General features: G+C 51.3%; 109 protein-coding genes, 1 other RNA gene and 1 pseudogene (2 of these 111 cut by a window edge). 45 read left to right on the top strand and 66 right to left on the bottom strand.

The window, feature by feature from the left end; translation table 11 throughout:
- On the bottom strand, nucleotides 1–495 hold the 5' end (the start) of the coding sequence (gene hrpB / locus AC6IB1_RS04215; protein ID WP_497567947.1) for an ATP-dependent helicase HrpB. Its footprint begins 1,962 nt before the window's first position; 495 of the gene's 2,457 nt are visible here — the first part of the coding sequence; the start codon lies at nucleotides 493–495; the stop codon falls past the left edge of the window.
- Nucleotides 496–634: 139 nt separating this feature from the next.
- Here hrpB and sfsA point away from each other — a divergent pair, with 139 nt between their 5' ends.
- The 7 genes from sfsA to panC all read left to right on the top strand — a co-directional run bounded on the left by sfsA (nucleotide 635) and on the right by panC (nucleotide 6,551).
- Nucleotides 635–1,345, top strand: a complete 711-nt coding sequence (sfsA, locus tag AC6IB1_RS04210) for a DNA/RNA nuclease SfsA (protein WP_497567946.1) — start codon at nucleotides 635–637, stop codon at nucleotides 1,343–1,345.
- A gap of 131 nt (nucleotides 1,346–1,476) precedes the next feature.
- Nucleotides 1,477–1,926, top strand: coding sequence for an RNA polymerase-binding protein DksA (gene dksA / locus AC6IB1_RS04205; protein WP_005502053.1), 450 nt, complete (start codon nucleotides 1,477–1,479; stop codon nucleotides 1,924–1,926).
- 74 nt (nucleotides 1,927–2,000) lie between these two features.
- Entirely contained in the window at nucleotides 2,001–2,873 is an 873-nt protein-coding gene (gene gluQRS / locus AC6IB1_RS04200; RefSeq protein ID WP_497567945.1) for a tRNA glutamyl-Q(34) synthetase GluQRS, read from the top strand.
- A gap of 104 nt (nucleotides 2,874–2,977) precedes the next feature.
- Complete coding sequence (gene pcnB / locus AC6IB1_RS04195) at nucleotides 2,978–4,333, top strand: polynucleotide adenylyltransferase PcnB (RefSeq protein WP_497567944.1); 1,356 nt, start codon at nucleotides 2,978–2,980, stop codon at nucleotides 4,331–4,333.
- Complete coding sequence (gene folK, locus AC6IB1_RS04190) at nucleotides 4,330–4,812, top strand: 2-amino-4-hydroxy-6-hydroxymethyldihydropteridine diphosphokinase (RefSeq protein ID WP_497567943.1); 483 nt, start codon at nucleotides 4,330–4,332, stop codon at nucleotides 4,810–4,812. Before pcnB ends, folK begins: the two co-directional genes overlap by 4 nt.
- Before the next feature lie 51 nt (nucleotides 4,813–4,863).
- Nucleotides 4,864–5,658: a 3-methyl-2-oxobutanoate hydroxymethyltransferase gene (panB, locus tag AC6IB1_RS04185; protein ID WP_497567942.1), complete on the top strand. Its 795-nt coding sequence runs from the start codon at nucleotides 4,864–4,866 to the stop codon at nucleotides 5,656–5,658.
- A gap of 14 nt (nucleotides 5,659–5,672) precedes the next feature.
- A complete protein-coding gene (gene panC, locus AC6IB1_RS04180) occupies nucleotides 5,673–6,551 on the top strand; it encodes a pantoate--beta-alanine ligase (RefSeq protein WP_497567941.1) in 879 nt (292 codons plus the stop codon).
- Between the two features lie 46 nt (nucleotides 6,552–6,597).
- On the opposite strand, the gene AC6IB1_RS04175 is transcribed toward panC, so the two are convergent.
- From AC6IB1_RS04175 to AC6IB1_RS04165, 3 genes are read right to left on the bottom strand one after another with little or no spacing between them, the layout of a single operon-like run.
- On the bottom strand, nucleotides 6,598–7,368 hold the full coding sequence (locus AC6IB1_RS04175) for an ABC transporter permease (protein ID WP_497567940.1): 771 nt from the start codon (nucleotides 7,366–7,368) through the stop codon (nucleotides 6,598–6,600).
- On the bottom strand, nucleotides 7,365–8,288 hold the full coding sequence (locus tag AC6IB1_RS04170; RefSeq protein ID WP_497567939.1) for an ABC transporter ATP-binding protein: 924 nt from the start codon (nucleotides 8,286–8,288) through the stop codon (nucleotides 7,365–7,367). Before AC6IB1_RS04170 ends, AC6IB1_RS04175 begins: the two co-directional genes overlap by 4 nt.
- A gap of 15 nt (nucleotides 8,289–8,303) precedes the next feature.
- Nucleotides 8,304–9,956, bottom strand: coding sequence for a SulP family inorganic anion transporter (locus tag AC6IB1_RS04165; RefSeq protein ID WP_497567938.1), 1,653 nt, complete (start codon nucleotides 9,954–9,956; stop codon nucleotides 8,304–8,306).
- A 343-nt stretch (nucleotides 9,957–10,299) separates the two neighbouring features.
- Here AC6IB1_RS04165 and can point away from each other — a divergent pair, with 343 nt between their 5' ends.
- Complete coding sequence (can, locus tag AC6IB1_RS04160; protein WP_497567937.1) at nucleotides 10,300–10,947, top strand: carbonate dehydratase; 648 nt, start codon at nucleotides 10,300–10,302, stop codon at nucleotides 10,945–10,947.
- A gap of 77 nt (nucleotides 10,948–11,024) precedes the next feature.
- On the opposite strand, the gene hpt is transcribed toward can, so the two are convergent.
- Nucleotides 11,025–11,558 carry a hypoxanthine phosphoribosyltransferase gene (gene hpt, locus AC6IB1_RS04155; RefSeq protein WP_497567936.1) on the bottom strand — a complete coding sequence of 178 codons (534 nt, stop codon included), beginning with the start codon at nucleotides 11,556–11,558 and terminating at the stop codon, nucleotides 11,025–11,027.
- A 243-nt stretch (nucleotides 11,559–11,801) separates the two neighbouring features.
- Between hpt and AC6IB1_RS04150 the strand changes: the two genes are divergently transcribed.
- Nucleotides 11,802–12,407 (top strand): TetR/AcrR family transcriptional regulator, encoded by a 606-nt coding sequence (locus AC6IB1_RS04150; RefSeq protein ID WP_497567935.1) that lies wholly within the window; start codon nucleotides 11,802–11,804, stop codon nucleotides 12,405–12,407.
- A gap of 59 nt (nucleotides 12,408–12,466) precedes the next feature.
- Here the strand turns inward: AC6IB1_RS04150 and AC6IB1_RS04145 are convergent, their stop codons facing one another.
- The 6 genes from AC6IB1_RS04145 to AC6IB1_RS04120 all read right to left on the bottom strand — a co-directional run bounded on the left by AC6IB1_RS04145 (nucleotide 12,467) and on the right by AC6IB1_RS04120 (nucleotide 18,622).
- Entirely contained in the window at nucleotides 12,467–13,495 is a 1,029-nt protein-coding gene (locus AC6IB1_RS04145; protein WP_497567934.1) for an ABC transporter ATP-binding protein, read from the bottom strand.
- Nucleotides 13,492–15,123 (bottom strand): ABC transporter permease, encoded by a 1,632-nt coding sequence (locus AC6IB1_RS04140; protein WP_497567933.1) that lies wholly within the window; start codon nucleotides 15,121–15,123, stop codon nucleotides 13,492–13,494. The genes AC6IB1_RS04145 and AC6IB1_RS04140 overlap by 4 nt, the downstream gene beginning before the upstream one ends.
- A 76-nt stretch (nucleotides 15,124–15,199) precedes the next feature.
- A complete protein-coding gene (locus AC6IB1_RS04135; RefSeq protein ID WP_154124510.1) occupies nucleotides 15,200–16,216 on the bottom strand; it encodes a Fe(3+) ABC transporter substrate-binding protein in 1,017 nt (338 codons plus the stop codon).
- Between the two features lie 163 nt (nucleotides 16,217–16,379).
- Complete coding sequence (locus AC6IB1_RS04130) at nucleotides 16,380–17,609, bottom strand: ammonium transporter AmtB (RefSeq protein WP_497567932.1); 1,230 nt, start codon at nucleotides 17,607–17,609, stop codon at nucleotides 16,380–16,382.
- A 21-nt stretch (nucleotides 17,610–17,630) separates the two neighbouring features.
- The gene (gene glnK, locus AC6IB1_RS04125) at nucleotides 17,631–17,969 is read right to left on the bottom strand and encodes a P-II family nitrogen regulator (protein WP_005502084.1); all 339 of its coding nucleotides are present in this window, start codon (nucleotides 17,967–17,969) and stop codon (nucleotides 17,631–17,633) included.
- A gap of 275 nt (nucleotides 17,970–18,244) precedes the next feature.
- Nucleotides 18,245–18,622: a YacL family protein gene (locus AC6IB1_RS04120; protein ID WP_497567931.1), complete on the bottom strand. Its 378-nt coding sequence runs from the start codon at nucleotides 18,620–18,622 to the stop codon at nucleotides 18,245–18,247.
- Between the two features lie 162 nt (nucleotides 18,623–18,784).
- On the opposite strand from AC6IB1_RS04120, the gene AC6IB1_RS04115 reads away from it, so the two are divergent.
- The 3 genes from AC6IB1_RS04115 to AC6IB1_RS04105 all read left to right on the top strand — a co-directional run bounded on the left by AC6IB1_RS04115 (nucleotide 18,785) and on the right by AC6IB1_RS04105 (nucleotide 22,561).
- Nucleotides 18,785–19,915 (top strand): CdaR family transcriptional regulator, encoded by a 1,131-nt coding sequence (locus tag AC6IB1_RS04115; protein ID WP_497567930.1) that lies wholly within the window; start codon nucleotides 18,785–18,787, stop codon nucleotides 19,913–19,915.
- 114 nt (nucleotides 19,916–20,029) lie between these two features.
- On the top strand, nucleotides 20,030–21,388 hold the full coding sequence (locus tag AC6IB1_RS04110; RefSeq protein WP_497567929.1) for a GntP family permease: 1,359 nt from the start codon (nucleotides 20,030–20,032) through the stop codon (nucleotides 21,386–21,388).
- Between the two features lie 21 nt (nucleotides 21,389–21,409).
- Complete coding sequence (locus AC6IB1_RS04105; RefSeq protein ID WP_497567928.1) at nucleotides 21,410–22,561, top strand: glycerate kinase; 1,152 nt, start codon at nucleotides 21,410–21,412, stop codon at nucleotides 22,559–22,561.
- A gap of 143 nt (nucleotides 22,562–22,704) precedes the next feature.
- Here AC6IB1_RS04105 and AC6IB1_RS04100 read toward each other — a convergent pair.
- The 3 genes and pseudogenes from AC6IB1_RS04100 to AC6IB1_RS04090 form a co-directional block, all read right to left on the bottom strand.
- Nucleotides 22,705–24,126, bottom strand: a pseudogene (locus AC6IB1_RS04100) (IS1182 family transposase).
- Nucleotides 24,127–24,262: 136 nt separating this feature from the next.
- Complete coding sequence (gene acnB / locus AC6IB1_RS04095) at nucleotides 24,263–26,860, bottom strand: bifunctional aconitate hydratase 2/2-methylisocitrate dehydratase (RefSeq protein WP_497569080.1); 2,598 nt, start codon at nucleotides 26,858–26,860, stop codon at nucleotides 24,263–24,265.
- A gap of 227 nt (nucleotides 26,861–27,087) precedes the next feature.
- On the bottom strand, nucleotides 27,088–29,361 hold the full coding sequence (locus tag AC6IB1_RS04090) for a patatin-like phospholipase family protein (RefSeq protein ID WP_497567927.1): 2,274 nt from the start codon (nucleotides 29,359–29,361) through the stop codon (nucleotides 27,088–27,090).
- A gap of 22 nt (nucleotides 29,362–29,383) precedes the next feature.
- Between AC6IB1_RS04090 and AC6IB1_RS04085 the strand changes: the two genes are divergently transcribed.
- The 3 genes from AC6IB1_RS04085 to AC6IB1_RS04075 are packed head-to-tail and all read left to right on the top strand — an operon-like array spanning nucleotide 29,384 to nucleotide 30,816.
- A complete protein-coding gene (locus tag AC6IB1_RS04085; RefSeq protein WP_497567926.1) occupies nucleotides 29,384–29,857 on the top strand; it encodes a hypothetical protein in 474 nt (157 codons plus the stop codon).
- A complete protein-coding gene (locus tag AC6IB1_RS04080; protein ID WP_497567925.1) occupies nucleotides 29,787–30,695 on the top strand; it encodes a HAMP domain-containing protein in 909 nt (302 codons plus the stop codon). Before AC6IB1_RS04085 ends, AC6IB1_RS04080 begins: the two co-directional genes overlap by 71 nt.
- Nucleotides 30,667–30,816 (top strand): hypothetical protein, encoded by a 150-nt coding sequence (locus AC6IB1_RS04075; protein WP_497567924.1) that lies wholly within the window; start codon nucleotides 30,667–30,669, stop codon nucleotides 30,814–30,816. The genes AC6IB1_RS04080 and AC6IB1_RS04075 overlap by 29 nt, the downstream gene beginning before the upstream one ends.
- Before the next feature lie 63 nt (nucleotides 30,817–30,879).
- Here AC6IB1_RS04075 and lpdA read toward each other — a convergent pair whose 3' ends face one another.
- The 5 genes from lpdA to ampD form a co-directional block, all read right to left on the bottom strand.
- Nucleotides 30,880–32,307, bottom strand: a complete 1,428-nt coding sequence (lpdA, locus tag AC6IB1_RS04070) for a dihydrolipoyl dehydrogenase (RefSeq protein WP_005502091.1) — start codon at nucleotides 32,305–32,307, stop codon at nucleotides 30,880–30,882.
- A gap of 210 nt (nucleotides 32,308–32,517) precedes the next feature.
- Nucleotides 32,518–34,410 carry a pyruvate dehydrogenase complex dihydrolipoyllysine-residue acetyltransferase gene (gene aceF / locus AC6IB1_RS04065; protein WP_497567923.1) on the bottom strand — a complete coding sequence of 631 codons (1,893 nt, stop codon included), beginning with the start codon at nucleotides 34,408–34,410 and terminating at the stop codon, nucleotides 32,518–32,520.
- Nucleotides 34,411–34,424: 14 nt separating this feature from the next.
- Entirely contained in the window at nucleotides 34,425–37,091 is a 2,667-nt protein-coding gene (gene aceE / locus AC6IB1_RS04060) for a pyruvate dehydrogenase (acetyl-transferring), homodimeric type (protein ID WP_497567922.1), read from the bottom strand.
- Nucleotides 37,092–37,187: 96 nt separating this feature from the next.
- A complete protein-coding gene (gene pdhR / locus AC6IB1_RS04055; RefSeq protein ID WP_005502094.1) occupies nucleotides 37,188–37,961 on the bottom strand; it encodes a pyruvate dehydrogenase complex transcriptional repressor PdhR in 774 nt (257 codons plus the stop codon).
- A 307-nt stretch (nucleotides 37,962–38,268) separates the two neighbouring features.
- Complete coding sequence (gene ampD, locus AC6IB1_RS04050) at nucleotides 38,269–38,811, bottom strand: 1,6-anhydro-N-acetylmuramyl-L-alanine amidase AmpD (RefSeq protein WP_497567921.1); 543 nt, start codon at nucleotides 38,809–38,811, stop codon at nucleotides 38,269–38,271.
- Nucleotides 38,812–39,002: 191 nt separating this feature from the next.
- Here ampD and nadC point away from each other — a divergent pair, with 191 nt between their 5' ends.
- The 8 genes from nadC (at nucleotide 39,003) to yacG (ending at nucleotide 46,082) form a co-directional block, all read left to right on the top strand.
- Nucleotides 39,003–39,908 carry a carboxylating nicotinate-nucleotide diphosphorylase gene (gene nadC / locus AC6IB1_RS04045; protein ID WP_497567920.1) on the top strand — a complete coding sequence of 302 codons (906 nt, stop codon included), beginning with the start codon at nucleotides 39,003–39,005 and terminating at the stop codon, nucleotides 39,906–39,908.
- A 227-nt stretch (nucleotides 39,909–40,135) separates the two neighbouring features.
- On the top strand, nucleotides 40,136–40,579 hold the full coding sequence (locus AC6IB1_RS04040) for a prepilin-type N-terminal cleavage/methylation domain-containing protein (protein WP_497567919.1): 444 nt from the start codon (nucleotides 40,136–40,138) through the stop codon (nucleotides 40,577–40,579).
- A gap of 15 nt (nucleotides 40,580–40,594) precedes the next feature.
- A complete protein-coding gene (pilB, locus tag AC6IB1_RS04035; RefSeq protein WP_497567918.1) occupies nucleotides 40,595–42,283 on the top strand; it encodes a type IV-A pilus assembly ATPase PilB in 1,689 nt (562 codons plus the stop codon).
- Nucleotides 42,284–42,294: 11 nt separating this feature from the next.
- A complete protein-coding gene (locus AC6IB1_RS04030) occupies nucleotides 42,295–43,518 on the top strand; it encodes a type II secretion system F family protein (RefSeq protein WP_497567917.1) in 1,224 nt (407 codons plus the stop codon).
- A gap of 105 nt (nucleotides 43,519–43,623) precedes the next feature.
- Complete coding sequence (locus AC6IB1_RS04025; RefSeq protein ID WP_497567916.1) at nucleotides 43,624–44,493, top strand: prepilin peptidase; 870 nt, start codon at nucleotides 43,624–43,626, stop codon at nucleotides 44,491–44,493.
- Nucleotides 44,494–44,496: 3 nt separating this feature from the next.
- The gene (coaE, locus tag AC6IB1_RS04020; RefSeq protein ID WP_497567915.1) at nucleotides 44,497–45,120 is read left to right on the top strand and encodes a dephospho-CoA kinase; all 624 of its coding nucleotides are present in this window, start codon (nucleotides 44,497–44,499) and stop codon (nucleotides 45,118–45,120) included.
- Nucleotides 45,110–45,850, top strand: a complete 741-nt coding sequence (gene zapD / locus AC6IB1_RS04015) for a cell division protein ZapD (protein ID WP_497567914.1) — start codon at nucleotides 45,110–45,112, stop codon at nucleotides 45,848–45,850. Before coaE ends, zapD begins: the two co-directional genes overlap by 11 nt.
- Before the next feature lie 34 nt (nucleotides 45,851–45,884).
- Nucleotides 45,885–46,082: a DNA gyrase inhibitor YacG gene (yacG, locus tag AC6IB1_RS04010; protein WP_115660105.1), complete on the top strand. Its 198-nt coding sequence runs from the start codon at nucleotides 45,885–45,887 to the stop codon at nucleotides 46,080–46,082.
- A 77-nt stretch (nucleotides 46,083–46,159) separates the two neighbouring features.
- On the opposite strand, the gene mutT is transcribed toward yacG, so the two are convergent.
- Together mutT and secA are read right to left on the bottom strand one after the other, a co-directional pair.
- Complete coding sequence (mutT, locus tag AC6IB1_RS04005; protein WP_497567913.1) at nucleotides 46,160–46,564, bottom strand: 8-oxo-dGTP diphosphatase MutT; 405 nt, start codon at nucleotides 46,562–46,564, stop codon at nucleotides 46,160–46,162.
- Nucleotides 46,565–46,653: 89 nt separating this feature from the next.
- On the bottom strand, nucleotides 46,654–49,380 hold the full coding sequence (gene secA, locus AC6IB1_RS04000; protein ID WP_497569079.1) for a preprotein translocase subunit SecA: 2,727 nt from the start codon (nucleotides 49,378–49,380) through the stop codon (nucleotides 46,654–46,656).
- Nucleotides 49,381–49,813: 433 nt separating this feature from the next.
- Here secA and AC6IB1_RS03995 point away from each other — a divergent pair, with 433 nt between their 5' ends.
- Nucleotides 49,814–50,278, top strand: a complete 465-nt coding sequence (locus AC6IB1_RS03995) for a DUF721 domain-containing protein (protein WP_005502117.1) — start codon at nucleotides 49,814–49,816, stop codon at nucleotides 50,276–50,278.
- Between the two features lie 74 nt (nucleotides 50,279–50,352).
- On the opposite strand, the gene lpxC is transcribed toward AC6IB1_RS03995, so the two are convergent.
- From lpxC to rsmI, 17 genes are all read right to left on the bottom strand, one after another.
- Entirely contained in the window at nucleotides 50,353–51,270 is a 918-nt protein-coding gene (gene lpxC, locus AC6IB1_RS03990) for a UDP-3-O-acyl-N-acetylglucosamine deacetylase (RefSeq protein WP_039849731.1), read from the bottom strand.
- A gap of 119 nt (nucleotides 51,271–51,389) precedes the next feature.
- Nucleotides 51,390–52,571: a cell division protein FtsZ gene (gene ftsZ, locus AC6IB1_RS03985; RefSeq protein ID WP_497567912.1), complete on the bottom strand. Its 1,182-nt coding sequence runs from the start codon at nucleotides 52,569–52,571 to the stop codon at nucleotides 51,390–51,392.
- Nucleotides 52,572–52,604: 33 nt separating this feature from the next.
- A complete protein-coding gene (gene ftsA, locus AC6IB1_RS03980) occupies nucleotides 52,605–53,861 on the bottom strand; it encodes a cell division protein FtsA (protein WP_005502127.1) in 1,257 nt (418 codons plus the stop codon).
- An 11-nt stretch (nucleotides 53,862–53,872) separates the two neighbouring features.
- Entirely contained in the window at nucleotides 53,873–54,649 is a 777-nt protein-coding gene (locus AC6IB1_RS03975; protein WP_497567911.1) for a cell division protein FtsQ/DivIB, read from the bottom strand.
- Between the two features lie 207 nt (nucleotides 54,650–54,856).
- Nucleotides 54,857–56,320 carry a UDP-N-acetylmuramate--L-alanine ligase gene (gene murC, locus AC6IB1_RS03970; protein ID WP_497569078.1) on the bottom strand — a complete coding sequence of 488 codons (1,464 nt, stop codon included), beginning with the start codon at nucleotides 56,318–56,320 and terminating at the stop codon, nucleotides 54,857–54,859.
- 12 nt (nucleotides 56,321–56,332) lie between these two features.
- Complete coding sequence (gene murG, locus AC6IB1_RS03965) at nucleotides 56,333–57,403, bottom strand: undecaprenyldiphospho-muramoylpentapeptide beta-N-acetylglucosaminyltransferase (RefSeq protein WP_497567910.1); 1,071 nt, start codon at nucleotides 57,401–57,403, stop codon at nucleotides 56,333–56,335.
- The gene (gene ftsW, locus AC6IB1_RS03960; protein WP_497567909.1) at nucleotides 57,375–58,586 is read right to left on the bottom strand and encodes a cell division protein FtsW; all 1,212 of its coding nucleotides are present in this window, start codon (nucleotides 58,584–58,586) and stop codon (nucleotides 57,375–57,377) included. Before ftsW ends, murG begins: the two co-directional genes overlap by 29 nt.
- Entirely contained in the window at nucleotides 58,583–59,920 is a 1,338-nt protein-coding gene (gene murD / locus AC6IB1_RS03955) for a UDP-N-acetylmuramoyl-L-alanine--D-glutamate ligase (protein WP_497567908.1), read from the bottom strand. The genes ftsW and murD overlap by 4 nt, the downstream gene beginning before the upstream one ends.
- Complete coding sequence (gene mraY / locus AC6IB1_RS03950) at nucleotides 59,921–61,003, bottom strand: phospho-N-acetylmuramoyl-pentapeptide-transferase (RefSeq protein ID WP_005502135.1); 1,083 nt, start codon at nucleotides 61,001–61,003, stop codon at nucleotides 59,921–59,923. It lies immediately after the preceding gene.
- A complete protein-coding gene (gene murF, locus AC6IB1_RS03945; protein WP_497567907.1) occupies nucleotides 60,997–62,361 on the bottom strand; it encodes a UDP-N-acetylmuramoyl-tripeptide--D-alanyl-D-alanine ligase in 1,365 nt (454 codons plus the stop codon). Before murF ends, mraY begins: the two co-directional genes overlap by 7 nt.
- The gene (gene murE / locus AC6IB1_RS03940; protein WP_497567906.1) at nucleotides 62,358–63,845 is read right to left on the bottom strand and encodes a UDP-N-acetylmuramoyl-L-alanyl-D-glutamate--2,6-diaminopimelate ligase; all 1,488 of its coding nucleotides are present in this window, start codon (nucleotides 63,843–63,845) and stop codon (nucleotides 62,358–62,360) included. The genes murF and murE overlap by 4 nt, the downstream gene beginning before the upstream one ends.
- Nucleotides 63,845–65,593 carry a penicillin-binding transpeptidase domain-containing protein gene (locus AC6IB1_RS03935; RefSeq protein ID WP_497567905.1) on the bottom strand — a complete coding sequence of 583 codons (1,749 nt, stop codon included), beginning with the start codon at nucleotides 65,591–65,593 and terminating at the stop codon, nucleotides 63,845–63,847. Before AC6IB1_RS03935 ends, murE begins: the two co-directional genes overlap by 1 nt.
- 1 nt (nucleotide 65,594) lies before the next feature.
- Nucleotides 65,595–65,909, bottom strand: coding sequence for a cell division protein FtsL (gene ftsL / locus AC6IB1_RS03930; RefSeq protein WP_497567904.1), 315 nt, complete (start codon nucleotides 65,907–65,909; stop codon nucleotides 65,595–65,597).
- On the bottom strand, nucleotides 65,909–66,862 hold the full coding sequence (rsmH, locus tag AC6IB1_RS03925; RefSeq protein ID WP_497567903.1) for a 16S rRNA (cytosine(1402)-N(4))-methyltransferase RsmH: 954 nt from the start codon (nucleotides 66,860–66,862) through the stop codon (nucleotides 65,909–65,911). Before rsmH ends, ftsL begins: the two co-directional genes overlap by 1 nt.
- Nucleotides 66,863–66,874: 12 nt before the next feature.
- Nucleotides 66,875–67,333, bottom strand: a complete 459-nt coding sequence (gene mraZ, locus AC6IB1_RS03920) for a division/cell wall cluster transcriptional repressor MraZ (protein ID WP_005502145.1) — start codon at nucleotides 67,331–67,333, stop codon at nucleotides 66,875–66,877.
- A 274-nt stretch (nucleotides 67,334–67,607) separates the two neighbouring features.
- Nucleotides 67,608–67,987: RNase P RNA component class A (gene rnpB / locus AC6IB1_RS03915), an RNA gene on the bottom strand.
- 55 nt (nucleotides 67,988–68,042) lie between these two features.
- On the bottom strand, nucleotides 68,043–68,903 hold the full coding sequence (rsmI, locus tag AC6IB1_RS03910) for a 16S rRNA (cytidine(1402)-2'-O)-methyltransferase (protein WP_497567902.1): 861 nt from the start codon (nucleotides 68,901–68,903) through the stop codon (nucleotides 68,043–68,045).
- Between the two features lie 55 nt (nucleotides 68,904–68,958).
- On the opposite strand from rsmI, the gene AC6IB1_RS03905 reads away from it, so the two are divergent.
- Genes AC6IB1_RS03905 through AC6IB1_RS03890 form a run of 4 tightly spaced genes read left to right on the top strand, consistent with a single transcriptional unit; the run spans nucleotide 68,959 to nucleotide 72,282 of the window.
- Nucleotides 68,959–70,797 (top strand): penicillin-binding protein activator, encoded by a 1,839-nt coding sequence (locus tag AC6IB1_RS03905; RefSeq protein ID WP_497567901.1) that lies wholly within the window; start codon nucleotides 68,959–68,961, stop codon nucleotides 70,795–70,797.
- Nucleotides 70,781–71,149, top strand: coding sequence for a YraN family protein (locus tag AC6IB1_RS03900; protein WP_497567900.1), 369 nt, complete (start codon nucleotides 70,781–70,783; stop codon nucleotides 71,147–71,149). The genes AC6IB1_RS03905 and AC6IB1_RS03900 overlap by 17 nt, the downstream gene beginning before the upstream one ends.
- A 3-nt stretch (nucleotides 71,150–71,152) precedes the next feature.
- Nucleotides 71,153–71,743, top strand: coding sequence for a phosphoheptose isomerase (locus tag AC6IB1_RS03895; RefSeq protein WP_497567899.1), 591 nt, complete (start codon nucleotides 71,153–71,155; stop codon nucleotides 71,741–71,743).
- A gap of 2 nt (nucleotides 71,744–71,745) precedes the next feature.
- Nucleotides 71,746–72,282, top strand: a complete 537-nt coding sequence (locus AC6IB1_RS03890) for a BON domain-containing protein (RefSeq protein ID WP_497567898.1) — start codon at nucleotides 71,746–71,748, stop codon at nucleotides 72,280–72,282.
- 44 nt (nucleotides 72,283–72,326) lie between these two features.
- Here the strand turns inward: AC6IB1_RS03890 and sspB are convergent, their stop codons facing one another.
- From sspB to zapE, 8 genes are all read right to left on the bottom strand, one after another.
- Nucleotides 72,327–72,803 carry a ClpXP protease specificity-enhancing factor gene (gene sspB, locus AC6IB1_RS03885; protein ID WP_497567897.1) on the bottom strand — a complete coding sequence of 159 codons (477 nt, stop codon included), beginning with the start codon at nucleotides 72,801–72,803 and terminating at the stop codon, nucleotides 72,327–72,329.
- Nucleotides 72,803–73,438, bottom strand: a complete 636-nt coding sequence (sspA, locus tag AC6IB1_RS03880) for a stringent starvation protein SspA (protein ID WP_005502158.1) — start codon at nucleotides 73,436–73,438, stop codon at nucleotides 72,803–72,805. The genes sspB and sspA overlap by 1 nt, the downstream gene beginning before the upstream one ends.
- An 86-nt stretch (nucleotides 73,439–73,524) precedes the next feature.
- Nucleotides 73,525–74,262 carry a cytochrome c1 gene (locus AC6IB1_RS03875; protein ID WP_497567896.1) on the bottom strand — a complete coding sequence of 246 codons (738 nt, stop codon included), beginning with the start codon at nucleotides 74,260–74,262 and terminating at the stop codon, nucleotides 73,525–73,527.
- The gene (locus AC6IB1_RS03870; RefSeq protein WP_497567895.1) at nucleotides 74,259–75,524 is read right to left on the bottom strand and encodes a cytochrome b; all 1,266 of its coding nucleotides are present in this window, start codon (nucleotides 75,522–75,524) and stop codon (nucleotides 74,259–74,261) included. Before AC6IB1_RS03870 ends, AC6IB1_RS03875 begins: the two co-directional genes overlap by 4 nt.
- Nucleotides 75,524–76,114 carry a ubiquinol-cytochrome c reductase iron-sulfur subunit gene (gene petA / locus AC6IB1_RS03865; RefSeq protein WP_497567894.1) on the bottom strand — a complete coding sequence of 197 codons (591 nt, stop codon included), beginning with the start codon at nucleotides 76,112–76,114 and terminating at the stop codon, nucleotides 75,524–75,526. Before petA ends, AC6IB1_RS03870 begins: the two co-directional genes overlap by 1 nt.
- A gap of 387 nt (nucleotides 76,115–76,501) precedes the next feature.
- Nucleotides 76,502–76,891: a 30S ribosomal protein S9 gene (gene rpsI, locus AC6IB1_RS03860; protein ID WP_005502162.1), complete on the bottom strand. Its 390-nt coding sequence runs from the start codon at nucleotides 76,889–76,891 to the stop codon at nucleotides 76,502–76,504.
- A 12-nt stretch (nucleotides 76,892–76,903) separates the two neighbouring features.
- Complete coding sequence (rplM, locus tag AC6IB1_RS03855; protein ID WP_005502163.1) at nucleotides 76,904–77,332, bottom strand: 50S ribosomal protein L13; 429 nt, start codon at nucleotides 77,330–77,332, stop codon at nucleotides 76,904–76,906.
- A 233-nt stretch (nucleotides 77,333–77,565) separates the two neighbouring features.
- Entirely contained in the window at nucleotides 77,566–78,669 is a 1,104-nt protein-coding gene (zapE, locus tag AC6IB1_RS03850; RefSeq protein ID WP_497567893.1) for a cell division protein ZapE, read from the bottom strand.
- A 171-nt stretch (nucleotides 78,670–78,840) separates the two neighbouring features.
- On the opposite strand from zapE, the gene zapG reads away from it, so the two are divergent.
- From zapG to degS, 3 genes are all read left to right on the top strand, one after another.
- Entirely contained in the window at nucleotides 78,841–79,254 is a 414-nt protein-coding gene (zapG, locus tag AC6IB1_RS03845; RefSeq protein ID WP_005502168.1) for a Z-ring associated protein ZapG, read from the top strand.
- Nucleotides 79,255–79,341: 87 nt separating this feature from the next.
- Nucleotides 79,342–80,709 (top strand): Do family serine endopeptidase, encoded by a 1,368-nt coding sequence (locus tag AC6IB1_RS03840; protein WP_497567892.1) that lies wholly within the window; start codon nucleotides 79,342–79,344, stop codon nucleotides 80,707–80,709.
- 137 nt (nucleotides 80,710–80,846) lie between these two features.
- Nucleotides 80,847–81,908 carry an outer membrane-stress sensor serine endopeptidase DegS gene (gene degS / locus AC6IB1_RS03835; RefSeq protein ID WP_497567891.1) on the top strand — a complete coding sequence of 354 codons (1,062 nt, stop codon included), beginning with the start codon at nucleotides 80,847–80,849 and terminating at the stop codon, nucleotides 81,906–81,908.
- A 70-nt stretch (nucleotides 81,909–81,978) separates the two neighbouring features.
- Here degS and murA read toward each other — a convergent pair whose 3' ends face one another.
- From murA to mlaF, 7 genes are read right to left on the bottom strand one after another with little or no spacing between them, the layout of a single operon-like run.
- Entirely contained in the window at nucleotides 81,979–83,235 is a 1,257-nt protein-coding gene (gene murA, locus AC6IB1_RS03830; RefSeq protein WP_497567890.1) for a UDP-N-acetylglucosamine 1-carboxyvinyltransferase, read from the bottom strand.
- A 16-nt stretch (nucleotides 83,236–83,251) separates the two neighbouring features.
- Nucleotides 83,252–83,509 carry a BolA family iron metabolism protein IbaG gene (gene ibaG / locus AC6IB1_RS03825; protein ID WP_114996190.1) on the bottom strand — a complete coding sequence of 86 codons (258 nt, stop codon included), beginning with the start codon at nucleotides 83,507–83,509 and terminating at the stop codon, nucleotides 83,252–83,254.
- A 2-nt stretch (nucleotides 83,510–83,511) separates the two neighbouring features.
- A complete protein-coding gene (locus tag AC6IB1_RS03820) occupies nucleotides 83,512–83,835 on the bottom strand; it encodes an STAS domain-containing protein (RefSeq protein ID WP_040528193.1) in 324 nt (107 codons plus the stop codon).
- Entirely contained in the window at nucleotides 83,832–84,479 is a 648-nt protein-coding gene (gene mlaC / locus AC6IB1_RS03815; RefSeq protein WP_497567889.1) for a phospholipid-binding protein MlaC, read from the bottom strand. The genes AC6IB1_RS03820 and mlaC overlap by 4 nt, the downstream gene beginning before the upstream one ends.
- Before the next feature lie 6 nt (nucleotides 84,480–84,485).
- Nucleotides 84,486–84,962, bottom strand: a complete 477-nt coding sequence (mlaD, locus tag AC6IB1_RS03810; RefSeq protein WP_497567888.1) for an outer membrane lipid asymmetry maintenance protein MlaD — start codon at nucleotides 84,960–84,962, stop codon at nucleotides 84,486–84,488.
- Between the two features lie 4 nt (nucleotides 84,963–84,966).
- A complete protein-coding gene (gene mlaE, locus AC6IB1_RS03805) occupies nucleotides 84,967–85,749 on the bottom strand; it encodes a lipid asymmetry maintenance ABC transporter permease subunit MlaE (protein ID WP_497567887.1) in 783 nt (260 codons plus the stop codon).
- A complete protein-coding gene (gene mlaF / locus AC6IB1_RS03800) occupies nucleotides 85,746–86,543 on the bottom strand; it encodes a phospholipid ABC transporter ATP-binding protein MlaF (RefSeq protein ID WP_497567886.1) in 798 nt (265 codons plus the stop codon). Before mlaF ends, mlaE begins: the two co-directional genes overlap by 4 nt.
- A 394-nt stretch (nucleotides 86,544–86,937) precedes the next feature.
- Between mlaF and AC6IB1_RS03795 the strand changes: the two genes are divergently transcribed.
- The 13 genes from AC6IB1_RS03795 to AC6IB1_RS03735 all read left to right on the top strand — a co-directional run bounded on the left by AC6IB1_RS03795 (nucleotide 86,938) and on the right by AC6IB1_RS03735 (nucleotide 97,494).
- Nucleotides 86,938–87,900 carry a calcium/sodium antiporter gene (locus AC6IB1_RS03795; RefSeq protein WP_497567885.1) on the top strand — a complete coding sequence of 321 codons (963 nt, stop codon included), beginning with the start codon at nucleotides 86,938–86,940 and terminating at the stop codon, nucleotides 87,898–87,900.
- Nucleotides 87,901–87,908: 8 nt separating this feature from the next.
- Entirely contained in the window at nucleotides 87,909–88,880 is a 972-nt protein-coding gene (locus AC6IB1_RS03790) for a KpsF/GutQ family sugar-phosphate isomerase (protein WP_497569077.1), read from the top strand.
- Nucleotides 88,880–89,437, top strand: a complete 558-nt coding sequence (kdsC, locus tag AC6IB1_RS03785; protein WP_497567884.1) for a 3-deoxy-manno-octulosonate-8-phosphatase KdsC — start codon at nucleotides 88,880–88,882, stop codon at nucleotides 89,435–89,437. Before AC6IB1_RS03790 ends, kdsC begins: the two co-directional genes overlap by 1 nt.
- Nucleotides 89,434–90,000 (top strand): LPS export ABC transporter periplasmic protein LptC, encoded by a 567-nt coding sequence (gene lptC / locus AC6IB1_RS03780; RefSeq protein ID WP_497567883.1) that lies wholly within the window; start codon nucleotides 89,434–89,436, stop codon nucleotides 89,998–90,000. The genes kdsC and lptC overlap by 4 nt, the downstream gene beginning before the upstream one ends.
- Nucleotides 89,981–90,493, top strand: a complete 513-nt coding sequence (gene lptA, locus AC6IB1_RS03775; RefSeq protein ID WP_497567882.1) for a lipopolysaccharide transport periplasmic protein LptA — start codon at nucleotides 89,981–89,983, stop codon at nucleotides 90,491–90,493. Before lptC ends, lptA begins: the two co-directional genes overlap by 20 nt.
- 6 nt (nucleotides 90,494–90,499) lie before the next feature.
- Nucleotides 90,500–91,225: an LPS export ABC transporter ATP-binding protein gene (gene lptB, locus AC6IB1_RS03770; protein ID WP_005502199.1), complete on the top strand. Its 726-nt coding sequence runs from the start codon at nucleotides 90,500–90,502 to the stop codon at nucleotides 91,223–91,225.
- An 85-nt stretch (nucleotides 91,226–91,310) separates the two neighbouring features.
- The gene (locus AC6IB1_RS03765) at nucleotides 91,311–92,795 is read left to right on the top strand and encodes an RNA polymerase factor sigma-54 (protein WP_497567881.1); all 1,485 of its coding nucleotides are present in this window, start codon (nucleotides 91,311–91,313) and stop codon (nucleotides 92,793–92,795) included.
- A gap of 26 nt (nucleotides 92,796–92,821) precedes the next feature.
- Nucleotides 92,822–93,109, top strand: coding sequence for a ribosome hibernation promoting factor (gene hpf / locus AC6IB1_RS03760; RefSeq protein ID WP_005502203.1), 288 nt, complete (start codon nucleotides 92,822–92,824; stop codon nucleotides 93,107–93,109).
- Nucleotides 93,110–93,111: 2 nt separating this feature from the next.
- A complete protein-coding gene (ptsN, locus tag AC6IB1_RS03755) occupies nucleotides 93,112–93,555 on the top strand; it encodes a PTS IIA-like nitrogen regulatory protein PtsN (protein WP_005502205.1) in 444 nt (147 codons plus the stop codon).
- Nucleotides 93,556–93,575: 20 nt separating this feature from the next.
- Entirely contained in the window at nucleotides 93,576–94,427 is an 852-nt protein-coding gene (rapZ, locus tag AC6IB1_RS03750) for an RNase adapter RapZ (RefSeq protein ID WP_497567880.1), read from the top strand.
- Nucleotides 94,424–94,699, top strand: coding sequence for an HPr family phosphocarrier protein (locus AC6IB1_RS03745; protein ID WP_497567879.1), 276 nt, complete (start codon nucleotides 94,424–94,426; stop codon nucleotides 94,697–94,699). Before rapZ ends, AC6IB1_RS03745 begins: the two co-directional genes overlap by 4 nt.
- Before the next feature lie 126 nt (nucleotides 94,700–94,825).
- Complete coding sequence (mgtE, locus tag AC6IB1_RS03740; RefSeq protein WP_497567878.1) at nucleotides 94,826–96,193, top strand: magnesium transporter; 1,368 nt, start codon at nucleotides 94,826–94,828, stop codon at nucleotides 96,191–96,193.
- Between the two features lie 248 nt (nucleotides 96,194–96,441).
- Complete coding sequence (locus AC6IB1_RS03735) at nucleotides 96,442–97,494, top strand: acyltransferase family protein (protein ID WP_497567877.1); 1,053 nt, start codon at nucleotides 96,442–96,444, stop codon at nucleotides 97,492–97,494.
- A gap of 94 nt (nucleotides 97,495–97,588) precedes the next feature.
- Here AC6IB1_RS03735 and pmbA read toward each other — a convergent pair whose 3' ends face one another.
- Nucleotides 97,589–98,929 carry a metalloprotease PmbA gene (pmbA, locus tag AC6IB1_RS03730; protein ID WP_497567876.1) on the bottom strand — a complete coding sequence of 447 codons (1,341 nt, stop codon included), beginning with the start codon at nucleotides 98,927–98,929 and terminating at the stop codon, nucleotides 97,589–97,591.
- A gap of 133 nt (nucleotides 98,930–99,062) precedes the next feature.
- Between pmbA and yjgA the strand changes: the two genes are divergently transcribed.
- On the top strand, nucleotides 99,063–99,593 hold the full coding sequence (gene yjgA / locus AC6IB1_RS03725) for a ribosome biogenesis factor YjgA (protein ID WP_497567875.1): 531 nt from the start codon (nucleotides 99,063–99,065) through the stop codon (nucleotides 99,591–99,593).
- A 44-nt stretch (nucleotides 99,594–99,637) separates the two neighbouring features.
- Here yjgA and tldD read toward each other — a convergent pair whose 3' ends face one another.
- The 12 genes from tldD to AC6IB1_RS03665 all read right to left on the bottom strand — a co-directional run.
- A complete protein-coding gene (gene tldD / locus AC6IB1_RS03720; RefSeq protein ID WP_497567874.1) occupies nucleotides 99,638–101,083 on the bottom strand; it encodes a metalloprotease TldD in 1,446 nt (481 codons plus the stop codon).
- Between the two features lie 80 nt (nucleotides 101,084–101,163).
- A complete protein-coding gene (locus tag AC6IB1_RS03715; RefSeq protein ID WP_497567873.1) occupies nucleotides 101,164–101,982 on the bottom strand; it encodes a carbon-nitrogen hydrolase family protein in 819 nt (272 codons plus the stop codon).
- A 3-nt stretch (nucleotides 101,983–101,985) separates the two neighbouring features.
- Nucleotides 101,986–105,870: a YhdP family protein gene (locus AC6IB1_RS03710; RefSeq protein WP_497567872.1), complete on the bottom strand. Its 3,885-nt coding sequence runs from the start codon at nucleotides 105,868–105,870 to the stop codon at nucleotides 101,986–101,988.
- A 17-nt stretch (nucleotides 105,871–105,887) separates the two neighbouring features.
- The gene (gene rng, locus AC6IB1_RS03705; protein WP_497567871.1) at nucleotides 105,888–107,357 is read right to left on the bottom strand and encodes a ribonuclease G; all 1,470 of its coding nucleotides are present in this window, start codon (nucleotides 107,355–107,357) and stop codon (nucleotides 105,888–105,890) included.
- Nucleotides 107,354–107,941 carry a Maf family protein gene (locus AC6IB1_RS03700; protein WP_497567870.1) on the bottom strand — a complete coding sequence of 196 codons (588 nt, stop codon included), beginning with the start codon at nucleotides 107,939–107,941 and terminating at the stop codon, nucleotides 107,354–107,356. The genes rng and AC6IB1_RS03700 overlap by 4 nt, the downstream gene beginning before the upstream one ends.
- Before the next feature lie 12 nt (nucleotides 107,942–107,953).
- Complete coding sequence (gene mreD, locus AC6IB1_RS03695) at nucleotides 107,954–108,442, bottom strand: rod shape-determining protein MreD (RefSeq protein WP_497567869.1); 489 nt, start codon at nucleotides 108,440–108,442, stop codon at nucleotides 107,954–107,956.
- Nucleotides 108,435–109,358, bottom strand: coding sequence for a rod shape-determining protein MreC (gene mreC / locus AC6IB1_RS03690; RefSeq protein WP_005502232.1), 924 nt, complete (start codon nucleotides 109,356–109,358; stop codon nucleotides 108,435–108,437). Before mreC ends, mreD begins: the two co-directional genes overlap by 8 nt.
- Before the next feature lie 32 nt (nucleotides 109,359–109,390).
- Complete coding sequence (gene mreB / locus AC6IB1_RS03685; RefSeq protein ID WP_002537278.1) at nucleotides 109,391–110,434, bottom strand: rod shape-determining protein MreB; 1,044 nt, start codon at nucleotides 110,432–110,434, stop codon at nucleotides 109,391–109,393.
- A 116-nt stretch (nucleotides 110,435–110,550) separates the two neighbouring features.
- Nucleotides 110,551–113,607, bottom strand: a complete 3,057-nt coding sequence (locus AC6IB1_RS03680; RefSeq protein WP_497567868.1) for a DUF6701 domain-containing protein — start codon at nucleotides 113,605–113,607, stop codon at nucleotides 110,551–110,553.
- Nucleotides 113,604–113,999 (bottom strand): MSHA biogenesis protein MshP, encoded by a 396-nt coding sequence (locus AC6IB1_RS03675; RefSeq protein ID WP_497567867.1) that lies wholly within the window; start codon nucleotides 113,997–113,999, stop codon nucleotides 113,604–113,606. The genes AC6IB1_RS03680 and AC6IB1_RS03675 overlap by 4 nt, the downstream gene beginning before the upstream one ends.
- A gap of 31 nt (nucleotides 114,000–114,030) precedes the next feature.
- Entirely contained in the window at nucleotides 114,031–114,771 is a 741-nt protein-coding gene (locus AC6IB1_RS03670; RefSeq protein ID WP_497567866.1) for a PilW family protein, read from the bottom strand.
- A protein-coding gene (locus AC6IB1_RS03665) for a type IV pilus modification PilV family protein (RefSeq protein ID WP_497567865.1) crosses the window boundary here: on the bottom strand, nucleotides 114,771–115,343 show its 3' portion. It continues 33 nt past the right edge of the window; the window shows 573 of its 606 coding nt (coding positions 34–606); its start codon lies off the right edge, out of view; its stop codon occupies nucleotides 114,771–114,773. The genes AC6IB1_RS03670 and AC6IB1_RS03665 overlap by 1 nt, the downstream gene beginning before the upstream one ends.

The following is a 115,343-nucleotide window of genomic DNA, read 5'->3' as shown; positions in this document are numbered from 1 at the left end:
GGTCAACGCAGCATCATCAAGGGTGGCAGACATCACCAGAATAGTAAGGTCATCACGCAGCGCGCCCTGAACATCGAGTGACAGAGCAAGCGCTAAATCAGCATGAAGGTTGCGCTCATGAAATTCATCGAAAATCAGGAGACTCACGCCTTCAAGGCCCGGATCGGTCTGGATCATCCGGGTCAGCACACCTTCGGTAACAATCTCCAGACGGGTTTTGTCACTCACCCGGGTTTCCCCCCGCACGCGCAGGCCAACGGTTTCACCCACGCTTTCACCAAACTGTGACGCCAGAAAGCGGGCGATATTGCGCGCTGCCAGCCGACGCGGCTCCAACAGGATGATTTTACCGTCGACGACATTTCTCTCCAGCAACGTCTGGGGAAGCCGGGTCGATTTACCTGCACCGGGAGGGGCTTTCAGGATCACTTGTGGGGATTGGGACAATGCCGAAATTACGTCATCCAGGACGCTGTCGATAGGTAGCTGTGACAATGGAAACGCCTTTATGTCAGAATTACCCGCACAGTATACCCAAACAAGCTGAAGATGCTCGAATTCAGCCGTTATCATGCGTTCAACGACTTGCCTAAAACGCTGGACATTTGGCCGTTAACCACTTTCAAGGGATCCCATGAAGTTTGACCCGCCTTTACATCCTGCCACCTTGCTCCGCCGCTATAAGCGTTTTCTTGCCGACGTGACATTGGCAGAGGGTTCTAAAGTCACTATGCACTGTGCAAACACAGGTGCCATGACAGGCTGTGCCACACCGGGAGATACCGTGTGGTATTCCACCTCTGACAACCCCAAACGTAAATATGCCAACAGCTGGGAGCTGACAGAAACCCGTCATGGGCACTTTATTTGCGTAAATACTGCGCAGGCTAACCGTCTGGTGGTAGAAGCAATCAATGAAGGGGTAGTCAACGAACTGCAAGGTTACGATACCCTGAAAACAGAAGTGCCTTACGGGGAAGAAAAAAGCCGTATCGACATTTTGCTGCAATCACCGGACAGGGAAGACTGTTATATCGAGGTGAAAAGCGTCACTTTACTGGAAGAAAACGGACAAGGTTTTTTTCCTGATGCTGTCACTACACGGGGTCAGAAACACTTACGGGAACTGGCAAGCCTTGCCCAACAGAGGAAGCGTGCCGTGCTCTTTTTCGCCGTGCTTCATACCGGCATTAAGAAAGTCTCTGCGGCAAAACATATAGATGCAGTCTATAATCAGTTACTTATAGAGGCTCAGGCACAAGGCGTAGAAGTGATCTGCTATCAGGCGGCACTTTCACCCGTCCAGATGAGCATAACGAAACGGGTCCCGTTCTCCCAGAATTGAGAAAAAATGTAGACATATTCACACTGGGATAACATGAGGCAAAAACAAAGATTGCCTCGTTATAGGGTTTCTGATATAGATACCGCCCTCTTTTGACCGAGCAGGTCAGGGTGTATTTAGGAGAACGCTTAATGCCAGAAAGCAAAGTAAAAAAATCGCTGGGCATCCTGGCTACCGCCGGGTTAGAACCTTACCAAGAGAAGGCTGGCGAGGAATACATGAATGATCAACAAGTTGATCATTTCCGTAAAATCCTCCAAGCGTGGCGCAATCAGCTCAGGGAAGAAGTTGATCGTACTGTACATCACATGCAAGATGAAGCGGCAAATTTCCCCGATCCTGTTGACCGTGCGGCACAGGAAGAAGAATTTAGCCTGGAATTGCGTAACCGCGACCGCGAACGCAAACTGATCAAAAAGATCGACAAGACCCTTCAGCGTCTGGAAGACGATGATTTCGGTTTCTGTGATTCTTGCGGTGTTGAGATTGGCATTCGCCGCCTAGAAGCACGTCCAACCGCTGATCTATGTATTGATTGCAAAACCCTTGCAGAAATCAAAGAAAAGCAAATGGCTGGCTAAGCCTACCGTTTTACCCAGTTTCATGGCAAAAAGGGAGCTAAAGCTCCCTTTTTCCTTTTTCAGAGAAACAGAAAATGCAATATATCGGGCGGTTCGCCCCTTCACCCTCTGGCCCACTCCATTTTGGCTCTCTGATTGCTGCCCTTGGCAGTTACCTGCAAGCCAGGGCCAATAACGGGAAGTGGCTGGTTCGTATTGAAGATATTGACCCGCCACGGGAAGTGACCGGTGCGGCTGACGCTATTCTTAAAACACTGGAAGCCTATGGCCTGCACTGGGATGACAGCTTACTCTACCAACATGACCGTTATGACGCCTATCAGGCCCAAATTGATGCCTGGCTCGCTACTGGCGAAGCCTATTATTGCCAATGTACGCGACGTCAAATCAAGGATGCAGGTGGCCTCTATCCCGGCACCTGTCGCCACCGGACGTTAGGTAACGAAGGATCTGCTGTGCGGGTCTGCATCGATAACCCTGTTACTGAGTTCGTTGATATCAAGCACGGTGTCATGTCGTTGGACCCTGCCATGGCGGCAGAAGATTTCATCATCAAACGCCGTGACGGCCTGTTTGCCTATAATCTGGCCGTGGTGTTGGATGATATCTATCAAGGCATCACTGAAGTTGTACGCGGTGCAGATCTGATTGAGCCGACAGGAAGACAGGTTTCTCTGTATCAAAAACTGGGTGCCTCCCAGGTGAGTTATTTGCACTTGCCACTTGCACTCAACAGCGACGGGAATAAGCTTTCTAAGCAAAACCATGCTCCCGCCATCGACAATGCCCGCCCCGGCCCAGCGATGGAGGCAGCGTTGACATTTTTAGGCCATCCGCCGCCAAAAGAGTTGCACGGCGCGCCCGTGACCGATTTGCTCCAATGGGGCATTGAAAACTGGCAGATCTCCAAGCTGCCAAGCAAGACGGAAGTGATTACAGCTTTCTAAAATGCAAAGCTGTGATATATGATATGCCGTCGTTTTTATGGGCCGACCTGTCAGATACGAGGTGAGTTATCTTTAATCGAGTTACCAGCTTTTGCCGTAAGGTATTGAATCGCGATAATAAAACACGCGCGATTGACGACCTGAAGCTAGAGATTATTCCACGCCAAGAGCACGGTATATCAAGAAAAGATATCAGCGAAAATGCGCTGAAGGTGCTCTATCGCCTGAATAAGGCTGGCTTTGAGGCATACCTCGTCGGCGGAGGTGTGCGTGATTTACTGTTAAACAAGCAGCCAAAAGACTTTGACATTGCCACCAATGCCACCCCGGAAGAAGTGCGAAAACTGTTCAGAAACTGCCGCCTGGTTGGGCGCCGTTTCCGGTTGGCGCATATTCTGTTTGGTCGTGACGTGATTGAGGTCGCCACATTCCGTGGTCACCATGCGGGCGATAAAAGCGACAAGGCTGCTGCCCGCTCCAATGACGGAATGCTGCTGCGTGATAATGTCTACGGTACTATTGATGAAGATGCTGAGCGTCGCGACTTCACCATCAATGCCCTTTATTACAACATTGATGATTTCTCGGTACGTGATTATGCCGGCGGTGTGGAAGATCTGAAAAACCGCACCATCCGCCTGATTGGCGATCCGGAAACCCGCTACCGCGAAGATCCGGTACGCATGTTGCGCGCTGTACGTTTTGCCGCCAAGCTTGATATGCGCATTAACGAGGCGACGGCTGCCCCTATCCCGGCGCTGGCTCACCTGCTTCGTGATATTCCGGCGGCACGCCTGTTTGAAGAAAGCCTGAAGCTGTTGCAATCTGGTCAGGGTTTAGCAACGTATCGACTGCTTCGCGATTTTAATCTGTTTTCGCCACTGTTCCCGCTTCTGGAAGAACACTTCACCGAAGATCGCAGTAGCAAGTGCGAAAAAATGCTGGAGCTGGTGCTGAAATCTACCGACGCCCGTGTCGCCAAAGATCAGCGGATCAATCCTGCCTTTATGTTTGCCGCCATGCTGTGGTATCCGCTCGAGACCCGCGCGGAAGAAATTGCGTTCGAAAGTGGCCTGAGCTATTACGATGCCTTTATGGTGGCCGCGAACGACATTCTGGATGAGCAGGTGAAAAGCATTGCCATCCCGCGCCGCTTCACCGCAATGATCCGCGATATCTGGCAACTGCAGCTCCGTCTCAGTCGCCGCTCGGGCAACCGCGCCTACAAACTGCTAGAGCAAAACAAATTCCGCGCCGCATTTGATTTTCTGGAAATGCGCGGAGAGATTGAAGGCGGCCAGTTAAAAGAGCTGGCAACCTGGTGGGATGAATTCCAAAAAGCCGATCGCGATGGCCGCTATGAAATGGTTCAGCTGCTCAACAAAGCGAGTGCAGCGAAAAAAATCCGCCGTCGCCGAAAGAGCAAACCACGTAGCCGTAAACCAAAATCAGAATCATGATCCGTGCATACATTGCGATAGGCAGTAACCTTGGCAATCCGGCAGAAAAAGCCCAGCAGGCGATTGAAGCCCTTAAACAGTTGCCGGACAGCCGGTTTGTCTGTGTCTCATCGCTTTACACCAGTAAACCGATGGGCCCTTCAGACCAACCGGATTATGTCAATGCAGTTGCAGCCATTGACACCGGGCTACCACCGTTAGATCTTCTGGATCATACTCAACGCATTGAACTGGAGTTTGGTCGCGAACGTAAAGATGAACGTTGGGGCCCCCGGACTCTTGACCTGGATATCCTCCTTTACGGGGATCTCCAACTGGAAAGCGAACGGCTTACCGTTCCACACTACGGGATGAAAGTACGTGAATTCGTGCTTTACCCTCTCGCCGAAATCGCCCCTGACTTGCAGTTGCCTGATGGCAGTGCTGTCGCAGAACTGGTCGCCGTCACGGACAAAAACGGCCTGACCATCCTCGCATAAGCACATCCGCCTCGGCACTTTAGCGAAAACAAGCAGGGTTTGGGAGACAAGATGAAAAAAGTGACGATTAACACCTTGATGGCATGGAAGCAAGAAGGACGTAAATTTGCCTCGGCAACGGCGTATGACGCCAGTTTTGCCCAATTATTTGAAGAGCAGGACATGCCGGTATTGCTGGTTGGCGACTCTCTTGGCATGGTTTTACAAGGTAAAGGTGACACCCTCTCCGTTACGGTGGATGAGATTGCCTACCACACCCGCAGTGTGCGTGCTGGCAGTCCCAATTGCCTGCTGATGGCTGACATGCCTTTTATGTCTTATGCTACGCCTGAACAAGCCTGTAAAAATGCAGCGGTACTGATGCAGGCGGGCGCAAATATGGTCAAACTGGAAGGTGGCGCCTGGTTGGCGGAAACCGTTACCATGCTCACCCAGCGTGCCGTGCCAGTGTGTGCACACCTCGGCCTGACCCCGCAGTCCATCAATATTTTCGGCGGCTTTAAAATCCAGGGTCGCGACGAAGACAAAGCAGAACAAATGGTTCAGGACGCCTTGGTGCTGGAAAAAGCCGGCGCGCAAATCATCTTGCTGGAATGCGTGCCAAAAGCATTGGCAGCGCGCATCACAGATGCTGTCGGCGTCCCTGTCATCGGTATTGGTGCCGGTAATGTGACAGACGGTCAAATACTGGTGATGCACGACATGTTTGGCATCTCTGCCAACTACATCCCACGTTTTTCCAAAAACTACCTGAAAGAAACAGGCGACATGCGTCAGGCGGTGTCGCGCTATATTGAAGAAGTGGCAAGCGGTGAGTTCCCTGGCCCTGAACAGACGTTTAACTAAGGAATGCCGATAAAATGCAAGTAATCGCTGAGATTGCCCCATTACGTGAACAAGTTCTGCAATGGCGACGTGAAGGGCAACGCATCGCGTTTGTCCCTACGATGGGCCATCTGCACGACGGTCACCTGACCTTGGTACGACGGGCACGTGAAAATGCCGATGTCGTTGTTGTCAGCATCTTCGTCAACCCCATGCAGTTTGATAAAACTGACGATCTGGCGGCATACCCGCGCACACTGGATGAAGACATTGCCAAGCTGAACTGCGAAGGCGTTGAGCTGGTATTCACCCCAACCGCCGAGGTGATGTACCCCAATGGCATGGATAACCATACCTTTGTCGATGTGCCGGGCGTGTCAGGTGTGCTGGAAGGTGCATCCCGTCCGGGTCATTTCAGGGGGGTGGCAACGGTTGTCAGCAAACTGTTCAATATGGTGCAACCGGATGTTGCCTGTTTTGGTGAGAAAGATTTCCAACAGCTCGCGGTGATCAGGAAAATGGTGGAGGATCTCTGTCTGCCCATCGAGATCATTTCTGTTGCTACCGTACGCGAAATGGATGGACTGGCGATGAGCAGCCGCAACAGCCGCCTGACCGTAGATGAACGCCAGCGTGCGCCAGTCCTTGCAAAAACCCTGCGCTGGATCAGCAGCCAGATGCGCGGTGGCCGAAATGATTACAGTGAGCTGGTGTTGGACGGAAACGACCAACTGCGTGCTGCCGGTCTGGAGCCGGATGAAATTTTCATCCGTGATGCCCATACCCTGCAGGCCATCACCGAACATACCAGCAAAGCGGTGATCCTGGCTTCAGCCTTCCTTGGGCAAGTCCGCCTTATCGACAACCTGACGGTCGATTTAGCGCCTCAGGTCAGTGATGACAGCGAAGAATAAGCCTTAAAAAAACCGCCAGCGGCGGTTTTTTTTCGTCTGCACAGTGTTAGCTTCTCAGGCCAATCCCACGACTGATAAGGTACCAGGCCAAGCTGTAAAGCACGACAACAAACAGTCCAAGCACCGCAAAAGACGTTGTGATGTTCACATCCGATACGCCAAGGAAGCCATAGCGGAAGGCATTGACCATATAGACAATCGGGTTCAGCTTGGACACCCCCTGCCAGAACTCAGGCAACAGCGAGAGCGAATAGAATACACCACCCAGATAGGTCAGCGGCGTCAGCACGAAGGTCGGGATAATGCTGATATCGTCAAAGCTATTGGCAAACACCGCATTGATAAGCCCCCCCAGGGAAAACACCACAGATGTCAGGATCACGGTGGCAACAATCACCCCAAAATGGGCAATGTTTAAATCGACAAAGAACAGCGACACCATAGAGACCATAAGCCCGACGGCCAGTCCACGCGCCACGCCCCCGCCAACATAACCGCCAATAATAATGTAGTTGGGCACCGGCGCAACCATCAGCTCTTCAATGTTGCGGTGCATTTTTGCACTGAAAAACGACGAGGCAACATTGGAGTAAGAGTTGGTGATCACCGACATCATGATAAGGCCCGGCACAATATAGGCCATATAACTGAAACCGCCCATTTCACCAATACGGCTGCCTATCAGGTTCCCGAAAATAATGAAATACAGCGTCATGGTGATCGCTGGCGGCACCAGCGTTTGCACCCAGATACGGGTGAAACGCGTCACTTCTTTGATGATAAGGCTTTTAAACGCTACCCAATACAGTTTATTCACGCTTTGGCCTCCGCATTTTCACGGATCAGAGTCACGAATAGCTCTTCCAGACGGTTGGCTTTATTGCGCATAGAAAGCACCTTTGTGCCCTGCGCTGACAATTGTTCAAACACTGTGTTCAATCCAGTATCTTTATGGACATCTACTTCCAGGGTATGGTCATCAAGCTGCACCCATTTCACCCCTTCCAAGTGCTCTACCCTGCTGCCCGGCGCCAGATCGAGAATAAAGGTTTCCACATCGAGCTTTTTCAGCAGCGCCTTCATCGAGGTATCCTCAATCAGCTCCCCCCGGTTAATAATGCCAATGTTTCGGCACAGCATTTCCGCCTCTTCCAGATAGTGGGTAGTCAGGATGATGGTGATGCCCTGTTTGTTGATATCTTGCAGGAATGTCCACATCGAGCGGCGGAGTTCAATATCTACCCCTGCGGTAGGTTCATCCAGGATCAACAGTTTCGGTTCATGCATCAGCGCACGGGCAATCATCAGCCGACGCTTCATGCCACCGGACAGGTTGCGGGCAGACTCATTACGTTTATCCCACAGATCCAGCTGGCTGAGATATTTCTTGGCGCGACGTTTGGCCTCGTCACGCTCCACACCGTAGTAACCGGCCTGATTAACCACAATTTGCTCAACCTTTTCGAATTGGTTGAAATTAAACTCCTGTGGCACCAGACCAATTTGCTTTTTCGCTTCCACCAGATCGGTATCGATGTCATAGCCAAAGATTTTGACCTTGCCGGCGGTTTTGTTAACCAGAGAACTGAGAATGCCAATGGTGGTTGATTTTCCAGCACCGTTTGGACCGAGCAGAGCGTAAAAATCGCCTTCCTGAACGGAAAGAGATATCCCCTTCAGCGCTTTGACATCTGTGCCATAGGTTTTGACCAGATTGTCGATTTCTATTGCTTTCATTGCGTTATTTTTCTTTTAAGGCATGACTTCCGTTAACCGCTTGGCGGCATGAAGTGCATCATAACGGGAGTCGAACATATGCGTATCAGCAACCCAGTTGCCAACATGGAGACGCTTAAGCTGTTCGGTGGTCTGCTCATGTGGGCTGAGCAGGAACACCGTACAGTTCGCTTCGCGGGCATCAGCAATGGCATTTTCCAGCGCCAGCCCCACGGTCATGTCAATCAAAGGCACATCACTCAAATCCAGGATCATCACGCGATAATCACCAATCCGGGTATGTTGTCGGGAGATGGCTTTGGACACGCTGAAGATCATTGGGCCAGAGAGATAGAAAAACAATACCTTGCCATCAGATTCATCCAATAATGCCCGCTCTTCATCTGACAAGGGGACATCATCGTCATCTGCATCACTGATGGCTTTCACCTGCTTGGCCTGCTCACGGCTAAGCCGCTCTATCACAATAATGTTTGAAATAAAGACACCGAGCCCCACCGCCACAATCAGGTCAACAAATACTGTCAACGCCATCACACCATACATGATCGCGGTTTGATGCAGGCTTACTTTATGGGCGCGTTGCAGGAAACTCCAGTCAAGAATGTTAATCCCCACATACAGGGCAATACCCGCCAGCACCGCCATCGGAATGGGTTCAGTGAGGAAACCTGCAACCAACACTACAGCCGCAAGGATAAGCGCCCGGACAATCCCGGCCAAAGGAGAACGCGCGCCAACCTGCACATTGACCACGGTTCCCATGGTGGCGCCGGCACCAGGCAGCGCCCCAAACAGGCCGGAAATCATATTGGCAATGCCCTGGCCGCGCAGTTCTTTATCCGAGTTGTGCTCTTCCCTTGTCAGGGAGTCTGCAATCACTGCGGTCAGCAAGGTATCAATACAGCCCAATGTACCCAGCACTAAGGCATCAATCACCATAGTGGTCAGAAGCTCTGGGGTGAAGGTCGGCAGGACGATAGAAGGAAGCCCAGTCGGAATTTCACCGATGCGGCGGATACTGCCGGGATCAAAAAACAACACGGAAAGCAGTGTGACTGCAACTAAGGCGACCAATTGTGCAGGAACATACTTACGGTATTTTTTCGGAAAGTAGAACAGGATCCCCAGGGTCAGCAGCCCCAGAAACAGCTCCCTGACACTGAGGTTAGACACGGTTTCCGGCAATGCCTGAATCGTTCCAAGTACTCCTCCCGGCGGAGCAGCGTGTCCAAGCAACGGGCTGATTTGCAGCAAAATCAGGATCACACCGATGCCTGACATAAAGCCTGAAATCACGCTGTATGGCATCAGGGTAACGTACTTACCCAGCTTCAGCGTGCCCAAAAGAATCTGGAATGCCCCCGCCATCATCACCACAGTGAATGCCATGGCAATGCCGGTTTCCGGGTAACGGGCCATCATCGAGGTCAGGACCGCAGTCATGATCACTGTCATTGGGCCAGTCGGTTCAGAAATCAGGGTGGATGAGCCGCCAAACAGCGCAGCAAACAGTCCAACAAGAATTGCGCCCCACAAACCGGCTTCCGCACCCGCGCCGGATGAGACACCAAATGCCAGTGCCAGGGGAAGAGAAATGATGGCAGTCGTGACACCACCGAAAATGTCACCTTTCAAGCTCCAGTGTTTGAACCGGTCGAAATTCACAACGTGCTCCCTTTTAATGTTTCCTTTTTTCAGCGAATTGCCGGATTGCCCAGGCAGGCTTGGAGCTGTTTTTTTGCTGCCGGACTTCACGGCATGAAAAACACCGTTTGCCACGGCCTATCACTACGCATTGTGAAAAGGTCAGATATTTTTCACCCAACTGATTGAAGAATAGGTAGTTCAGCGCCCCCAGTATACCGTTCAACGGTGCAACAAGGGATCCGTTATATCAACTATGTTGCTGGTAAGAGGAGTTAATACGTTAAGTGGAAATAGTTAAATTGTATCTAATTATTATCTGTTGTGGTGTATAGTCTCGCTCAGCATGTTTCAGGGGGGCACCATGGCGCAAATCAAGCAACTTTTCTCTAACAATGTAAAATGGTCGAAAACCATCAAGGAAGACAACCCTGCCTATTTTGCTGAGCTGGCCCAATCCCAACATCCTGAATACCTCTGGATAGGGTGTGCCGACAGCCGGGTGCCGGCGGAACGGCTAACCGGCTTGGACTCCGGCGAGCTTTTCGTGCACCGAAACGTCGCCAATCAGGTGATCCACACCGACCTCAACTGCCTGTCAGTGGTGCAATACGCCGTTGACGTGCTCAAGGTAAAGCACATTATCATTTGTGGCCATTATCGCTGTGGTGGCGTGCATGCGGCGATTGAAAACCAGGAACTGGGGCTTATCAACAATTGGCTGTTGCACATCCGCGATCTCTACCGCAAGCATAAAAAATACCTGAGTTCACTGAGCCTGGAAGAACAGGGAAACCGACTGTGTGAGATCAACGTGGCAGAGCAGGTCTATAACCTGGGAAATTCTACGATACTGCGCTCAGCATGGGAGCGCGGGCAGGATATTAAGGTCCATGGCTGGTTTTACGACATCAGTGATGGTGTGCTGAAAGATTTAGGCATGACGGCAAACAATTTGCAGACACTGGAAGCGGGTTATGAAGCAGCCATGGCCGAACTGGTCCCCGGTTAACCCGCCATCACCATACAGATGCCTAAATAGCAAAAAAGCGATCCGACGATCGCTTTTTTCACTCTTCGCAGGAGGAATCAGTCTTCCAACGGAACCACTTTACCAATATACGGCAGGTGACGGTACTTCTGCGCATAGTCGATGCCAACACCAACGACAAACTCATCCGGGATCTTAAAGCCATACCAATCCACATGAACATCAACTTCGCGACGCTCAGGCTTGTCGAGCAGTGTACAGATACGGATCGAGTTTGGTTCACGAATAGACAGGATGTCACAGACTTTGCTTAGGGTATTGCCGGTGTCGATAATGTCTTCCACCAACAGCACATCTTTTCCTTTGATGTCGTCGTCCAGATCTTTCAGGATGCGTACATCGCGGCTGCTTTCCATTGCATTGCCGTAGCTGGATGCGGTCATAAAATCGACAGAATGTGGCCGTTCGATAGCACGCGCCAAGTCAGCCATAAAGACGAAAGAACCACGTAACAAGCCAACCAAGACCAGGTCTTGAGAATCTTTATAATGTTCAGTGATTTCAGCACCCAACGCTTTTACACGTTGCTGGACTTCCTGCTCTGAAATCATCACTTCTACGGTATGTTTCATTCTAACCCTCGACGGTTATCCGCCAGACTGCCTGTGTAATGAGGTCGCACATTCTATCACTGCCCCCGTTTTGATCCTACTCGATACACGTCAAAATTTCGTCGACCAATTATGCGTGGTCATTGTTAAGCAACTGGTTGCTGTTGTACACTCATCGAGCAGTTGTAAAGAAAGACCGGACACTAATAGAAAGATTGCCATATTGAGGCAATCCTGTTTCAAAACAAGTTGGCAGGAACCAGGATGACTACATCAAATGGACGTACCAGAACCCGTTTGTCGCCTGAGCAGAGAAAAGAACAACTGCTCGGCTATGCGCTGGAAGTGTTTTCCAAGCGCGGTATCGGGCGCGCAGGACATGCAGATATTGCCGATATAGCACAGGTCTCAGTCGCGACTGTGTTTAATTATTTTCCCACCCGTGAAGACCTCGTTGATGCAGTGCTAAAAGCCGCAGAAATCGAATTCCAGCAAATTATTACGCGCCATCTCTATCTGGGTAAAAACAATGTTCGCAATTCACTCTCTTTTGTTACCTCAGCATTGATTGACGCAGCATTGGCTGACGAAGAATGGTTAAAGGTATGGTACGAATGGAGCACGTCAATTCGTGAAGATATCTGGCCGAACTTCGTGGAAGGCAAGAATGTGGTGCTGGACCTGTACACAGCACTGTTTGCCCATAGCATTGAGGAAGGCGTGCTCCCGGAGCGCCGATCTGCCACTGAACTGGCACGCCTTTTTGATGGTGTCTGCTACATTCTTTATCTGCAGACCCACCAGCAGCCGGATAAGGACGCACTGATCCGCCAGGCCGATGGTTATATTGATATGCTATGCAGCCATTGAGATAACCGTTATCTCCAGCCATAAAAACCGGCCGCTGCCGGTTTTTTCATACGCTGTGATTAGCTGGCTTCAAACAGCACTGGCGGATGCGGCCTGATATCGAGACGAACCTTATCACCCGTATCGAGTAACTGGTTAGAGTACACCATCAGGCATTGGCCATTGACATCGACCAGATAACGACAGCTATCGCCCATAAACTGCACGTCACTCACTACCCCATTACCCGCTTCATCGGGGGTAATGGAAAGGTTCTGCGGCCTGATTAGCCACTCAAGCGCATCACCATTTGCAGCTTGCTCAACCGGCCACTCACCCAACGGCGTGTACATTTTTTGGTCACCGTTGACAGACACCGGCACATAAGAGCCATGCCCCAGGAAATCGGCCACAAAGCGACTGCTCGGCCGGTAGTAGAGCTCTGTTGCACCGCCGTATTGTTCAATCACGCCTTTGTTCATCACCGCGAGCTTATCTGCAAATGCAAACGCTTCTTCACGGCTGTGGGTCACGAATATTGCTGTGACGTCCTGCTCTTTGAAGATCTTGCGAATTTCTTTGATCAGGCTGTGGCGCACCTGGGTATCAATGTTAGAGAAAGGTTCATCTAACAATAGCAAGTCTGGTTTACTGGCGAGCGCACGGGCAATCGCGACACGTTGCTGCTGTCCGCCAGAAAGCTGATGTGGATAACGTTTCCCCAGACCATCCAGTTTCACCAGTGCCAGCATTTCATTGACACGCGCCTTTATTGCCACCTTGTCCCAGCCTTTGAGACCAAAAGCCACATTTTCCGCCACGGTCAGGTGTGGGAATAAGGCGTAGTCCTGGAAAATCATCCCGATATTGCGCTGCTCAGGCGGCACACTTACCCCTTCCCCCACAATCTGACGGCAGTTAATGCTCATCTCACCGGCATCCAGTGGCAGCAGGCCCGCAATGGCTTTCAGTAAGGTGGTTTTGCCACAGCCACTCGCGCCCAGCAGGCAGACAATTTCACCTTTCTCAACGCGGAACGTGAGATCATTCAACACTGCCTGGCCGTTATATCGACAAATCAGGTTGTTGACGGTCAGTGCACAACTCATGAGTGGCTTTGCTCCAGAGAACGGTTAATCATGATCAGAGGTATCAGTCCCACCAGCACCAGCAGCACCGCAGGCAGTGCCGCGTATTCGAGGTGCTCGTCAGAGGCGTAGTTAAACACATAGGTCGCCAGGGTTTCGAAGTTGAAAGGACGCAGCAGTAATGCCGCATTGAGTTCTTTCATCGACTCTATAAACACCAGCAACATCGCAATCAGGCAACCACGGCGGATGAGTGGCAACTGCACACGCTGGATCATGCTTCGCACGTTGCATCCCATGGTTCGGGCGGCCATATCCAATGACGGCGATACTTTGGCAAGACTCGACTCTACACTGCCTATCGCAACTGCACTGAAACGTACCACAAAAGCCGTCAACATGGCGAACATAGTGCCAGAAAGAATCAAGCCAGGCCTGCCCCAACCCATCATATTGGTCAGATCATTAATCATATGGTCGGCACTGGTCAGGAAAATCAGTACACCAATGGCCAACACAGTTCCTGGTACCGCATAACCCATTGACGCCATACGGATAGGGACATTACTGGCTGCATTGCCTGCAAGACGCTTATAAAAATTCACCAGCAGTGCAATGATCAGGGCGAGCACAGCCGCAATCAGCGACACATAAAGACTGTTGGCACTGTACTGGGCAAATTCTTCGATAGAACTGCTGGAATGGTAATCCCAGGCATAAATCAATAACTGGCCAAGTGGTGCGGCAAACGCAGTCATAAACAGCCCCCAGCACCACACCGTTGCGATCACTTTATACTTGCCACGTAATGATGCCTTGGTGATGGTGTCTGGCGTAACATTCTGGCTGAAAAGCTTTTGTTTGCGGCGGCTGTAACGTTCACTGCTGATCAGAAGGAAAATCACCACCAGCATGATGGCTGAAATTTTTGCCGCAGCATTAAGGTTGGAATACCCCAGCCAGGTGTCATACACCGCGGTTGTGAGGGTGCTGACCGCAAAATAACTGACAGTGCCATAATCCCCCAGCGATTCCATCGCCACCAGGGATGCGCCGACGGCAATCGCCGGACGGGCAAGTGGCAGAGAAACCCGAAGAAAACTCTGTGTCGGCGTACAACCCAAGAGGCGCGCAGATTGTGTCAGCGTCAGACTTTGTTCCATAAACGCAGCGCGGGCAAGCAGGTAAACGTAAGGATAAAGCACCAATGCCAGTACAAAACAGGCGCCGGGCAAGGTACGTAAATCAGGGAACCAGTACTGGGCAGCAGATGTCCAGCCAGTAAGATCACGAAGAAGTAACTGAATAGGGCCGGCATAATCGAACCAATCGGTATAAATATAACCGACAATATACCCCGGCATCGCCAGAGGCAGGACCAACGCCCACTGCAACCAGCGGTCACCGGGAATCGCGTAATTCGCCAACAACCAGGCTGAGGGGATCCCCATCAGTAAGGCCAGTGATACCGTGCCTGTCACCAAAAGCGTGGTGTTGAGAGCATAGGTCCCCATCACCGTCGACACCAAATGACCAAAAACGTCATCGGACTCACCCAGCGCGGTATAAAAAATCGCCAAAACAGGCAAAACCAGCAGCAGGGAAAAAGCCCAACTACTGGTTTTCAAAAATCGGTTCTGTTCTAACATTGCCTACAACATTATGGCGTCAGAATACAGCGAAAGAGGGAAGCACCTTCCCCCTTAGCTATACAGGTTTTGTGACTTACAGATCAAACTTCACTTCGTCCAGAAGCTTCATTGCTTTCTCATGGTTCTCGGCAATGCGTTCCAAAGACAAGTCATCTGCACGGTACTCTCCCCAGGAAGCAACCAGTTCAGAGCTCGCTACGCCTGGCTTCACTGGATCTTCATAGTTCAGTTCCGCGTACATCTTCTGTGCCACATCTGACGTCAAAAACTCCATCAGTTTTTGTGCGTTTTCTTTGTTCGGTGCGTATTTCGCCATTGCCATGCCACTCACGTTTACGTGGGTACCATTCGCATTCTGGCCCGGATAGTTCAGGTAAACACTTTCAGCCCAGGGAATTTGTTTCTCATCTGCTAACATTTTGCCCAGATAGTAGCTGTTACCTAGAGAAACGTCGCACAGTCCTTCAGAAATAGCTTTCACTTGTGCGCGGTCGTTGCCTTGAGGCTTACGTGCCAGGTTTGCTTTCACACCTTCCAACCAGGCTTTCGCTTCTGCTTCACCATGATTGGCGATAACAGCAGAAATCAATGACACATTGTAGGGGTGTTTACCTGAACGAGTACAGATTTTTCCTTTAAATTCAGGCTTAGCCAGATCCATATAATCAAAGTCGTTACCCAGCTTACCAACACGATCGCGTGACGAGTACACACCACGGGCGCGCAATGTCAGGGCAAACCAGCGATCATTACTGTCACGGAACTGGGCAGGAACGTTGCTTTCAATCACTTCACTGTCCAGGGCCTGAACCAAATCTTTGTTATCCAGTTCTTTCAGACGTGCGATATCAACCGTCAGCAAAACATCTGCTGGGCTGTATTCACCTTCCTGTTGCAGTTTCTCTGCCAACCCCTCTTTGGCAAACTTTACGTTTACCTTGATGCCCGTTTCTTTCGTAAATGCATCCAGCATCGGCTCAATCAGAAATGGCTGACGATAGGAGTAGACATTAACTTCTTCTGCAGCTTGCGCTACGCCAGTACCCATAACCCCAAGCATCAACGCAGATGCAGACAGCAACTTTTTCATATCCATGACTTCCTAAAGCGCAAATTTAAATGATAACGTTTATCAATTAGATTAGTATACACATCATCCCTGTGTGCGCAATAGATTGTGCAAACAGCCTATCTAAAAAAGGGCCCTGCATCATAAAATGCAGGGCCCCGATACCAACAATGGCTATTACCGCTTATCTCACACTGACAAATTCTGGGTAAGCATCAACACCACAGTCGTGCGAATCCATGCCTTCAAGTTCTTCCTCTTCAGTGACACGGATACCCATTGTCGCTTTCAACAGCGCCCACACAGCAAGGCTCGCACCGAATACCCAGACGAAGATAACCGCCGCCCCGAAAATTTGTGCACCGAATGTCGCATCGGCATTGCTGAAAGGAACAGCCAACAGACCAAACAGGCCGCAGGTGCCGTGCACCGAAATTGCACCCACAGGATCGTCAATTTTCAGTTTATCCAGACCAACAATACTGATCACTACCAGTGCCCCCGACAGACCACCGATAGTCAGTGCGGCAACCGGAGCCGGAGAAAGAGGGTCAGCGGTAATGGCAACAAGCCCTGCCAGCGCACCGTTCAAAACCATGGTCAAATCGGCTTTACCCCACGTTGCCTTACACACAGTCAGTGCCACAATGGCCCCCGCCGCTGCCGCAGCGTTGGTGTTCAGGAAAATCTGTCCCACTGCTGTCGCGTTTTCAAAGTCAGACACCATCAGTTGTGAACCGCCGTTAAAACCAAACCAGCCGAACCACAGAATGAAGGTACCCAATGTTGCCAGTGGCAGGTTTGAACCGGGAATCGGATAGATTTGGCCATTCTTGCCATATTTTCCTTTCCGGGCACCAAGCAGGAGAACCCCAGCCAGTGCCGCTGCTGCGCCTGCCATGTGAACAATGCCTGAACCTGCAAAATCACTGAAACCGGCTTGTGACAGGAATCCGCCGCCCCATGTCCAGTACCCTTCCATGGGGTAGATAAATGCCGTCAGAACCACCGAAAATGCCAGGAAAGCCCACAGCTTCATCCGCTCAGCCACTGCACCGGAAACCACGGACATTGCCGTCGCAACAAAGACAACCTGGAAGAAAAAGTCTGATTCAAGAGAGTGATCCGCGCCTTCGCTCTGGGTACCAATCAAGGCACCGAACGATGGCAGCCAGCCGCCTTCCGTGTTGTCGACATACATGATGTTGTAGCCCACCAACAAGTACGTCGTACAGGCAATGGCATATAGACAGATGTTCTTGGTGAGAATTTCTGTGGTGTTTTTGGAGCGTACCAACCCGGCTTCCAGCATGGCAAAGCCTGCTGCCATCCACATTACCAGCGCACCTGACATTAAAAAGAAAAAGGTATCGAGCGCATAACGCAGCTCTGTCACAGTTGTTGTCAGTTCCATCTTTACTTCCTCCCCTAACCCTTAAATCGCTTCTGCGTCCATCTCGCCGGTACGGATACGTACCGCTTGCTGGAGGTCATAAACAAAAATCTTTCCGTCACCAATTTTTCCGGTCTGCGCCGCCTTACTGATAGCGTCGATAATGTCATCCACATTTTCGCTATGTGCAGCAATTTCCAATTTTACTTTCGGCAAAAAGTCCACCTGGTATTCCGCGCCACGATAGAGCTCTGTATGCCCTTTCTGACGGCCAAAACCTTTGACTTCCGTTACTGTCATCCCATCCACGCCAACTTCGGCCAATGCTTCACGCACATCATCGAGCTTGAAGGGTTTGATAATTGCGTTGATCAATTTCATTGCCGTCTCCTTGATCCTGATTTAACTTCTCTTTGGACAAGAAATAAACAAATGGTGTGCCAATTTTTATTTATGTTTATATTCAGTTAGTTATATGGAACTTTAAAAATAACCCACTTTTATTGCACCATTTTGGTGCTCTAGTTTCACCGTGATCAGGCAGAAAAGATCCCCTCCCAAACCATGCACTAAAAAGGGACATAGGAAATAAAGACAGGAAAAAGTGGAAGGTGAGCCAACGGAGATCCTTTCCGTTAGATTTTAAAATAAGGAGATTAACGTCCGTAGCGACGGATAAAGTCTTGCCAGGCTTCAAGCACTGACAAAAGGTCTTCCGGACCACACAATGACACGCTCTCTTCCTCATAAGCGTGCAAATCCACATCCGGCATCTCTTCCTCGCCACCTTCAATGACACTGTTGGCCTGCACAAGCGCTTCTTCCTGTGTCAGTTGCAGGTGAAACACCTTACCGGGACGCAACCACTCGCCACCTTGCTGCATCACCCGGTTCAGGTTTTCCAGCACCTCATCAATGGCATCATGATCGGTTCCCAACTCATCCACCAGCCAGCGCCCTAGGGCTTCATGCCCCATAGAGAGCTCAGCATGGAAGCTGTCGTCTAAAGTATTACGTCGAAATTCGTAGTCCACAGGTACCCTCCGATTATTGAGAGGTCATTGTTGATATTCTCTTTAAAGATGCAATGCGTTTTTTCACCCATGCAGGTCACAGAATTGGCTTTCTGTTGGGCGTGTTGCCATTTGCGAAAAGTAACCTAGTGATCATCGTCGACACTCATTCGCATCCTACCCATGAAGATTACGCCAGACTTAGCCAATGCCATTGTCCAACGCGCGATAAAGATTATAAATAACGCGCTCAACGTGATGGATGAACAAGGTTATATCATTGCCTCAACAGATCACTCCCGGCTTCACCAGCGTCATGAAGGCGCCATTCTCGCCTTGTCGGAAAAACGGACTATTGAGATTACTGAAGAGATGCAACACAACATGTGGGGGGTAAAACCGGGGGTTAACCTGCCAATCTTTTTTAAGGAGCAGGCCATCGGTGTGGTTGGGATATCCGGAAAGCTGGAGGCTGTCAGGCAGTATGGTGAGCTGGTTCGCATGGCAGCGGAAATGACTGTAGAACATGCACATGAACTCGATCTGTTGCGATGGAGTGAAACCAGAAAAGAAGAGTTTGTTCTCCAATGGCTATACCATGAAACCCACGAAGATCACTTACGCTCGCTGGCTGGCAAGCTGAACGTGAATTTGGATACACCCTACGGTGTCGCCCTTTGCCAGCATCCTATTGATGTTGACCAGCGCACCCTCACCACGCAACTGACGTCCATCCATCCTCACATCCTCAAAGCCAGTTGCAGTGGCGTGATCTTGGTGGTTTTAGTGCCGCTTCAAGGTAAAAAGCCGGAGACACTCAACCAGTACTGGGCAAAAAATATCCAGCGACTGTTAAAACAGCTCCCTGTTGCCAACCGGTGTCGGTGGGTGTTCAGTGATCCAGTCTCTGACATTGACGACATACGCAATGCTTTTTTCGGACTGTGCTCTGTCCTCAATGGCTTGCAGGATAACGTCCATCAGGCCAGGCTCTCGGATTACCCGCTTGCCGCGTTGCTGAACCCGGTGTCAGAACCGTGGAAACTTGGGCAGATCAATAACATCCTCAGGTCAATCGAAGGGAAAAGCCCGGATCTGCTCACGACCTTGCGTGTCTGGTTCATCCACAACAGCGATATCGATAAAACGGCATCATCTTTGTTTGTGCACCCCAACACGGTACGTTACCGCCTGAAACAAATTGAGGAATGTACCGGCCTCTCGCTGACAAATTTTCAGCAAAAAGGGCTGCTTTACGCGGCATTAACGATCAAACCAACTTCACAGTGGATTGTTGATATAAATAAAAAATAGCCCTTAAAAGGGAAATATTTTGTAGAAAAAAACATAGTTTTATCAATATCAGTCTGGAAAATACACACGATAACAACATAACAATACTTCACGACCCTACAAGGAGATTTATTCATGGAACTCGTTATCGTGTTATTGATAGCCATCGCCTTCGTGGTGCTATCAACGTCCAAATTTAAGATTCACCCCTTTCTGGCACTGCTTGGCGCAGCCTTTTTAACCGCATTGCTCTCCGGTCTTCCTCTGGAAAACATCGCAAAAACCATCAGCGGTGGTTTTGGTGGCATTCTGGGGTATATCGGTCTGGTGATCATGCTCGGAACCATTATCGGCACCATTCTGGAGCGCTCCGGTGCTGCCATTACCATGGCTGATACCATCATCAAGCTGCTGGGCGAACGCTTCCCCCGCCTGACGATGTCACTGATTGGTTATCTGGTTTCTATTCCGGTATTTTGCGACTCTGGGTATGTAATCCTCAACTCTCTGAAACGGGCGATGACCAAGCGTATGGGCGTCTCTGCCGTCGGTATGAGTGTCGCACTGGCAACCGGCCTCTATGCTACCCACACCTTTGTTCCGCCAACGCCCGGACCGATTGCCGCCGCCGGAAACCTGGATCTCACCAATAATCTGGGTCTGGTTATTGGCCTTGGTCTGATTGTGGCCGCAGTAACCGCGATGGCAGGCTTACTCTGGGCAAACATTGTCTCATCACGTTATACGTGTGGCGAAGATAACGAAGTGGCAGAAAGCTACGAAGCACTTAAAGCCCGCTATGGCAAGCTGCCAACTGCAACCCAGGCTTTTTCACCCATATTGATCCCTATTCTTCTGATTTGCCTGGGTTCTATTGCTAATTATCCCAGTGCACCTCTTGGCGATGGCACGCTGAAAACCGTGCTGGCCTTCTTCGGTGCACCACTCAACGCGCTGGTTGTCGGCCTGTTTATCGCCCTGCCTCTGGTGAAAACTTCTGAGGAAAAACCCACCAAAGGAGAAGCCCTGACGGCACAGGTTGCTGATGCGATTTCAACAGCAGCCCCAATCCTTTTGATCACCGGTGCCGGCGGCGCATTTGGTGCGGTGCTTAAAGCAACCAGTGTTGGCCCACAACTTGGCGAGGCATTATCAACACTGGGCATCGGTCTTTTCATGCCATTTATTGTCTCTGCCGCACTGAAGTCAGCGCAGGGTTCATCAACCGTTGCCCTGGTCACCACCTCCGCACTGGTTGCCCCATTGCTTGGCGATCTTGGCCTTGCCTCTGAGATGGGACGGGTGTTGACTGTATTAGCGATTGGTGCAGGCGCCATGACCGTTTCACATGCCAATGACAGCTTCTTCTGGGTCGTGACCCAGTTCAGTAAGATGTCTGTCAGCACAGCATACCGTGCGCAAACCGTTGCCACCCTGATTCAGGGGGTGACCGGTATCATCACGGTTTACATCCTTAGTTTGATACTTCTGTAATTTGCTTTTTGGAGCCCAAGAATGCACGTCGTGATTGCCCCCGACTCTTATAAAGAAAGCCTGAGTGCCGCAGAAGTCGCTCAGGCAATAGAAAATGGTTTTAAACACGTTTTTCCTTCCTGGCGCTATACCAAACTGCCCATGGCAGACGGCGGCGAAGGCACAGTACAGTCACTGGTTGATGCAACCGGTGGCCAGATCATCACGGTCAATGTCACCGACCCGCTTGGCACCCCCGTTGAAGGCTTCTTTGGCCTTCTAGGTGACGGGGAAACAGCGGTGATTGAAATGGCCGCAGCGTCTGGCCTGCATTTGGTTCCCCCTTCGCAGCGCAACCCGCTGGTCACCACCAGCTTTGGAACCGGCGAGCTGATCAAAGCGGCGCTGGATAAAGGGGCCAGACACCTGATTGTCGGTATTGGCGGCAGTGCCACCAACGATGGTGGCGCCGGTATGGCGCAGGCATTGGGTGTCAAACTGCTGGATGCAGACGGCAATGATATCGGTTTAGGGGGCGGCGCACTGAACAAGCTGCATACCCTCGATTGCAGCGGGATGGACCCTCGCCTGTCCCAGGTAAAGCTGGAAGTAGCCTGTGACGTGGATAACCCACTGTGTGGTGAAAAAGGCGCATCGGCGGTTTTCGGCCCGCAAAAAGGGGCGACACCGGAGATGGTAAACGAACTGGATGCCAATCTCTCCCACTTTGCAGACATCATAAAATCCGTACTGGGCAGCGACGTAAAACACCGTGCCGGTGCGGGCGCGGCAGGTGGCATGGGCGCAGCCCTGATGGGCATTTTTAATGCTGACTTACGTCCGGGCATCGACATTGTCATGGATGCAGTGAACCTGTCAGAGCAGCTGAAAGACGCTGATCTGGTGATCACCGGTGAAGGGCGAATCGACAGCCAGACCATTCACGGTAAAACCCCGATTGGCGTTGCCCGCTGCGCCAAGCAGTACAAGCTGCCGGTGATTGGGATTGCCGGGTGTCTGTCCAACGATGTGGATGTGGTGCATGAACATGGTATTGATGCGGTATTCAGCGTGGTGCCGCGCCCGGTAGCATTGGCTGATGCCCTCAAGGAGGGTGCAGTTAATGTGGAAAACACGGCAGCAAACGTGGCGAGAACGCTGGCTCTGAGCCTGAATCTAGGACCCAGGACCTAGGACCTAGGACCCAGTATCCCCAAAACCAAGAAAGCCTCCTGTCGGAGGCTTCAGATTGCTGACTAACCCCGCTTTTTCAAGCGGGGTTTTCTTTTGTTAGCGGCCGAAGGCCGCGATCGCGCTATTTTTCCATATTGTTATGTTCAGGCTGCTTTTAACCCACAGAAGCTGATTTGCTTCACTATCTGAGCTATTTGGCGCGTATTAAGCCCAATTTTGCGAAGATAAGCCTCCAGTAAGGCTATCTTCTTGATGTTTTGCGCTGCTGCCGCCAACCAGCATTGGATTTGTACTTTCAACAGACCACGGAACCTCGCATAGCGATGGCCATGATGTTGTTTGGCATCTGCGAAGCTTCGCTCCACCGTCTCTGCCCGTCGTCGGTACACTTTCTTTCCCCAGGCTGTCAGCCTCAAGGCATTGGCATTCTCTACCGATTTCTCGAACAGGTGCCGGGTTATCACCCGTTTGTGATTCTAGCTCTTGGTGCAATCATCGCGCAGCGGACAGGTTTTGCATATCTGTGGGTCAGAGTGATACTCGCTGTATGCCTGACGGTTGGTGGTCTTGTAAACCAGCTCCTGTCCCTGAGGACAGAGATAGCGGTCCGTCTCTTTGTCGTAATGAAAGTGCTTTTTCTTGATGGCATTCTTCGTACGGTGAGGCCGGCGGTATCCCATTATCGGCAGCATTTGCCGTTGTTCCAGTTCATGGCAGATAGTCGCGGTGAAGTAACCGGCATCAAGCCCGGCGGCAACAGGCGAGAGCGTAAAGCGCGCTAACGTGGTATCCAGACGGGCGATATACGGTTGGGCGTCATTCACATTGCCTGGCGTGACATGGGTGTCGAGGATGATGCCGTGTTTGCCGTCGACGGTGCGATGGTCAAGGTAGAAGAAGCCCTGTGGTTTTTGGTCCCGTGTCATGAACCCGCTGTCTGGGTCGGTGGTGCTGACTTTGGTGTTTTTCTCAATGTGACCATCTTTCGGTTTGAGTGGGCGTTTTCCTTCTGCTGCACGGTCAGCGTCAACCGCTTCATCTAACAGCTCGGCATAAGCACTGACGTTTTGTTTCACCAGTTCGTTACGGTATTTACGCTTGTTGGCATTGGCTTTCAGGTGAGTGCTGTCGGTAAATAAGACGCGTCCCTCGACCATGCCTTTGTTCATCGCCTGCTCGACGATGCGGATGAAGATGCGCTCGAACACGTCGGTATCGTTGAAGCGACGGCGGCGGTTCTGGCTCAAGGTGGACGCATCAATCACCTTTTCGGTTAGCGACATGCGAAGGAACCAGCGGTAAGCGACGTTGACCTCGATATCTTTGACGAGCTGGCGTTCACTTTTGACGCCGAAGAGGAAGCCTAGGAGCAGGATTTTAAACAGGCGAACGGGGTCTATCGCAGGGCGGCCATTGTTGTGGCAGTAGAGATGGGCGACTTCGTCACGGATAAATTCAAAGTCGACGGCAGCATCGATTTTGCGAACGAGATGGTTTTTGGGGACCAACTGTTCGAGTGTCACCATCTCGATTTCATATTGCTGAGGGCCAGGGTCTTTAAGCATGTCACCCAATCCATGATTGATTTGCTTACCCCTATTAGATCAAAGCCCCAGCCAAATGGCCAGGGCTTTGTCAGCAGTCTGAAAGCCTCCTGTCGGAGGCTTTCTTTTATCTCAAAGATTGAGATTTAGCGCAGTATTAAACCGCTGTCTGGATAATCACTTCATCCGCTTTTTTGGTGTATTGATCCATGCGGTGGAAGTTCAGATAACGATAGGTATCTGCTGCCGTCGCATCGATTTGCTTGGCATATTCCAGATATTCCTCAACCGTTGGAATACGGCCCAGAATCGCACCGACTGATGCCAGTTCAGCGGAAGACAGGTAAACATTCGCACCGGTACCCAGACGATTCGGGAAGTTACGGGTCGAGGTCGACAGTACGGTTGCTTTGTCAGCAACACGCGCCTGGTTACCCATACACAGTGAACATCCAGGGGTTTCGATACGGACACCGGCACGGCCGAAGATACCGTAGTAGCCTTCTTCGGTCAGCTGATCACGGTCCATCTTGGTTGGCGGAGCCACCCACAGACGCGTAGACAGCGTGCCGCCGAATTTGTCCAGCAGTTTACCTGCAGCGCGGAAGTGGCCGATGTTAGTCATACAAGAACCGATGAAGACTTCGTCGACCTTGTCACCCGCCACCTCAGACAGCAGACGCGCATCGTCCGGATCGTTTGGCGCACACAGGATTGGCTCTTTTATCTCAGCCAAGTCGATTTCGATCACTTCTGCGTATTCTGCATCTGCATCGGCTTCCATCAGCTCCGGATTTGCCAGCCAGGCTTCCATCGCGCTGATACGGCGCTCGATGGTGCGGCGGTCGCCATAACCTTCGCTGATCATCCACTTCAGCATCACGATGTTCGATTCCAGATACTCGGCCACGGACTCTTGCGACAGTTTCACGGTACAACCCGCAGCGGAACGCTCTGCCGAAGCATCAGACAGCTCAAAGGCCTGCTCAACAGTCAGATGCTCAACGCCTTCAATTTCCAGCACGCGGCCAGAGAATGCGTTGATCTTACCGGCTTTCTCTACCGTCAACAGGCCTTGCTTGATGGCATAGTAAGGGATCGCATGGACTAGATCGCGCAGGGTGATACCTGGCTGCATTTCGCCTTTAAAGCGCACCAGAATTGACTCCGGCATATCCAGAGGCATGACGCCGGTTGCTGCGGCAAACGCCACCAGACCGGAGCCTGCAGGGAATGAGATGCCCAGAGGGAAACGGGTGTGTGAGTCACCACCGGTGCCAACAGTATCGGGCAGCAGCATACGGTTCAGCCATGAGTGGATAACACCATCACCCGGACGCAGGGAAACACCGCCACGGTTCATGATGAAATCAGGCAGGGTGTGGTGGGTGACCACATCCACTGGCTTCGGATACGCTGAGGTGTGACAGAAAGACTGCATGGTGAGGTCAGCAGAGAAGCCCAGACAAGCCAGGTCTTTCAGCTCATCACGGGTCATAGGGCCTGTGGTGTCCTGAGAACCAACAGTGGTCATCTTAGGTTCGCAGTACGTGCCAGGGCGGATGCCTTCCACGCCACACGCTTTACCAACCATCTTCTGTGCCAGAGTAAAGCCTTTGCCCGAATCAGCCACAGGCTGTGGGCGGCGGAAGACGTCAGAGGGTTCCAAGCCCAGCGCTTCACGTGCGCGGTCAGTCAGGCCACGGCCGATGATCAATGGAATACGGCCACCAGCACGGACTTCATCGTACAAAACGTCGGTTTTCAGCTTAAAAGTCGACAGCACTTCGTCAGTATCGTGGCTACGCACTTCACCTTTGAATGGGTAAACGTCAATCACATCACCCATGTTGAGTTTGGATACGTCCAACTCGATGGGCAGTGCACCTGCATCTTCCATGGTGTTGAAGAAGATGGGGGCAATTTTACCGCCCAGACAGAAGCCGCCTGCACGCTTGTTTGGTACATGAGGGATGTCATCACCCATAAACCACAGCACAGAGTTGGTTGCAGACTTACGGGAAGAACCGGTACCGACAACATCACCCACGTAAACCAGTTGGTGACCTTTCTCTTTCAGCGCTTCGATTTGTTTGATTGGGCCGACAACGCCTGCCTGATCCGGGTTGATGCCTTCACGCTCGTTTTTCAGCATCGCCAGAGCGTGCAGGGGAATGTCTGGGCGTGACCAGGCATCTGGTGCCGGTGACAGGTCATCGGTATTGGTTTCACCGGTGACTTTGAACACTGTCAGGGTTACTTTTTCAGGCACATCCGGCTTAGACAGGAACCACTCTGCTTCTGCCCAGGAAGTCATGACCTGCTTGGCAAACTCGTTACCCGCTTTCGCTTTTTCTTCTACATCATAGAAAGCATCGAACATCAGCAATGTGTGGGAAAGTGCCTTGGCAGCAATCGGTGCCAGCGTGTCATCGTCAAGCAACGTTACCAGCGGCTCAATGTTATAGCCGCCCTGCATGGTGCCCAGCAGTTCAACAGCACGTGCGGAGGTCACCAGCGGTGAGCTCGCTTCGCCTTTGGCAACGGCGGCCAAAAAGCCCGCTTTCACGTAGGCCGCTTCGTCTACGCCTGGTGGAATACGGTTTTCCAACAGATCGATAAGAGTGCTTTCTTCACCGGCAGGTGGGTTCTTGAGCAATTCAATAAGGGCTGCGGTTTGCTCCGCATCGAGTGGTTTAGGGACGATGCCCTGAGCAGCACGTTCTTCGACGTGTTTACGGTAGGCTTCAAGCACGACGTTTTCCTCATATTGCGGTCTGGCCGTCACGGCCAGACATCCTTGGAATTAAGCTCGGCTAGCAGGCACCGGGTGAAATGTAGGAGGTCACTATCTTTCTGTGGTGCCCTGCATGACGAAGCTGGCATGGTATCACTTTTTAACCAAATTTTAAATTCCAGACACGGAATGAAACATTTGATTTATCAGTAAGAACGGCGCAAATCGCGCCATTCCCTGTATCCCTAGAAATGGGACCCGACTATAAAATAGAATGAATCGAGATCATTTTCTGTACGACCATAGGCGATAATGATCGGTCCCAATGGTGAATCAACCCCAGCAAATATACTGCCTGCGGTATAAAACGGTATCTCTTTTAACGAAAAATCAGGGTTGTTCCACACTCCACCATACTCAATAGAAGTGCCTAAATACACGGGTGATTTGAACAGCCCGAAGTCGTTATCCAGCAGACGATAGCGGTAAACCAAAGCACCATAAGCGATATTGTTCGCCCAGAGCGAATCCCGTGGCACGCCCGACAGATTCAGGAAGCCGCCGAGCTCGTGAGGTTCAATGGCCACATTGCCCACCCGCGCATTGATGGTGCCGTATTTGGCCTTACCGTAAAGCGTGTGTTTGTCCCAGTTCCTGGCGTAAATCCCTTCCACATTTAGCACTGCCGCTTCACTCTCGGCATGTTGTCCCTGAAAATCAAGTTGATCGCGGGCATAACCCAACGACGCATCCAGATAGCCACCATAGTTCGGGAATACACGGTTATCCAGAGTATCCAGCGTCAAGGAGACGTAGGGCATTGAGCGCACATAATCGCTGGTCAGGCTCTGGCTATTCGCCAGCTCCTCTTCACCATTGACATAGCGATACCCCAGTTTAAATTCTCCCCACAGCTCGGGTTGCCAGCCAAAGCTGATGTCGCCGATCATTTCACTGTAACGGGTACCGACGGTAAAGGTATTGGTATCCAGTACCGGCTCTTCATCGCGGAAGAACTGGACCCGATCCCGGACTTCCAGCCCCCCGAGGATTTCCGCAAAAAAGGTTTGTTCTGCGGTGAACGGTACATAGAGCTCAACCTGTGCTTTTTTATCCGTGCCGACTTCCAGCGTCGAGCGAAGCTCGGCCCCGTAATCCGATAGCCCAGTGGTATTAATGCTGACACCGGCAGAAAAATCTGTATCTGTCTCGAAGTTATCTTCCAGTGCCACCCGGAAGTCAACAAAGTTTGGCCCCCACCCTTTCTCTTTCACATCCACCACCAGCACGTTTTCTTCCCCCTCCTGTTCAAGGTGGTAACGCACGGTTTCAAAGCGATCCAATGCATAGAGGTTTTGCACCGACTGTTCCAGATTTTCCGAAGCCATCCTGCCGGTTTCAAGAGCAAGCCTCGCCTTGAGCACACCGTCAGAAAAACTGGTGGCGTTATTCAGCACAATGCGGTCGACATTGAGCGTATCACCCAACATCATCAACCTGCGCCGCTTTTGTTTTTCTTCCAGATAATGCTGGTAATCACCGGAGGTCAAGCTGATTCTGTTTAACGTTTCACGGTTGGCCATGGCAATCTCATAGCCCTTTTGCAGTGCTTCCGGCACACGGTCGAACTCCGTGGTCTCCATATCCCCCACGTCTGGTGCCAGCAAAACGTCATGTTCATCCATGTTACCGATTTGCTTTTCAGTACTTTGGCGAACCATGAAGTTAACCAGCTGGTTCATCACCTGCAGGTAGGAACCCAGCTCTTCCGCCGGATAATAGTCCGTACTGATATCGACGGCGATAACGATATCTGCCCCCATGGCTTTCACCACATCCACCGGCAGGTTATTCACCGGCCCACCATCGACCAGATAGCGCCCATCCAGCTCAACCGGAGGCAATGCGCCGGGAACAGCCATACTCGCCAACATGGCTTCTGTCAGTTGCCCCTCGCCAATCACCACAGGCACCAGATACTCAATGTCGGTCGCGACCGCACGGTAAGGCATCACCATTTGGTCAAACGATGCAAAGGCGGGAAGATTGCCCGTAGATTCTCGCAGAATACGGATCATGTTCTGCCCCTGAACAATACCTTGAGGCGTTTTGAGGCTTTTGAAATCGAAACCAAAATTGGTAGAGAGGTTGTAGCGATCTTCATGTTTTTTATCGCGGATGCGGCGATCGCCCCGGTATACCCTGTCCTGGTAACCCTCGTTCCAATCGAGGGATTCCATCATGGCACCAATCTCATCGGCGCTCATGCCCGTGGCGTAAAGCCCACCAACATATGCCCCCATACTGGTACCGGCAATGTAATCGACCGGAATGTGCATCTCTTCCAGTGCTTTTAATACCCCGACATGCGCCGCGCCTTTCGCGCCGCCGCCGCCCAGTGCCACCCCAATTTTGGGTCTTTGGAAATTTTCTGCCCCAAAGGCTAAAGATGCAGACAGCGTGGCCGACAACAGTAGCGATGCAGTAACCAACCTGCCCTTTAGAAACCTGATTAACATTATTTGCTGCCTTGCAATTTCAATGTTCCATGAACACAAACGAGCCGAAGCATATCGGCACCATGGAGAAAAGCATGTATTTCAAGCGGTTAACTATAAAACAGAAACTTATTTTGCGCTGATCGCTGCGGTTGTTGCATCCACCACCCTCGTCAGCTACCTCAGCCTTACCAAAGCCCATGACATGGTAGAGACCCGTCTGCTAGAAAACGAACTGCCTTTGCTTCTGACCACGATCCGTGACGAAGTAGAGCATAGCATTCATCAGCTCGATGCCGCAGCAGAACAGCTGGCAGGTATGCCCATGCTGGCAGCTGCCGTTACCGCTCCCGGTAACCCTCAGGAAAAATCAGACATTGTTGAGGTGCTCAGGTCGCTGAAACAACAATACCAATTAACCGATGCCTCTGTCGCTAACCGTCATAATGGCGACTATTGGAACCAGGACGGTTTCCTTCGCCAGCTCAAACCTACGGACAGCCCCTGGTTTTTTTGAGCTGGTCAGCAGTGGCAAGGTCCGGACGACCAGTGTCTACCGTGAAGATAATGGGGATTTAAAACTGTTCGTCAACTATCAACAGCTTAATGGTTCTTTGCTCGCCGGTCTGTCGCGATCGATAGATAACATGGTTAATTTCCTGAACCAGTTCAAGGTTGAGCAACGTGGTTTTGTCTTTATGGTTGCCCGAGACGGTCAGGTAAAACTGCACCGTGATACTGCCCAAATGGGCAACGGTAACATCGCGCAAATGTATCAGGGAAATGTCCGTGACCTGTTAATTCAGCGTGACTTTAACCTGGTCATGACCACTACCGGTGAGCGGGAGGTGTTGCTCGCTTCCAGCTATATCCCGGCTCTGGACTGGTTTGTAGTTGCCGAAGTCCCAACGGGTGAGGTGTATGATGAACTGACCGATACCGCACAGCAAATTATCCTGCTGTCTGTGATTGTCTGTACCCTGATAGCGATTGCGGCGGTCTTTCTTGCATCTACCATTACCCGCCCGATATCCGATCTGGCCAAAGTATTCCGCGATATCGGTGAAGGTGACGGAGATCTTCGCCAACGTCTTGAAGTGAAAGGTAATGATGAAATTAGCCAGTTAGCACAAGGCTTTAACAGCTTTGTCGGCAAAATTCATCAGGTAGTGGGCGATGTGGCTGCCACCAGCCAGTCACTGAACAACTCAGCGTCAGTAGTGGCTGAGCAGGCACAAATGACCCAGAACCAGAGCCAGAGTCAGCGCGACCGAACGATATTGGTGGTCACCGCCATCAACGAGATGGGTGCCACGGTGAACGAGATTGCAGCAAGTGCTGCCCACGGCCAATGAGACAGCCACAGGCCAGAGTGTAGTGATGTCTGCGCAGGAAAGCATCCAGCAGCTCGCCAATGATGAACTTCGTGAACTTTCGCACCGTCTGGATGATTTGGTGAGACGCTTTAAACTGTAATCCCTCACCTGAAAGCAAAAGCGCCGCAAAAATTGCGGCGCTTTTCTCAGTCATGGCTCAGAATTACTTCTTCTTCACAGCCTTCGCGTTTGGCAGGTCAGTCACTGTCCCTTCAAACACTTCTGCCGCCAGACCCACTGACTCGTGCAGCGTTGGGTGTGCGTGGATAGTCAGTGCGATATCTTCCGCATCACAACCCATCTCGATCGCCAGACCGATTTCGCCCAGCAGCTCGCCGCCGTTGGTACCCACAATCGCACCACCGATCACGCGGTGAGTGTCTTTGTCGAAGATCATCTTCGTCATACCGTCTGAGCAGTCAGACGCGATAGCACGGCCAGATGCTGCCCATGGGAAGGTCGCAACTTCGTAGTTGATGCCTTGTGCTTTCGCTTCTTTCTCAGTCAGACCAACCCAAGCCACTTCTGGCTCAGTGTACGCGATAGAAGGAATCACTTTCGGATCGAAGTAGTGTTTCTTACCTGCGATAACTTCTGCTGCTACGTGACCTTCGTGAACACCTTTGTGCGCCAGCATTGGCTGACCAACGATGTCACCGATCGCATAGATGTGCGGAATGTTGGTGCGCATTTGCTTATCAACGTTGATAAAGCCACGCTCATCAACTTCAACACCGGCTTTTTCTGCGTCAATCAGCTTACCGTTAGGTACACGGCCGATAGCCACCAGCACAGCGTCGTAACGGACAGGCTCAGCAGGTGCTTTCTTGCCTTCCATGGTGACGTAAATACCGTCTTCCTTCGCTTCAACCGCAGTAACCTTGGTTTCCAGCATCAGGTTGAACTTCTTGCTGATACGCTTGGTGAAGACTTTAACGATGTCTTTGTCCGCTGCTGGGATAACCTGGTCGAACATCTCAACCACGTCAATCTGGGAACCCAGTGCGTGATACACGGTACCCATTTCCAGACCGATGATACCGCCACCCATTACCAGCATTTTCTCTGGTACTTCTTTCAGTTCCAGTGCATCGGTAGAGTCCCAGATACGTGGATCTTCATGTGGGATGAACGGCAGTTCGATTGGACGTGAACCCGCAGCGATAATCGCGTTGTCGAAGTTAACGGTAGTTGCACCGTCCGCACCTTCAACCACGATAGTGTTAGGGCCGGTGAATTTACCGTAGCCATTAACCACATTCACTTTACGCATCTTCGCCATGCCGCCAAGACCGCCAGTCAGTTGGTTAACCACTTTCTCTTTCCACACGCGAATTTTGCTGATGTCGGTTTGAGGCTCGCCAAACACAACTCCGTGCTCAGCCATCGCTTTGGCTTCTTCGATCACTTTCGCAACGTGCAGCAGTGCTTTCGATGGGATACATCCCACGTTCAGACACACACCACCCAGCGTGCTATATCTTTCTACCAGAACAGTGTCCAGACCCAGGTCTGCACAGCGAAACGCCGCTGAATAACCTGCAGGACCCGACCCCAGTACAACGACTTGGGCTTTGATTTCTTTACTCATTCTGACCTCGTTGTAGTCTTATATCCCTGACTAAGAGTTTTATTATCGTAGACCGTTTGTTTCACTGCGCTGTATATCGGCAGTCTTGCAATTGGCCTGACAGTTTACAGCCCTGATAAAAGGCTGAAAAATAAAAACCCATAGCCTGTGAGCTGTACATCAAATCAGCGTTCGCCATATGCAGACGAACGCTGATCGGGGAGTGTTACCTTACAGTACCAGACGGCGAATGTCTGACAGACACTCGTTCAGGTAAGTAATGAAGCGTGCACCATCTGCACCGTCGATCACGCGGTGATCGTAAGACAGAGACAGAGGCAGTTGCAGGCGTGGCGCGAACTCTTTGCCGTTCCAAACCGGCTTCATTTCAGACTTGGACACACCCAGGATAGCCACTTCTGGCGCATTCACGATTGGCGTGAACGCAGTACCACCGATACCACCCAGGCTGGAGATTGTGAAGCAGCCACCTTGCATGTCCGCCGCAGTCAGCTTACCAGCACGTGCTTTCTTCGACACTTCCATCAGCTCAGCAGACAGCTCATAGATACCTTTCTTGTTCACGTCTTTGAAGACAGGAACAACCAGGCCGTTTGGCGTGTCAACTGCGATGCCGATGTTCACGTATTTCTTCAGGATCAGGCTCTCACCATCTTCTGACAGTGAAGAGTTGAACGCTGGGAATGCTTCCAGTGCTTTCGCTGCCGCTTTCATGATGAACACCAGTGGGGTGATCTTCATGCCGCTGTCTTTCTTCGCTTCAATCGCATTCTGCTCTTTACGGAATGCTTCCAGCTCAGTGATGTCAGCGTTATCCCACTGTGTCACGTGCGGGATCATTACCCAGTTGCGGTGCAGGTTCGCGCCAGAGATCTTCTTGATGCGAGACAGAGGTTGAATTTCTGTTTCACCGAACTTGCTGAAATCGACTTTCGGCCATGGCAGAAGACCCAGTGCTGCGCCGTCACCTTTGCCTGAAGCTGCCGCTGCTGCGCCAGATTCCAGACGTTTCAGCGCGTCTTTCACGTAATTCTGAACGTCTTCTTTCAGGATACGGTTCTTACGGCCAGACCCTTTAACCTTCGCCAGGTTAACGCCAAACTCACGCGCCAGGCGACGAACAACCGGAGATGCGTGCGCGTACTCGTGGTTTTCAACGAACTCACCGGCTGCCGGCGCCGCTTGTGCAGCTGGGGCCGCCGCAGGCGCTGGCGCCGCAGCTGGTGCTGAAGCAGTTGGCGCTGCCGCTGGTACAGGTGCCGCACCAGCCACTTCGAAGACCATGATCAGAGAGCCGGTAGACACTTTATCGCCTGCCGCTACTTTGATCTCTTTCACGGTACCTGCGAATGGTGCAGGCACTTCCATCGACGCCTTGTCACCTTCAACAGTGATCAGCGACTGCTCTTCTTCGACGCTGTCGCCAACCGCTACCATGATTTCGGTTACTTCGACTTCGTCACCGCCGATATCTGGCACGTGAACTTCTTTAACGCCGCCAGCAACTGGTGCTGCGGCAGGCGCCGCTTCTGCTGGCGCCGCTTCTGCTGGCGCCGCTGCAGCTACAGGCGCTGCGCCTGAACCCGCAGTTTCAAAGACCATGATCAGAGAGCCGGTCGACACTTTGTCGCCCGCTGCTACTTTGATTTCTTTCAGTACACCAGCGAACGGTGCAGGGACTTCCATAGAAGCTTTGTCGCCTTCAACAGTGATCAGAGATTGCTCTTCTTCAATGCTGTCGCCAACCGCTACCATGATTTCAGTGACTTCAACTTCATCGCCACCGATATCCGGTACAACGACTTCTTTCAGTTCTGCTACTGCTGGCGCTGCTTCAGCCGCAGGAGCAGGCGCCGCTTCTGCTGCACCGCCTTCGGCTTCAAAAATCATGATCAGGGAACCGGTAGAAACCTTGTCACCTTCCGCAACCTTGATTTCTTTGACGATACCGGCCTGTGATGCTGGCACTTCCATTGACGCCTTATCACCTTCAACGGTGATCAGCGACTGATCTTCTTCAACTTTGTCACCGACGCTCACGAGGATCTCAGTAACTTCAACCTCATCAGCACCGATATCTGGTACGTTAATTTCGATTGCCATGTGTTCTATGCCTCTTACGCGTACAGTGGGTTCACTTTCTGGGTGTCGATACCGAATTTCTCAATAGCTTCAACCACTACTGATTTCTCGATATCGCCACGTTTCGCCAGTTCAGTCAGAGCAGCTACAACAATGTAGCCAGCGTTAACTTCGAAGTGGCGACGCAGGTTTTCACGGCTGTCTGAACGACCGAAGCCATCAGTACCCAGCACGCGGTAAGACTCAGCAGGAATGAACGCACGCACTTGGTCTGCGTAGTTTTTCACGTAGTCTGTCGCAACGATAGCAGGCTCAGTACCCATCACTTGTGCAATGTATGGGACTTGCGCTTCTGCCATTGGGTTCAGCATATTGTGACGATCACACGCCTGGCCATCACGTGCCAGTTCGTTGAATGAGGTCACGCTGAATACGTCAGACGCAATGCCGTACTCTTTGCTCAGGATGTCTGCCGCTTTACGGACTTCGTTCAGGATAGTACCAGAGCCCATCAGCTGAACTTTCGCTTTGTCACCCGCGTACGCTTCCAGCTTGTAGATACCTTTACGGATACCTTCTTCCGCGCCTTCTGGCATGGCTGGCTGCGCGTAGTTTTCGTTCATCAGCGTCAGGTAGTAGAACACGTTCTCTTGATCCGGGCCGTACATGCGACGCAGACCGTCTTGCATGATAACGGCAACTTCGTACGCGAAGGTTGGATCGTAAGAGATACAGTTAGGCACAGTACCTGCCATGATGTGTGAGTGACCGTCTTCGTGCTGCAGACCTTCACCGTTCAGGGTGGTACGGCCCGCCGTTGCACCCAGCAGGAAGCCGCGCGCCTGTTGATCACCCGCCATCCATGCCATGTCGCCAACACGTTGGAAACCGAACATTGAGTAGTAGATGTAGAACGGAATCATCGGCAGGTTGTTGGTGCTGTATGATGTTGCAGCCGCAACCCATGAAGACATTGCACCCAGCTCGTTGATACCTTCTTGCAGTACCTGGCCTGACGTTGCTTCTTTGTAGTAAGAAACGATGTCACGGTCTTGTGGAGTGTAGTTCTGGCCGTGTGGGTTGTAGATACCAATCTGACGGAACAGACCTTCCATACCGAAAGTACGTGCTTCGTCCGCAATAATAGGAACGATGTTCTTACCTACGCCCTTGTCTTTCAGCAGTACGTTCAGTGCACGTACGAAAGCCATAGTGGTTGAGATTTCACGCTTCTGCTCTTCCAACAGAGGTTGGAATGCATCCAGGCCAGGCAGTGCCAGTTCACCGGTGAACTTAGGCAGGCGCTTAGGCGTGTAGCCGTGCAGCGCTTTACGGCGTGCATGCAGGTATTCGTATTCTGCAGAGCCTTCTTCCAGTTTCAGGTATGGCAGAGACTTGATATCTTCGTCAGACACCAGATCTTGCAGGCCAAGGCGATCGCGCAGGTGCAGAACATGGGTCATATCCATCTTCTTAACCTGGTGCGCAATGTTCTTACCTTCAGCCGCTTCACCCATGCCGTAACCTTTTACGGTTTTCGCCAGGATCACGGTTGGGCGATCTTTGGTTTCCTGCGCGCTCTTGAATGCAGCGTACAGTTTAGACGGCTCATGACCACCGCGTTTCAGCGCGAAGATCTCTTCGTCGGTCATGTCTGCAACCAGTGCTGCCGTTTCTGGGTATTTGCCGAAGAAGTGTTTACGAACGTAGGCACCGTCTTTTGACTTGAAGGTCTGGTAGTCACCGTCAACGGTTTCGTTCATCAGTTGCAGCAGTTTACCTGTGGTGTCTTTCGCCAGCAGTTTATCCCAGCCGCTGCCCCACACCACTTTGATCACGTTCCAGCCAGCACCTTTGAACAGGCCTTCCAGCTCTTGGATGATCTTGCCGTTACCCATAACAGGGCCGTCCAGACGCTGCAGGTTACAGTTGATCAGGAAGCACAGGTTGTCCAGCTTCTCACGTGCTGCGAAAGAGATCGCGCCGCGTGATTCTGGCTCATCCATCTCACCGTCGCCCAGGAACGCGTAAACGCGCTGGTTAGTGGTGTCTTTCAGGCCACGGCTGTTCAGGTACTTGAGGAAACGAGCTTGATAAATCGCAGAGATTGGACCCAGACCCATAGATACGGTTGGGAACTGCCAGAACTCAGGCATCAGTTTAGGGTGTGGGTAAGAAGACAGGCCTTTGCCATCTACTTCCTGGCGGAAATTGTCCAGTTGCTCTTCAGTCAGACGACCTTCAACGAATGCGCGCGAGTAGATACCCGGGGCAATATGGCCTTGGTAGTAAACCAAATCACCGCCGTCCACATCGTTAGGTGCGCGGAAGAAATGGTTAAAGCAGGTTTCGTAGAATGCAGCCGAAGACTGGAATGATGCCATGTGGCCGCCCAGTTCCAGATCTTTCTTCGATGCACGCAACACGATCATGATCGCGTTCCAACGAATGATAGAACGAATACGACGTTCCAGGTTTACGTCACCCGGGTATGCAGGTTCTTTGTCTGCAGGGATGGTATTCACATAGTTGGTGGTGATGCCGGTTGGCATATCAACACCGTCAAGGCGTGCCTTTTCCATCACTTGTTCAAGCAGGAATTGTGCACGTTCTACACCTTCTTCACGGACGACTGATTCAAGAGCAGCAAGCCACTCTTGGGTTTCTAGTACGTCCACGTCATTTTTCATGACTTCAGACATGGCGATCTATCCTTTCGTTGATTGAATCATACAAAACTAATGTTGTCGCAGCTGAAAAAGCGGTTCCTGACAACTCCTCGAAGCTGTCGGGATCCGCTATTCCAACTCGTCCTTGCGTTGTTGTATCCGGCGGAGGGAGCGTTCTCTTCGGCTTTCCTCTCGACCCAAATCCAACAAGGTTTCCTCAATAAAGGCCAAATGCGCATGCGATGCCTGACGTGCCTTTTCCGGCTCTCCGGCAGTGATCGCCTGAACAATATTGGCTCTGTGCCTGGTTACTCTTGCCACGACGTCTTCACGCCGATTCAGTAACTCAAAGTTTTGTAAAATGTTTTGCTCCAGCAGCGGGGCCAAGCTACGCATAATATGCAGCAAGACCACATTGTGAGATGCCTCAGTCACGGCAATCAGATATTTCATCACGGCGGCGGCTTCTGCTTTCAGGTCGCCGAGCTGCTGGGCTTCGCGGATGCTGTCGTGACAGGCACACACCCGCTTTAAATCTTCATCGGTTCCCCGTAGCGCTGCAAAATAGGAAGAAATGCCTTCCAGTGCATGACGGGATTCCAGCAAGTCTAGCTGGCTTTCAGGGTGGTCGGCCAACAGGTCAATCAGCGGTTCTGAGAATCGCTGCCAAAGACGTTCACTGACAAAGGTGCCACCACCTTGTTTCCGGTTGAGCAGTTTTTTGGCTTCTAATCGCTGGATAGCTTCACGGACAGAGGGACGGGAAACATCAAACTGTTTCGCCAGTTCACGCTCAGGCGGCAATTTTTGCCCGGGCGACAGCGTGCCTTCCAGGATCAGGCTTTCAAGCTCTTTTTCTATCACGTCAGACAGTTTGGGTTGACGAATCCGTTGTATTGCCATCGTTTTTTATACTTATCTGGCGCCGGAGTTCCTGCGCGTCCTATCCCACACACTGGCCTTGTAAATTGGTAAGACCAATTACCAAACGCAGTAAAAGTTACCAGAATGTGGCTTTACTGTCCACCGTAAACTTGATTTACATCATAGAAGTTACCGCAGAACACCCTGTTGTTATTCATCAATAAAACACAATGGTCAGACCAATTTACAGTCTTTTGGGTGCAATTTTGCGTGCCAAATCTCAATTTATTTGCAATTTGACATGCAGATTGTCAACACACCTTTACGTCCTTTGCGTAATAAATCATCACAGGCTCGCGCGAAACTTCTCCCAATGGAAAGATTGTCCCGGGTCAGTTTTTCTTTCCGGTGCGATGTGCTCATGACCGGCAATACGGTCAGCGGTCACCGCCGGATAATGTTTCATGATGGCTTGGGTGACCCCCGCCAGCGCCCCGTATTGCGCCTCGGTGTAAGGCAGGTCATCCGTGCCTTCAAGCTCAATACCAATCGAAAAATCATTACACTGCCCGCGCCCTTCAAACGACGATACCCCCGCATGCCATGCCCGTTGATTAAACGGCACAAACTGCACCACACTGCCATCACGTTTGATCAGGCAATGGGCAGAAACCTGCACATTGCGGATCTCATCAAAAAACGGATGGGCGTCCGATGTCAGCTTGCCCTGAAAAAAGTCTTCTATATAAGGGCCACCAAACTCACCCGGCGGCAGGCTGATGTTGTGTATTACCAGCAATGAAATATCACTTTCATCAGGGCGCGCATTACAGTGCGGTGAAGGGATAATGGTCGCATTGTCCAGCAGGTGGTCTTTGATAATGAACATTCAGGGCTCTGGCGTGAAACAGGGATGGCGATATTTTAACGCGCTACCGACTAAAACAGACACAACTTTCTGAAGACGCCATCGACAAGGCGCTCTCATCATGCCTCGCAAATTTTTCGCCTCAACGGTACACTTGCACCTATTGCCCAGGCTGAGCCTGAATGACCCGAACTCACTGTGATGGAACCACCATGTCTGATCGCCCAAACACTTCTCTCGTCCACGATAGCCAAAGCCGACTTGCTTACCTGAAGGCACATCTTGAGCAAGATGTGATTCGCTGTGTCAGCGATGCCCTGAAAGAAGATCTGGGCGGAGAGATTGACGCCAGCCAGGACATTACCGCTAACCTGATCCCGGCAGATGCTCAGGGCGAAGCCATCCTGATCACCCGTGAAGCAGGGGTGTTTTGTGGCCGCATGTTTGCCGATGAAGTGTTCCGCCAGCTTGGTAACACAGTGACGATTGACTGGAAAGTGACTGACGGGGACAGAGTTGAACCCAACCAGGTATTGTGTGAACTGAAAGGCCCGGCCCGCACCCTGCTGACCGGCGAACGCAACGCGATGAACTTTATCCAGACCCTGTCAGGCTGCGCCACTGAAACCGCCCGTTATGTGGAAAAGCTGCAAGGCACCCAAACCCGCCTGCTGGATACCCGCAAAACCATCCCGGGTCTGCGTAATGCGCTGAAATATGCCGTTTCCTGTGGTGGCGGCTTTAATCACCGCATTGGGGTGTACGACGCCTACCTGATTAAAGAGAACCACATCATCGCCTGTGGCGGCATCGCGGGTGCGGTTGCCACCGCTAAACAACTCAACCCCGGCAAACCGGTTGAAGTGGAAACCGAGTCACTGGATGAGCTGCAACAGGCCATTGATGCCGGCGCGGACATTGTCATGCTGGATAATTTCACCACCGAGATGATGCGCGAGGCCGTTGCGCTTAACAAAGGACGGGTTGCATTGGAGGTGTCCGGTAACGTCACCTTGGATACCATTCGCGGGTTTGCACAAACCGGGGTGGATTATATTTCTGTCGGGGCACTGACCAAACATATCCGCGCGATGGATTTGTCGATGCGCTTCAAATAATAAATGTAACTGAATATCATTAAGTTAACGTTTGATGCAGGCACCGAGCCTGCATCTTTGCTTTACCCTTCACCGCAAAGTAACTGAGCTTTCAGTTAATTACAAAAAAGAGTTTTCATCGCTCGAAACTCGCTGTTTATCCTCTGTTTTCCCCTTTCTATCCGCCGTATCTTTGGATCACTTTACGCGCAACGTTTGCGCTTAAAAATAACGGGAGAGACAAGGATATGAAAAAGCAACAGGGTTTTAGTTTAATTGAACTTCTGATTGTAATTGGAATAATTGGGGCAATTTCCGCAATCGCCGTGCCTACATATGCAAGTTACAAGAAAAAGTCTGATGTAACTGCTGCTGTAGCATCAGTAAAAAGCCTTCTAACACCTGCGGAGCTTCATTTGGCTGAGGGCAGCTCTAAGACACTAGTGACCTTTGTTACCGCGCTAGCTGGTGCGAACAGCTATGATGTCGGAATGGGCACTATAGTTGCGTCTGACGAAACAAAAGATAACGACGGAAATATTACAGCACCCGGCAAACTTACCTTTACATTCAAAGCTGGCCAATCGTTCGCAACCTCTACCGTTGTATTTGAGAGAAAAAATGAAGCTTGGGTATGCACTCTTGATTCCACAATTACTGCTGAATATTCAGACATAAAAGGCTGCAGCTAAAGTTTAGTTTAACAAATGAGCATTACTAAAGCTCTAGTAGAGTCAGGGCATATCAGTCCTGACCAACAAGAGCATGTTGATAAAATAGCAATGCAGAGCAATCGCTCTGCATTGTCAGTCATTATCAACAAAAACTATTTAAGTAATTATGCATTAGCCTCAGCTCTATCTAGCATCTATTCTCTTCCTGTAAGAAGCATTTCTGATTTTGACATCAATAAAGCAGTTCCGCTTGCCACAAAAGTTGAGCTCGTACTCAAACATCAAGCCTTACCTCTAGAAATACATAACAATACTTTGCTACTGGGCATATCCGACCCTACTGACTTTGAAGCTCAAGATGACTTTGCCTTCGCTTCCGGGATCGCTGTTCAACCCGTTCTGTTGGACCACCAAAGCTTAACCTCGACAATAAGAAAGCTCTTTGGAAATGATGTTTCAAAGACGCAGTCAAAGGCAGCCAACGTTTCAGAGTTAGAGCTAGCTGAACTGGCAACTGCTGATGATATAGTAAAACATGAAGATGCAACGTCCGATGACGCCCCCGTCAGCCGTTATATCCTGCAAATACTGATGGACGCGGTGCGCAAACAAGCTTCCGATATCCATTTCGAACCTTTTGAGCAAAGCTACCAGATACGTTTCCGTCTCGACGGCATTTTGCAAACCCACAGCACGCCACCTGCAGGCATCTCGCGGCGATTATCTACCCGGTTAAAAATCATCGCCAAGCTGAATATCGCTGAGCGCCGTCTTCCACAAGACGGACGAATTAAACTGAATCTTTCCGAAAATAAGTCCATCGATATGCGCGTTTCTACCCTACCGACACTTTGGGGCGAAAAGGTGGTATTGCGGATTTTGGATGGCAGCAGTGTGGCGCTGGATATTGATTCCTTGGGTTACAACGCACAGCAAAAACAAGACTACCTCAACGCGCTCAATCGCCCACAAGGGATGATATTGATGACAGGCCCAACAGGCAGCGGGAAAACCGTCTCCTTGTATACCGGGCTGAAATATTTAAATACTGCCGAGCGCAATATCTCTACCGCAGAAGACCCGGTAGAAATCAACCTGCCCGGTATCAACCAGGTCAATATCAACAACGATATCGGGCTTGATTTTGCCAAGGCATTGCGGGCCTTCTTACGCCAGGATCCTGATGTGGTAATGGTGGGTGAGATCCGGGATTTGGAAACCGCAGAAATCGGCATTAAAGCAGCACAAACCGGCCATTTGGTGCTTTCCACCCTTCACACCAACTCTGCCGCTGAGAGCGTCACCCGCCTGTCGAACATGGGGGTTGCCCCTTACAACCTGGCTGCGTCCCTGACTCTGATTATTGCCCAGCGTCTGGGACGCCGCCTGTGCCAGCACTGTAAAGTGCCGCATCCCCCCGGCGATCGCCACCTGACGGCACTCATCCAGCATTATCCCTCGCTGAAGCCGGAACAGGTTTACCAGGCATCGCCTGAAGGCTGTGACCATTGCAACAACGGCTATCTGGGACGGGTGGGGATTTATGAGGTGATGCCTATCACCCGTGAGCTTGCCGAAGCCATTGGCAATGGCGCATCGGCATCACGGATTGAAACCCTCGCCATGGGCAATGGCATGTTAACACTGCCACTTTCCGGCATTGAAAAACTAAACGAAGGCATCACCAGCCTTGCTGAACTGCAACGTGTGATCAGCCTGTAGAAGGAAATACCATGGCCACCAGTCCCCATAAACTTTTCTCTTACCAGTGGCGCGGTGTAACGTCGAAAGGCGCCAAAGTCAAAGGCCAGACACTGGCATACTCCGAGCAGGAAGCCAGACAGGCACTGCAGGAGCAGCGGATACGGCTGGATAAAATAAAAAAGCGCTCGCCCTCTTCCTGGGTACGGCGCAAAAATGCGGCCAACACCAAAGACATTACCCTTTTCTCGCGCCAGATGGCGACCATGCTGGAAGCGGGCGTGCCGCTGGGAGAAACCCTCAGGCTGCTGAAAGCCAGCGCAAAAAAGGCAGAAATGAAATTTATCCTCGGCCAGATATACAGCCACATTGAAGCGGGCTCGTCACTGGCGCAGGCAATGAAAACCAGTTCCCCTCTTTTTGACCAGTTCTACTGCGATCTGGTGGCAACCGGTGAACAGACCGGACATTTGGAGCAGATTTTTGCCCGTATCTGTGTCTACCGGGAAAAAAGTGAGGAAACCAAAGCCAAAGTCATCAAAGCGATGATATATCCGTCCATTGTCTGTTTTATCGCGATCCTTGTTACCGTCGGTATGCTGATCTTCGTGATCCCGACGTTCAAGGATGTCTTTTCATCGTTTGGGGCCGAACTGCCCTGGTTTACCCGTAAAGTGCTGGGCATTTCAGATGCTATCCAGCTTTACGGCGTTTATATGCTGCTGGCCCTGTTTATCGCTGTGGCCTGTGTCCGGGTGGGCGTCACCAAAAGCGATAACTTCCGGCTCAGGGCCAGCCGGTTTTCCCTGCAAATCCCGGTTATCGGAGACGTGCTGACCAAAGCCACCATCTCCCGCTTTACCCGCACCCTGGCCACCACATTCAGTGCCGGTATTCCCTTGCTCAATGGCTTGTCGGCAGCCGGTAAAACCGCTAACAACACTCACTACCAACGGGTAATCGAAGAGGTCCATAAACAGACATCCGGTGGCCGTCCGCTCCACCGCGCCATCAAAGAGACCGGACAGTTTCCCGATATGATGATCCAGATGGTGATGATTGGTGAAGAGTCCGGCGCCCTGGACGATATGCTGAACAAAGTCGCCGGCATCTATGAGGCTGATGTTGATAACACGGTCGACAACCTTGGCAAAATTCTTGAACCGATGATCATCGTTGTGCTCGGCGTGTTGATTGGTTCCCTGGTGGTTGCCATGTATCTGCCCATGTTCAACCTGATGAGCGTCATGGGATAACCCCCACATCCTTAACATTCACCCGCCGCTCACTGCCCCAATTCGAATGGAGTGAAGTGGCGCAAGCCGTTATGATACTCCCCAACGAAGAAACAGGATTTTAAGATGGATTGGCTTTTCGACTCCCCAGGTCTATACGTTTTCCTTGCCTCATTGTTCGGCCTGATTGTGGGCAGCTTCCTCAATGTGGTTATCTATCGTTTACCCAAAATGATGGAGAGCCAGTGGCGACAGGAATGCCATGCCTGTTTTCCGCAAGAGATGCCTGCGCCCAGTGAAAGTGAGGTATTCAACCTCAGCCTGCCGCGTTCTCACTGTCCGTCATGCCATGCGCCCGTCCGCGCGATTGACAACATTCCGGTGTTAAGCTGGCTGATCCTCGGTGGTAAGTGCCGTTCCTGCAAAACCAACATCAGCGTCCGCTATCCCTTGATTGAAATCCTGACTGCCGTGTTGTCAGGCCTTGTCGCCTATACGCTGTCAGGGTATTGGTCACTTGCCGTGATTGGCGCCACTTTCGTGCTGATTGCGCTCTGTTTTATCGACCTTGATACCCTGTTGCTGCCAGACCAGATGACACTGCCCCTGATGTGGGCCGGCATGTTACTTGCCCTTACCGGTCTCTCCCCGGTTTCACTCCAGGATGCGGTGATCGGCGCGATGGCGGGATACCTGTCACTGTGGAGCGTGTTCCAGCTGTTTAAGCTGCTGACGGGCAAGGAAGGGATGGGCTATGGCGATTTCAAGCTCCTTGCTGCCCTTGGGGCCTGGCTGGGTTGGCAAGCATTGCCTATGGTTATTCTGATGGCATCCCTGGTTGGTGCGATTGGCGGCATCATCACGATGCGCGTAAAAGGCACAGGGAAAGAAACACCTTTTTCATTTGGTCCTTACCTGGCCATTGCGGGCTGGATAAGTTTGCTGTGGGGCAATAAGATCCTGGACTGGTATTTAACATCTTATCTGGGTTATTGATTGATGGCATATGTGGTGGGGGTAACCGGGGGAATTGGCAGTGGAAAAACCACGGTAGCCAACCTGTTTGCAGAAAAAGGCATTGAGGTTATTGATGCTGATGTGATTGCCCGACAGGTTGTAGAGCCTGGCTCTGAAGGGCTAAAAGCCATCGCAGAAAAATTTGGTGCCACCATGCTGAATCAAGATGGCACACTCAACCGCGCCGCATTGCGGGAACATGTTTTCTCTCATCCTGAAGACAAAAACTGGCTCAATGGCCTGTTGCATCCCAGGATCAGACAAGAGATGATGGGGCAAACCGCACGTGCTACATCCCCCTACTGCCTGCTGGTTATTCCGCTGCTGGTAGAAAACGGGTTGCAATCGCTATGTCAGCGCGTATTGGTTGTCGATGTCAGTGAGGCAACACAGATTGCCAGAACGGTTCAGCGGGATCAGGTCTCACCCGGGCAGGTAGAAAATATCCTTGCTGCACAGGCATCACGTGCGCAGCGCCTTGAGGCTGCCGACGACATTATCGTCAATGAAACGGACAGCACAGCGCTGTCCAAACAAGTAGAAACGCTGCATCGCCAATACCTCACGTTGGCGGCGCAACAACCCGGGAAGCAAGATGAGCAGTGAAACCCTTTATGAGCATCCCTTGACGGAGCAGGTACGTGTTTACCTGCGTCTTGAGTACCTTCTCGAACAAATAAACCAATCTGTCTCCTTAACCGATGACGGGCAATGGCGCGTTTTTTTCCGCAGCCTATTCGATTTGGTCGAGATTCTGGAGCAGGTGCAGGTGAAAGGCGATCTTGCTAAAGATCTGGAAAAACAACGGACCAAGCTTGAAACCTGGCTGGATGTGCCGAATGTTGATACCGAACAGTTAAAAGCCCTGTTGCTCGAAAGCCGCCAGATCCAGCAAGCCTTATTGCAAAGCGCCCGCCTCGGGCAGACGCTTCGCGAAGATAAGTTTCTCTCCTCAATCCGACAACGGTTTTCGATTCCTGGCGGCACTTGCAGTTTCGATTTGCCATCGCTCCATCATTGGCTGAACCTGCCTCTGGCACATAAACAGTCCAATACTGAGCGATGGAAGCAGACACTGGCTCCATTAGAGGATGCCCTGAGTTTCTGGCTGAGATTAACCCGCGGCAGCGCAACAATGCAACCATGTGCAGTGGTGAATGGCTTTTACCAGCAGGATGTCGAAAGCGCGAGCCTTTTACGCATTAAAATCGCGACCGACTATAACGCCTTTCCACTGGTATCCGGCCACAAATCCCGCTTTGCCATCCGTTTTATGCCATTTGACGAAAGCCTACCTGTCCCTGATATGATGGCGCTGTCATTGGCAGTTTGTTAAGTAGGGTCTGTTGACCTTTGTTGATGAGGTTTTTGTGAGTCAGGAAACACCCACTATCGTTAAATGCCCACAATGTGGGATCCCGGTTGTCTGGGGCGACGTCAGTCCGTTTCGCCCATTTTGCAGTAAAAAGTGCCAGTTGATTGATTTGGGCGAATGGGCCGACGAAGAAAAACGTATCGCTGGCGCCCCCGATATGTCAGACAGCGACGGTTGGTCGGAAGATAGCTAAATATTCTGGGTCCTGGGTCCTGGGTCCTGGGTCCTGGGTCCTGGGTCCTGGGAGTCCATTATCCAACACGTTATTGTTTAACCCAGCACTTCCCGGATTTTCTCCAACACTGGATCATTGGCTTCAGGGAAGGTATAACCTCCCAGTTCGCTGACAGCTACCCATTTTCCTACTTGCCCTTCTTTGCCGTAAGGTTCACCGTCAAATGCCTCCACCAGAAAGAAATCAAAGGCCAGCGCTTTGTCCGGGTAGTCATGTACCAGTGATATAAACGGTTCGATACCCGTGGCGGTGATACCCACTTCCTCTTCAAGCTCGCGGCAAACAGCATCCTGTGCCGACTCCCCTTCTTCCACTTTACCCCCCGCAAACTCCCAAAAGCCCCCTTTATGTGCTTTGGCCGGACGCTGGGTAATAAAAATCTTGTCTGCATTGTTATTCAAGATGATACCGACTGCGATATGTATTCTTTTCTTTTCCATCTGCTCACCATTCCATAAAAAAGGCCGCTGAGCGGCCTTTTTCTAAGGGCTATTGACCCTTGGGCTATTTAACCCTGATATACCTTGGCTTAGTTAATCTTACCGTGGCACTGCTTATACTTTTTGCCTGAACCACAAGGACACGGTTCATTGCGGCCCACTTTGCGGCCATCACGCACCACAGTTTCCGATGCACTGTCTGACGCTTCACCATCCGCCAATGGGTTTTCCGCTTCGGCATGGTTCATCTGCTGGCGGCGTGCTGCAGCTTCTGCCTGTGCGCGGCGCTGTTCTTCCATACGATCCACTTCTTCAGGCTGCTGCACGCGCACTTTGCTCAGTGTCATGATCACGTCTGATTTCAGTGATTCCAGTAGGCCCTCAAACAGCTCAAACGATTCACGCTTGTATTCCTGTTTCGGGTTCTTCTGTGCATAGCCGCGCAGGTGAATACCCTGGCGCAGGTGATCCATAGCCGCCAGGTGTTCCTTCCACAGTGTATCCAGCGTTTGCAGCATCACTGCTTTTTCGAAGTTACGCAGGGTTTCAGCCCCCACAGACGCTTCTTTCGATTTATACACATCTACAATGTGGTTCAGGATACGCTCGCGCAGTTGCTCTTCATACAGCTTGTCGTCGTCATCCAGCCACTGCTGGATTGGCAGTTCAACGTCAAAATCCGTTTTAAGACGCGCTTCAAGCCCAGCGATATCCCACATTTCTTCCAGCGACTGGGGCGGAATGTATTCATCAATCACACCGTTGACGATGTCTTCACGGTTGCGCTCGATCATGTCGCTGATATCACTGCTTTCCATCAGCTCGTCGCGCAGCTCGTAGACCACTTTACGTTGGTCGTTCGCCACATCATCGAATTCCAGCAACTGTTTACGGATATCGAAGTTTCGGCCTTCCACTTTACGCTGGGCATTCTCGATCGCTTTATTCACCCATGGGTGCTCAATGGCTTCACCTTCTTCCATGCCCAGCTTCTTCATCATGTTGGAGACACGCTCAGAGGCGAAAATACGCATCAGGGAATCTTCCATCGAGAGGTAGAAACGGCTTGAACCCGGGTCACCCTGACGGCCAGAACGGCCACGCAGCTGGTTATCAATACGGCGAGATTCGTGACGCTCAGTGCCGATAATATGCAAGCCACCTGCCGCTTTTACCGCTTCATGACGTTCACGCCACTTGGCTTTGATCTCGTCGATTTGCTGCTCGGTTGGGTTCTCCAGCTTGGCAACTTCCGCCTGCCAGCTACCGCCGAGCACGATATCTGTACCACGGCCAGCCATGTTGGTTGCGATGGTGACTGCGCCCGGTGCACCTGCTTGTGCCACGATGTCCGCTTCAGATTCATGAAATTTCGCATTCAAGACTGAGTGCTTCACACCGGCTTTTTTCAGCGCGTTGGACAGCAGTTCCGATTTTTCAATCGATACCGTACCTACCAGAGAAGGCTGGCCTTTTTCACTGCGCGCTTTGATATCTGCGATGATGGCATTGAACTTCTCACGTTCTGTCATGTACACCTGATCGGCCATATCATCACGGATCATCGGTTTGTTGGTCGGGATCACCACGGTATCCAGCCCATAGATAGACTGGAATTCGAACGCTTCCGTGTCGGCGGTACCCGTCATACCCGACAGGCGCTCGTAGAGACGGAAGAAATTCTGGAAGGTAATCGAGGCCAGGGTCTGGTTCTCATTCTGGATCTTCACACCTTCTTTGGCTTCGATCGCCTGGTGCAAGCCTTCCGACCAGCGACGTCCCGGCATAGTACGTCCGGTATGTTCATCAACGATGATCACTTCACCGTCTTTCACGATGTAATCAACGTCTTTCTCAAACAGCACATGTGCACGCAGTGCCGCATTGATATGGTGCAAAAGGGTAATGTTGGCCGGTGAATATAGGGTATCGTTTTCTTCCATCAGACCGTTTTTCTTCAGAAGCTCTTCCACAAACTCCTGGCCATTTTCAGTCAGGTGGGCCTGCTTTGCCTTTTCATCCACAGTAAAGTGACCATCGCCGCGGTACTCTTCGCTGTCTTCTTTTTCCTGGCGAACCAGTTGTGGGATCAGCGCGTTGATACGGATGTACATATCAGAGCTGTCTTCCGCCGGGCCAGAGATGATAAGCGGCGTGCGCGCTTCATCGATAAGGATGGAGTCCACTTCATCCACTACCGCGAAATATCGGGAGCGCTGAACACGATCCTCGGCACGGAAGGCCATATTGTCGCGCAGATAGTCGAAACCAAACTCGTTGTTGGTGCCGTACAGGATGTCGGCCTGATAGGCTTCTTTTTTCTCTTGCGGGTGCATGTTTGGCACGTTGACACCCACTGTCATGTCAAGGAACTCAAACAGCGGGCGGTTGGTTTCGGCGTCACGTTTCGCCAGATAATCGTTCACAGTCACGATGTGAACGCCTTTGCCTGTCAGGCCATGTAGATATGCAGGTAGGGTTGCGGTCAGGGTTTTACCTTCCCCCGTACGCATTTCTGCAATTTGGCCGTTATTCAGCACCATACCGCCAATCAACTGCACATCGAAGTGGCGCATGCCGAAAACACGTTTTGAGGCTTCTCGCACCGTCGCAAACGCTTCTGGCAGGAGGCTATCCAAAGATTCACCCTGTTCGAGGCGCTGACGGTACTCGGCCGTTTTTGCCTTCAGTTCTTCATCGCTAAGTGCTTCAAATTTAGGCTCAAGGCTATTGATTTCATTTACAACCTTGCGAAGACGACGCAGTGTGCGGTCATTGCGGCTTCCGATTACTTTAGTAATTAGTTTCGATAACATGGCTTTGCCGTTTCTCTCATTTTGTCGCTTTAGCATGTTGGCCAAAGCCTGGATCCTAGGCGGCAGAGTAAATTGCTTCTCTCTGCCAAAATTCTTTCGGAAGAATCTATGATGGCGTTGATCTTGTGCCTCAAAAGGCAGATTTCAAGGCCTGAGAATCAATTCATTACGCTATATTGCGCTATGGTTGTTTATAATAAGGCATATCTATTGCTCATCCTACCTGTAATAGATATTCATTGGGTTTGGTTGAAAAAAATTAGAACCCGTTCATTGACTAGAACCGTTTTAGTGCAGTTTATGTTCACTTGTGGTGCAAGGTTATTACGCCATACTCAGATTTTGCTTGGATCTGATGGAGAGAATACCGTGACATTGGTACGCTTTTCCCTTGCTCTGCCGCCCCTTAACGTCTAACGGATATCACACACTCATGAGAGATCATCGTCCACAAGCCGCTCAGGCGTTACTGGAAAATGCCCTGACAGGTCAAATCCATCAACGGGCCATGGCGTTAGCCAAACTCAACCAACAGGTTCAGGCAGTGCTCCCTCCCGCATCGGCAAAACAATGCCGTGTAGCCAATTACCGTGACGGTATTCTGGTGCTGGAGTGTGGCTCTTCTACTTGGGCAACGCGGCTAAACTACGACAGACAAACCTTGATGTCTTCCCTGCGCCAAGGGCCCCTTCCATCGCTCATGACGATTGAAATCAAGGTTAACCCAGCCCTTGCGATAGACATTTCAAAAAAAGGACGCGAGAAAGAAGCAGCAAAACAGACCCGCAAAGTGAGCCCAATGGCAGCAGAGTACCTGAAAGCCATCGCCGAAGCAGCGCCTGATAAGGTAAAAAAGAAACTGGAAGCCATCGCAGCGCTGTCTAAGCGGGAAGATTAGGGCCGTAACTTCTGATAAACAGAGACAAAAAAACCGAAGCCAGTGCTTCGGTTTTTTCATTGTGCTTTCTTCGCTTATGCCAGTACCATACCTGGTTGGGCAAATGTCACTGGGAGCGTCTGCTCATCTTCGAATGTCGCCCATTCCCAGGCTTCCTGATCCGCCAAAACTGCACGCAACAACTGGTTGTTCAGTGCATGACCAGACTTGTATGCGCGCATTTCACCAATGATATTATGACCACACATGTACAGATCGCCAATGGCGTCCAGCACTTTGTGTTTCACTAATTCATTGTCAAAACGTAGGCCTTCTTCGTTCAGGATGCGGTAATCATCAAGCACGATAGCACAATCGAAGCTGCCGCCCAGACACAGGTTACGTGACTGGAGGTATTCGATGTCACGCATGAAGCCAAAAGTACGCGCGCGACTGATATCCTTGATGAACGACTGGGAAGAGAAGTCCAACACCAGATTTTGTTGCTCTGCTTCAATTGCCGGGTGATTGAAGTCGATGGCGAAGTCGAGGCGGAAGCCGTCATAGGGCAGCAGCTCTGCCCACTTGTCGCCGTCTTCGATGCGAACAGGTTTCTTAATGCGCACAAAACGCTTTGGTGCATTAAGCGTTTCAATACCCGCCGATTGCAACAGATAAATAAACGGGCTGGCGCTACCGTCCATGATTGGAATTTCCGGTGCATCCACTTCGATGATGACGTTGTCGATACCCATGCCCGCCAGCGCCGCATTAAGGTGCTCAACGGTAGAAATGCGTACGCCATCATCATTTACCAGTGCAGTACACAGCATGGTGTCGCGGACAGACGCTGGGTCCGCCGGAAAATCAACCGGTGGATTCAGGTCGGTACGGCGATAAATCACGCCCGTGTTAGCTGCAGCCGGGCGCAGGATCAAGGTGACCTTACGGCCAGAGTGCAAACCGACTCCAGTCGTTTGAACAATTGTTTTTAATGTTCTTTGTCTAATCATCTGCCATTCCCAACTGAATACATGTTTTGCGCCTCAAATCACCCATTACAGTGTCACAATGAGGAAAAACGGGCAGCATAATATCATGCTACTGTATACAAACCAAGCACTGCCTATTGTTAATCCGCTTGTTTACGTAAAAACGCAGGGATATCAAGGTAGTCTTGATCCTGTTTCGGCTTTGGTGCAACGTTTGACGTCTGTGGCTGAACAGACGATTCTACCGGACGTCCACCCGGCACAGGCGTTGTCACCTTAGATGTATCTTGCAAAGGCTGTGCCTTGTTTTCTACCGCGGTAGTTTTTTGTTGTGTGCCTGGCACCAGCGTAATATCCGGTTTACGTTCATTACCAATACCGGTTGCCACTACTGTTACACGCAATTCGTCACTCATGTCCGGATCCATTGACGAACCAATCACCACAGTGGCGTTATCTGACGCAAACGCTTTTACAGTGTTGCCTACCGTTTCAAATTCATCCAGTCGCATATCGAAGCCAGCCGTGATATTGACCAGAACACCACGTGCACCTGCCAAATCAATGTCTTCCAGCAGTGGGCTTGAAATGGCCATTTCAGCGGCTTCTTCTGCACGGTCTTCACCGGTTGCAACGCCACTACCCATCATGGCATGACCCATTTCCGACATCACAGTGCGCACATCTGCAAAGTCGACATTAATCAGGCCAGGGCGGGTGATCAGCTCTGCGATACCCTGCACTGCATTACGCAGCACATCATTCGCTTTCGCAAATGCATCCAGCAAGGTGATACCGCGACCCAGCACTTTCAGCAACTTCTCGTTTGGGATAGTGATCAATGAGTCAACATGCTTGGACAGCTCATCGATGCCCTGCTCTGCAAACGCCATACGCTTCTTACCTTCAAAGCTAAATGGCTTAGTCACTACCGCTACGGTCAGAATGCCCAGCTCTTTGGCTACCTCAGCAATCACAGGTGCCGCACCGGTACCGGTACCGCCGCCCATGCCTGCTGCGATGAATACCATATCGGCACCTTCAAGCTCAGCTTTAATCGCTTCGCGATCTTCCATTGCTGATTCGCGACCTACCTGTGGGTTTGCCCCCGCACCCAGACCTTTTGTGATATCGCCACCAATTTGAATGACAGTACTGACAGACGTCTTGCGCAGTGCCTGAGCATCCGTATTGACAGTGATGAATTCCACCCCTTCAATTGATTCACGCACCATGTGTTCGACTGCATTGCCGCCACCGCCACCAACACCAACGACTTTAATTACCGCATCGTTGGACATTTCCATCATCGGTTCAAACATGTGTTCTCTCCGTCTTTCCTGTTCGCATCAGGTTTAAAATTCTTTCTTAAGCCAACCACTAAGTTTACTGAACATGCCTGATACAGTTCTTTTAGGCTCCGGCTCGCTCGATTCGTTCAATAGGTTTTCTTTGCCATAATGTAGCAAACCAACCGCAGTGGCGTGATAGGTTGCGTTGACATAGTCAGTCAGCCCTGTCACACCATAAGGAAGCCCCACGCGTACCTGATTCTGGAAAACACGCTCAGCGCACTCTACCAGCCCCTGCATTTGTGCTGCACCGCCTGTGAGGACGATACCTGCAGCCAATTGGTGTTTCACACCCTGGCCACGGAGGCGCTCCTGCACACGCTCCAGCTCGTGCTGCACCAACCCCAGCAGTTCACTACAACGTGGTTCAATGACTTCAGCCAATGTCTGGCGTTGCAGGCTCCGTGAAGGACGCCCACCGACACTTGGGACATCGACCTTGGCATCTTTGTTTACCAGTTCGCTTAACGCACACCCATGCTTCACTTTAATTTTCTCGGCGTCGCTGAGGGGGGTGCCGAAGGCATAAGCGATGTCACTGGTAATGACATTACCGGCGTAGGGAATAACGGCAGCATGACGCAACGCGCCGCCCGTCCATACGGCAATATCCATGGTTCCGCCGCCAATATCGACGACGCATACTCCCAACTCTCTCTCGTCTGCAGTGATCACTGCGTGGCTTGCCGCCAGACCAGAGAAAATTAACTGATCCACTTTCAGGCCACATCGCTCCACGGCTTTTTCAATGTTGCGCGCAGTATCGTTATGGCAGGTAATCAAATGCACGCTGGCTTCCATACGCACACCGGAAAGCCCTACAGGGTTTTTGATCCCTTCCTGATAGTCTATTTTGTATTCTTGTGGGATCACATGCAGCACACGCTGCTCATCACTGATTTTGACTGACTTGGCCGTATGGATCACCATGTCAACGTCATCCTGCGTGACTTCTTCATCAGAAATCGTGCCCATGCCCCGTTCAGTCTGGCAGTGAATATGTTTCCCCGACAGCGACAGATAGACAGAACGGATTTTACAGTCCGACATCAGTTCCGCGTCGTTGACCGCTCTCTCTACTGATTTGACGACAGACTCAAGGTCATTCACGCCGCCTTTATCCATTCCCTGAGATGGCGTGGAGCCCACACCCAGTACATTGACGGCACCATCAGGTAAAATCTCACTGACCAGCACGGAAACCTTGGAAGTCCCGATATCCAATCCAACAATCAGCGGTCTGTCAGTTGTTTGTTTCATTCCACCTACTCTCAGGTATTCTCTTCACCGGCGTCAACGTCAGGCACTTTCCAGCCCACCGCTGCGCCCGTGTCATAGCGCAAATCCACGTATTGAATCGCCCGACCTGTTGCCTTAAAGTCTGGCAACAGTTCAACAAAGCGTTTTAATCTCTCGTTACGGAACTTCCGTCCTAACTCAAGGCGAACCCCATCACGGGTCACGATCCGCCACGAACGACGCTCATTCAGCGCCAAAGCAGCAATGTCTAATTTTGTTGGCACCAGAATGTTGCGCATCTCGCGCCACGCTTCCAATACCTCTTTCTCACTACCATCCGGACCATGGAGTGAGACCAGACCTAGATCTTTGACATCAGCAGGATCGGCACCGAACACCTGGCCATTGACGTCTAAAAGTTGCGATCCATTCCAGACTGCCTCCGGCTGATATTCGGTCACATTCACTTTGAGTGTATCCGGCCACTGTTTTCTCACAGCCACATTGGCAACCCATGGCAGGGATGAAATTGCGCCATGAATGTCGTCAACATTCTGAAGCATAAAACTGTTCAGCGCCCCCAGCTGCAAAACAGCATTTTTCACTGCCAGCGGCGTCAGATGTTTAAGCTCACCCTGCACAACTATCTGGGACAAAGGCAGTTGTTCTTCATCCCCCATCCAACTGAGTACACGAAGCAAAGACCAGAGAATCGTCAGAATGACAAATACCAGAAATGCCAGCCCCCCCCAATGCGCTTTAAGCACTGAAGGCTGAGCCGGTATGTCCTCTACGGTCATATTTGTCATATCAGGCCATTGCCCCTCTCATATCAGGCAACCTGCTACTTTGCTTCTTGCAAAGCCGACCGATTATAACGGTCAGCTTGACAGGTCACCAACCCTTCTTGACACTGAAGTGATGAAGCTGAGATCAAATACATGCAAAACTGCCCCACACAGATCAAAAATTAGACATCACTCCTTCTGGCCGCGCATAAGTCCATGCAACCAGGCTTATACTTGCTCGCTCAGTGCCTTCTTATCCAGCTTTAGCTCCGCCAGTTTTCTGGCCACTTTACCGATATCTCCTGCCCCTTGCGTCAGCACCAGATCGCCCGGCTGAATGACAGCAGCCAGAGCGGCAGGCAGGGCATCGACATCCGGAACAAAAATCGGATCAATTTTTCCGCGCCCGCGAATTGTGCGGCATAGACTTCGGCCATCCGCACCGGCAATCGGTGCTTCACCCGCTGGGTAAACATCCAGCATCAGCAGCACATCAACCTGTTCCAACACATTGGCAAAATCATCGTACAAATCCCGGGTACGGCTGTAACGGTGTGGTTGAAACACCATCACCAGGCGGTTATCAGCCCAGCCTGCACGCGCTGCCTGAATCGTGACATCGACTTCACTTGGGTGGTGGCCGTAATCATCCACCAGTAACGCATAGCCATCATCAACCGGAAACCGGCCTAGCTGATCGAAACGGCGACCAGTGCCTTCAAAGCTTGCCAATGCGCGCAGGATAGCGTCATCTTCCACGCCATCTTCCGTTGCTACGGCGACAGCCGCCGCCGCATTCAACGCGTTATGACGGCCCGGAATATTCAGTTCGACATGGATATCCGGCTTACCGGCACGCAAAACAGTGAAAATACCTTTCTGACCTTCCTGCCGGTAATCTTTCAGCCGTACGTCCGCATCTTCAGAAAAACCATAAGTGATCACCTGACGACCTATGCGTGGGATCAGTTCGCGCACCACAGGATCGTCCACACACATGACAGCCAAACCATAAAACGGCAAGTTGTGCAGGAAGTCGATAAAGGTTTGTTTCAGATTGTCGAAGTCACCGCCATAAGTATCCATGTGATCAGCTTCGATATTGGTGACAATCGCCACCATCGGCTGCAGGTGCAGGAATGACGCATCACTTTCGTCCGCTTCCGCAATCAGGTAACGGCTGCATCCTAAGCGCGCGTTGGTACCTGCGCTTTTCACCAAACCACCATTGACAAAAGTTGGGTCCAGGCCCGCTTCCTGATAGATCAGGGTGGTCAGGGCTGTCGTCGTGGTTTTACCGTGTGTACCGGCGACCGCAATACCGTGGCGGTAACGCATCAGTTCTGCCAGCATTTCAGCACGGCGCACCACAGGAATACGCGCCGCTTTGGCGGCAACCAATTCAGGGTTATCCTGACGGATAGCCGTAGACACCACCACCACACTTGCGCCGTCAACATTGCTCTCGGCATGCCCCAAAAACACCGTGGCACCTTTGCTTTCCAGACGTTGGGTAACAGTATTTTCAGACAAATCCGAGCCTGAGATCTCATAACCTTCGTTAATCAGTACTTCCGCGATACCGCACATACCGGCACCGCCAATGCCCACAAAGTGAATGCGCTTCACACGGCGCATCTCCGGCACCATGGTTCGAATTTTTTCTAGCTGATGACTGTCAAATTTGCCCATCACTTTGTTCTCTTACTTCGCTACGTCGTTGATGACACTGGCAACACGCTCAGCAGCATTGGTAATAGCTGCCGCTTTGGCTGCCTTCGACATCGCCATCAATGACGATGAATCGTTATCTTCCAGGGCTGCTGCCAATGTGTCAGCAGTTAATTCGTGTTGCTCAATCATGCGTGCAGCGCCATTTTCCACCAAGTGCTCGGCATTGAGTGCCTGCTGGCGATCTTTATGCTGGAATGGCACGAAGATCGCGGGTACACCTGCGGCTGCAACTTCTGACACTGTCAGCGCGCCAGAGCGACAAATCAGGATATCCGCCCAGTCATAGGCTTCGGCCACATCATCAATAAACTCAGTCACCTCGACATCTACCACACCGGCTTTCTGGTAACGTTCGGCGGTATCCGACTGATTACCCTTACCAGCCTGATGACGGACCACCGCTTCCCGACCTAGCCTTGCCATGGCTTCCGGCACGGTATGGTTCAGGATCCGGGCGCCCTGACTGCCCCCCATCACCAGCACTTTCAGCGGCGTACCGTCTTCATAAACTTTGTGTTCCGGCAGTGCACAAACATCTTTACGGACCGGGTTGCCGACCACTTCTTTATCGGCAAATGCACCGGGAAAGGCCTGCAAGACTCGTTTAGCTATTTTCGCCAGCCACTGGTTAGTCAAACCAGCCACCGCATTTTGCTCGTGGAGCACCACCGGTACACCACTCAGCCAAGCTGCCAGACCACCAGGTCCGCTGACATACCCGCCCATGCCCAGCACGACATCCGGCTGCCAGTCTTTAATATGATGTCTAGCCTGAAGTACCGCATTCAGTACCATCCAGGGGGCAAGAAGTTTACGCGCAAAGCCCGCTCCACGCAGCCCTTTCACATCAATAAAATTGATCTCAATACCATGTTTTGGCACCAAGTCCGCTTCCATTCTGTCCGCGGTACCTAACCAGCGAATTTCCCACCCCTGCTCTTGCAGTACTTTCGCCACTGCGAGTCCGGGGAAAACATGACCACCGGTTCCTCCGGCCATCACCATTAGTCGTTTAGTTTTTGGTTCTTTTTCGTTTTTCATGAGAGATAATTCGTTGGTGTGCCTGTGCCGTTTCCAAACGGTACTCGTGATCAATGCGAAGCAGCAGTGCCACCGCCGTAGACATAATAAATAAACTTGAGCCGCCATAACTGACCAGCGGCAGTGTCAATCCTTTGGTTGGCATAATCCCTGCCGCAGCGCCGACGTTAACCAACGCCTGAAAAGCAAACCAGATACCGATACCAAATGCCAGAAAGCCGCCAAACAATTGGTTTGCTTCAAGGCAGCGTTTACCGATAAACAAAGCGCGGAACACCAGTGCGAACACCATCAGGAGCACCAGGGTCACGCCCACCAGACCGAGTTCTTCTGCGAGCACGGCAATAACAAAGTCAGTGTGCGCTTCCGGCAGGTATTCGAGTTTCTGAATAGAATTACCTAATCCCTGTCCCCACCAACTGCCACGGCCAAAGGCCATCAGTGACTGAGTGAGCTGGTAGCCGCTGCCAAACGGATCCTGCCACGGGTCAAGAAATGAGGTCACCCGGGCAACACGGTAAGGCTCAGCGATAATAAGGAGCCCCACTAACCCAAATCCTGTAAACATCAAGACACCAAACTGCCATAACTTCGCCCCAGCGATAAACAGCATGCCCACCGTGGTAACAAACATCACCACCACAGATCCCAGATCAGGCTGGAGAAGCAGCAAGCTGGCGATCAATACCAGCACCGCAAGTGGCTTCAAAAAGCCCGTAAAGCTCTCACGCACTTCACCGTGGCGACGCACCAGATACCCGGAAATAAACAAGAACAAGGACAGCTTGGCGACCTCTGCTGGCTGGAGGTTAAAAAAGCCCAACGGCAACCAGCGTACCGCACCGTTAATAGAGCGGCCAACAACCAATACCGCCACCAGTAGGGCCAGCGAAATGAACAGCATAGGAATACTGAGCTGCTGCCAGCGCGCCAATGGGATCTGCATAGCAATACCGGCGATGATAAGCGCACCGATAAGGTACACTCCCTGACGTATAGCAAAGTAAAACGGCTTATCGACCAGGCGGAATGACACAGGGATCGAAGCAGAAGAAACCATGATCAGGCCGACCATCATCAGGCCGAATGACAACCAGACCAACTGGCGGTCATACAACGCCATGGGCGCCGGGCTCGAAAGCCAGCGCACCAAACGGTTGTCTTCCCACTTCGCACTCATCATTCTGTTACGCACTCCCCGGCGCAGCGCTGTGCAATCTCATTCGCATATGCCGCAAATGTGTCACCACGCACCATAAAATTGGTGAACTGATCCAGGCTCGCACAGGCAGGCGACAAGAGCACCATATCCCCCGGATTTGCATTCTCTGCTGCAATGTCCATCGCCTGCTGCATCGTGTCAGTCACCACTGGCTTATCGACCAGTGATGTGAATGCCTGCCTGTCACGTCCGTAGCAATACAAGGTGACGTTGAGCTTATCCAGCGCCGGCTTCAGAAGAGAAAAATCTGCCCCCTTCCCATCGCCACCCACTAACAGATGCAGTCGACCGGCCAATCGCAGGCCGTCAAGTGCTGCCAGTGTGCTGGCAGGGTTCGTCGCCTTGGAATCATTGACCCAAAGCACACCATTGTGCTCAACCACCTGCTGGCAACGATGCGGTAAACCGCGATATTCACGCATGGCTTTGCACTGCGCCGTACGGCTAATGCCTGCAGCATCCGCCAACGCCATCGCCGCCAGACAGTTGGCCACATTGTGGCGGCCAACCAGGGCAATCTCAGAGACAGCCATCACCGGCTCTCCCTTTGCGGTCAGCCATTCTGTCCCATCTTGCTGGGTCAGTGTGTACTCACCCGAAGTAAAACCGAAGCTGGTGGCAGGCTCATTGCCGCCTTTTGTCTGCACATCATCCTGATTCCAGACCGACAGCTTCGTCTGGTCAAAAATACGCAATTTGGCATCGCGGTAATCATCCATTCCTTCGTAGCGATCCATATGATCCTCAGAAAGATTGAGGAACACCGCTGCATCAAGGTTCAAAGACGATGTGGTTTCCAGTTGGAAGCTGGAAAGCTCCAGCACATACAGGTCATGGTCGTTTGCCAGCATATCCAGCGCCGCAAAGCCGATATTGCCGCCGACACCAACGTTAATCCCGGCCGCCTTTGCCATTTCACCGACCAGACTGGTCACAGTGCTTTTACCGTTTGAGCCGGTAATACCAATGACAGGCGCTTTCACGTCGCGGGCAAAGAGCTCAATATCACCGACAATCTCAATGCCTTTTTCTGCCGCCACTTTTAGCTCTGGCGTTGCCAGTGCGATACCCGGACTAGCCACAATAAGGTCGGCAGACAACAGCCAGTCCATGTTCCAGCCACCGGCATGCAGTGCCACGTCTTGTGGCAACAGGTCAGCGCCCGGTGGAGTGACACGGGTATCTATCACTTTTACGATCGCGCCATCATCTTTTCGTACCAGATGATGAACGACAGAGAGCCCGGTCATGCCGAGCCCTATCACCACAATGTTTTTCGCGGCGTCTGTCTTCATTTAGCGCACCTTCAGTGTTGCCAGTCCTGCCAGAACCAGCATCAGGGTAATGATCCAGAAACGCACAATCACGCGCGGCTCTGGCCAGCCTTTCAATTCGTAGTGATGATGGATAGGTGCCATGCGGAAAATACGCTGTCCACGCAGCTTATAAGAACCAACCTGCAGGATCACTGACAGGGTTTCCATCACAAACACACCGCCCATGATCACCAGCAGGAACTCCTGACGTACCAGCACCGCAATGGTACCCAGCGCGCCACCCAGCGCCAGCGAGCCTACATCGCCCATAAATACCTGCGCCGGATAGGTGTTAAACCACAAAAAGCCCAGACCGGCACCGACAATCGCCGCACAGACGATCACCAGTTCATCGGCATCTTTGATGTAGGGGATGTGCAGGTACTCAGCAAAGTTCACGTTACCGGTTGCCCAGGCAATAAAGGCAAAGCCACTGGCCACCATCACGGTAGGCATAATGGCAAGGCCATCCAAACCGTCAGTCAGATTGACCGCATTGCTTGAGCCAACAATCACGAAATAGGTGAAGACGATATAAAACAGCCCAAGTTGCGGCATCACATCTTTGAAAAACGGTACCACCAGTTGGGTTGCTGCGGTGTCTTTACCATGCATGTAAAGGGCAAACGCCACCACCAGCGCAATAGCGGATTGCCAGAAATACTTCCAGCGGGCAATCAGGCCATCGGTGTTTTTACGTACCACTTTGCGGTAATCATCGACAAAGCCCACAGCACCGTAACCCAGAGTCACAAACAGCACTGCCCAGACATACGGATTAGATAGATCTGCCCACAGCAGCACGGTCACAGTAATCGCCGTCAGGATCATGATGCCGCCCATGGTCGGCGTACCCCGTTTGCTGAAATGGGATTCCGGCCCTTCGTTTCTTACCACCTGGCCAATTTGCAGCATTTGCAGGCGGGCAATCAGGCGTGGCCCCATCCAGAGCGACAGCCCCAAGGCGGTCAGCACACTCAGGATGGCGCGGAATGTAAGGTAATCAAACAACCGGAAAAACGGAATGTGCTGTGTCAGGACATCAGATAGCCAATCTAGCATTGAGCTGCCTCCTCTATGGCTGCAACCACTTCAGACATCTTCATTCCGTTGGCCCCTTTGACCAAAACGGAGACTTCTCGCTTTGTATTCATAAGTTTTACTACATGCGCAATCAGCGCGCTTTTATCTTCAAAGTGTTGGCCACCACAACTCTCGCTGATCACAGCGCTGGCTGGACCATAGGTCAATACGGTTTGAATGGAGGCGTTGCTGAGGTGCATGGCCACGTCTTCATGCACCGAATCGGTGTGTTCGCCCATTTCTGCCATGTCGGCCAGAACGATGATCTTGTCGCCATCAAAGCTGTCCAATAAATCCACGGCCGCTTTCATCGCTGCAAGACTGGCGTTGTAACTGTCATCAATCAGGCGCAAGCCGGGGCGTGGAAAGCTTACTGCACCACGCCCTTTGACTGGCGAAACAGAACCAAGGCCACGGACGACATCATCCATGGTTACTCGGGAATCAATTCTGGTGGCTGCAATGGCTGCCAACACAGCATTTGCCACGTTATGCGCACCCGGCAGGCTGAGCCTGACCGGGTAAACGCCATCCGGCGCAACCAGATCGAAGGCGTAGCAACCGTTGTCGATGTGGTGAATGTTTTCAGCACGGTAATCCGCAGGCTTGCCAGTTACTGTCATGGTAAGCACTTGCTTACCTTCAAGCGCCGGGGTCCAAAAATCACCGCCATTGCTGTCCTGGTTGACAATAGCGATACCGCCATCAGACAGCCCCTGGAATATTTCACCTTTTGCCTGAGCCACGCCATCAAGTGATCCAAAGCCTTCAAGGTGCGCTGCCGCCAGATTGGTCACCAGCGCCAAATCGGGCTTCACCAACGACGTGGTATAGGCAATTTCACCGATATGGTTGGCTCCGAGCTCGATCACCGCATAGTCATCGAAAGGGGTGAGTCGCAACAATGTCAATGGCACACCAATGTCATTGTTGAAGTTACCGGCGGTGTAAAGCGTCTGGCCTTTTTGCGACAAAATCGCTGCCAGCATCTCTTTCACTGTGGTTTTGCCACAGCTGCCCGTCAGGGCAATGGTTTTTACGCCACACTGGGATTTTACCCATGCACCGAGTTGCCCCAGAGCCCGCTTGGTGTCTTTCACCACCAGCTGTGGCAAGTCGATATCGACTACTTTGGACACCAACAGAGCAGACGCGCCATTTTGCTTTGCCGTTTCCACAAAATCATGGGCATCAAACCGCTCTCCTACCAAGGCAACGAACAAGGCGCCTTGACTCAAAGTACGGGTGTCGGTAGATACCGCATCAATAGTGACATCCTGACCAATCAACTCGGCATTCAGAACATCCTGCAATGTTGTCAGCGCAACGGAGATCATACGGCTTCCTCCAACAGACGGCGCACGGTATCACGATCGGAATAGTGAACGGTACCGGATGCCAGTACCTGATAATCTTCGTGTCCTTTTCCTGCAACCAGAATCACGTCTTTTTCAGACGCATTTTCAAAGGCATAGCCACATGCCTGTGCACGATCGTGAAGGACAGTTGCCTGATCGGGGTCAGTCATACCACGGAGCATGTCAGCCACAATGGCTTGTGGGGATTCAGAGCGGGGATTGTCATCCGTAATGATGACGACGTCCGCGAGTTTTTCTGCAACATCTGCCATCATCGGGCGCTTGCCCGTGTCCCTGTCCCCGCCACAACCAAAAATACACCAAAGCTTGCCATCACAGTGACGGCGAAGGGCATGCAGCGCTTTCTCAAGCGCATCGGGAGTGTGAGCATAATCAACCACACACATCGGTTTGTCAGGGCGATGAAAAACTTCCATTCGTCCAATCACGGCCTGAAGCTTCGCTGCCGAGGCCAAGAGCGCCGCTTTGTCGTAGCCAAGCGCAAGAAGAGTGGACAGGCTGACCAAAAGGTTCATCACGTTGAACTCGCCGACCAGCGGTGCTGTAAACTCGCCCTCTCCCCAGGAAGAATCAAATCTGATTGTGACACCACTGGTCGCATAATCCACCGCAGTCAACCATAGCTTGCGTCCCTGATGCTGGTGTACTGCTTTTTCAGACATGGAAACCGCCACCGCTTCCGGCATGCTGCCAAGCCAGCTCATACCAACCGGATCATCGGCATTAATCACCGAAACCGGCGAACCATAATGGGTAAACAGGCGCAGCTTGGCTTCTGCGTAGGCTTCCATCGTGCCATGGTAATCAAGGTGATCACGGCTGAGGTTGGTGAAGATTGCCGCATCGAATGCCACCGCTTTTACCCGGTCCTGCACCAGACCGTGGGAGGATACTTCCATCGCCACATGTGTCGCACCCTGTTGGTTGAACTTCGCCAGTTGCTGCTGGATATCCAGTGCGCTGCCTGTGGTGTTGAGAGCTGGCGCCAGCGCATCAAGGAAGCCGTTTCCGGTTGTTCCCATGACTGCGGCTTTTCCACCTATCAAGTCAACCCACTGAGCAACTAACTGGCTGACTGTCGTCTTCCCGTTGGTACCGGTTACGCCAATCACTGTCATCCCCTGGCTGGGCGACTGGTAAAAGCGACCAGCGATGTCTGATAGTGCTGATTTGAGGTGTGGGAACGCCACCACAGGAACGCCGCCCTGCATGGTGACATCAAACTGGCCATGAATATCACCATCATCAGCAATCACCGCTGCCGCGCCAGCCTCAATCGCCGCAGGAATAAAACGACGCGCGTCCAGAGAATGCCCCTGGACCGCAACAAACACATCTCCCGGCGTGATCTGGCGATTATCCAGCGTCAAACCGGTGATGAGGGTATCTGGAATGGCGTCATACCAAGGCGCCAGTAAGTCTTTCAAGCTCGTATTCGGCATCAGTTCCGATTGTCCGTATTAGCGATCTGTAACATGGGTTGCTGAGCGTCCGGTGCAATATTCAGAATTTGCAACGCGCTCTTCATCACGTCGGAAAACACGGGGGCCGCAACCTGACCACCATAGTATTTATCGCCCTGAGGTTCATTGATCACCACCACCATGGCAATGCGTGGATCGCTTAACGGTGCGATCCCCGCCGTATAACCGATATATTCATCACCGTATCCACCGGCCACAGCGACCTTCGCCGTACCGGTTTTGGCGCCAACACGATAACCCTCCACTGCCGCGCGGCGGGCACTGCCCCCTTCCTGCGTGACGGACTCCAGCATGTTGAGTACTTTGCGGGTGTTTTCCTGAGACGCCACCTGCTTACCTGGCACCACAGACTCGGTTTTCAGGATCGACAGCGGACGGTTTACACCCAGCCCACCCAGCACAGCGTACGCGCGAGCCAACTGTGCCGGCGTAATAGAAAGGCCATAACCGAAAGAGAGGGTAGCGCGCTCAAAGTCAGACCAGCGGCGACGGTTTGGGAACAGTCCATACGACTCACCCACCAGGTTTACACCGGTGGCATCCCCAATACCAAAGCTGCTGTAAAGGCCAAGCAAGGCTTCCACCGGCATAGACAGTGACAACTTACTGACACCGATGTTACTGGATTTTTTGAGGATTTTTTGCAGATCAGCTTTGCCGACCTCAGACACATCCCGCACCCGTGCGCCACCGATACTCATGACACCATTGCCGGTATCAATGATAGTGGACTCATCGGCAACGCCGTTTTCCAACGCAGCCAAGACCACCAGCGGCTTGATGGTCGAACCCGGTTCAAACACATCGGTGATCGCGCGGTTACGCATCTTGAAGCTTTTCAGATCTGCACGGTTATTGGGGTTGTAAGACGGTGCATTGACCATCGCCAGCACTTCGCCAGTGCGCACATCCACCATCACCAGTGAGCCTGATGTGGCACGGTAGTCTGCCACTGCCTGCTTGATGGCACGGTAAGCAATCGCCTGCAAGCGTTGATCAATACTGAGTTGCAGCGGTTTGCCTTCTTCACGCTCTTGTTGGGAAATCACGTCAACCACGCGTCCATAGCGATCTTTGCGCACTGTGCGGCGTCCTGGCTCACCACTGAGCCAGCCATCATAGCCACGTTCAATCCCTTCAAGGCCGCGGCCATCAATACCGGTGACCCCGACCAAATGGGCGCTGACTTCCCCTGCCGGATAAAAGCGGCGTGACTCTTCATTCATGCCAATGCCCGGCAAGCGCAGGCCAGCGACATAATCAGCCACTGCGGGCCCCACCTGGCGTTGCAGATAGATAAACCGCTTGTTGCGATTACGTTCAATGCGCGCCACCATCTCCTTACGATCGATGCCCAGCACATCCGCCAACGCGTGCCAACGGTCGATATCTTTCAGGCCACCGTTTTTAAACACCGTGACAGGATCGACATACACCGCTTCCACTGGCACGCTCACTGCCAGGGATTCGCCGTTGCGGTCGGTAATAATGCCCCGTGCTGACGGCATGGCTTTCACCCGCACAGAACGCATATCGCCTTCCTGAAGAAGGCGATCCGGTTCAATAACCTGAATAAAAGCAGCGCGGGCAATCAAAGCGAACATCGCCAACGAAATACAAACGCAAACCGTCACAAACCGCCACTGAATCAAATTCGGTGCCGGCTTTTTCGCGCGCTGGTTTGTCGGTTTCGCTTTTCCCTTCACATTACTGGCTCACTATGATTTCACGTCGACTGTCGGGACGGATCATGTCTTGATCTTGCCGGGCCATGGCTTCCACCCGGCTGTGTTCGGATAACGCATGCTCTTCCAGCAACTGGTTACGCCACTCCACTTCCAGCTGCTCCCGCTCCATCAGCAGCTGGTCATGGTGGGCAATGGCCGCACGCGTTTTCTGGGTGACATACACCACGCTAAGGGCAGACACAAGCACCAACAGCAACAACACCAAAGGAACCCGGCCGATACTGATCAGGTCCTGGAGAATTTGTCTTGTTAGTCCCGGATTGTCTGCCGACATTACTCACCCAGCTTTTCTGCGACACGCAACACCGAGCTGCGTGATCGTGTGTTGTCTGATACTTCAACATCAGACGGTTTTAGTGCTTTTCCGACCGGCTTCATCTTCGCCTGCCCGAGGGCACGGATTTGCTCTTCAGTCAAAGGCACCCCATGCGGTACGTCCGGCCCTTTGCTCTGTTTGCGGATAAAACGCTTCACCAGACGATCTTCCAGCGAGTGGAAACTGATGATCGACAAACGCCCGCCCGGAGCCAGCACTTCCAGTGCACCCTGCATGGCGGTCTCTATCTCTTCCAGCTCACTGTTGATATAAATGCGGATAGCCTGGAAGCAGCGTGTCGCCGGGTGCTTTTTACGGTCACGCGAAGGAGACACGGATGCAATCAGGTTCGCGAGCTGCAACGTACGGGCAAGCGGTTCCTTGGTGCCATCTTCGCGGTGCGCCACAATCGCACGGGCAATGCGCTTGGCAAAACGCTCTTCACCAAACTCTTTCAGCACCCAGGCAATATCATCGGCATCGGCTTCAGCCAGCCACTGTGAAGCCGGAATACCGGATGTCGGATCCATGCGCATGTCCAATGGGCCGTCACGCATAAAACTGAAACCCCTCTCAGGATCATCAAGTTGCGGGGAAGACACGCCAAGATCCAGCAATACACCGTCAATCTTGCCGCTTAAGCCACGCGCTTCCATGTACTGTCGAATACCTGAAAACGGGCCATGAATGATATTAAAACGCGGGTCATCGATTTTACCCGCCTCTTCGATCGCCTGAGGATCGCGGTCGATGCTGTACAAGCGACCGTTTTCACCCAGACGACGTAAAATTTCACGCGTGTGCCCTCCCCGGCCAAACGTCCCATCGACGTAAATGCCGTCGGGCTTCAGCGCCAGGCCGTCGATGGATTCGTGAAGGAGAACGGAAATATGTGAAAACTGCTCTGACATAATCTTGATTACCTAAAGCGATAAGTGACTGAGCCTGTCGCTCAGCGCTTCCGCTGATTCGGCTTGGTGTTGAATATCTAAGTCGATCTGTTGCTGCCACTTGTCACTGTTCCAGATCTCGAACTTGTTGAGCTGGCCCACTAGCATGGCTTTACCATGCAAACCGGCGTAATCACGCAGTGTCGGTGCAATCAGAATTCGCCCCTGTCCGTCCATCTCGCACTCAAACGCATGACCGAGCAACAGACGTTGTAAGCGACGCTCGGCCGGGTTGAGGCTGGATAAGCGGGATAATTTGGCTTCGATACGTTCCCATTCGGGCAAGGGGTAAAGCAGCAGGCATGGTAGCTGATGATCAATGGTGCAGACAAACACGCCATCGCATAACGCATCGAGTTCTTCACGATAACGTTTAGGCAATGCAACACGACCTTTCGCGTCGGGCGATATGGCGCTGACGCCCCTCAACATGTCACTGATTTCCCTTTTTCACCAGAATAACCCACTTTATTCCACTATTTCCCACTATTTCCCACTAGGAAGTGTAAGTATCAGGCAAAAAGAAAGTCAAGCAAGCATCTCGCGCGATCGCGATCACGAAATCGTGAAGCTTATTCTATTTCAACAGCTTGTACATCTCGCCAGCTCGTACATTTTTTAACCGCACAGCATTCCATTTTTTCAGGCATGTGTGTCGATAACGCCAAAACAAAAGAAGGCGAGCTGATGCTCGCCTTCCGGGTATTGGGTGAGTTGGCCTATAAGCCGGGTTCTGTACCGTAAAAACGGCGGTAGCCATTCTTCTAGGCCTGCAATCGCTCACAGGCTCAAGCAACCTACCCGTTCCCAACGCGGGCCACGCCAACGGGAACCTATTTGGTCTTGCTCCGGGTGGAGTTTACCGTGCCACGAACTGTTACCAGTCGCGCGGTGCGCTCTTACCGCACCCTTTCACCCTTACCTGATCTCCGAAGAGCCATCGGCGGTCTACTCTCTGTTGCACTGGTCGTAGGCTTGCGCCCCCCAGGCGTTACCTGGCACCCTGCCCTGTGGAGCCCGGACTTTCCTCCCCTCCGTCAGTCTCCTAAGGGACATCAACGAAGCAGCGGCTACCCGGCCAACTCAGGCGGCGGATTATATAGCGTTCACCACCACGGATCCAGCGAAACCGCCAGACGACTTACGCCAGATTTTCCAATCCCCATTTATAAAGTGCATTTTTCTTCACACCATAAAGCTCAGCGGCAATAGCAGACGCTTTCTTGAGCGGCAGCTCTTTGGCAAGCAAGGTCACGGCTTTGATGGCATCCAATGGCAGATCCTCTTTTTCTGCACGGTGGCCAGCCACTAAAAGCACCATTTCACCACGGATGCGGTTACTGTCCTGATGCAGCCACTCAATCAGCTCACCCAAGGGGGCACCATGAATGGTTTCATAAGTTTTTGTCAGCTCACGGGCCAGCACGACCTGGCGTTCGGCTCCCAGCACTGCCAGCATGTCATCGAGCGTTTCGAGAATACGGTGCGGCGACTCATAGAAAATCAAAGTGCGTGGATCAGCTGCAATTTCAGCGAACTTGTCCCGTCGCCCTTTACTTTTGGGCGGCAGGAAACCTTCAAAACTGAAGCGGTCAGACGGCAAGCCAGACGCACTCAATGCGGTGATCACTGCACACGGTCCCGGCAAAGGCACAACCTTAACCCCTGCCTGACGACAACGCGTCACCAGATGGTAGCCTGGGTCTGATATCAACGGGGTGCCGGCATCGGAAACCAACGCTATGCTCTGGCCTGCAACCAACTTTTCAATCAGAAAGTCGGCTTTCTGTTGTTCATTATGGTCATGTAAGGCGAAAGTTCGGGTGGTGATGCCAAAATGGGATAACAGTTTACCAGTGTGGCGGGTATCTTCGGCAGCAATGATGTCAACCTGCTGTAAAATCTCCAAGGCACGCTGGGTGATATCCCCTAGGTTTCCGATCGGTGTCGGTACGATATATAAAGTTGAGACATCAACCATGGTTGAAGTTTCATCAGTCATTTGTTTCACAACCCTTCGGCGATTAATATAGGGGGTAACAAGTTACGGACAGAAGATGTTCATGCGTAAAATAACCCATAAGTGCAAAAGTGTATCACGAGTTCTCCCGCCAATCGTACTGGCATTGGTATTGTCAGCGTGCTCGGGCGTAACGCCTGTTGAGCAAATTCCTCAATATGACATCACCGCGCCGGTACAGGAGTCATCGACGTTTTATTTACTTCAAGCGGAAACCGATACAGGGGATGCCAAGGTTGACTGGTATCTATTGGCATTAAAAGCACTGATTGCCGAAAAACAATATGCACAAGCTGACGTGTTGGTCAGCCGCATTGCAAAGCTGCCGCTGACCCCACTGCAACTGTCAGAATGGCAATTGAATCGAGCCCTGCTTTCAAAACAAAAAGGGGATCTGCAGACCGCACTGGATAACCTGAACTTACAGTCAGGCTGGTGGATTCCGGCATTGCAATACCAACGCTACTATCTGTTAAAAGGTGAGCTATACGAAGCACTGGATAATATCCTAGGCGCAGTTATTTCCTATTCAGAAGGCTCGCCTTACATCACTGACGATGATGTCAAACAACAGAATTGGGAACATGTTTGGGCACTGTTGGTAAATATGTCACCGTCCAAACTCAACGCCCTTTCCACAACCACTGCCCCTGTGCTCCATGGTTGGGTGGAATTGGCCTCCCTATATCGTCAGTATGCGGGTCACCCGGCCCAGCAACAAGAAGCCCTGAACCAATGGCTGGCGGCCAACCCGTCTCATCCTGCAAACCGATATCTGCCGAAAAACCTCACCGCATTACAGTCGATGGAAATCTTCCGTCCACAACGCATTGCTGTGTTGCTGCCCTTAAGCGACAAATTTGCTCTCCAGGGAGAGGCGATCCGTAATGGATTGGTGCAGGCACTGCTGGACGATGATTCTGCCAACAATGCACCGTCAGTCAGGTTTTACGACACCAACGCGATGTCGATACCAGACATCATCAAGCAATTGCGTGCAGATAACATCGAGTTCGTGATTGGGCCTTTGCAAAAAGACAAAGTGGATGAATTTCTGACGGTTAGCCAGAACGCATTTCCGACACTTGCACTGAACATTCCAAAAGAAGAAGGAGCAATCAATACCTGCTTCTTTACTCTCTCTCCAGAACAGGAAGCTGAACAGGCAGCCATTCATATCGCCCAAAACCAACACCGGTATCCACTGGTTATTGCGCCAAATAACGGATTTGGCCGCCGGGTCAGCGAGGCTTTTTCCAAACAGTGGGAAGCTCAAACCGGAGAGCCGGTAGCAGTGGAATACTTCAAAAACCAGGCCACAATGCAACAAACTGTCCAGCGCGTATTTGGTTTGACCGAAAGCCTGGGACGCATCCAGCAGATGAAACAACTGCTTGGTCTGGATATGGAAGCAGAGAAGCGCAGCCGCCGCGATATCGATGCAGTCTACCTGGTTGCCAATGCCGCTGAGCTGACCCTGCTGAAGCCGTTTATTGAAGTGGCCATCAATCCAGACGTCGTCCCCCCTAAGCTATATGCCAGCTCGCGCTCCAACAACCGGGTAAACGGCGTGGGCGAGATTGGTGAACTCAGGGGCATTGAATTCAGTGACGTCCCCTTATTGGTTGAACCAAACACGCCTGAAGCAGCGAGGTTCAATCAACTTTGGTCGGGGCTTGATAACGGAACGATCCGCCTCTACGCCCTTGGTATGGATGCCTATGCGTTGATTGAAGCCCTGCCGCAAATGCAAGCAATGCCAGAATACCGGTTTGAAGGTCACTCCGGAGAGCTTTCCATCGGCAATTACTGCACCATTAACCGCACTGTCTCCTGGGCGAAGTTTGGGGATCAGGGTATTGTTTCTGTTAAATAGGAAACAGACCGGCGATCACTACGAAAACCAAGCCTGCCGCTTTCTTGAGCGGCAGGGCCTGACCACTCTCGATAAAAACGCTCGCTTTAAAGGCGGCGAACTTGATCTCATTATGCGCGAAAAAAGCTGCATTGTGTTTGTTGAAGTCAAATACAGGAAACAGGCCTCTTATGGTGGCGCTATCGCGACTATTTCCCGACAGAAACAGCAACGCATGCTAAAAGCAGCCTATCTCTGGATGGCTAAAAAAGGACTATCTGCAACACATACCGAGTTTCGATTTGATGCCGTGACTTTTGAAGGCAGTGTAAACTCGGTAAACTGGATAAAAAATATCGTATTTGAAGGGTAATCAATGCTAGAGAGCATCAAAGAGAGCTTCACCGAAAGTATTCAGACACAAATTGCGGCTGCTGAAGCATTGCCTGAGCATATTTCTCAGGCCGCAATGATCATGGTTCAGTGTCTGTTAAACGGCAACAAGATCCTCTGTTGCGGTAACGGTGGCTCCGCAGCCAATGCACAGCACTTTGCGTCTTGCCTGCTAAACCGCTTTGAAACCGAGCGTCCAAGTTTGCCGGCACTGGCATTGACCGCCGATACCGTCACCCTCACCGCGGTGGCCAACGACTATCACCACGATGAAGTCTTTTCCAAGCAGGTCCGTGCCTTTGGCCAGGGCGGCGATGTGTTGTTAGCGATTTCCACCAGTGGTAACAGCAAAGACATCATTAAAGCGATGGAAGCGGCAGTGACCCGTGATATGACCATTGTGGCACTTACCGGTAAAGACGGCGGTGAAATGGCAGGCCTTTTGGGTGAGCAAGACGTCGAAATCCGCATTCCATCACAGCGTACCTCTCGCGTGCAAGAGGTTCATTTAGTAACCTTACATACCTTGTGTGATTTGATTGACCAGTACCTGTTCCCGACACACGGAGAGTAACCATGAAAAAGGCGCTTTTACTGACAGTGTTATTGGGATTAAGTGCCTGTTCTGCGATCTATGAGCAGGATACCCGAACCGCACAAACAGAATGGCAAGACACCCAGTTAGAAATGGCTGTCGCAGGGATCGTCAACAAGGCCCCGTTTAAAGGTGACACCCGGGTCAACGCCGTCTCGTATGAAGGAAAACTGTTATTGATTGGCCAGGCAAGGACCGACGCGCTTAAACACGCACTGGTGACCAAAGTTCGCGAGCTGGATGATGTAGAGACGGTTTACGACCAAATACGTATCAAAGCGCCTCTGTCTGTCAGCGACGTTTCCAAGGACACCTGGATCACCACTAAGGTGAAATCTGCCCTTATCGCCAGCAAAAAGCTCCGTAATGTGAACATTAAAGTCATCACCGAAGACGGTGAAGTGTTTTTGCTGGGTTATGTTACCCGGACACAGGCAGACGAAGCGACTAACATTGCCCGAAACCTAAGCGGGGTAAAGCAAGTGATCAAAGGCTTCCAGTATTACGAGCCGCAATAACTTCCCGTTCTGATGAAATAAAAAAGCAGCCGAAGCTGCTTTTTTTATTTGACGACCGTCAGTGTCGGGCGGCCTTTGGGTCTCAGTTCCGTAACTGACTCATCGTCTGACTTCTGTTGTGATGCATCCTGAGAATCCTGCTCTACCGCGTTCAGTTCTGGCTCAGCATCAAGACGTGCCAATTCTTCTTCGTAGGCAGGTTCAGGATCGAACATCGTACCTGCACCGTTTTCACGGGCATAAATCGCCATAACTGCATACAGTGGGACTGTCACCAGCATTGGCCTTCCGCCAAAGCGGGCATTAAAGCTCACTTTTTCGTTACCCAATTCGAGATTACCCACTGCACGCGGCGCAATGTTCAGCACGATCTGACCTTCCTGAACATACTCAAAAGGTACGTTCACATAAGGCATCGTCGCATCTACCACCAGATGGGGGGTAAGATCGTTGTCCAGCAGCCAGTCATAAAACGCCCGTAATAGGTACGGGCGTCGGGGTGTAAGATTGATGTCGCCCATTACTGCGCCAGACGCATCTCACGCTCAGCTTCGGTCAGGGAAGCCAAGAAAGAATCACGTTCAAAGACACGTGCCATATAGGTTTTCACTTCCTTTGCACCTGGACCACTGAGTTCAATACCCATCACAGGCAAACGCCACAGAAGCGGTGCCAGATAACAGTCAACCAGGCTGAACTCTTCGCTCATAAAGAATGGATACTCGGCAAATACCGGCGCCAGTGCCAGCAGCTCTTCACGCAATTGACGGCGAGCTTTGTCAGCTTCTTCTGCATTGCCTTTTTCAATTTTCTCAGCCAGTGAGTACCAATTACGTTCGATACGGTACATCATGAGACGGCTGTTACCACGCGCTACCGGATAAACAGGCATTAGCGGTGGATGTGGGAAACGCTCATCCAGGTATTCCATGATGATATTTGCGTTGTACAACGCCAATTCACGGTCAACCAGAGTCGGTACCGAGTTATACGGATTCAGATCAAGTAAATCCTCTGGCAGGTTATTTGGATCAACAAGCTCAATCTCGTATGTCACACCTTTCTCTGCCAGAACGATGCGAACCTGATGGCTATACATGTCTGATGCGTCTGAATACAACGTCATCACCGAGCGTTTATTGGCGGCAACAGCCATTAACCCCTCCAGAATGTTTCATCTATAGAAAAAACAATGGGAGCACCTGCTCCCATTGTGGATCAGTAACTCACTAGATTAACCGATCAGTGAACGTCACGCCAATACTCTTTCTTGAGCAAAATGGCAAGGATCAGGAAAATGATGATGAAGCCAATGACCCAGTAACCCATTTGCTGACGTTCCAGCTTGTTTGGCTCACCGGAGTATTCCAGGAAGTTAACCAAGTCACGCACGGCATCGTCATATTCATCAGGGCTAAGCTCTCCATTACCCAAAGACTCGATACCCACAAATTCCTGCACCTGTTTGCCGTCAACCAACACTGTCTTGTATTGTTTGACCGGCGTGCCTTGCAACTCTTCCAATACATGGGGCATACCGACGCTCGGAAACACGGTATTATTCACCCCAAACGGACGTGACGGGTCTTCATAAAACGAACGCAGATAAGTGTAAATCCAGTCTGTACCGCGAACACGTGCCACCAACGTCAGGTCTGGTGCCGGTGCACCAAAAAACGTCGCTGCATCCTCCGCCGTAATTGCATTTTGCACCAAATCGCCAATTTTCGCGTTGCTGTCGAACACCAGATTCTCCATCATCAACTCTTTGGGTATATCCAGATCTTCGGCAATACGTTCATAACGCTGATACTGCGTGGTATGGCACCCCAGGCAATAGTTCATAAACAGCTTGGCACCGTTTTGGAGCGAGGCTTTATCAGACAAGTCATTGTTCGCCGCATCTAAAGGTACTTTTGCACCTGCCGCCATCACTAGAGAAGGCAGCAGTGCGAACAGCATTACAATCCACTTCTTCATTTGTAGTTCACCCTCTCCGGTAATGGTTTGGTTGCTTCACTTTTGCTGTAGAAGAACAGCGCGACGAAGAACATGAAATAACCAAAGCTGAATATCTGTGCCAACAGGGTATAAGTTGGAGTTGCAGGAAGTGCACCCAGAATACCCAGCGCAATGAATGAAACTGTAAACTGCGCAATATTCGCCAGGTGGATTTTGCTACGGTAGCGATAAGAGCGTACCTTACAGCGATCCAGCCATGGCAACAGGAACAGAACAGCGATGGAGAGGCCCATCAACACAACCCCCAACAGTTTGTCAGGCACCGCCCGCAAAATCGCATAGAACGGCGTGAAGTACCATACCGGTGCAATGTGCTCAGGCGTCTTCAACGGGTTCGCTGCTTCAAAGTTTGGTGGTTCAAGGAAGTAGCCGCCCATCTCTGGGTTGAAGAAAATCACATAGGCAAACAGGATACCAAAGATACCCACACCAACGAGGTCTTTCACTGTGCCATAAGGATGGAATGGGACAGAATCGATGATGTCGTATTTCTTGGTGTAGTACTCATGGAACGGGAACTGGGTTTCGTAACCTTCACCTTTAGTGCCTTTTGGCAATTTGGTTTCGATACCGTCCGGGTTATTCGAGCCCACTTCATGCAGCGCTAGGATGTGAAGCACAACCAACAACAGGATCACGATAGGCAACGCCACTACATGAAGTGCGAAGAAGCGGTTCAATGTCGCCCCAGACAGCACGTAGTCACCGCGGATCCACAATGTCAGGTCGTCACCGATAACCGGAATCGCACCAAATAGGGAGATAATCACCTGAGCACCCCAGTAAGACATCTGTCCCCAAGGCAACAGGTAGCCCATGAAAGCTTCTGCCATCAAGGCCAGGAAAATCAGCATCCCAAACACCCATAGCAGTTCGCGTGGTTTCTGGTAAGAACCGTAAATCAAGCCACGAAACATGTGCAGGTACACCACCACAAAGAATGCAGAAGCCCCGGTGGAGTGCATATAGCGCAACAACCATCCGTACTCAACATCACGCATGATGTACTCAATTGACGCAAAAGCCCCTTCCGCAGAAGGGTTATAGCTCATGGTTAACCAGATGCCGGTCAATAGCTGGTTTACCAGTACCAACATGGCTAGTGAGCCAAACAGGTACCAGAAATTAAAGTTTTTCGGCATCGGGTATTCAGACAAATGCTTTTTATACGCATTCATCGAAGGAAGACGTTTCTCAAACCAGTTAAGTAAGTTTTCCATTACGCTGTCCCCTCATCTGCACCAACCAAAATGCGGTGATCATTAAGGTACGTATAAGGTGGAACAACCAGATTAAGTGGCGCTGGTACACTTTTGAAAACACGACCCGCCATGTCAAACTTGGAGCCATGGCACGGGCAGAAAAACCCGGCAGCAACCCCTTCAACCTGCTCGCTAAAGCTGTCCGGCAAATAGGTTGGTGAGCACCCCAGATGAGTACACAAACCAACAGCAACAAAAATTTCTGGTTTTACTGAACGATAAGTATTGCCGGCATACTCAGGCTGCTGGGGTTCAAGAGAGTCAGGGTCACGTAGCTGATCGCCAATCTCATTTAACGTTCCCAGCATCTGTTCGCCACGGCGAACAACCCAGACCGGCTTGCCCTGCCAAATCACCCTGATTAACTGACCTTCTTCAATCTTACTAATATCGACTTCTACCGGGGCACCGGCTGCCTTTGCTTTGGCGCTAGGGTTCCATGACTTGATAAAAGGTACAGCGACTGCTGCTGCACCCACACCACCAACCACTGCGGTTGATAGGGTCAGGAAACGGCGTCGGCCGGAATTCACTGGCGCATTGCTCATCCACATTCTCCCATGTGCTCCCGCATGGATTCTTATAACTGTCCTTATGCGTCCCTGGAGCGTACGGCTAACTCAAATTAAGAATTTTTCTGACGTAAAAATGGGCAGATTATCCAACAAAAGCCTATTAATACGCCGCCTAAATGATAAGGAAAACCCCACTTTTTGACAAGATAAAGCTACCTTTTTGTAACAAATGTGAGGTATGCACCGTTTTTTTTAACTAACTGCCAAAAAAGAAAATTTACTAAAATGTTAAAATAGGCAAACAGGGGAGAGGCGCACAGAATGTGCATTAACTCAAAGACTAACTCTTTGATAGGCAAGAAAAAGCCTGGCATAAGCCAGGCTTTTCGGACCATAATTCCCGGCTCAGCCGGAAGCGTATTAACGCTTAGAGAATTGTGGACGACGACGTGCTTTACGCAGACCAACTTTCTTACGTTCAACGCGACGTGCGTCACGAGTAACGAAACCAGCTGCGCGCAGTGTAGGACGCAGAGTTTCATCGTACTCCATCAGCGCACGGGTGATACCATGACGGATAGCACCTGCTTGACCAGAAATACCACCACCAGAAACAGTGATGTACAGATCCAGCTTCTCAGTCATTTCCACCAGCTCAAGAGGTTGCATTACAACCATGCGAGCAGTTGGACGACCGAAGTAGGTTTCCAGAGAACGCTTGTTGATTACGATGTTGCCGCTGCCCGGTTTGATGAATACGCGAGCTGCAGAGCTCTTGCGACGACCAGTGCCGTAGTATTGTTCTGCCATTGTTTAATCCCCTTAGATGTCCAGTACTTGCGGTTGTTGTGCCGCGTGCTTGTGCTCAGCGCCCGCGTAAACTTTCAGTTTACGGAACATTGCACGACCTAGAGGACCGCGTGGCAGCATACCTTTAACAGCAAGCTCGATAACCATTTCTGGTTTCTTAGCGATCAGTTTGTCGAAGCTGATTGACTTGATGCCACCCATAAAACCAGTGTGGTGGTAGTACATCTTGTCAGTTGTTTTCGCGCCAGTTACTTTCACTTTTTCCGCATTGATAACCACAATGTAGTCACCAGTGTCAACGTGTGGAGTGTACTCCGGCTTATGCTTACCACGCAGACGAGATGCGATTTCAGTTGCGATACGACCCAGAGTTTTACCTTCTGCGTCTACAATGTACCAGTCGCGTTTTACAGTTTCTGGTTTAGCAACGAATGTTTTCATGCTAATAAATACCCGATAAATTTAGATTTCACTTAAGGAGCTCTCGCTCCCACTGTTAAGAGCCCATTCAACACCCCTTCGAGTGGTGGATCCCTCGGCCTTAGCCTTTCAACAGTAACGGTGGGTCGCAGGATTATAAGGAAGGGTGGAGAAAAAATCACCTTTTTTTCAAAAAAAGTCCTGAATTTTTCTCCAACTGGTTATTCATAATACTGTAAGGAGTACACAACGGGTTACGGCAGATGCTCCAATGCCAGATAATCATGGCTTTGCATCTCCTTTAAGCGGGATATACAGCGCTTGAATTCGAAGTTAAGCCTACCGTCTGTATACAGTAAATTCAGGGCTACCTCAGCAGAAATGATGAGTTTTACGTGCCTTTCATAAAATTCATCCACCATGGCAATAAAACGGCGAGCAGCATCATCAGAAGAAGCCCCCATTTGTGGCACATTTGCCAATAGCACGGTGTGATAGAGTCTGGCTATTTCTATGTAATCTGACTGACTGCGTGGGCTGTCACATAACGTGGCAAACTCAAAGTGCACTACGCCTTCCGACTCCCGCTCCGCAATCAATTTTCGGTGATTGATTTCTATCTCATGGGAAGAAAAGCAAGGTTCTGTTGCCAGTTTGTAAAAATACTCCTTGAGGTTTTCCCCGGCTTTTTCATCAAGTGGGAAATGATAGATTTCTGCCTGTTCAAGGGTACGGAGACGGTAGTCTGTACCAGCGTCAACATTGACCACCTCACAGTGCCGGTTGATCAACGCAATCGCTGGCAGGAAACGTGCACGCTGGAGACCATTCCGGTATAGATCATCCGGCACAATATTAGACGTAGCGACAAGGCAGATCCCGCGATCAAACAATGCCTCCATCAACGTCCCCAGAATCATGGCGTCAGTAATGTCAGAAACGAAGAATTCATCAAAGCAAAGTATATGAGCTTCATCTGCCAGCTTATCAGCAATTTTTTGTAGCGGATCCTGCTGGCCGTCGAGCAATTTCAGCTCTTGGTGCACGCGGTGCATAAAGCGGTGAAAGTGCATCCGCAGCTTCTTTTCAAAAGGCAGGCTCTCAAAGAATGTATCTACTAAATAGGTTTTGCCGCGACCAACGCCCCCCCAAAAATACAGCCCCCGTTCCGGCTCTTTCCGGTCTGCTTTCTTTTTAAACAGCAATTGCAGGAACCCTGGCTTTTCAGCCGGTGCATTCGCACGGGCAACAAGACGGTGATAAAGGTTCTCGAGTTTCTCCACGGCGTTGCGCTGTGAAGCGTCTTCAAAAAAATCTGGTCTTAGTAAGTCTTTACAGTATTGCTCTAGTGGCGTCATCCTTGAACCTAACTTTACACTGGGGACATCGGTGGTCTTAAAATCAATAGTACCACGCACCTATCTTGCCATGTATAGTAAACTCAGGGTTTGCAGTTTTCTTTTCTCTGCCATTATCCAGGCAAAAAATTGCAATTCATCCAATCCGTTGGAATAGGTTAAGGAGCACTTATGGCTTGGATTAACACACTGGTTTTTGTGGTCATTGGTATTGTGATTGGTTTTATCATTGCCCGTCTGACAATGCGGGATAACCCGCAACAAAAAGATCTGAAAAAAGAGTTGGAAAAATCACGCTACGAGTTGGAGCAATACCGCCAGGAGCTGGTTGATCATTTTGCCAAGAGCGCAGACCTTCTCGATACGATTTCCAAAGACTACAGCAAACTGTACCAGCACATGGCTAACACCTCTGCAGAGCTGATGCCCAACCTGCCAGAGCAAGATAACCCGTTTGCCAAGCGCATCAGCAAACTGTCAGAAGTGACTGACGAACACTCCACATCTCAGGAGCCTCCCCGTGATTATTCCGAAGGTGCTTCTGGATTGCTGAAAGGCTACAAAGAGACCAGCAAAGCGAGTTAAGTCGATCGCAAATATTACATAACGGGGCATTGAACTTTTTGAAGCCATCCCCACTCTAGTAAAACGTACCTATTGAGGGGAGTGTATATGAAAAAGAAGTCTTTGCTTACGTTGAGTGCGTTGGCACTCGCCATCAGTACCACTATGACTGCCCTACCGGCAACGGCGGCGCTTCCGACTACCGTTGCCGGCGAGAGCCTGCCAAGCCTTGCACCCATGCTGGAAGCGGTCAGCCCGGCTGTTGTCAGCATTGCGGTTGAAGGTAGCCACACATCAAAGCAACGCATTCCTGAATCATTCCGCTTCTTCTTTGGCCCTGACTTTCCATCTGAACAAGTCAGGGAACGCCCATTCCGGGGGTTGGGTTCGGGCGTCATTATTGATGCAGATAAAGGGTATGTGATCACTAACCACCACGTGATTGACGGCGCAAACAAAATCCGCGTTCAGTTACATGACGGCCGCGAATATAACGCCGAGCTCATTGGTAGTGATGGCATGTCTGACGTGGCATTGCTCAAACTTGAAAAAGCCGTAGACCTCACTGAAATAAAAATGGCAGATTCCGATGCACTCCGTGTCGGTGATTTTGCTATTGCTATCGGTAACCCGTTTGGCCTTGGCCAGACAGTGACATCTGGGATCATCTCTGCGCTGGGTCGCAGTGGCCTGAACCTCGAAAATTTCGAAAATTTCATCCAGACCGACGCCGCAATTAATAGCGGCAATTCCGGCGGCGCACTGGTCAATCTCAACGGTGAACTGGTCGGGATCAACACCGCCATTCTAGGCCCAAATGGTGGCAACGTGGGTATCGGCTTTGCCATTCCGGTGAACATGGCGAAAAACTTGGTCGAGCAAATCCTAGAGTTTGGTGAAGTGAAGCGCGGCGTACTGGGTGTCCAGGGCGGCGAGCTGACATCAGAACTGGCAGAAGCCTTCGGTTATGAAACCAACCATGGTGCATTTGTCAGCCAAATCGTACCAGACTCTGCCGCTGATAAAGCCGGCATCGAAGCTGGCGATATCATCACTTCCGTTAACGGCAAAGAAATCCGCAGCTTCGGCGAACTTCGTGCCAAAATAGCCACCCTGGGGGCAGGTAAAGAAGTGAAGCTTGGCATTATCCGGGACGGAAAACGGAAAACGGTCACTGCCAAGTTAGAAGAAGCCAATTTGGCAAAAGCCAATGCGGAAACCTTGCACGAAGCATTGACCGGCGCTGAGCTTGAGAACTACTCACAAGGCAACATTGCTGGTGTACGTGTTTCAGCGGTTGAAAAAGGGTCAATTGCAGAGCGTTACGGATTGAAGCAAGGTGATGTAATTGTTGGTTTTAACCGAACTAAAGTGAAAAACCTTGGCGATCTTCGTAAGCAACTTGAAGCCAAACCGTCTGTGCTGGCGTTGAACATTCTGCGTGGTGATTCTACCCTGTATCTGGTGATCCGCTAATCGCACACCGTTCAACTCTGTCAAACATCATGAGCCTGGCCCTGCCAGGCTCTTTTTATTGCCCGAAGCCAGCTACTCTTACCCAATATTCAGTGGTATCCTCATGGTTTGATCTTTACATTTTTATGGGGAGTCGCATGCTGGCTTTTTTAGCACGTTCTGTGGGTTACGGCGTCTTTGTCGCTGCGGTGCTGCTTATCGCCATCCCCTCTCTGCGAACCTCCCAACTCTTACCCAACACCGCACTGGCGAGCTTTGAGAGCGATAACAGCCTGCTGTCATACAATTACGCGGTCAGACGGGCTTCCCCTGCTGTTGTCAACATTTACACTCGCCGTTATAGCGCAGAAAACCGTCTGCAACTCAATGCGGAAGGCCTTGGCTCCGGAGTGATCATGAGTGACAAAGGTTATATCGTCACCAATTACCATGTAGTTGCACGTGCCGATCAAATCATTGTCGCCCTGCAGGATGGACGCATCAGCACCGCACAATTGGTGGGGAAAGATCAGCGCACGGATCTGGCAGTATTAAAAATAGAGCTGGATAACCTGCCGGTGATCCCATTTAACGACAGCTATAAACCAGCCGTGGGCGATGTGGTTCTTGCCATCGGTAATCCCTACAACCTGGGGCAAACCACAACATTCGGCATCATTTCCGCCACCGGTCGCCCGGGAATGAGCTTCAACAGACGGCAAGACTTTCTCCAGACAGATGCGGCAATCAACAAGGGAAACTCCGGTGGTGCCCTGGTGAACAGTCGGGGGGAGCTGGTAGGGATTAACACAGCCTCATTCCAACAGGCCACTGACATTGATACCTATGGGATCTCTTTCGCTATCCCCTACTCACTGACGCTGAAAATCATGCAAAAGCTGATTGCGGATGGCCGGGTGATCCGCGGCTACATTGGTGTTGAAGGGCGTGAAGTTAATCCCGTGATGGCAAGGCTCCTTGATGCAGAAGAGCTGCGGGGTGTATTAATAGCCAGTATGGAACCGAATGGCCCTGCCGCACGTTCAGGTCTGATGGTGAATGATTTGATTGTGGCAATTAACGGTAACCCCATCAGCAGTTTCCGCAGTACCCTTGATATTGTGGCGGACACCCGTCCTGGTACCAAGGTCCCCTTCACCGTGATTCGTCAAGGTCAATCGCTGGAAGTGGTCGTTACCATCGGTGAAGACACATTGTAAGCTAGGGGAATACCTCAGACAAAAAGGCCACTTGGCAAACCCAAGTGGCCTTTTATCTATTCATCGGGTATCAGTCACTAAAACGCTCAATGCTGACACCCAGCTTCTTCAGCTTGTCTTCGATATGTTCATAACCACGGTCGATGTGATAAATGCGGTCAACAATGGTTTCGCCTTTCGCAATCGCTCCGGCAATAACCAGACTTGCAGAGGCACGCAGATCGGTTGCCATTACTTGCGCACCACTCAGGCCGTCACAATCACCGCACACCACGGTATTACCTTCTATTTCCGCATGGGCTCCCATACGCTGAAGTTCAGGTACATGCATAAAGCGGTTTTCAAATATGGTTTCGGTGATGATACCGGTTCCTTTTGCAATCAGGTTCAGCAGGGTAAATTGCGCCTGCATGTCTGTTGGGAAGCCCGGATGTGGCGCTGTGCGGATATTCACAGCTTTCAGTTCACGGCCCGTCATATCCAACGCGATCCAGTCTTCACCGCTTTCCACCAGCGCGCCGGCTTCTTCCAGTTTTGCCAGTACCGCTTCCATCAATTTTGGGGATGTATTTCGGCAGATCACCTTACCGCCAGACACGGCGGCAGCCACCAGAAAGGTACCGGTTTCAATACGGTCAGCCACCACTTCGTGGTAACCACCGCCCAGACGCTCAACCCCTTCAATGGTGATGGTGTCAGAGCCAGCTCCGGTAATTTTTGCGCCCAGCATATTCAGGAACTTGGCACAATCAACAATTTCCGGCTCTCGGGCAGCGTTTTCAATCACGGTAGTGCCTTCAGCCAGCGTAGCCGCTGACATAATGGTCACAGTGGCGCCTACGCTGACCTTGTCCATCACGATGTGTGCGCCTTTCAGGCGGCCATCAACGTGAGCTTTGACATACCCTTCATCCAAAGTGATCGTCGCACCCAATTGCTCCAGACCATGAATATGCAGGTCAACCGGGCGGGCGCCAATCGCACATCCTCCCGGCAGAGATACTTCACCTTTACCGAAACGCGCAACCAGTGGGCCGAGAGCCCAGATTGAAGCACGCATGGTTTTTACTAACTCATAGGGTGCACAGAACTCGTTAATCTCACTGGCGTCAACATGGACAGAGCCATTGCGTGATACCTTGGCCCCCAAACGTGACAGCAACTCCATGGTGGTGTCGATATCACGCAGTTTCGGAACGTTAGCAACCTCTACGGGCTCTTCAGCCAGCAACGCGGCAAACAAAATAGGCAGTGCCGCATTCTTGGCACCTGAAATTGTGACTTCACCACGTAGTGGGCCACCACCGTGGACACGGAATTTTTGCATGCTGTTCCTCGTGAACTTATAGCGGTTGCATCAGTTTTTTATCGCGCGCCCATTCAGCAGGGGTCAGCGCTTTGATGCTAAGGGCATGGATCGCATTGGTTCTGATATGTTCCATCAGTGGACCATAAATCGTTTGTTGCTTTTTAACACGAGACATACCGTCAAACATGTCGCCAATAGCAATAACCTCAAAGTGACTACCATCGCCTTTAACATGGATTTCATCCAGGGTAAGGGCTTGCTCAAGAATAACTTTGATTTCTGTAGGTTCCACAACTATTCCCCGTCAACCGATGCGCTTTCATCAATAATAATATTTTCCACATTGCTCAATTGCAGCAGCACACGAAGTTGCGTGGGAATGCCGCTCAACACCAGTGTTTGATGGTTTTCAATGAGGGTTTGCTGCAAATGGAGCAACATCGCCATGCCTGCCGAATCGATTCGCTTTAGTGACGATAAATCGAGCAACACCCGCTCATCACTGGGCAACCAATCGGCACGCCGATGCCAAAATGCGGGAACTGTGTCACGATCAAGCTCTCCTGACAAGCAGTAATCCCCATTTGTGTGCTTTTGAAAAGATAGTGTATCACTCACGATTCACTGCCTTCTCGGGTGATCGGTGCTTTTGCTCGTTCAATCAATTGTTTGGCGACGGCTTCAATACCGTTTTTGCGCAGCTCTCCACTCCATTCACTGGTTTTGGTATCCAACATGCTGACGCCTTCAACCTGAACATCGAAACCTTGCCATTCTTCAGTTTTACCGTTTTTGCGCAAAGCAAAGTCTAGACGGATAGGCGGACGCGCTTTATCCAGAATGTCGACACGGACAGACACGACTTTACGTTTGTCATCAATCTCTTTTTCCTGCTCCACAACGATCTCCTGATCGGTGTACTGGGTCAGGATTTGCGCGTAAGACGCAACCAGATAATCATAAAACGCCTCGGTAAACAGATCGCGCTCTTCCTTGCTTGCTTTCCGTGCCTGCGGGCCCAGCACTTTCAATGCGGCATAACGTACATTGATGTAGGGCATTAACTCTTGCTTAACGACGTCCCGCAGTAACTCCGGATTGGCAATGTATTGTTCTTTGTCCGCTTTCAAGCGGCTAAATGCATTGTCTGCCACTGAATTAATCAAGGTATAGGGGTTTTTCGCGTCGATTTCTGCCGCCACTGACAAAGAGGAAAAGACGATACCCAGCATCGCCACGAAAGCCACAATCCACTTGTTCATTACTGACTACTCCTCTGACCCACCGACACTGTAAAGAAACTGACCAATCAAGTCTTCCAATACCATCGCTGAGCGTGTGTCTTCCAATAAATCGCCATCTTGCAAAACATCAATGTCTTCATCGAGAAAACCTGGACGAATACCAATATATTGCTCTCCCAACAGACCTGAGGTCAGAATGGCGGCTGAGCTGGTTTCTGGGAAATACCCAAACTTACGGTCTATCTCCATAGTGACAGTTGGCACATAATCCGGCGCGGACAAAGAGATCTGACTAACACGCCCCACAACCACACCGCCAACTTTCACCGGTGAGCGTACTTTCAAACCACCAATGTTGTCGAAGTGGGCCTGAAGTGTATAGTGATCGGTGCGGGAGAAGCTCTTCACGTCAGCTACCTGGAAAATCAGCAGCAGCACGGCGACTATCCCGGCCAGGACAAAGGTGCCCACCCAAAATTCAGTTTTACGGTTTTGTTGCATCTAGTTAGCTCCCAAACATCAGTGCCGTGAGGACAAAGTCCAATCCCAACACTGCCAAAGAAGAATGCACCACAGTTCGTGTTGTCGCGCGGCTGATCCCTTCCGATGTTGGTATGGCATCATAGCCGTTAAACAGTGCAATCCAAGTAACAGTGATAGCGAACACCAAGCTTTTTATAAATGACTGACCAATGTCGTAGCCAAGTTCAACAGACGATTGCATTACCGCCCAATAGCTGCCGTAGTCGATACCTTTCCAGTCAACCCCGACAAGCTGTCCACCCCAGATACCCACCATCATAAAAATCATCGCCAGCAGGGGCATGGAAATCACCCCAGCCCAAAACCGTGGCGCAATTACGCGGCGCAGCGGATCCACCGCCATCATTTCCAGGCTGGATAGCTGCTCGGTGGCTTTCATCAAGCCTATTTCCGCCGTCAGCGCTGAGCCTGCACGACCTGCAAACAGCAACGCGGTGACCACGGGCCCAAGCTCTCTGAGTAGTGAAAGTGCCACCATTTGTCCCAATGAGCTCTCTGCACCAAAGTCAGCCAACACCAAATACCCTTGAAGGCTCAGCACCATACCGATAAACAGTCCGGACACCATGATAATGGCCAACGATCGCACACCGACAGAGTAAATTTGAGTCAGTAACAGCGGAAACATTTTCTTCGGTTGGGGCTTGCCTACTAAGGCTCCCAACAACACAAAGGTGGCACGTCCCATGGTTTGCGATACCGCCATCGCCCGGGCACCCAATGCCTGAACCAGGTTAACAATCACGAAAACAGCTCCTGTGTAATGTCTTTGGCGGGATACCGGAATGGCACGGGGCCATCCGCTTCTCCCCGGAGAAACTGGCTAACCCGGGGATCAGGATTCTCACGCAAAGACTGGGGTGAGCCTGACGCAATCACTTTGCCATCCGCCAAAAGATAAACATGATCCGCAATACTCATCACCTCAGGCACATCATGGGAAACCACGATAGAAGTCAATCCCAGCGCCTGATTCAGATTACGGATCAAGGACACCAACACCCCCATGGTAATCGGATCCTGACCGGCAAAAGGCTCATCATACATAATCAGCTCCGGATCCATCGCAATGGCACGTGCCAGTGCAGCCCGCCTTGCCATGCCACCCGACAGGCTGCTGGGCATCAAATCTGCAGCTCCCCGAAGCCCTACCGCTTCCAATTTGAGCAAGACAATGGTTTTGATCAGGGACTCTGGCAACGCTGTATGTTCACGCAGGGGAAAGGCAACATTGTCAAACACTGTCATGTCGGTAAAAAGGGCGCCGGACTGAAACAACATACTCATGCGCTTTCGCGCTTCATAAAGTTTGTTGCGTGAAAGTGTGGGAATATTCTGGCCGGCAAACACCACTTCCCCCTTATCCGGAAGGAGTTGCCCACCAATCAGGCGAAGCAGGGTGGTTTTGCCAATCCCGGAAGGCCCCATAATGGCAGTCACTTTGCCAACCGGCACCGTCAGGCTGACGTTGTCAAAAATCACCCTCTCGCCACGTGAGAATGTCAGGTTATTCACTTCAACCAGGTTCGTCGTACTCATCAAGGCCCTTTAATGTTGTTTTCCTTGAAGGTTAGTCGCACGATCATAGAGGTGCGGCTATGGCAAAACAAGTAATCGTACACCATTCATTTGCAAATTTCTGATAAGAATTCTATCAATTTTCAGACAAATCATGTCTTTTATGACGTACAGACATTGGAATTAAGATCACCGCTATCGGTTAGAAAAGCATGGCGGGTTTACCTTTCTTTTGCCCGTTTTTTTGTGTTTTTGTGAATTCATTACTATCCCAAAACCCTTGGAAGAGAGCCCAGTCATTATTGACACGTCCAAGCTAACTGAAATGACTCAGCCCTTTTTCTTCACATTTACTCAATTAGCGGTCAAAATTGCTCTTTTGTATCCTTCGCCCTCTCTTTTTTAAGGTATCTAAATGTTTGAAGCGACCGCCATTCTCGTTGTGGGTTTGTGTTTGTTGGTATGGAGTGCTGACAAACTGGTCTACGGCGCTGCCGCTCTCGCCCGTAACGTGGGCATTTCTCCGCTCGTTATCGGTATGACCATTCTCGCCATGGGGAGTTCCGCCCCGGAGATGGTGGTGTCCGCCACGGCAGCACTGAGCGGAAAGACAGATACCGCCGTCGGTAATGTGCTCGGCTCAAACATTGCCAATATTGCGTTGATCTTGGGCGTGACAGCCTTGATCAGGCCACTGGCGATCAGTTCAGGCATCCTGCGCCGGGAGTTGCCAATGATGCTGGGCGTCACCGCTGTTGCAGGCATCATTCTCTGGGATCACTACCTCAGTTTCTGGGACGGCGTGGTACTGGCCGTCTTGTTCGCAATCTTCTTGCTAATGATGATGAAATTTAGCCGCGAAAGTGGGGAAGAAGACCCTATGCTTGCCGAGCAGGAGTCTGAAATCCCGAAAGGTGTCAGCAATATGTCAGCGGCTATCTGGGTCATTGTCGGTCTGGTATTGCTGATTTTCAGTGCTGATATGGTAGTTGATTCCGCCGTGATTATCGCCAAGGCCTTTGGCATGAGCGATCTGGTGATTGGCCTGACTATCGTCGCTGTGGGCACCAGCCTACCAGAACTTGCAGCTTCCGTCGCAGGGGTGATGAAAGGGGAAGACGATATGGCGGTGGGAAACATCATCGGCTCAAACATCTTCAATATTCTCGCTGTGATGGGGATTCCCGCTATACTGGCACCTTCTGGCATTAACCCTCTGGCCATGGAGCGTGACTTTTACGTAACACTGGCGCTATCTGTGTTGCTGTTTTTCTTTGCTGTGGGCAAAGCACGCACCATTAACCGCTGGGAAGGCATCGGATTTCTAGCCTGCTTTGTCGGCTATCAAGGCTATTTGTTTACACACCTTGCGGCATAACTGGACTGATTATGACTGATTTTGATTTTCGCCAGGCTGGCATCACCACACTGAAAACTGAACGCGACGCGATTACACAACTCGAACAGTACATTAACGAGGATTTCGTCACAGCATGCCAGCTCATCCTTAATGCCCAAGGCAAAGTCGTGGTAATGGGCATGGGGAAGTCCGGCCATGTAGGCAACAAGATTGCCGCCACGCTGGCCAGTACCGGCACCCCCTCGTTTTTCGTTCATCCAGGCGAAGCCAGCCATGGCGATCTGGGAATGATCGAAAAGGGCGACGTGGTGCTCGCCATTTCCAACTCCGGTGAAGCCTCAGAAATCATTACGTTATTGCCAGTGGTTAAACGCCGTGGCATCACATTGATCACCATGACCAGTAACCCGGCGTCAACCATGGCGCGTCTGGCACAGGTCAACCTTTGCATCAAGGTGCCAAAAGAAGCATGCCCGATTGGTCTCGCACCAACGTCCAGTACTACCGCAACTCTGGTGATGGGGGATGCCCTGGCAGTGGCGCTGATGCAGGCAAAAGGGTTTACCGCAGACGACTTTGCCCTCTCCCACCCCGGTGGTGCACTGGGCCGCAAACTCTTGCTACGCATTGCAGATGTCATGCACAGTGGTGACAAACTCCCCAAAGTGTTGCCACACCACACGATTCGTGATGCCCTGTTGGAAATGTCGGCCAAAGGGCTGGGCATGACCGCTGTCGTTGATAGCCAAGACACTGTCCTCGGCATCTTTACTGATGGCGATCTACGCCGCCTTCTTGACCAACGTATCGATGTGCACAGCACTGACATCGGTGCAGTGATGGGGAAAAACCCGACGTGTATCAGTGCCGACATGCTGGCCGCAGAAGGTTTAAAGCTGATGGAAGAGAAGAAAATCAACGGATTGCTGGTCACAGATAATGACACACTGATCGGCGCACTCAATATGCACGATCTGCTTAAAGCTGGAGTGATGTAATGCAGCCAATGACCGAGACCCTCTACGGCCCGGTGGCAACAGAATTGGTGGAGCGTGCCCGCACCATTAGCTTACTGATTTGCGATGTAGACGGCGTGTTCTCAGACGGCCGTATTTATCTGGGTAACGACGGCGAAGAATTAAAAGCGTTCCATACCCGTGATGGTTATGGTGTGAAATCTCTGATGAATGCGGGTGTACAAATTGCCATTATCACCGGTCGCCAATCAGCCATCGTGGAACGCCGTATGGCCGCCTTGGGCATCCAGCACATTTACCAGGGACAAGACGATAAAGCCTCAGCCTATCAGGATCTTGTCAATCGCCTTGGTATTCCGGCGAAACAAACCGCATATATCGGTGACGATCTGATTGACTGGCCAGTCATGTCTCAGGTGGGTCTGTCGGTCTGTGTCAATGATGGTCATCCCCTGCTGGCACAACGTGCCGATCTGGTCACCCGCACGCCCGGTGGCTATGGCGCGGTGCGTGAAGTGTGCGATCTGATTTTGGAGGCGCGCGGCGAACTTGATGCGCACAAAGGGCTGAGTATATGACGTTGCAACGCCTTGTTATGCTGGTTCTGCTGGCAGTGTGTGGTTACACAGGTTATTACCTGCTTACCCAACACTACTGGGAAGATGACGTACAGGTTGCACCGGATGCAGAAAAGCCCCTGTTTACTGCCGAGAATGTTAATTCCACGACCTATAATGCACAGGGACTTCGTAGCTACCGCATTGAGTCTGTGCATATAGAAAACTATCAGCAACTCGATGAAACCCACTTTAACGAGCCTGTACTTTGGACATATAGTAACGGGGAAGAGGAAGAGTGGCGGGTCAGCGCAGAGTTTGCGGTACTTGAAGATACCCAAACACTGGTGATGAAAGGACGGGTCAGGATCTTTAACCTGTTACCCGATGCCCAGATAAAAGTCATCACTACTGAACAACTTACCCTGGATCTCGTTACCCGCGACTTCTGGTCAGACACTGAAACCGAAATTACCGGTGTGGGTCTGCAAACGCGTGGCGAAAGAGTTAAAGGCAATTTTGGCTCCCACCAGATGGAACTGATTGAGCAAGTGAAGAGCAGGTATGAACAAAAAACGAACTAACGTCTTTGCTGTGGTATTGATGCTGTTATCCGGCTCAGCCCTGGCACTGTCAACAGACTCCGAGCAGCCAATTTACATTGACTCCGACTCGCAAAACCTTGACATGAAAACCAATACCGTGGTTTTCACCGGTAACGTCTACTTACGTCAGGGGTCTATTCGCCTGCGCGCCGATAAAGTGGTGGTCACCCGCCCTTCTGGAGAAGAGGGTGCAGAAGTGATTGATGCGTATGGCAAGCCTGCTACTTTTGAACAAACCATGGATGATGGAAAGAAAATCAACGGAGAAGCCTTCGATCTACGTTATGAAACGGCCAAAAGCTTCCTGATCATGAAACGCAACGCAGTGCTGACACAGGAAGGCGGTAATCAGGTAGAAGGCCAAACCATCACCTACAACATCGACAAACAGCTGCTGGTTGCAGAAAGTGATGACAGCAGTCGTGTCACCACCGTATTGCAGCCACAAACCAAACAAGACGGCAAGAAATAACACGGTATGGCTATTCTCACCGCTCAAAATCTCGCAAAAAGCTATAACGGCCGCAAGGTCGTCACCGATGTCAGCCTTGAAGTAAAGTCCGGCGAAATCGTCGGATTGTTAGGGCCAAACGGTGCGGGAAAAACCACGTCTTTTTACATGATTGTTGGTCTGGTCGCCCGTGATGAAGGCACCATCAAGATTGACGACTTGGACATCAGTATTCAACCCATGCATAACCGCTCACGCCTGGGGATTGGCTACCTGCCACAGGAAGCCTCGATTTTCAGGAAACTCAGTGTTTATGACAACCTAATGGCGGTTCTCCAAACCCGCTCAGAGCTAACCAAAGAAGAACGCCAGGATAAAGCCGAAGACCTGCTGGACGAATTTAACATCCAACATATTCGTAACAGTATGGGCATGGCCTTGTCAGGAGGCGAACGCCGACGCGTCGAAATCGCACGCGCATTGGCTGCCAACCCGAAGTTTATCCTTCTCGATGAACCCTTCGCGGGCGTAGACCCAATCTCAGTCATCGATATCAAGAAAATTATTGAGCACTTACGTGACCGCGGCCTTGGCGTATTAATTACCGACCACAACGTACGTGAGACACTCAGTGTTTGTGAACACGCCTATATTGTTAGCCAAGGACACTTGATTGCCCACGGCACACCTGATGAAGTGCTCAATGATGAGCATGTAAAACGCGTCTATCTCGGAGACCAGTTCAGGCTATAGTTAAAGGGACGGTTGGCAAATCGCTCCGATATATGCACTGATATTTGCACTGATAATAGATAAAAGGAAAGGTGCCAGTAAAACTATGAAACCCTCGCTTCAGCTCAAGCTTGGCCAACAACTTGCAATGACTCCGCAACTGCAACAGGCGATTCGCCTGTTGCAGCTTTCGACACTTGATTTGCAACAAGAAATTCAGGAAGCGCTGGAAGCCAACCCACTCCTCGAACAGGATGAAACCGGTGATAGCACTATCGACGGCGACGATGCGCAGGAGTTTGAGGGCGAAAAGAATGTCAGTGTGTCTACCGCTGAGTCAGAAAGCCCGGACTCAATGGACAGTTCTGATGCATTGGGGCAGCAGGAAATGCCGGACGACCTGCCTGTCGATACCACCTGGGATGATGTTTACAGCGCCAACACCGGCAGTACTGGCATCTCAGCCGGTGACGACATTCCCGTTTATCAGGGCGAAACCACTGAGACGCTTTTCGATTACCTTAACTGGCAACTCCAACTGACGCCATTTACAGACATTGATCTTGCCATTGCGACTGCCATCATTGACGCAGTAGATGACAAAGGCTATCTCACCGTCACCTGTGAAGATATTCTGGAAAGCCTCGGCACTGAAGAAGGCGAAGTCGAACTGGATGAAGTTGAAGCTGTGCTTAAACGTGTGCAGCAATTCGACCCACTGGGTGTCGCTTCACGTTCGTTGCAGGAATGTCTGCTTATCCAACTCGCCGCCTTTGACGAAAATACCCCTTGGCTTAATGAGGCACGCCTTGTGCTTCGTGAGCACATGAACCTGCTTGCCAACCGCGATTACCGTCAGTTGATGAAAGAGACCAAGCTACGTGAGCCTGAGCTGAAGGAAGTCATGCGCCTCATTCACAGCCTCGAGCCACGTCCAGGCAACCTCATCGTCACCAATGAAGCAGAGTATGTCATCCCCGATGTCTCCGTATTTAAAGACCGGGGCAAGTGGGTAGTACACATCAATCCAGATGCAGTGCCTCGCCTTAAGGTAAACCAACAATACGCCGCACTGGCCAAAAACGGATGCAGCGCCTCAGACAGTCAATTTATCCGCAGCCACCTTCAAGATGCGAAATGGCTGATCAAAAGTCTTGAAAGCCGTAATGAAACCCTGCTGAAAGTGGCACGTTGCATTGTTGAACATCAACAGGATTTCTTTGAATACGGAGCAGAAGCCATGAAGCCGATGGTCCTCAACGACATCGCACTGGCTGTGGACATGCATGAGTCCACCATCTCCCGGGTTACTACACAAAAGTACATGCACACGCCCCGTGGCATATTCGAACTGAAATACTTCTTCTCAAGCCATGTCAGTACAGACAATGGCGGTGAATGCAGCTCTACGGCAATTCGCGCGTTGGTGAAAAAACTGGTTGCCGCCGAAAACCCGGCGAAACCACTCAGCGACAGCAAAATTGCCACACTGCTGGCGGAGCAAGGCATCCAGGTCGCGCGACGAACGATAGCAAAATATCGTGAGTCTCTGGGTATTGCACCGTCGAATCAGCGCAAGCGCCTTATTTAGGCGTCTCAACCAGAAGGAAGATGTTTATGCAAATCAATCTCACCGGTCACCACGTCGAAATCACAGACGCTCTGCGGGACTACGTGACAACCAAGTTTGATAAGCTTGAACGCTTTTTTGAGCACATCAATAACGTTCATGTCGTGCTTAACGTCGAAAAACTACAGCAGATTGCCGAAGCGACCCTGCATGTCAATAATGGCGAAATTCACGCAAAAGCCGATTCAGAAAACATGTATGCGGCGATCGACTCGCTGACAGATAAGCTGATTAAACAGTTAACCAAACACAAAGAAAAAATGAACCACCATTAACTATGGAACTCAAAGACGTACTCAAACTGGACTGCACGAAAAGTGCAGTCCTTTGTTCAAGTAAAAAACGGGCACTTGAAGTGATCAGCGAGCTGGCTGCTGGCCAACTGGATCAAAATCCGCAAAAGCTTTTCGAATGTATGCTTAGCCGGGAAAAAATGGGCAGTACGGGCATCGGCAATGGCATCGCCATTCCCCATGGTCGTATTTTTAACAGTAACCAAGCCGTTGGTGTCCTGATCCAGTGCGCCGAGCCGATTGAGTTTGATGCCATAGATAACCAACCCGTTGATCTGCTTTTTGCCCTGCTGGTCCCTGATGACCAGTGCAAAGAACACTTGAAAACCCTGTCATTGATTGCACAAAAGCTGGGTGACAAACAGATTTGTCGGCAACTTCGCCACGCCAGCTCCGATCAGGAACTCTACGATATCATCACAGGATAATCAGCGCAGGAACGTGCATCATGCAGCTTAAAATCGTCAGTGGCCGTTCAGGCTCTGGAAAATCGGTCGCACTCCGTGTGCTGGAAGACCTGGGGTATTACTGCGTTGACAACCTTCCAGTCAACCTTCTACCGCAATTTATTGCGACACAAGATGGTAAAGATAATCACATCGCGGTCAGCATCGATATCCGTAACATGCCGGCTGATCCCGATGAATTTACCCATACGCTGACCAAACTGCCAAACGACGTCAACGTTGATATCTTCTTTCTTGATGCCGATGACGCTGAGTTGATTAAACGGTTCAGTGAAACCCGCCGCTTGCATCCACTCAGCCGCGATAATCTCTCCCTCGAGCAGGCCATAGAACGCGAAAAGCAGCTGCTCACACCACTCAAAGAGCGGGCCGACAAGGTGATCAACACCTCCAAGCACTCAGTGCATGATTTGAGCGAAGCGGTACGCTCCCTGGTGTTGGGCCGTACCAACCGCGATCTGGTGATGGTATTTGAATCTTTCGGCTTCAAGCACGGTCTGCCTTCCGACGCTGACTATGTGTTTGATGTGCGGTTTCTCCCCAATCCGCACTGGGATCCTGCGCTCAGGCCACTGACGGGGCTCGATGAGCCAGTCAAAATGTTCCTCGCCGCAGAACAAGATGTGGCCATGCTGATTGCCCAGGTGAAAAGTTTTCTTGAGTCCTGGTTACCAGCACTCGAAAACAATAACCGCAGCTACCTTACTGTGGCGATAGGCTGCACCGGTGGTCAACACCGTTCAGTATATATTGCCCAATACCTCGCCGATTACTTTGCTGCGACGGGCCACCAGGTCCAGATCCGCCACCGCACGCTGGAAGGAAAAGTATGAACCCGCCCAGCAAAGAAGTGCTGATCCGTAACCGCCTTGGCCTTCATGCCCGCGCAGCCGTCAAGTTGGTGGAACTGGCACAGAGCTTTGATGCCCAGGTCATGCTGACTAAAAATGGGCAAACGGTGACGGCGGATAGTGTGATGGGTATTTTACTGCTCGACTCCAGCCAGGGAGAACAAATTACCGTATCTGCAAAAGGCAATCAGGCACAACAAGCCTTTGAAGCCGTCACCGCGCTCATTGAGGCGGGTTTCGATGAAGACAACTAAACCTTTATCTCACCCCCTACAATTTCATGTTTCCCTCGTTTTTCATTCTCAAAGTGCAAAGACAGTCTGGACTGTTTGCGTTAATATTCACGTCATTGCGTCACCCGCCGATATCCGGACACTCCTATGGCAGAGAATTACGAAGTAGAACAACCTAGCCAAACGCACCAAACGTTACAGGAAGTCAGCCGAGCCCTTGAAAATGGCATGTTCGTGCATGTCCGTCGAATGCTCGAAGACATGGAGCCGGAGGACATTGCGCACCTGCTTGAAGCCTCTCCCCCAAAAAGCCGCCTGGTGTTGTGGCAACTGACCGATCCTGAAGAACAAGGGGAGATCCTCGAAGAGCTGTCCGAAGATGTGAAAGACGGCATTATGGTGCGAATGCAACCTGAGCAGCTTGCAGCTGCGACAGAAGGCATGGATACCGATGATGTAGCCTACCTGCTTCGAAGCTTGCCTGATAACGTTTCCCAGGATGTCCTGTCGCAAATGGATGCCCAGGATCGTGCACGGGTTGAACAAGCACTGGCTTACCCGGAAGAGACGGCGGGTGGGATGATGAACACCGACGTGGTCACCATCCGTTCGGACGTGACTGTCGACGTCGTGCTACGTTACCTGCGTATGAAGGGGAAATTGCCGGAAGCCACAGATGCTCTGTATGTGGTGGATGAAAACAGCCGCTTAATTGGCGAACTGGCTATCACTGCCCTTTTGACGTCTCAGCCCGATACCGAGGTACTGGAAGTGATGGGAGACGTGGATGATGCCATTCCCGTCGACATGAGTGACAGCGATGTCGCCAGCCTGTTTGAGCGACGTAACTGGGTTTCAGCCCCGGTGGTTGATAAGGAATATCAACTGGTTGGCCGTATCACCATCGATGACGTAGTCGACATTATCCGTGAAGATGCCGAGCACTCCATGATGAGTATGGCAGGTCTGGATGACGAAGAAGACACCTTCGCACCGGTCCTGAAATCTGCCCGTAGCCGGAGTATCTGGCTCGGTGCCAATGTCCTTGCAGCTCTGGCGGCAGCCTCTGTCTCAAACCTTTTTGAAAACACCCTTGATCAGATGGCAGCTATCGCGGTACTGATGACCATTGTGCCATCAATGGGCGGTGTTGCCGGGAACCAGACAGTCGCGTTGGTGATCCGCGGTCTTGCTGTCGGCCATATCGGTGATTCCAATACCCGCTGGCTACTCAACAAGGAGGCCCTGGTGGGGCTTTTAAACGGTGTAGTCTGGGCCTGTATCATTGGTGGTGTGGTCGTACTGTGGAAAGGAAATCTGATGCTGGGAGGCATTATTGCTGCGGCAATGCTGACCAATCTGGTCGTGGCAGGCGTAGCCGGTGTCACCGTTCCAATCCTGCTCAAAAAAATGAAAGTCGATCCCGCACTTGCCGGCGGAATGGCTTTGACCACGATTACTGACATGGTTGGCCTCTCCGTTTTCCTTGGACTGGCAACGCTATTTTTGGTCTGACTTCCCGGAATACGTCAAAAGCCTCCCAGCGAGGCTTTTTAATCGTGATTATCTGGTGACCTACCGGATAACCAAGATGAAAATCCCCCGCAACCTGCCACTAAATCACACAGTGATCCCTACCATCAAAAAACTAACGCCTTCAAGCTATTAGCGCTCTTAATTCATCTGGACATTCAAAAGTTAGACACTATTCTTAACATAACAAACGTAGAATGTGCGCCAGAATGTTAGTACAGGAGTTCATAATGTTCTTGCAATCCATCCACAATTACAGGGCCATTGCTATTATTTCTATTGTAATGAGCCACACTTATGTTTACGGCCTTGAAAATACAACAGGATTGATTTCAGTTATAAAAAATATAATATCTGGTGGCACAGCACTTTTTGTTTTTATTTCAGGGTATATGTTCCATCATGTCTTTTATAAAAGATATCAATTCAAATCTTTCATAAAAGGAAAAATTGAAAGAGTGATTATTCCTTATTTAATTCTCGCAACGTTTGCAATCGCTCTTGTTTATATCATTAAGTCTGGATTTTTTTCACCTGATGCGGATTATAACAAAGTTGTATTTTTCTCCCCTGAAGATAATACACTGACGACTACAATAAAATATTACCTCACCGGACGTATGTTGACAGCCTATTGGTACATCCCTTTCGCTGCACTCCTTTTTCTTTCTTCTCCACTTCATTATAAATTCATACAACTTTCCCAGCGTACCCAAATTATTATCATTGCCTTTTCATCAGTTGCATCAATGTTTATTCATCGATCATATGAAAACATTAATCCAATACAGATGCTTTTTTATTTTACTCCTTTTTATCTGACAGGTATTTATCTATCACTTTACCGTGATTCTGTGAATAAGAACTGTGGTTTAAAAGGAGGGGTATTTATTTTTCTCACCATTGTTCTCGCCTTTTATCAATATACATTAGGTCATAATGGCAATTACATAAAAGGGATGTTTGAATATGGTGGCATTGACATCATGTTCATTCAAAAGATGTGTTTATCCCTCGGCCTTTATTTTGTTATGGAGACTTTCGCTTTTAAAACCAAGTTAGTAGATCTTATCTCCGATACCAGCTTTGCCATATTTTTCATTCATCCCTGGGTGCTGACAACCATGAAAAGGCTACCTTTTCTCAACCATCCGGAATCAACAAATATTCCCTACTTTCTGGTCACTTGCCTGATCGTGATTTTAGTAAGTATGCTGATCTCTATCGCTCTGAATAAGCTGCTGACAGGAAAAGTAAAGTCCCGCAATATTATTGGGTATTAGGTGCTATTGAGCCTCATCATCAGACAAAAAAGCCACTTTCATGGCGTGAAAGTAGCTTTTTGTGGATGTGCGCAGATTGGGGATGGCAGAAACGTTATTCGCCACCTATTTTCATCGATTCAATCAGAATTGACCCAGTCTGGATCTGGCTACGGAACTCAGTATCTGCCCCAACAGCCACGATCTGCCTGTACATATCTGACAGGTTGCCTGCAATAGTGATTTCACTGACCGGATATTGGATTTCTCCGTTTTCGACCCAGAACCCTGCCGCACCACGGGAATAATCACCCGTGACGATATTAACGCCCTGTCCCATCAGTTCAGTAACCAAAAGACCGGTACCCAGCTCTTTCAGCATTTGCTCGAATGTCTGGCCAGTGTTTTTCACAAACCAGTTGTGGATACCACCAGCATGGCCGGTTGGCTGCATATTCAGTTTGCGGGCAGCATAACTGGTTGCCAGGTAGGTCTGAAGTTCACCGGCCTTGATAATATCCAGATCGCGGGTGTTCAGACCTTCGCTGTCAAACGGCGCACTGGCCATGCCTTTCAGGATATGTGGGCGCTCATAGATTTCGAACCAATCGGGCAGGATTTGATGGCCCAGCTTATCCAGCAGGAAAGAGGATTTACGGTACAGGTTCGAGCCACTGATCCCCATCACCAAATGCCCCAGCAGCCCTGTCGCTACATCCGCCGCGAACATCACCGGAAACTGGCCTGTCGACAAGCGGCGTGGATCCATACGCGCAAGGGTGCGCTTTGCCGCTTCAATACCCACTTTTTCCGGCGCCCACAACTCGTCCTTATCACGGGAGACGGTGTAGCTGTAATCGCGCTCCATGCCTTTGCTGTCTTCGGCAATCACACTGCAACTGATACTGTGGCGGCTGGAAGCATAACTGCCCAGCATGCCGTGGCTGTTGCCGTAAACACGCACACCATAGTGGCTGTCATAGCTTGCCCCATCACTGAACTTGATACGCTTGTCATGCTCCAGTGCAGCACGCTCCGCTGCGATGGCTTTTTCCGCCGCATGATCCGGCTCAGGTTCGTCAGGATGGAACAAGTCCAGATCCGGGTATTCAAAGGCCATCAGTTCTTTCGGGCCGGGGCCTGAGAAAGGATCTTCTGACGTATAATTGGCAATATCCAGCGCCGCTTCAACCGTTTGGATAATCGCTTTTTCAGACAAATCCGACGTCGACGCACTCCCTTTACGATTTCCGCGATACACCGTGATCCCCAGCGCACCGTCGCTGTTAAACTCCACGTTTTCCACCTCGCACATACGGGTAGAAACACTGATACCGGTGGTTTTGGTGATGGCCACTTCCGCTGCATCAGCTTTTTTGCCTGCCAGCTCCAGTGCACGACTCACCGCCGCTTCTAGCTCAACACGTTGCTGAGCTACCTGTTGTTTCACGTCCATAAGGTCTTAAATTGATGGGTGTTATGGCTAAGCATACCATTCGAAAGGGCCACTATGCTTAAAAAAACCCAGCAAAATTCGACATTCTTGATAAGATACGCCGTTATAGAAAGTGACAACCTCGGGAAGCATTATGGGCCGTAAGAACAAACGTGAGCCTTGGGAAGAGGAAGAAGAGATCATTTGGGTCAGTAAGAGCGAAATGAAACGCGACATGGAAGCGCTGCAAAAGCTGGGTGAAGAGCTGGTGGCACTGAAATCGGCTGTATTGGCAAAATTTCCGCTGGATGACGATCTGCGTGTTGCGATTGCCGATGCCCAACGCTTTGAAAAAGAAGCCAAGCGCCGCCAGATGCAATACATTGGCAAGTTGATGCGCGCCCGCGATCCTGAGCCGATTCAGGCAGCGCTGGATCTGCTGCGCAACAAACACAGCCAGCAATCTATCGAACTGCACAAGATGGAAAAGCTGCGTGATCGTGTCGTGGCAGAAGGCGACAACGCCATCAATGATGTGGTTGATCTATACCCTAACGCTGATCGCCAGAAACTGCGCCAACTTGCCCGTCAGGCCAAGAAGGAGCAGGAAGGCAATAAGCCGCCCAAAGCATACCGCGAAATCTTCCAGATGCTGAAAGCATTGCGAGAAGAGTCTGAAGACTGAAAAAGCCGGGGTCACCCGGCTTTTTTATGCTTTATATCAGAAAGTTACTCGGTGCCACCCACTGTCATGGCATCCAGCTTCAGGGTTGGCTGCCCGACGCCTACCGCGACACTCTGCCCAGCTTTACCACAGACACCGATACCACGGTCGAGTTTCAGATCGTTACCCACCATAGAGACCTGTTGCATGGCCTCAATGCCACTGCCAATCAGGGTTGCCCCTTTCACCGGCGTGGTCACTTTACCGTTTTCAATCAGGTAGGCTTCGCTGGTTGAAAACACAAACTTGCCGGATGTAATGTCGACCTGACCGCCACCAAAATTCGGGGCATACAGACCATATTCAACGCTGCTGATGATCTCTTCCGGTGTGCTTTCCCCTGCCAGCATGTAGGTATTTGTCATCCGTGGCATCGGCAGATGCGCGTAAGACTCGCGGCGACCGTTACCCGTTGGTGCGACACCCATCAGGCGTGCATTGTGCTTATCCTGCATGTAGCCTTTGAGAATGCCATTTTCAATCAGCACGTTGTATTGGCCCGGCACACCCTCATCGTCGATATTCAGGGAACCACGGCGATCTTTTAACGTACCGTCATCCACAATGGTACAAAGCGGTGATGTCACCTGCTCACCGATTTGTCCGGTAAAGACTGACGATTCCTTGCGGTTGAAGTCCCCTTCCAAGCCATGCCCCACCGCTTCATGCAGCAAGACACCCGGCCAGCCGGCACCTAAAACCACAGGCATGGTTCCCGCCGGTGCGCCTTTGGCATGCAGATTAACCAGCGCCTGTCTGACTGCCTCATCCGCGTAATTCATCGCCACGGTTTTGCCGTCTTCTTCTGAAGTAAAATAGGTGTAATCAAAACGGCCACCACCACCCGCCGAACCACGTTCACGACGCCCGTCTTTTTCCACCAGCACACTGACAGAGAACCGGACCAGTGGACGGATATCCGCCGCATAGGTGCCGTCTGTTGCGGCAATCAGCACCTGCTCATACACACCCACGATGCTGACCGACACTTCCTGCACCAGAGGCTCTTTAGCGCGCACATAAGCATCGACTTCTTTCAGCAAGGCAATTTTTTCCTGCTTGGTCATGCTTTGCAGCGGATCGACCGCCTGATAAATCATCGGATACTGACGGGTCGCAAACGCTGACACTTTCAGCTTACCGTTCTTATCAGCGATACCACGTGCTGCAGTAGCGCTTTGCATCAGGGCATCGGCATTAATTTGGTCTGAGTAGGCAAAGCCGGTCTTTTCACCGCTGATAGCACGGACACCAACGCCCCGGTCAATATTGAAAGAGCCGTCTTTGATGATGGAATCTTCCAGCATCAGGGATTCATGCCAGCAGGACTGAAAATACACATCGCCATAGTCGATGTTTCTTGCTGCCAGGTGCTCCAGGGTTTGGCTGAGTTGACTTTTACTGACACCGGAAAGGTGCAGTATGGTTTCTTCCACGTGTTCCAGGCTCATGAATAAACTGCTCTTTAGCGCTAAAAAAGAAAGTCCCACAACCGGCTATAGTGTGGGAACGAATTGGCATCGAGGTTGCGCTATTTCATTGCGCATTGCAACCGGGCATGTTGCAGGACAGGCATTTTATTGCGAATAGCGCTGTTGGAGGCAAGATCAATCTCTGCCCATGCACTGCCTACCTGATCACCCAACGCGGTGACAACCTGTCCCCAGGGATCGACAATCATCGAATGCCCATAGGTTTCACGTCCCCCCTGGTGACTGCCACACTGTGCAGCAGCCAGTACCCAGCACTGGGTCTCAATAGCACGGGCACGGAGCAACACCTCCCAGTGCGCCACACCGGTCACTTGGGTGAACGCTGCAGGAATAACGATGATATCTGCACCACGCTGACGAAGTGCGGAGTACAACTGCGGAAAACGGATGTCATAACAAATTGACAGGCCCAATGTACCAAACGGCGTATCCACCAGCACCAGATTATCGCCGGATTTAAAGGTGTCGGATTCGCGGTAACTGCGGTGGTTGTCGGCAATATCCACATCAAACATGTGCAATTTTTCGTAAGAAGCACGGAGGTTACCGGCAGCATCATAGACCAGGCAGGTGGTGCTCAGGGTGCCATCATTGTTGCGGATGGGGAAAGACCCCACCACCAACCAAAGGCCCTGTTCGAATGCCAACTGGGACAATTTTTTCTGTAAGGGGCCATGCCCCAGCACTTCCGCATGCTTCTCGTAATCTTCCTTGGTGCCAAATACCAGACAGTTTTCCGGTGTCAGTACCAGACGGACACCCTGAATACGGAGGTGTGTTAACTGCGCTTCCAGCACGTCAAGATTGTCTTGCGGATCCATCCCTGAGTTCATTTGTACGACGCCAAACATGGTCATAACCTATTGCTCCTTCTGCTGTTCTCGCAAGCGCTTAAAGGCTTTTTCTGGCAATGTCACTTCGCCGGTACTGCGCGACACTTCCCTGACAACCGGATCATCAATAGCCCCGCTGACCTGATAGCGAACCTGTGTAAACGCATCGACTACCGGCGAAAGCACCGTGGTGACAGCCAGGACATACAGCGCAGTTTGAGGGGTGACAGCAAACGCGGTAAACACCGGGATCCCGGAGGTTAAATCAGGTACGAACCTGACGTCCGCATTCACCTGATTTTTCGCAAGATTTGCTATCCCTCTTATAAACATATCACCTGCCAGTGCTTTCATCTGGATATTATCCGTGACAATAACCCCGTTAGTGATTGATGCGCTGCCACTTATCTCATCAAAAGCCAGACCGTCTTCAAATACGCCGGTGAAATCGAGCTGCATTTTTCGCAAGATAGAATTTAGGCTAAAAAGACCAAGCAGGCGGCCAGCCCCGCCAACACCACAGATGTATCCGTTTTCGATCTTGGTCGTGAGTGTGCCATCCATGGTGGCGACATCCACTGCCCACGGAGCGCCGTCAAAACTGATCTGGCCTGAGGATTTCACGGTTGCATCCTGTATACCGCCAGTCACAGCAAAGCGCCCCATCAGGTCGCTGCTGTTTTTGGCTGTCACATCAAACGTCAGATCCGAATGATTAAAACCTTGCCGGGTAATAGACCAATCACCGCTTGCCCGTATCTGTGTGCCACCGCTGTCGAGAACAAATTTTGGCATCGTGATAGTGTCTCCCCGTTTCAGCAGTTGGGTGTTTACGCTGCCAAGACGATAGCCTTGAACCCAGAGTTCTTTGATGGTCAAGTCCGTCGAAGGAATATAACGCATCATGGCGCGGTCAAAATCAGATGCCGTCCGGTGACTGGCGTGCTGCTGCGCCGGGGCTTCACTCTCTTGGCTGTCTTTATCCAGGTCCACATTGAGGAAAAGATGCTCAATGGTTGCCGTCAGAAAGTCATCTTCATCCCACCACGCATCGCCCGCCAACTCCTCACTGCCCACCAATACATGGTAACCGTCACTTTTCTTCCGTGCTGCCATGGAAAAGTGATTAAAAACCAGTTCGCCGGCTTTAATCCTGTCCGCTTTCACATTCAGCCTTGACGGTGCGGGCAAAACCACGGGGAACGAGGCTTTGGGGTCTTGATGGGCGGCTTCCAGCCGTGCAATGACATCCTTCCAGGCCGGGATATCCAGTTCCGGCACGTTAATGCTGACGCCATTGCCGGAAAGAGGCTGCAAAGAGAGCTCTCCCTCGCCCATCACAATGCGGCTCTTGGTTACCACGGGAATATCATGGCTGATATCAACATTGGCCTGGTATTTAAGGTTCGGCAGCACCACCTGTCCCACCAGGCTTTGTGCATCACCAGACGCTTTGAGGCTACCCCAACCTGTCGTAGATAACGGTTTATCAAACGGCGCTGGCAGGTTGATTTGCATGGCGGTCAGGTCCGCATCCAGGTTGATATCATAAGTGAAACCCACGTCCCTGAGTGCAACCCCCACATTCAGATCCCAGTCTGACTGCCCCTCGATAATCGAAAGATCCGGTTGGCTGAGAGCTTTTTTCAGCCTGTCTGCATCCCACCTGCCATCAATGTCGATATTGACCAGATAACTGTCTGATTCCGTCTCCCCCCTGAAACCGATTGCCACCGGCTGCTCAAGTAAGCTAGCGGTGAGCTTGTCCGCCCAAACCACGTCGTTATCAAATGCAATCTCACCACTGACATTGTCGAAGGTCATCTCCGGGCTGACAATCGACACCTGACTGTTGTTGAGGGATGCCCGCCCTTTCACCAGCACATCGTCGCCATTCAGCGGGATATTGAGGGAAATATTGCCTTTGACATGACCGTCGACCTGCACATGGGTCAGCGCGGCCCCAACAGAGTCCACCAGCGGCGTTGCCAGCATGTATTCACGCAGATCCTCTCCGCTGGACGCAATATTGGCATCAATCAACAGCACGCTGTTATCGTCACTGAAAGAGGGAATTTTTCCCTTCAAGCCGTACCCACGCGCGCCCATCAACCCAACATTGGAAGCATCGAGGTACAGCGCATCATTTTGGAACAGCAGATCCAAATCCAGCTCGGTCAACGTCGGCCACTGGGTATCAAAACTGAACTGGGCTTTCTTCAGTGGCACATATGCCTGAAAAATCCCCTGATGTTCAGGGTATGGGAAGGTAGCGAAATCGCCATACCACACCAGCTTGGCGTGATCAGCCTGACCACCTCGGATTGCCGCTGAGAGGTAGTCTGTCAGTGTTTCACCAAGGACCAGAGTCGGCAGATAGCGCCAGGTTTCGCCCGCGTTGTTCAGGCTGGCTTCTGCATAAAAGGCGAGCCAGGAACTGCTGTCATCAAACGGGATATCAAGACGGAACTCCCCCAACACGTTCAGATGCGGAGAACGCACTGCCACCCGATCCGACCAGATGGTCACACGCTGATCATCCAGCGTCCAGAAGCCAACAACCTCACCTTGCTCGATATTAAGTGGCGCCTGGAAAAAATCACCATATGGCAGGGTGTCATCGGTCATCGACAACACGACCTTGCCGTTGCGGCCTTCGCCCGCCAGCGTCATGTCGAGTTTATGAACTTCCGGCAAATACCCCCAATGCCCGAAACGGATATCATTGAGCGCTGCGGAATAGCGCACAGCTTCCCCGTCAGTTTTGGCAACACGGATATCCTGCGCCTTCCCGTCCGGAGAAAGAGCCTGAAGTGCCTTTTCCACCTCATCCGGCAAAGGCACCAGTTCACGCAGCGGCAACAGCAGACCAATATCAAGGTATCTGGCATTCAGTCGCCAGTGATTGTCACCAATCTCCACCCGCAGGTTTGGCTCAGGCCACAGCTTGCCATCGGTTTTAATCGCAACGTTATCTGTCGCGATACGCCAGCCTGATGCGAAGCGCTCAAGCAAGATTTGACCACGCTCCACCTTTACGGATTGGGTATTGCTTTGTTGATCCTGAAGCGTGGGAGTGTTCGGGGACCAAGCCACGTCACTGCCGCTGAGACTGACCAGCGCTGAACGCGGGTGGCCATTTTCCACCGTCAGCCAGGCTTCCCCCCCAACTGTGGCTTTGACCAGGGAGACATCCGGGTTGATGAAGGTCCCAATCCATCTTTTCAGCGAGACATCATCGGCTTTGAGATAAAAATCGCCATCTAGAGAACTTAATCCACTGTCTTCTGTGAAAACGCCTTGCACTTCTACCTTGTTCAGCGACGTGCCCTGCACACTGACCACCCCCTGAACATGGTGGGTTCTTTCCCGGTTATCCCACAAAAGAGAGGCGATATTGATGATTTGGCGCTCTTCAGAAGGCGAGAGTAAAGTGACCTTGGCATCTTTGATGGTGAACTGGCCAAGCTCCACCAAAAACAGACGTTCCAGCTGGTCCCTCAGGCTTTCACTGCCCGGATTATCACGCTCGGGAAGCTGGGTCAGGTCAACATTCAGGCCGTTGATAGACACATTGGAAAACGTCGGTTCACGGCGTTGCAGGCTGGCCCAGAGGTCAAATTGCATATCGATGCGCTGCGCCGTCAGGATTTCAAGCTGCGAGGCCTCGGTGGAAAGCGTCAGGTTATGCAAAGACAAAGAGGGCACCAAATAACGCCAGTGCCCCTTGAACGCGGAAAAATCAATGGTGAAACCACTGGCTTCTGATACCCATCGCTGTATTGGCGCTTTTGCCGTGTCCAAATTGGGCAAGACCACACGCATAGCCGCAGTAAACACCGCAGCACTCACCAATACCGCGACAACCAGCCATTTCACCGTTATTGCTACACGTCGAGCCAACCCAGCCATTAAACGAACAGTCTCACTTACATCATCACCACATCGAACTGCTCTTGGGTATACAGCGGTTCTATATGCACTTTCACCTGCTTGCCAATAAAGACTTCCAGCTCAGCCACCGCGTGTGACTCGTCACCTTCCAGCGCTTCTCCCACAGACGGTGACGCATAAACCACGAACTTGTCCGCATCATACGCACGGTTAACACGGGTAATTTCACGCAGCACTTCGTAGCACACGGTTTCCACCGTTTTGACCGAGCCGCGGCCTTCACAGGTTGGACACTCACCACACAGCACATGTTCAATACTTTCGCGGGTACGTTTGCGGGTCATCTCCACCAGGCCAAGCTGGGTAAAACCATTGATGTTGGTTTTGACACGGTCTTTCGACAGCGCAAGCTCAAGGGATTGCAATACACGCTGACGGTGTTCTTCCGAGATCATGTCGATAAAGTCGATGATGATAATACCGCCAAGGTTGCGAAGGCGCAGTTGGCGGGCGATCGCACGGGTCGCCTCAATATTGGTGTTGAAAATGGTCTCTTCAAGGTTACGGCGGCCAACAAACGCACCGGTGTTGATATCCACCGTGGTCATGGCCTCAGTCTGGTCAATGATCAGGTAACCACCGGATTTAAGCTCCACTTTGCGGTCAAGTGAACGCTGAATTTCATTTTCGGTGTCATACATATCGAAAATAGGTTGCTCACCGGTATACAGCTCAATTTTGTCAGACAGCTCAGGGACAAACTCGTCAGTAAATTCCCGCAATGCTTCCACCGCTGAACGGGAATCAACACGGATAATATCCAGCTCAGTACCGACAAAATCACGCAGAATACGCTGTGCGAGTCCCAACTCACCGTAAAGCATCGATTTGGAAGGACGTTTGGCACGACGCTCCAGTACTTTATTCCACAGACGCTTCAGAAACGCTGCATCTTGTGCCATCTCCTGCTCAGATGCGCCCTCGGCAGCAGTCCGGATAATAAAACCACCCAGGTCATCACAGTACTCAGAGACAATGCGTTTGAGGCGCTCACGCTCTGCCTCACTCTCAATGCGCTGGGACACCCCCACATGAGACGCCCCCGGCATGAAAACCAGGTAGCGTGACGGTAAGGTAATGTCTGTCGTCAGGCGTGCACCTTTGGTGCCCAGCGGGTCTTTCACCACCTGCACCACGATATCCTGCCCCTGGCGGACCAGTTCGGAAATATCACGCACCTGGAACTGCTGCTTTTCGTTTTCTGCGACACATTCGGTATGGGGAACAATATCCGACGCGTGCAGGAACGCGGCCTTATCCAGACCAATATCGACAAACGCCGCCTGCATACCCGGCAATACACGGCTCACTTTGCCTTTGTATATATTGCCGACAATGCCGCGTTTGGCTTCGCGCTCAATGTGGATCTCTTGCAGGTTACCCGCCTCTATCATGGCGACGCGGGTTTCTGACGGCGTTACGTTAATCAGTAACTCTGCGTTCATAAGGTTCTACCACGTAATTGTTGGAATTCTTTCAACAGCGTGTCAGTTTCATAAAGCGGCAACCCGACCACGGCATGGTAACTGCCGTCAATGCGTGTCACGAATCGGCCACCCATCCCCTGGATGGCATAACTTCCCGCCTTGTCGCAAGGCTCACCGCTTTGCCAGTAGGCGTCAATGTCGTCATCACTGAGAGGCTTGAACCAGACATGGGTTGTGACCAGCGTGGTCAGCGAATGGTGCCGGTCGGCAAGTGTCACCGCAGTCATCACCTGATGCTGGCGGTTGGAAAGCTGACGCAACATATGTCGCGACGCCGCCAGATCCGATGGTTTTTCCATTACATGACCGTCACACACCACGATGGTATCAGAGCCCAGTACAGGTAAATCGAGTGGGGCGACATTCACACCGGCCTTGGCTTTCTCCAGGGATAAACGGCGAACATAGTCCGCCGCTTGTTCATGGGGCTGGCGCCGCTCTTCCACATCAACACGTAAAATCTCAAACGGGACAGAAAGCTGTTCCAGCAACGCCTTTCTTCGGGGTGAGGCAGACGCGAGGTAAAGTTGAAGATCTGCCATGATTTCTCCAGATTACTTAATCGAAAACTGACGGCGTATCCGTCGCAACAACAAAAACAGCCAGGGCCATAATAAAAAGTTAAGCAGGCCCGCCCAAAGTTGCGTAGGATCGAACTGAACATTGGAGACCAGATACTCCGCCCAAAACTCCAGCACTTTTCCTGCCAGGGTCAGCAAACACAAAAGCGCAGCCTGTTGCCAAAGTGACATGTTGCGCAGCATCTGGAAATTCAGCGCGACGATATATACCACTACCGACATCATCAACCCACGCACGCCAAGTGTTGAGCCTAACATCAAATCCCATAGCAAACCGACAACCAAGGCGGTCCCGACATTAACCCGGTGTGGCAGTGCCAGCACCCAGTAAAATGCCACCAGCAGCACCCAGGAAGGACGGAAAGGCGCCAGTTCACCTGGCCAGGGAGCCGCCTGCAATATCAGCGCAATAATAAATGATATCCAGATAAGCGCACGGCCACGCAAGGTTGAATTAGCCATTGCTTACCTCTTGTCGCTGTTCCTCTCCTGCGGCGTCAGACGGCGCATCATCCACCGGCACCTGTTCTGCATCTTCAATCACTGCTTTCTTTTCCACATCCGTTGGCCATACCAACAGAAGATATCTCAGCCGGTCAAACTGCACTTCCGGCTTGGCGTCAACCTGGGCAAACGGGCGCTTGTTATCAAACGAGAAGGACGTCACCTTTGCCACCGGATACCCTTCCGGGAAGACACCGCCCAATCCGGATGTCACCAGCATATCGCCCGGCTCAATATCGGTGCTGCTCGGAATGTTCTCCAGCTGGATGTTGTCATTGTCGCCACGCCCTGAGGCAATGACACGAATATCATTGCGCACCACCTGCACGGGGATGGCATGGGTCGGGTCAGTAATCAGCAGCACCCGGCTATTGTGTGCCCCGACATAGGATACCTGTCCCACAATGCCGCGCTCGTTGATCACCGGCTGGCCTTCGTAAACACCATTGGTACGCCCTTTATCAATCATCACCTGATGCTTGTAAGGATCAGAGTCCACCGCCATCACTTCTGCGACCATCTTGCGTTCATCACGCACAAACGGCGATCCTAACAGTTCACGAAGACGCTGGTTTTCCTGCTCCATCTGCTCAAACAGCAGCTGGTCGCTTCTGAGCATCAGCACTTCTTCTTTGAGCCTGGTGTTTTCAATCAACAGCTGTTGATGCGAGGTGAACTGGCGGAATGTGTCGTCCAGCAGATCACGCGGCACATTGGAGGCATACTGCAACGGAGCCACCAACGAATTAAGCAAATAACGGAAATTGGTGAAAGCACCCAGACGGCTATCAGCCAGCATAAGGCTGGCTGATAGTAATAGAGCGAAGAACAGGCGTAATTGTAGTGATGGCCCACGGCCAAAAATTGGTTTCATTCAGTTACAACCTGTTTGTTGGTGGAAGAGGATCAATCTTCGCTGAACAGATCGCCACCATGCATGTCGATCATTTCAAGCGCTTTACCGCCACCACGCGCAACGCAGGTCAACGGCTCTTCAGCCACAACGACCGGAATACCGGTTTCTTCGGTCAGCAGACGATCCAGATCCCGCAGCAACGCACCACCACCGGTCAGCACCATACCGCGCTCAGAGATGTCTGATGCCAACTCTGGCGGACATTGTTCCAGTGCCACCATCACCGCAGACACAATACCGGTCAGCGGCTCTTGCAGTGCTTCCAGGATTTCGTTGGAGTTCAGGGTAAAGCTGCGTGGCACACCCTCTGCCAGGTTGCGGCCACGCACTTCAATTTCACGCACTTCGTCGCCTGGGTAAGCAGAACCTATCTCATGCTTGATGCGCTCAGCCGTTGCTTCACCAATCAGGCTGCCGTAATTACGGCGTACGTAGTTGATGATCGACTCGTCAAAACGATCACCACCGATGCGAACAGACGAGGAGTACACTACACCGTTCAGGGAGATAACGGCCACTTCGGTGGTACCGCCACCGATATCGACCACCATAGAACCGGTCGCTTCAGACACTGGCAGGCCGGCCCCGATTGCCGCCGCCATTGGCTCGTCAATCAGGTACACCTCACGTGCACCAGCACCCAACGCAGATTCACGGATAGCACGGCGCTCAACCTGGGTTGAACCACAAGGAACCGCCACCAGTACACGTGGGCTGGGACGCATAAAACTGTGGTCGTGAACGGTTTTAATAAAGTGCTGCAGCATCTTTTCTGTCACATAAAAATCAGCGATAACGCCGTCTTTCATCGGACGAATAGCCGCGATGTTGCCTGGCGTTCGGCCCAGCATTTGTTTTGCTTCGTGACCAACTGCCGCAACGCTTTTTGGTGAGCCTGCACGATCTTGACGAATTGCGACAACGGAAGGTTCATCCAGAACAATCCCCTGTCCTTTCACATAGATGAGAGTGTTAGCGGTTCCCAGATCGATAGACAGATCATTAGAGAACATACCTCGCAATTTCTTAAACATAATCTTCGGTTAATCCTGCAAGCATTAAAATTCTTCAAATTTCGCTAAATGTACCAACGCTGACGGGACGCGGCAAGGTGATGATCTACAAACCTGAATGAGATCAGTCTTTTTTTTCATTCTCCTGTCAATGTGATGTTTTTTTCACCCTTATAGATAACACGATCACTGCCCCGGTAAAAACCAAAGGTTCCGATTGCACTGGGATCATCATCAAATTGCGTTCCTTGCCAGCTGTATTGCAGCCAGTTCTGCGGCAATACGCCTTCCCCCAGTTTTTGCCAGTAGCGGAACTGCTCCCGGTTTAATTGTCCATTTTGCACGGGAGGTGATACTAAAAACCCGGAACGGCCATTTTTTACAGTTTTCCTCTTCACTTTGTTGCCGGCAGCATCTTCTAGATAGATTTGCGCTTGTTTACTCGCATCCGGCGTAGAACTGAACAACACCTCTTTCTCACCAATATCCGTTGAAATGAATGACGCATTGTCCCGGGTATTGGTGACAAAACGTTGCCCGTCAAAAACTTCGACTGCGACAGGCAGGGTTTGTTCAGCTAAAAAATCCTGGGTTTCGGTAAACCCTTCAATGCGCATACGGCCAAACAGGAAATCACCCTCGCCAAACATCGCCCCAACCAGCTCAGGATGGCCATCAGCAGTCAGTTTTGTCAGTTGCAATTTGCAGCCGGGCAAGGCGTGTTCATCACAAAACCGGAAATCGGTTTTATCCCGATCGTCCCGCGTAACAGCAACACCAAAACGCAGTGGAAGAAACGGGCCATCTGGGTGTTTTGCTTTTTTGATGGTCATGTCATCGCCAACAAACGCCAGTTGGCTATATCCCCCGTGATCGGTATCCCATGTTGTCACAGGTGTCGGACGCCACCACCGTTCACTCATCGAATACCCGGTGTAACCATCGGCCGTTGACGGTGTAATCACGTAAGGTTCGAAGACAGACTGCGCCGCCTCACCTTGCCAACGGTGATAGTTTTTCACCGGTTCATGGGTTGTCGTCATGGCATGGATGGTGTAATAGCCATAAAAGTGTTGTCCAAGGTAAGTAAACCCTTTACCTTCGCTGTCATACACAGGGGAAATCGAAGGAACAATCTCTCCTTTTAATGAAAAATGTGACGGTTTGAAACGCCCGATTATTCGCTTTCCGGGGTTAACCGTCATATTCATGTAAGCGCCTTTCAGCATCGACTGGAATGAGAATATCCCCACCTCATTGAGCGATAAGTCAGAAAACAGGTAGTGATATCCTGAGCTGTCATCCGTGTTCTGGATTTGCGTATGATGTTTTGGGCTCACGTTTTTCACAAAGCCAGAAACACCACCTGCCGGTGACACCACACGTGCGGTTTTATCCAATGTCACCGTTGCTTTATAGGCACTGCGGTGCCAAAAACCCGGTGTTGGAGCCCGCTCGCAAAACGATGCATCCAGCGACACAGAAGATCCATTTTTCAGATCTTCCCCCTCCAGATCCCCTGGTATCCAAATTACAGGTTTGACTTTTATATCAAAAGGTTGGCCCGCTTTCTTAAACGCTTTTTCATTACCAAGATCATCGTCGCTGGGTAGCTCACCACAAATCGCCAATGTATAAGGCCTTGAAAACAGGTTTATCTGAGCCTGCTGTTTCAGCGGTATCGAGACATCACCTTCACTTTCCGTTGATTGAGATTCAGCATCCCGCTTTTGCAAGGCTGGATCAAAAAGGGCAACATTTACCTGCCCAGCATCGGGATAACGAATGTTAAAGCTTGCCTCACCATGGTTGAACGCCAGTTCCAGTGGCGTATCCGTCTTAATGGTGGTGCCATTAATAGCAGGGAAATGCGTCCCCACCCACGGTTTTTCATGGTGAGTGCTTGCTAACAACGATTTTAGCCCATGGTAATTGTTCTGAACCTGGCAACTCTGACCATTGCCTACCGGTTTAACGGCTTCCAGTGTAACTTTTTCTGTTTTACCTGCCACAGCATAAATCGGGCCGCCCCGCACACGAAATCCTAACGGTTCGAAGTGATAGGGACCTGCTATATTCCTCAGCGGGGGCAACGAGCCGTCATCGGCAATAAATTCTCCTTTGATAAAAATGTCATCCCCAATGCCGCCAAGCCAAACCGCAGCTTTCCCTCCGACGACCTCAATGCCTTTCAATGCCTTGCTGTGGCAGGTGCCCTCAGCTTCAAGCGCCCAACACGCATGCTCATTTTTAGAGACAACACTGACGTTCAAGGTACCATTAATATGGGAATGGACCTTTCCACTTTCATTTTGGACCTCAAACAACAGTGGAATACGTTCACAAGCGCTAGCGGATGCCGTCGAAGGCAAAATGGAGAGAATGTGTTTTTCCTTTGAAAAACATTGACTTTCACCAATAATGCGGGCGTTACCACTCAGCACCACATTCTTGGCGGTCACCACCCCGGTGATCACCGCACCAATAGGCTCTTGCATATCACCACGCCCACTGAGATACACATCCCCCCGGCTGTAGATCAGTGCCTTCATGCGGGTCATGTCAGAAAGATGCAGTGCGTCCCACTCCCCCCGGTTGCTCCGGTGGCCCAATAGCAACAGGTTGTCAGGATCCCCCTGATTATTAAACTGGGACATGCCATTGAGCTTTAACAAATTGAAATGCACCTTCACCCCGGTATTGGGCGGAATATGAATCACGGAGCCACTGTTAAGGATCAGCTCATCAATCCAGTACTCTCCCGACTGGAAGCTGATAGAGACACCGTTAAGTTCCAGCTTTTTGAGCACCCTTGGGGCAAACTGCCCACCGGGAGCTTCTATCTCCTGGTTCCAGCGGCCGATATACAGCGATTTGTCAGAGGTTTTGAATTTGGGCAACGCCAGTTTCGGTGCCGTCAACGCACTGTTTGCCTGACACGCCCCTTCTTGACCATCATATTCACAGGTTGTTGGACCAATTTGCGTGCCATCCATGTTGATAAACTCAAACCCTACCTGAAAGTCTTCAGCACCGGAAATCTGGGCATCCGGATGAATCCACAAACTGCCGCCATAACGTTCATGTGTCTGGGCCGGCCCGGGAAATGCATCACAATACTGGCCAAACTCAAACCCATACGCACTCAAAGACAAGAGCGTGGAAAACAACAAAAAGAACGCCCGCCTAATCATTTGCCCATCCCCCTCGCCCAGCTTTCCTGCACACGAGCCACTTTGTATGCACCATTGCCACACTGTCCTTTACTTTCAATACGATACTGCAATATTCCGTCCGTATTGACCTGCTCACAGGTTACCGACACCGAGCAGCCGTAAAGCCCCTTTGCGCTGAAATGGGTGATCACAGGCGTCTCACTGCAGGTCGCGACAGGCGGACGGTTAACGTCGGTCGCCAATGGAAACAGCCTCGCCAATGCCATTTCAGTACCACTGTTGGCAGCGAGCCAGGCACGGGTGCCGAGCACTTCACGGGCAGTCGTGTCGCGTTGCGACCAGGTCAATTGCATCAATGCAGCGCCGAGTGCCGCCAAGGCGGTGATCGCAAATACAGCGACAATGAGCATGCTGCCCTTCTGGTAAGCAGGAGACGATAAGTTAGGGTGCATTGAGAACCTGCACTTGCTGGTGATAAACCGAAGATTCGCCGGACTGGCTGAACCTGTAAGTAATGGTGACTAAGTTACCGCGGGAAAGGGAAGCAGTACCCAGTGAAAAATGGCTGCCTGCAGCCAATCCGCTGGCAAGCGCTGCTTCCTGACTGCCACCGTGGCTGACTCTGACCAGCTGATTATTTTTAAAACAGAACTGGACCGAGTCCCGATAGATATAAAACCGCTTCGAAGGCGATTCTGCCGGCCAGGCTGCGGCCGTTTTTGCGGTAGTAATGGTGTTGCCGTTCACCCCAGTGATCAAAAGGCTCTGGCTGCCGGTCAGATCGCCGGGTGAAGCAGGCATAAAAACAATCCGGTGTTTGCCATTACTGACGTTGGTTTGCCAGGACGTATCCTGGCTGGCGATCGCCACATCAAGCGCTGCTTCACCTTCCACTAACTGGGTATAGGTGCCGGTGTAGTGAATAGGGGTAAACGTTAAACACCTGCCGGTCGCATCAGTGCCAAGACTGTTCGGCACGGCATGACGAAGCTCTCGTGCAACACGCTCTACCGCAAAACGGGCACCTGACTGCAAGGCGTCACGGTTGCGCGATTCCACATACCCTGCCGCGCCCGATTCAATAAAGCCAAAGATGCCGACCGAGACGATCGCCAGTATCGTCAGGGTGACAATAAGTTCAACCAGGGTAAATCCACGCGATTTGGCCGTAAGCAATACCATCAAAAATTGCTCCGGTAGGCCGTCAAGTCGACACGGCCAAAATGTTCAGTATCAACATACAAATCAATTCGCTTATAAAGCCTGTCATTGTGAGTGTTGTCAGCGAACGTGTGGCTGTCATACTCGACATGGATATTGACGGTAAATCCACGGTAATCGTCCCCAGAGCCACCAATTAACGCCGTTAGCGGCCCTTGGTAACCTTGGGTACAGGCGGCACGTTCCCCCCAACAGCCAATGTAATCTTCCACCGCGACAAACCCCGTTCCGGCAGAAAGTGGCGATGAACAGGAAGGGATAGGATTCGGCGCAATAATCCCCTGTGCAATAACCGCTTCTGCGTTTTCATCACAGCGCCAGCGGCTGCCATTGGGATCGGCATGTTTATCAAACTGGCGGGCAAGGATGTCATTCATCACGGCCTGCCCAAGCGCGGCGGCGCGCGCTTCATAATGGGGGTTGGCGGATTTGGCAAACATCGGGAACAGCGTGGCGCTGAGCAGTACCAGGGCAACCCCGAAGACCACAATGCCGATAACCAGCTCCACCAGCGTATAGCCCTGCTGGTGGTT

This window comes from Grimontia sp. THUN1695 (assembly GCF_059704325.2).
Note: the sequence above shows the minus strand (reverse complement) of the source record. Positions and strands in the feature narration are given on the sequence as shown.

Bases quoted from the DNA above. Each gene is read 5' to 3' on its own strand.
- sfsA (WP_497567946.1), top strand. From the start codon at position 635: ATGAAGTTTGACCCGCCTTTACATCCTGCCACCTTGCTCCGCCGCTAT.
- dksA (WP_005502053.1), top strand. From the start codon at position 1,477: ATGCCAGAAAGCAAAGTAAAAAAATCGCTGGGCATCCTGGCTACCGCC.
- gluQRS (WP_497567945.1), top strand. From the start codon at position 2,001: ATGCAATATATCGGGCGGTTCGCCCCTTCACCCTCTGGCCCACTCCAT.
- folK (WP_497567943.1), top strand. From the start codon at position 4,330: ATGATCCGTGCATACATTGCGATAGGCAGTAACCTTGGCAATCCGGCA.
- panB (WP_497567942.1), top strand. From the start codon at position 4,864: ATGAAAAAAGTGACGATTAACACCTTGATGGCATGGAAGCAAGAAGGA.
- panC (WP_497567941.1), top strand. From the start codon at position 5,673: ATGCAAGTAATCGCTGAGATTGCCCCATTACGTGAACAAGTTCTGCAA.
- AC6IB1_RS04170 (WP_497567939.1), bottom strand. From the start codon at position 8,288: ATGAAAGCAATAGAAATCGACAATCTGGTCAAAACCTATGGCACAGAT.
- can (WP_497567937.1), top strand. From the start codon at position 10,300: ATGGCGCAAATCAAGCAACTTTTCTCTAACAATGTAAAATGGTCGAAA.
- hpt (WP_497567936.1), bottom strand. From the start codon at position 11,558: ATGAAACATACCGTAGAAGTGATGATTTCAGAGCAGGAAGTCCAGCAA.
- AC6IB1_RS04150 (WP_497567935.1), top strand. From the start codon at position 11,802: ATGACTACATCAAATGGACGTACCAGAACCCGTTTGTCGCCTGAGCAG.
- AC6IB1_RS04145 (WP_497567934.1), bottom strand. From the start codon at position 13,495: ATGAGTTGTGCACTGACCGTCAACAACCTGATTTGTCGATATAACGGC.
- AC6IB1_RS04140 (WP_497567933.1), bottom strand. From the start codon at position 15,123: ATGTTAGAACAGAACCGATTTTTGAAAACCAGTAGTTGGGCTTTTTCC.
- AC6IB1_RS04135 (WP_154124510.1), bottom strand. From the start codon at position 16,216: ATGAAAAAGTTGCTGTCTGCATCTGCGTTGATGCTTGGGGTTATGGGT.
- AC6IB1_RS04130 (WP_497567932.1), bottom strand. From the start codon at position 17,609: ATGGAACTGACAACAACTGTGACAGAGCTGCGTTATGCGCTCGATACC.
- glnK (WP_005502084.1), bottom strand. From the start codon at position 17,969: ATGAAATTGATCAACGCAATTATCAAACCCTTCAAGCTCGATGATGTG.
- AC6IB1_RS04115 (WP_497567930.1), top strand. From the start codon at position 18,785: ATGAAGATTACGCCAGACTTAGCCAATGCCATTGTCCAACGCGCGATA.
- AC6IB1_RS04110 (WP_497567929.1), top strand. From the start codon at position 20,030: ATGGAACTCGTTATCGTGTTATTGATAGCCATCGCCTTCGTGGTGCTA.
- AC6IB1_RS04105 (WP_497567928.1), top strand. From the start codon at position 21,410: ATGCACGTCGTGATTGCCCCCGACTCTTATAAAGAAAGCCTGAGTGCC.
- AC6IB1_RS04090 (WP_497567927.1), bottom strand. From the start codon at position 29,361: ATGTTAATCAGGTTTCTAAAGGGCAGGTTGGTTACTGCATCGCTACTG.
- AC6IB1_RS04085 (WP_497567926.1), top strand. From the start codon at position 29,384: ATGTTCCATGAACACAAACGAGCCGAAGCATATCGGCACCATGGAGAA.
- AC6IB1_RS04080 (WP_497567925.1), top strand. From the start codon at position 29,787: ATGGCGACTATTGGAACCAGGACGGTTTCCTTCGCCAGCTCAAACCTA.
- lpdA (WP_005502091.1), bottom strand. From the start codon at position 32,307: ATGAGTAAAGAAATCAAAGCCCAAGTCGTTGTACTGGGGTCGGGTCCT.
- aceF (WP_497567923.1), bottom strand. From the start codon at position 34,410: ATGGCAATCGAAATTAACGTACCAGATATCGGTGCTGATGAGGTTGAA.
- aceE (WP_497567922.1), bottom strand. From the start codon at position 37,091: ATGTCTGAAGTCATGAAAAATGACGTGGACGTACTAGAAACCCAAGAG.
- pdhR (WP_005502094.1), bottom strand. From the start codon at position 37,961: ATGGCAATACAACGGATTCGTCAACCCAAACTGTCTGACGTGATAGAA.
- ampD (WP_497567921.1), bottom strand. From the start codon at position 38,811: ATGTTCATTATCAAAGACCACCTGCTGGACAATGCGACCATTATCCCT.
- nadC (WP_497567920.1), top strand. From the start codon at position 39,003: ATGTCTGATCGCCCAAACACTTCTCTCGTCCACGATAGCCAAAGCCGA.
- AC6IB1_RS04040 (WP_497567919.1), top strand. From the start codon at position 40,136: ATGAAAAAGCAACAGGGTTTTAGTTTAATTGAACTTCTGATTGTAATT.
- pilB (WP_497567918.1), top strand. From the start codon at position 40,595: ATGAGCATTACTAAAGCTCTAGTAGAGTCAGGGCATATCAGTCCTGAC.
- AC6IB1_RS04030 (WP_497567917.1), top strand. From the start codon at position 42,295: ATGGCCACCAGTCCCCATAAACTTTTCTCTTACCAGTGGCGCGGTGTA.
- AC6IB1_RS04025 (WP_497567916.1), top strand. From the start codon at position 43,624: ATGGATTGGCTTTTCGACTCCCCAGGTCTATACGTTTTCCTTGCCTCA.
- coaE (WP_497567915.1), top strand. From the start codon at position 44,497: ATGGCATATGTGGTGGGGGTAACCGGGGGAATTGGCAGTGGAAAAACC.
- zapD (WP_497567914.1), top strand. From the start codon at position 45,110: ATGAGCAGTGAAACCCTTTATGAGCATCCCTTGACGGAGCAGGTACGT.
- mutT (WP_497567913.1), bottom strand. From the start codon at position 46,564: ATGGAAAAGAAAAGAATACATATCGCAGTCGGTATCATCTTGAATAAC.
- secA (WP_497569079.1), bottom strand. From the start codon at position 49,380: ATGTTATCGAAACTAATTACTAAAGTAATCGGAAGCCGCAATGACCGC.
- AC6IB1_RS03995 (WP_005502117.1), top strand. From the start codon at position 49,814: ATGAGAGATCATCGTCCACAAGCCGCTCAGGCGTTACTGGAAAATGCC.
- lpxC (WP_039849731.1), bottom strand. From the start codon at position 51,270: ATGATTAGACAAAGAACATTAAAAACAATTGTTCAAACGACTGGAGTC.
- ftsZ (WP_497567912.1), bottom strand. From the start codon at position 52,571: ATGTTTGAACCGATGATGGAAATGTCCAACGATGCGGTAATTAAAGTC.
- ftsA (WP_005502127.1), bottom strand. From the start codon at position 53,861: ATGAAACAAACAACTGACAGACCGCTGATTGTTGGATTGGATATCGGG.
- AC6IB1_RS03975 (WP_497567911.1), bottom strand. From the start codon at position 54,649: ATGACAAATATGACCGTAGAGGACATACCGGCTCAGCCTTCAGTGCTT.
- murC (WP_497569078.1), bottom strand. From the start codon at position 56,320: ATGGGCAAATTTGACAGTCATCAGCTAGAAAAAATTCGAACCATGGTG.
- murG (WP_497567910.1), bottom strand. From the start codon at position 57,403: ATGAAAAACGAAAAAGAACCAAAAACTAAACGACTAATGGTGATGGCC.
- ftsW (WP_497567909.1), bottom strand. From the start codon at position 58,586: ATGATGAGTGCGAAGTGGGAAGACAACCGTTTGGTGCGCTGGCTTTCG.
- murD (WP_497567908.1), bottom strand. From the start codon at position 59,920: ATGAAGACAGACGCCGCGAAAAACATTGTGGTGATAGGGCTCGGCATG.
- mraY (WP_005502135.1), bottom strand. From the start codon at position 61,003: ATGCTAGATTGGCTATCTGATGTCCTGACACAGCACATTCCGTTTTTC.
- murF (WP_497567907.1), bottom strand. From the start codon at position 62,361: ATGATCTCCGTTGCGCTGACAACATTGCAGGATGTTCTGAATGCCGAG.
- murE (WP_497567906.1), bottom strand. From the start codon at position 63,845: ATGCCGAATACGAGCTTGAAAGACTTACTGGCGCCTTGGTATGACGCC.
- ftsL (WP_497567904.1), bottom strand. From the start codon at position 65,909: ATGTCGGCAGACAATCCGGGACTAACAAGACAAATTCTCCAGGACCTG.
- rsmH (WP_497567903.1), bottom strand. From the start codon at position 66,862: ATGTCAGAGCAGTTTTCACATATTTCCGTTCTCCTTCACGAATCCATC.
- mraZ (WP_005502145.1), bottom strand. From the start codon at position 67,333: ATGTTGAGGGGCGTCAGCGCCATATCGCCCGACGCGAAAGGTCGTGTT.
- rsmI (WP_497567902.1), bottom strand. From the start codon at position 68,903: ATGACTGATGAAACTTCAACCATGGTTGATGTCTCAACTTTATATATC.
- AC6IB1_RS03905 (WP_497567901.1), top strand. From the start codon at position 68,959: ATGTTCATGCGTAAAATAACCCATAAGTGCAAAAGTGTATCACGAGTT.
- AC6IB1_RS03895 (WP_497567899.1), top strand. From the start codon at position 71,153: ATGCTAGAGAGCATCAAAGAGAGCTTCACCGAAAGTATTCAGACACAA.
- AC6IB1_RS03890 (WP_497567898.1), top strand. From the start codon at position 71,746: ATGAAAAAGGCGCTTTTACTGACAGTGTTATTGGGATTAAGTGCCTGT.
- sspB (WP_497567897.1), bottom strand. From the start codon at position 72,803: ATGGGCGACATCAATCTTACACCCCGACGCCCGTACCTATTACGGGCG.
- sspA (WP_005502158.1), bottom strand. From the start codon at position 73,438: ATGGCTGTTGCCGCCAATAAACGCTCGGTGATGACGTTGTATTCAGAC.
- AC6IB1_RS03875 (WP_497567896.1), bottom strand. From the start codon at position 74,262: ATGAAGAAGTGGATTGTAATGCTGTTCGCACTGCTGCCTTCTCTAGTG.
- AC6IB1_RS03870 (WP_497567895.1), bottom strand. From the start codon at position 75,524: ATGGAAAACTTACTTAACTGGTTTGAGAAACGTCTTCCTTCGATGAAT.
- petA (WP_497567894.1), bottom strand. From the start codon at position 76,114: ATGAGCAATGCGCCAGTGAATTCCGGCCGACGCCGTTTCCTGACCCTA.
- rpsI (WP_005502162.1), bottom strand. From the start codon at position 76,891: ATGGCAGAACAATACTACGGCACTGGTCGTCGCAAGAGCTCTGCAGCT.
- rplM (WP_005502163.1), bottom strand. From the start codon at position 77,332: ATGAAAACATTCGTTGCTAAACCAGAAACTGTAAAACGCGACTGGTAC.
- zapE (WP_497567893.1), bottom strand. From the start codon at position 78,669: ATGACGCCACTAGAGCAATACTGTAAAGACTTACTAAGACCAGATTTT.
- zapG (WP_005502168.1), top strand. From the start codon at position 78,841: ATGGCTTGGATTAACACACTGGTTTTTGTGGTCATTGGTATTGTGATT.
- AC6IB1_RS03840 (WP_497567892.1), top strand. From the start codon at position 79,342: ATGAAAAAGAAGTCTTTGCTTACGTTGAGTGCGTTGGCACTCGCCATC.
- degS (WP_497567891.1), top strand. From the start codon at position 80,847: ATGCTGGCTTTTTTAGCACGTTCTGTGGGTTACGGCGTCTTTGTCGCT.
- murA (WP_497567890.1), bottom strand. From the start codon at position 83,235: ATGCAAAAATTCCGTGTCCACGGTGGTGGCCCACTACGTGGTGAAGTC.
- mlaC (WP_497567889.1), bottom strand. From the start codon at position 84,479: ATGAACAAGTGGATTGTGGCTTTCGTGGCGATGCTGGGTATCGTCTTT.
- mlaD (WP_497567888.1), bottom strand. From the start codon at position 84,962: ATGCAACAAAACCGTAAAACTGAATTTTGGGTGGGCACCTTTGTCCTG.
- mlaF (WP_497567886.1), bottom strand. From the start codon at position 86,543: ATGAGTACGACGAACCTGGTTGAAGTGAATAACCTGACATTCTCACGT.
- AC6IB1_RS03795 (WP_497567885.1), top strand. From the start codon at position 86,938: ATGTTTGAAGCGACCGCCATTCTCGTTGTGGGTTTGTGTTTGTTGGTA.
- kdsC (WP_497567884.1), top strand. From the start codon at position 88,880: ATGCAGCCAATGACCGAGACCCTCTACGGCCCGGTGGCAACAGAATTG.
- lptC (WP_497567883.1), top strand. From the start codon at position 89,434: ATGACGTTGCAACGCCTTGTTATGCTGGTTCTGCTGGCAGTGTGTGGT.
- lptA (WP_497567882.1), top strand. From the start codon at position 89,981: ATGAACAAAAAACGAACTAACGTCTTTGCTGTGGTATTGATGCTGTTA.
- lptB (WP_005502199.1), top strand. From the start codon at position 90,500: ATGGCTATTCTCACCGCTCAAAATCTCGCAAAAAGCTATAACGGCCGC.
- AC6IB1_RS03765 (WP_497567881.1), top strand. From the start codon at position 91,311: ATGAAACCCTCGCTTCAGCTCAAGCTTGGCCAACAACTTGCAATGACT.
- hpf (WP_005502203.1), top strand. From the start codon at position 92,822: ATGCAAATCAATCTCACCGGTCACCACGTCGAAATCACAGACGCTCTG.
- ptsN (WP_005502205.1), top strand. From the start codon at position 93,112: ATGGAACTCAAAGACGTACTCAAACTGGACTGCACGAAAAGTGCAGTC.
- rapZ (WP_497567880.1), top strand. From the start codon at position 93,576: ATGCAGCTTAAAATCGTCAGTGGCCGTTCAGGCTCTGGAAAATCGGTC.
- AC6IB1_RS03745 (WP_497567879.1), top strand. From the start codon at position 94,424: ATGAACCCGCCCAGCAAAGAAGTGCTGATCCGTAACCGCCTTGGCCTT.
- mgtE (WP_497567878.1), top strand. From the start codon at position 94,826: ATGGCAGAGAATTACGAAGTAGAACAACCTAGCCAAACGCACCAAACG.
- AC6IB1_RS03735 (WP_497567877.1), top strand. From the start codon at position 96,442: ATGTTCTTGCAATCCATCCACAATTACAGGGCCATTGCTATTATTTCT.
- pmbA (WP_497567876.1), bottom strand. From the start codon at position 98,929: ATGGACGTGAAACAACAGGTAGCTCAGCAACGTGTTGAGCTAGAAGCG.
- yjgA (WP_497567875.1), top strand. From the start codon at position 99,063: ATGGGCCGTAAGAACAAACGTGAGCCTTGGGAAGAGGAAGAAGAGATC.
- tldD (WP_497567874.1), bottom strand. From the start codon at position 101,083: ATGAGCCTGGAACACGTGGAAGAAACCATACTGCACCTTTCCGGTGTC.
- AC6IB1_RS03715 (WP_497567873.1), bottom strand. From the start codon at position 101,982: ATGACCATGTTTGGCGTCGTACAAATGAACTCAGGGATGGATCCGCAA.
- AC6IB1_RS03710 (WP_497567872.1), bottom strand. From the start codon at position 105,870: ATGGCTGGGTTGGCTCGACGTGTAGCAATAACGGTGAAATGGCTGGTT.
- rng (WP_497567871.1), bottom strand. From the start codon at position 107,357: ATGAACGCAGAGTTACTGATTAACGTAACGCCGTCAGAAACCCGCGTC.
- AC6IB1_RS03700 (WP_497567870.1), bottom strand. From the start codon at position 107,941: ATGGCAGATCTTCAACTTTACCTCGCGTCTGCCTCACCCCGAAGAAAG.
- mreD (WP_497567869.1), bottom strand. From the start codon at position 108,442: ATGGCTAATTCAACCTTGCGTGGCCGTGCGCTTATCTGGATATCATTT.
- mreC (WP_005502232.1), bottom strand. From the start codon at position 109,358: ATGAAACCAATTTTTGGCCGTGGGCCATCACTACAATTACGCCTGTTC.
- mreB (WP_002537278.1), bottom strand. From the start codon at position 110,434: ATGTTTAAGAAATTGCGAGGTATGTTCTCTAATGATCTGTCTATCGAT.
- AC6IB1_RS03680 (WP_497567868.1), bottom strand. From the start codon at position 113,607: ATGATTAGGCGGGCGTTCTTTTTGTTGTTTTCCACGCTCTTGTCTTTG.
- AC6IB1_RS03675 (WP_497567867.1), bottom strand. From the start codon at position 113,999: ATGCTCATTGTCGCTGTATTTGCGATCACCGCCTTGGCGGCACTCGGC.
- AC6IB1_RS03670 (WP_497567866.1), bottom strand. From the start codon at position 114,771: ATGGTATTGCTTACGGCCAAATCGCGTGGATTTACCCTGGTTGAACTT.